We start from the raw sequence: 115,343 nt of genomic DNA on the forward strand, positions 1-115,343 counted from the left end.
AGGGGCGATCAACATCGTACCCAACAGCACCGGTGCAGCGAAGGCCATCGGTCTGGTCATCCCTGAACTTTCTGGCAAGCTGATTGGTTCAGCCCAGAGGGTTCCGGTGCCTTCAGGTTCTATCACCATTCTGGACGCCACTCTGAAGGATGATACGGAGAGCGTCAGCGTAGAAGGTCTCAATGCAGCGATGAAAGCGGCGGCGGACGAATCTTTCGGATATTCTGAGGAGGAGCTGGTGTCCAGTGACATCATCGGCATGTCCTATGGATCTCTCTTCGACGCGACACAGACCCTGGCTCAGAGATGTGGCACCAAAATCTACGAAGTCAGAGTAGTATCCTGGTACGACAATGAGATGAGTTATACCTGCCAGCTGATCAGAACACTTAAGTTTATGGCAAAACTGCAATAAACGCGCGTCCTACGCGATAAAAACCGCCTTCGGGCGGCTTTTTGTTTTTTTGCAGAGGAGCATCTTAAGAATTCTTAAGTAGTCTTTTTCTTTTACATTAGATATAATAAAGTTAGAAGAAAGAGGAGGTGACGAGATGGAAATGAAGGAATTAGAACCGAAGACAGAGCCTGAAAAAATCGCAGAAACGGAGAAGTCATCGACGGAGCCGGATAGAAGCAGTTCTCTCGGCTGGAAGGGTTTGGTCGGCATCCCTATCGCCGCCTATTTAGGATTGTCTTTTGTCATCGGTATATTGTTGGTATTTTTGATGATGGACATGAACGGCGGTCTTTCCCAAGTGATGAATGTTACACTGTGGCTCCTGAACGGCCAGACTGTGATTGTTTTCTTCTTGTGCAGATATTTGATTCGATGCAACCAAGTGATCAAGCTGAAGTGGAGGCCGGCACGGGGGACAGGTGGAAAAACCTTGATTGCGGTTCTTGTTTACAGCTTTGCCATGATTGCTTTTGAATACGGACTGTCTGAATTCGTAAGTGAATTTACGGATGCGGAAGAAGCCAATGAGATGATCAGAGAATACTTTCAATTTGGAAATATCGTCCTTGCCGTTATATTAGTAGTGATCATAACGCCTCTGGCAGAAGAAATGCTCTTTCGCGGAACCCTCTTCGGGGGACTGCGGGAACGATATGGTTTTTGGGTGGCGGCAATTATCAGTTCAGCCGTCTTTGCTGTCATGCACCTGAACCCTTGGTCCATGGTATGTACCTTTATCATCGGTATGTTCTACGCCCTTCTCTTTGAAAAGACGGGAAGCCTGGTCTATTCTATGGTCGGCCACGGCATCAATAATCTGATTGCTGTGATTTCTTTGGCTGTGCCTGAGATACCGTTTCACGCAATCCTGGGGCCGGTCATATCCGCCGCAGCCATGGCACTGATGGTGCTGACATATATCAGGGTATACAAGAGGCAGACTGGAGAGGAACTGGACATTCAGGTGTTCAAGGAAGACCTCTCTTACGTCGATGAAAAGTATCAGCGAGTAGAGCAGGGGGAAGAAAGGGAGCGGAATGGATAGTAATCAATATTGTATTGGTATTTGCGACGATGAGCTAGTGTTTAGAAAGAAAATATTGGACGAAGTGAAACACCTTTGCGCTGAACAGGGCTTTCCTGCGGAGTTTGTGCTGTTTGCGTCCGGCGAAGAAGTCATCTCTTCCGAGAAGAAACTTGACCTTCTTCTGCTGGACGAGGAGATTGCAGATGGCAGACAGAATTTGCTCAATGGAAAGGATGTAAGAAGAATCTTAGAGAACAGGTTTTCCAAGACCTACATCATCTGTGTTACGTCCTATGACAAATACATGCAGGATGCTTTTGGCCAGAATGTGATTGGCTTTGTGAACAAGAGGGAATTAGAGACAAGTAATCGCTTGGAAGATTTAATTGTGAGATGTATTGACCTGCTGCAGGGGGCCAGCAAAATCGCTTATATCGAATCAAAGCACAATGATTTAGAAGTGCATTTTTTTGATGGAAGCGTGAAAACAGTGCGCGGTGCCTTGGAAGCCATTGCAAAAGAGATGCAGCAGTATGAGATTTACGTAAAATGTCATCGATCCTACATCGTGAATTTTAACTATGTAAAAGCTGTAATTGGAACTTTTTCTGATTTTAGATTGCTGGACGACACATTGATTCCGATTTCCAGGGGGTTAAAGACAGAAGTACAGAGAAAATATGACCGGTTTATCGATCAAAGAGTCTCTCTATTACTTGGAGAATAAGCGATGGTATATATATTTAACGAGTTATTAGAAACAATGCAATTTGTCTTTCTGTTTTATGTCCTGTTTAAAGATCAGATTGCATTTCACAGGCAGCGGATATTGGCATTGACCGCCTGCTATGTTTTCGGCGTGATAGTGATGATCCTGCTGCATCAGGAAAAATATTTATTGGAAGCGGGGACCCTCCTTCAGATTGCTGCAGTCTGGCTGTTGTTGACAGAGAATGCAGGGGGAAAGCTGCTGTCTTTTCTGTTGATTTTTTCATTGCCGAGCATGTTTTCTGCTTCGTTTGAAATTATTTTTAGATTTTTTGTTCAAGAGAACGCACTGGATGGTTTCCTTGATGCTGCATATGGACTAGGAGGGAAAACCCTATGCCTGCTGGTCATATTGGGGATGTTTGCTTATAGATGGAGAAACACAGAGCGATTTTATATTTCCAATATGACCAAGTTTCTAATGTCTTTCATCATAGATTTATTTTTGATCGTGCTGGGTTGGATGACAAGAAATCACGGCCATGTGGACAGCGTGACTGCTGTTTTGATGGCGTGTTGCAGTATCGTAATCGCCATGCTCTGTATCTGGCTGATGGTTGTCGATTCCTCCAGAAAAACCAACGGCTACAGGCTGGAAGTGGCGAACCAGAGGTATGTCTATGCTAAGGAGCTTGAGCGAAACCAAAAGGAAATCCGAAAGATCCACCACGACTTGAACAAGCACATCCAGATGATCGGGCTTTATGCGGGGCAAGGCAGAGCGGACAAGATCGAGGAGTATGTGCAGGAGTTTAACGAAGACCTGATCGGTAATTATAGAGACGCAGGGTATACGGAGAATGCTTTGTTCAACGGGATTTTGGCAGATCGGATCACAAAGGCTGCAGCAAAAGATATTACGATAACGCACAAAGGTGATTTGAGGGAAAAGCTAGCCATCAGTGATTATGACTTTAGCCTGATGATCATGAATCTTTTGGACAATGCCATGGAATATGTGGAAAGGAAAAATCTGCACGAGGTCAAGGTGCAGACCTATCAGGATGAACACACTTTGGTGCTGAAGGTCATCAATTCTTTGGACATAGGGGAAGACGTAGACATTTCGAAGAGCAGCAAAGAGAATCAGGTGGTCCACGGATTTGGGCTTGCGATTGTGAGGCGGGCTGCTGAAAGAAACCACGGGAGCCTTGAAATCACTACAGCAGATAACCAGTTTACAGCAAGAGTCATCCTGCATATATAAGTTCGGATTTACAGAGCAAGAGCGTACTTGCTCTGTTTTTTTAGCGAACGGATGCATTTCGTACCATGGGAACGCCGTTGGTACCAGAAGGATTGAAAAAGTGAGAATGTTGTAATATTATGTGGATATGAAAAAGCTCGCTGTATCAACCAGATATGGAGAATGGAAAGAAAGGCGGTGATAGGAATGGGACAGGTAGACCTGTGGGATTGGATTAAGAAGTTGTTTGGGTAAAACAGAGAAAATTTTGTGAATTTCTATTACCTAATGTAATAAAAATTTGCTGAACTGAAAGGAGATAAAAGATGAAAAAAAAGTTATGGGGAGTAATGCTATGCGTTTTTGTATGTATAAGTACCGTTATCCCACAAAGTATATTTGCTGAGACACAGGAAAATGAATTTCCTCAGTTAAATGAAAATGATGTAAAAGAGATTGTTTCTAATGAAAAGGGAAGGGATGATGTTGAAGAAGTATTGCAAGTAAAAGAAATAGATGGGAAAACAATGGGAAAGCTTGACAATATAGGAGATGTTAGTGTCGAGCAAATTGATGAAGATTTTATATGTGTCAATATCGATGTTGATGAACCAACTAAAACAATCATATATGATGATGGTACAGAACTCCAAGAGCGTGAACAATTGAGTTTAATCGTGGAAAATGAATCAGATGTATCAACTGGTAAATGTGTAGCTGAAATGAAAGATGTAATACGACTAGATGCGGAAAAAAAGATTGACAGTAATCAAAACATAATTCAACCAGCTTCTTCAAGTGAACTCATTCATACACAAGATACGGTTGGTCCGGTCTGTAAAGTTAAACTTAGAAAAAGAATTAAGTATAGCCTTGTTCAAACAGGAGATAAATCACCTGGGCTAACTTGGTTTAAATTCAACAGCAGTAGTTCTTGTATAGTTTCAACTACATATAAAATTAAGTCGTTAAAATTAAGCAATCTATGTAGAGGATATGGCTGTGCAGATAGAAATCCAAAGAACATAAGTCTGAAGCCCATAACTTACTCCAATTCAGGTACAGCGGTTCAATCACCTAAGACAGGCACCTACTATAGTTTAAGTACCAATGCCACGGCATGGTTTAACGGATTTTATAACTATTATGCTAAGGCAACAACAGAGATTTCCTATATTAAAGATGGGAAAACAGTTAATACAACTTTCGCCACACACTATCCAGTATAGTCCAGCGGTGTGATGTCAAGAGAAAAATGAAATAAAAATCGTATGGATTTGGTTCATTTATGAAAAAGCGCAAAACACCCACTGAGTTGACGACAGAAAAGTTACTGTGCCTGTTCCCCTCTGGGAGCATGAAGCTGACGATATTGGTTTGCTGCTTACATCAATTCCGACGTAAAGCGGGTTCATAAGATCCCCCCTTTCGTAGTAAGATTTGCGTGTTCAACCGGCTTGGCAAAACCCATGACCATGGAGCATCGACACCCTCGCATATAAGAATCCGGCTTAAGATGGACAGATGCGGCGGCCACACTGCTGGGTGGCCGTCCATGGGCTTAAGCAAACAGCCAGCGGTTTGGAGCGAACTTCCATGTCAGGGGAACAGACTATTTATGAAGCAACCAGTACTGGTTCAACAGAGGTGAAAAGAACTATTACCTGATTGACACTAGGACAATTATATCATGGGCTGAATTAAGCCGATTGAACAATTTTTATTAAGTTATCAAGTTACAATTATGTATCAAAAAGATATTATACGAGAGGTAAAACATATGAAAAAAATAATATGTACGGTATGCATGGCTGCTGCAATATGTTTCTGTTTCGTGGCTTGTTCTTCAGAGCCAGGTGATAACAAGAGTGAAGCAGTATTGAATTCAGTTCAGGATAAGATCATTCTATCTTTGACCGGCGTTGAAGATGATTCTTCAGGAATAAAGAAAGTATTTTATAAAGCAAAAAATATGTCAGATGATTCATTTACACTAGAAGGGATATTAGTTTATGCGTGCGACAAAAATTTGAGTTACATTGAAGCAACTGATGAAAACAAGCCGGAAAAACTCGATCCTGGAAAAGAAAGCCATGAATTCGAATATGCCTATGATGAAAAAGTGGAATTTGTAAAAGTTGCAGGCTACAAGTATACCCAAAATGGGAGGACCTTCATAGATACTTTTGACAATGTGATGGTAGTTCATGAAGAGGGATCCACTTATCTGAGAAACCACAATTACACAGATCAGCAAATATTAGACAGGGTTGATGTGAAAAACAACCAGCCGACTGCATATATATCGGATGATGAAGTCAGAGGGGTCCTGATGTCTGTTGCAAATATTGCCAAGAACAAGGATACGACTATAGAGAAAGCATGCGAAGCAATCGGCATGTCTTATGATGATTATAAAGGATTGATTTTGCGGGAGTCTAACGCCAAGGTTCCGTTAGATGAAATCAGAGGCACCTTTGTAGTTGTAGAGCGACTCATGACATATGATGGTTTAACACTATCTGAAGCCTGTAAGGCTGCGGGGATCGACTTTGAAGAATATGAAAAAATAATGAAGGAGTTATAAGTGATGCCCATTACGAGAGAGAAACCATATTGCCATAATACTGTATATAGTGTTAAAAAACCGTGTAGATAGATAAGTATTTTGGTAAGCCATACGAAAAAAGGGGGGAAATAGAACGAGGGAATGTAGCAAAGCATTGGAAGATAGATATGTAAACAGATTAGATATGGTATTTGATGGAGGCACGTCGATAGAGACTTTCGTGAATGAAGTTGTTGTAGAGTTTATTAGATATAATGTGGCTTACGTATCGTGAATATCGAAGTTGGCGTAAATATGAAATTGAATGATACATATGGAGGATTAGATATCATGAAGTATAAAAATAGGGCAAAATTAAAATTCATAACAGCTGAGGTTTGTTTCCTGATCCTTATCGCAATAGTTATGTTTAAATGTTTACCTGAGACTGATTATTTCAAAAAAGTGGTCTTTGTATGCACAGGTTCTTTTGTATGCGGAACACTTTTGAATATTATTTTGTTTTTTATAGATGTGAAGATTGTACATGGACAAAAAAATAAAAGTAACTCGTCAAAAAACTCCTTGTAATTTCTTAATAATTCTTAAGTGGTTTTTTCTTGTGTATTAGGTATAATGAAGATATGACATAAACAAAAGGGGTATTTTTTATAATATGTAAGGAGCGAGTCAAATGAAGAAAAGAATTCAAATAGCGGTCAACGTCCTCTGTGTTTTGATGTCTTTGTTCATCGGCATTTCTGCTTGGGTCTATTGTCATCCGCACAAAGAGCTGAATCCTATGTTTTCTGAGGGTGTACAGCTCCCTGAAGTTGGCTTTACGCCGCGCTGTCATTGGTTCGCCGTGCCGCCGAAGCTGGCAGAGCAGAGAGATGAGTTTAATACTGGGATCAGTGTCTTCTACAATAAAAAAATAGAAAGATATCCAAAGGACTTGAAGATTTCCTATGATTTGGATCGCCAGGACGGGGGCGGTGTCATCGTGACTCTATACGGCAGCGGCACCACAAAGGACGGAAAGAAAGAAGAATTTAAAGAAAAACTGGAATTTTCAATTACCGTCAAAGATAATACGAAAGTACAATTTTGATGCACGAGAGAGGTTGTCGATTATGCAAAAATTTAGCAGGCTAAGCCGAAAACGGAAATATATGATTGGAATATTTGTGCTATCGGTGGTATGTGTCTGCCTGTATTTAGGCTTGCTCATACCACATTCTATAACGTCAGAAATGATCGTACAAGAAAATCTGAGGATTGAAGAGGTGGTAAACTATCCGTTATCTTTCAAGACGTACTTTGTTGAGTCATTAAAAATTTTGTGCATCATCAATATTCCGAATATCATCATCGTAATTAAAAAATTGAATCGAAGCGCAGTTAATTCTTTTTATGGCAGGGGTTAAAGCGGGGACAGGACATATGCGTATTTCAAAAAAAGCGAAATCGATCATTTTGAAAACCAGTATCGCTCTTTGCGTTTTCGTTGGGATACTTGCATGGATTCCGAACCTTGTCTTTGATCGAGCGGAGTTATACTGGATTGCGACCATTCCTTTGGGGATGATTGCATTCGTGTGTTCTATGTCATTGGCCGCAGATAAAAGTAGTTGATGCCTTTTAAGGCAGGGGTTGAAGTGAGGACCGGATATATGCGTATTTCAAAAAAAGCGAAATCAATCATGTTGAAAACCAGTATCGCTCTTTGCGTTTTCGTTGGGATCCTTGCGTCGATTCCGAACCTTGTCTCTGAACGAGCAGAGTTATACTGGATTGCGACCATTCCTTTGGGGATTATTGCATTTGTGTGTTCTATGTCATTGGATGCAGATAAAAAAGGTGAAAAAACAGTCTGTTTCATCTCAAGCATTGCATTGACACTCAGCTTCCCGATTTTGATGTTTATTGGATCAGCGCTGGATGCCCTCTGTGGTGGCTGAACAAGGGAATCCTTTTTCTTTATATGGGGGCATGGGATTGACTGAAATTGTTAGAAGAGCGGCGTTCCTCATCATTGAATTCTCTTTGCCGATAGATCACTTCAATCAGCCAATAAAATTATGAATATAGAGCAGCCTTTCTCCCACGGTGGGAGTGATACAGGCTGCTCTTTCGTTTCTATATCCCCAGCCTTTGGCATTTCTTGACCAGGGTGGAGTGATCCACACCCAGAGCCTTTGCTGCTTTGCGCTTTGAACCGCAACGCTCCAGAGCGCTTTCGATCATCTGCCGCTCTAGCGACTCTGTAGCGGCTTTGAGCGTGCCGTAGCGGGAATTTGTGGATTGCACCTTTGCGGCAGGAAGGCCCAATATGCGGCCGACCACATCTCCATCGATGACGCCGGTGAAATTAATCACCACCATTCGTTCGACCACATTTTTCAGTTCACGAATGTTGCCTGGCCAGGAGTATTCCAGCATCATTGCCATAGCCAGCCTGGTCAGGATGATGTTCTTGTTATAGCGGGTATTGTATTTTTTCAAAAAAGTTTCAACCAGGGGTTCGATGTCGGCCTGTCGTTCTTTGAGCGGTTTCAGGTCGATGGGTACCACGTTGAGTCTGTAATAAAGATCCTCTCGGAAAGTACCTCTCTCAATGCCGGACTTCAAATCTTTGTTGGTGGATGCGATGAGGCGGATATCCAGAGGAATCGGGTCTTTGCCGCCAACGCGGGTCACTTCGCGGCTCTGCAGCACTCGCAGCATCTTCACCTGTAAGTCCATGGGCATGTCGCCCACCTCGTCCAGCAAAACCACGCCGCCACTGGCGATTTCAAAGAGACCGGCCTTGCCTCCTTTGCGGGCACCGGTAAATGCCCCTTCCTCGTAACCGAAGAGTTCGGATTCCAGCAGATTAGCGGGAATTGCAGAGCAGTTCAGCTTGATGAAGGGTTTTCCGTTCCTGTCGCTTGCCATATAAATGGCGTCGGCGATGATTTCCTTGCCAGTGCCGCTCTCGCCAGTAATCAGGACGGTGACATCTGTCTTAGCGACAGATTTGGCGATGGCAAAGGCTTCCTGCATACAAGCGCTCTCCATGACCACGTTGATGTCGTAGATCTGCCGATCGCGAAGATAGGCTAGTTCAGCAGCGCCTTGAGAATTTTCCTTCCTCAGTTCCGCCAGATGATCTTTCAATTCCTCTAACCGGGCTACATCCTTTTCTGTAGCAACCGCATACTGAATTTTGCCATTCTCGTCAAAGATGGGAATCCCCGTGATGTGAACCTTGGTATTGGTTCTTTTCAGAGTCCCAATCCGCTCGCACCGTTTGCCACTTTTCAGTACATCAGGCAGGACGCCGCCGGTGTAAACCTGCTTGGTCTGGTCGGGGTTGAACACGTTCATATTCATGATTTCCTCTCGCCTCAGGTCACCCAGCCGCAGATAGGCATCGTTGACATAAATCGTATTCCCCTCGCCGTCTGTGACATAGATGGCGTCAATCAAATGATCACAGATCTTCTTAAAATCTATTTCTTTCATTACTACAGTCCTTTCATAAACGACATATTTTTAAACCATTTGCTTCTTTCGACCATGTTTTAACCCCTATTGGATCAAAAAAGCCCGATAGCACCTAAAAATGCAAAGGCTGCGAAGGGAGTCCTTCCTTTGCAGGAGGCTGTAACCGTTGAAACTTCGTTGCAGCTTTTGATAATCTTGGTACAAACCGCCAATAGCAACAAATTTTTTAGGCGTTTTTGGCATTATTTTGGCAAATGACGGGTAAAAACGGGGCGGACAGCATTACATAGCCGCCTTTGCCCTCCGAATTTCCATCAAAGCGGTGAAATAATTCAGCACTCTTGCTATAATGGTGCCATATTTCACCACAAAAAGCAACCGAAATTGCAAAAATCCTGACACAAAGCGCCGCCAGCCCATTTCTGAAAAACCCTTCCCCTTGCAATTCAGCCATCCTTCCACAGTTACCAGAAAGTTATCTGAAAATTTGGCACAGCCCTTGCTTTATATGGTGGCGTTGAAAGAAATGTAATTTTGATATATAGAAACAAAAATGGAGGGAAAAGAAAATGGCAAAGAAAAAGACAATTATCACTGCAGCCGTTACCGGCGCATGGCCGAAAAAGGAGAACAATCCAAACGTACCCATGACACCGGCTGAAATCGCAGATGACGTATATGCATGCTGGCAGGCAGGGGCTGCCGTTGCACATCTTCATATGAGAGATGACGAAGGCAATGGAACGATGGACCACAATAAGTTCCGCGAAACCGTTGACCTGATACATAGCAAATATCCTGACTGCGACATCATCCTGAATCTGACCACGTCAGGGGATATCCACGCGGACGACGAGAGCCGCGTACAGCACATCAAAGAACTGAAACCGGAAATGGCTTCTTTTGACTGCGGCTCTATGAACTGGATGCACAGCGGTCTGTTCCTAAACTCACCACAGTTCCTGACAGACTGCGGACTTCTGTTCCAGGAGACAGGTACAAAACCGGAAATCGAAGCTTTTGATCCCGGCATGATTGCCAATGCCGCATATTACCTGAAGAAGGGCGTTCTCAAAGCGCCGCTCCACTTCCAATTCTGCATGGGCTGTGCCAACGGAATCCCCGGCTCCACAAAGAACCTGGTATTCATGAAGGAGACGATGGAGCAGCTTTGCCCTGGTTCCACCTGGTCCTGCTTTGGCGTAGGTCACAGCGCTATGGAAATGCTTTACGCAGCAGTTGCCCTCGGTGGAAATGTACGCGTGGGCATGGAAGACAACGTCATGTATTCAAAAGGCGTGCTTGCTGAAAGCAACGCACAGTTTGTCGAAAGAGCAAAGCGAGTTATCGAAGAATACGGCAATGAGGTTGCAACGCCGGCTGAGGCACGTGAGATCCTCAATCTCAAATAAAGGAGTTAATACAAATGATTAAGAATATAGCGGTACTAGGTGCAGGCACCATGGGCCACGGCATTGCGGAGTTTTTCGCCATGAATGGATATCCGGTCAACCTGTACGAACCATATGAACCCATGCGCCTTTCCTGCATGGACACCATCAAAGGGGAGCTGGAGTTCCTAGCGGAGAATGAGCTGATCAAAGGGGAAGAAGTGCAGGAGAGTCTGGAACGCATCACGCTGTTTGCAGAACTTGCACCTGCAGTAAAAGATGCTGATTATGTCATCGAAGCAACCCGCGAAGACTTGATCCTGAAACAAGATCTCTTCGTCGATTTAGAAAAATACACCAAGCCGGAGACCATTCTGGCAAGCAACACTTCCTCTCTTGCTCTCAGCAAGATGATTGAGAAGGTCAGCGACGAAAAGAAAGGCAAATGCATGGTATGCCACTGGTATAATCCGGCACATCTGATGCCTTTGGTAGAACTGTCATTCTTCGGCAACATGGACGAAGAGACCTTTAAAGAAGTAGAAGAACTATACGATAACGCTGGTAAGCAGACATGCCGTGTACTGAAAGACGTACCTGGTCTGGTGGCAAACCGCATCCAGCAGGGTGTTGCAAGAGAGGCGTTCTCTCTGATCGAACAGGGCATCGCATCCCCTAAGGATATTGACAAGGCCCTCAAATTCGGACCGGCCTTCCGCTATGCGACCACCGGGCAGCTGGAAGTAGCCGACATGGGCGGCTTGGACATCTGGTGCACAGTAGGAGACAACCTTCTCGCCGACATGGATAACAGAAAGGAAGCCAACCCCGTTCTGAGAGCCAAGGTAGAGGAAGGTAAGCTGGGAATGAAGAATGGCGAAGGATTTTTCGAATATCCAGCTGACAAAGTGACGGAGATTAAGAATGCTTTCAACAAGAAGCTGATCATTCAGCTGAAGGCATCAAAGAACTACGTTGAATAACGAAATCAAATACCAACTTGCGGATGAAGTACCCCAGAAGGAGAATATCGTTCTTGCTTTACAGCACGTAATTTTCTTTGTAGCCTCGGCGGTGGTTATGCCTGTCGTCGTGGGCTACGCTCTCGGACTCTCTCAGATAGAGGTGGCTGATACGCTGCAGAGGACTTTTTTCCTCTGTGGAGTGGTATCCATATTGCAAGCTGCTCTGGGGCACAGATATCCTATCATAGACGGCCCTGCGGGACTTTGGTCGGGGCTTTTGATCCTGATGGCGGGCACCATGGCCTCCTTGGGAAAAAGCGCTGAAATCCTTCGGACTGACCTGGAAACAGGCATGATTGTCGGCGGCGCTGTCATCATATTGCTCGTGATACTGGGACTGATGAACAAACTGATCAAGCTGTTTACTCCTCTAATTAACGGCGTGTTGATTTTACTCATGGTACTCCAAATCAGTCCCAGTATTGTGAAAGGAATGACTGGTATTACATCAGATAATACCGTAATAGATTGGAAGAGTTGTCTGGTGTTCTTTTTCACCATGTTTCTGATTCTCTTCCTCAACATGTTTGCCGCAGGTTTCATCAAAAGTATCGCCACCTTTATCGGTGTTTTGGCAGGGTGGGTGCTTGCCTACATCATGGGCATTACCACCCAGGCCGACTTGATGGCGGACGGCGTCCTGTCACTGCCAAAAGTCTTTGCATGGGGCAGGCCAACTCTTGATATAGGCATTATCGCCACCTGCATCATCGCGGCCTTCGTACTGCTTTCCATGACCTTTGCCAGTGTCAATGGCATGTCCGAAGTCGTAGGCGATGAGGTGGACGGCAAACGGATGAACAAAACCATTGGAATTCACGGTCTGGCTACGGTGCTGTGCGGCATATTTCCCACAGTGGCGTTTATGCCTTACGTATCGTCTACGGGTATCGTAAAAATGACCAATGTCGCTGCCAGAAAGCCTTTTTATCTGGCTTCTGTCCTGATGATGGCCATGGGAATGATCGCACCCTTCGGCGCTTTCTTTTCTACCATACCGAACGCCGTAGGCTATGCAGCCCTGATTATGATTTACGCTTTGATCATGGGTCAGGGATTCAATGAATTCCGCAAAGTGAACTTTACAAATAGAGAAAATTTTATCGTAGGGATATCTATGCTGATCGGCATGGGAGTCATGTTTCTTCCATCCGAAGCATTCAGCGGATTGCCGCAGGTTGCCAGCTATATCCTGTCCAACGGACTGATTGACGGCATGGCCATCGCCTTTCTGCTGGAACACGTGATATTGAAAAAAAGAGCCCTCTAATCTGAGGACTCATGCGCTTTGATAATGTCGAGAACTTCTTTTCCGTCGAGATCGTGGTCATTGGCATATTCCATGACGTTGCAGATCTCGTCGTAGTGATCGAGGAACTTTTTGAGAGCGCCTTCGTACTTTTCCTCGGGATGTACCACAAAGGCATCGGGATCGATTTCGATGTCCAGCTCTCTCATACGGCCGATGCTCCACACGTAGATCAGATCCAGTGCAGGCATGATATTCCTGCCCGCCTCGGTCAAATGGTATTCGACGCGCAGAGGGATTTCGTTATATTGAATCCTTTCAACCAGTCCGTCGGCTACCAGCTCCTTGAGCTGCTGGCTGAGAACTTTTTCGCTGATTGGAAATGTCTTCTTCGTTTTAGAGAAACGGATAAATCCGTAATAGCTGATATGGTTCAAGATGCTCATCTTCCATTTACCTGAAATGCAGGATAGAGCATATAGATATGGATTGGTGCCCTGATTGGAATCAGTCATAGGTTTGTCTCCTTTCACATTGCTTGTATTCATTGTAACACAATTTGAGGAGATGACAAGGGAAAAGTAAGTGGCTGACCAGATGGTAACTGTCTGACAAAGCTGTTACCCCGTAACTGAAAAGTGCCTAATTGTCAGACAATTTATAATCTGTTATCATCAAAGAGTAAAGATAAAATTTTAACAAAGATTAATTAAAACGAATATATAAACAAAGAATTAGGAGGAATCCAAAATGATTAAGAGAACTGTAAGTGATTTGAAACCGTATGATGCTCCGGGCCATTACAACATGGTCGCCATGAGATATCACGGCAAAGAGGAAACCGGCGCTGAAAAGTTCTGGATTGGCAAATCCACATTCCTGCCGGGCGGCGGCGCAGAATGGGCATACGATGACAATCCGCTGGAAAAAGTTTATTTCGTACTGAAAGGCGAAATGACCGTGACCGACAAAGACGGCAAGGAATACGTGATTCACGAAAATGAATCCATCTCCTTCCCGCCTAACGAAGGAAGAGGCCTGGAGAACAGGACCAATGAGGTGGCGGAGATGTTGGTTATTATCAACTACCCGGCTTAAGGCTTGCAGATTTTCCGTACTGCTTCGCAAGTTGCTGCTCTCGTGCTCGATTACGTACTTCAAGTACGCGCTCTCGCACTCCATTGCAATGTGATGTGCATTACGAAAAATCATCAGTGCCTTATTTAGAAGATGTCAAGTAAAATGATTTTGAGAATAGAGGAGAAATACAAAATGGTAAAGGTAGAGAAAAAATTCGTAGACACAATGTTCTCAGTTGAGGGCAAGGTTGCTCTGGTAACAGGCGCAACGGGTGCTCTTGGAAGAGTTCTTGCAAAAGCTTACGGCTATGCAGGTGCAAAAGTAATTTTAACAGGCCGCAGCATGGAAAAACTAAATGCCCTTGTTGATGAATTCAAAGCGGAAGATATTGAGTGCTGTGCAGTTGCAGCAGATCCTGCCAACGAAGAAGATGTAAAGGCACTGATTGCTGAATCCGTAAAGGCTTTTGGCGAAATCAATATCCTTGCAGTTTGTCACGGGTATAATAAGCCTGCAAACATTCTTGATCAGTCTGTTGAAGATTGGCAGTACATCATGGATGCAGACTGCAAATCGGTTTATATCGTCTGCAAATATGTTTCACAGCAGATGGTTGACCAGGGCAAAGGCGGCAAGATCGTCGTCGTTACATCTCAGCGTTCAAAACGCGGTATGGCTGGATACACAGGATATTGTACATCAAAGGGTGGAGCAGACCTTATGGTTTCATCTATGGCTTGTGACCTTACAGCCAAGTATGGAATCAATGTCAACTCCATCTGCCCTACAGTGTTCCGCAGCGAATTAACGGAGTGGATGTTTGACCCAGAATCAGCTGTATATCAGAACTTCATGAAACGTGAGCCAATCGGACGCCTTGCAGAACCTGATGATTTTGTTGGATTCGCATTATTCCTTTCATCTGAAGCTTCTAGATTCATGACAGGTGGAAACTATGACTGCTCAGGCGGTTATCTGACTTGCTAATCGGCGTATTGATGAATTAGCAAGCAGGCAGAAAGTAAACGATAATACTATTAAAAGATGATGATATAAAAAAGGAGAAAATAAAATGGGAAAGAAAGTATATGTAGATTTAGCACATCCGTTCAGCGCTGAGATTCCAAGATGGCCGTATTTTGACAAACCGGCAATCGACAACGCGCACACCATGGCAAAAGGCGGCGTTCTGACATCAAAGATCACTTGCACCATGCACACAGGAACGCACTGTGACGCGCCGAGACACGTTATGGAATACGAGTTTGACGGCAGAAGAGCTCGTTACACCCACGAAATGCCAGTAGACGCTTACACTGGAGACGCAGTAGTTCTGAAACTGGACGTTGAGCCATGGACTCTGATTACCGGCGAGCATCTGGATGCTGCCTGCAAAGCCTGCGGTTTTGATCCTGCTGACTTAGAGGGAAAGGTACTCTGCCTGAATACAGGAATGCACCGTCTCTTCGACGATTCCAAGGCTTATTACCACTACTCCATCGGTACAGGTGTTGACGCTGGAAAATGGTTCGTTGACCACAAAGTGAAATGCGTTGCGATGGACAGCCAGGCTCTTGACCACCCTCTGCACACTGCTATGGGCAACAACGGTATGACCAGAATGAACCTGCTTGGAGCAACAGGAAAACCGATCACGGAAGAATATAAAGAATTATTCGGCGAAGAAGCATACGCTGAATTCGACAAAGAAGAATACATCAGAATCCACGGCCAGGCTGCTTATGACGAGAAGTTCGGCGATCTGGAAAACATCGGATGCTGGGGAACATGGGAACCTTGCCACAAAGAAATGCTCGGTCACGGCATCGTAGGCGTTGAGAACTTAGGCGGAGACCTGGACAAAATTCCTGCGGGAAAAGTATTCACTTTCTTGTGCTTCCCACTGAGATGGTACATGGGAGACGGTTCCATGGCTCGCTGTGCAGCACAGATCGACGAAGACCTGTTGTTAGACGTACCTGATCGTACATACGCTTACGGCGGAACAGGTTTCGGTGAAGCAGAAGGCAATGGAGACAGCTGTCTGGAATACATGCAGAAGCTGTTCAACAGAAACAAATAATCATCTGTCATCAAAGGCAGTATTGAACTGGAAAGCACTGATGATACAGTGAGAATACACTGTAAAAGGAGCCAGCCGGCAGGACAGCTGATTTGGTTGTCCTGCTCGCCCTGGGTCCTTTTTCTTTGTGAAATATTTATTTATTGTAAGTAGGAGAGATAGAAAGGCGGGATCGCGTATGAGTAATACAAAGGGTTCTTTAACTAATTTTGGTAAAGCAGGCTGGGGCACGATATTATATTGTTTATTTATGTTTTTCTTTTACGTCGGTATGATCAACGACGGAACCAACGTGTTAGCCCCGGCAGCAGCAGAAAATATCGGTGTGGAGTCAGGCACCATCATTCAGTGGAACGGATATGCCGGTATGATTGCTGTCATCGGTTTTATTATCGTAGGGCAGATCAACAAGAAGATCGGTGCCCGTGCAACCTCGGCAATCTTTACGATTCTGGCCGGTGTGATGTATATTGTGTGCGGTAATGCAACAAGCCTTCCGGTCTACGTCATCGCCATGGTGCTCTGTGCGACTGGCATGATGTCAGCAGGTTATATTGCAGGCGGTACATTGGTTGCAACCTGGTTCCCGAAGAGAAAGGGTATTGTCATGGGTTACACCACCATGGGTCACAATTTCGCATCAGCATTTTATGTAGCCATTCTGACGGGTCTGGTAGCAGTCTTCGGCTCCATCAAAGGCGGCAGCGTTCCCATCGGCATCGCAGCAATCATCCTGGGTATTATCGGAGCAGTCTTTGTCAGAAATACACCGCAGGAGAGAGGTCTGAATCCGGATAACGTATCTGATGAAATTTATAAAAGGGAATATTATACAGCATCTGACGATTCCAAAGAAGGGGACGGCTGGACCACAAAAAAGCTGCTGCTGACCAAAGAACTGTGGTTTGCAGCCATCGTCACAGGCATGTTTCAGATTTGTTCGGTCGGCGTCATGCAGCAGCTGGTAACGAGAAATATCAGAGACTTTGGCATGAGCCAGGCAGGCGCCTTGACCCTGATGACCATTGTGGCGCTGATCGGCGTCGTCGGCTCATGGCTGATTGGTGCTATCGATCAGAAAATCGGTACCAAGAAAACCATGCAGGGTTTTGGTATATGGTATGCGATCGCACTGGTAATCAACGTTCTTTCTGGCGGCCACGTGGGCTTTCTGTTCTACCTTTCCATCTTCATGATTGGCATGGGAATCGGTGGTTCAGCCAATTTTACGACTTCACTTCCTACGTCTATTTTCGGAAGGCAGGGATTTGACCGTGTGAATTCTGTCATCTTCCCAATTCAGGGCTTTGTCACTGCATGGTGCTTTGTCATCAACGGCATTGTAACCAACGTCATCGGCAACCTGAACTATGCGTACTTGATTTTTGCAGGGGCTGCTGTCATCGTGACGATTGCGGTTTCCTTCATCAACGAATACAAATACAACAAAGACCACCAGGCGGAAGAAGTTTATGAGACTGTTGAAGCAGACGTAGAGAACGCTTTTAAGGGAGAAAAAGAGGCGTAGAGCACATTATATAAAAAAACTGGGGCTGCGTAACAGCTCCAGTTTTTTAAATAGATTTATTTCATGAACTTTTTCAGCAGCACAGGGGTGATAATCGTGGTGACGATGACGACCAGCACTACAGGGGAGAAAAGCTGACCACTGAGCAGGCCCATATGATAGCCCTTCTGGGCGACAATCAGTGCGACTTCGCCTCTGGATATCATTCCAATCCCCACGTTGAGGGATTCTCGATTCGTATACCTGCAGAGTTTTGCCCCCAGGCCGCAGCCCAGAATCTTCGTCAGGACAGCGATGACTAGAATTAAAAACGAAAAAATCAACATGGATTTAGTCATGCCATTGAGTTCGGTTTTGATGCCGATGCTGGCGAAAAAAATCGGCGAGAAAAACAGATAGCTGGGAACTGTCATCTTGCGGGCGATGTCGGACTTGACCTCAAAGGTAGAGATGATCAATCCGAGAAGATAAGCTCCCGTGATGTCTGCTATACCAAAATATCTCTCAGATATGAATGATATGATCAGCACCAGTGCCATCACATAGATAGAAAGCCTGCGTCTATCCTGAAATTCTTCCACGGTGGGTTTTGATGCGGTGATAATCACTGCAAGGACTCCCATCAGGATGATGTAAAGGCCGATTTTAATCAAGATGGAAATAATGCTGATGGAAGGATCCTTTAGGCTGGTGACCACGGTCAGGATGATGATGCCGATGATATCGTCCAGCACCGCGGCGCCTAATATGGCGCTTCCCACCTTGCCATTGAGTTTCCCCATTTCGCGCAGTGCTTCCACCGTAATGCTGACTGACGTGGCGGTTAAGATGACCCCCATGAATACTGCTCGCAGCATTTCGTTAAAATCTGCAGGATCTACATGAAAATAGAAGTAGTAGCATGCGCCGCCGCCAATCAGAGGGAGAATTACACCCATGGAGGCGATCACAACCAGAGAAACACTGTTTTTCTTGATCTCATTGATATCGGTGTCCAGTCCTGCGATAAACATCAGGAGAATGACACCGATTTCTGCGGTCTTAGCGAGAAAATCCGTTTCTTCTACCCAGCCTAATACGGATGGGCCGAGGATGACGCCCGCGATGAGAGCGCCTACAACCTGTGGCATATTGACCTTCTCGGACAGGCCGCCCAGGAGCCTTGTTGATAAAATGATGACAGCAATCATTAGTAGATAGTAGTAACTAGTCATTTTAAAATACCTCAAACTTTAAATAAAAAATCACAGAATATTTATAATTCTCTACAATGAAGTATTCTACCACTAATGAAATGATTTGTACATCTCATAAGTCACAAAAAAACATGGAAATATTTAAGAAAATCCCAATATATTTCTGAAAATTCTTTGACAATGGAATAATTATGTAGTAGAATATAAATGAAAATAATCTGAGAATCTCGGAGATTAGTTTCTAAGATTATAGTTAATACTATGCGCCAGAAATATAAGCAAAGAAAAAACACATTGGGTATTGCCCAATGTGTTTTTTGTACAAGAGAAATATTGATCAGGAGAAATAGAATGAAAAAGTCAGTTTTGATTACAGGCGGTTCCAGAGGAATCGGTGCCGCCACGGTTAGTAAGTTTACCAATGAGGGTTATGACGCAGCTTTCTTCTATCGTGAGAACCACCAGGCCGCTAAAGCTTTGCAGGAGGAGACGGGTGCTGTTGGGATTCGGTGTGACGTAGGTGACAAGCAGCAGGTGAAAGACGGAGTCAAGGCCGCCAGAACTTGTCTGGGAATTGCTGCTTTTGATACCTTGGTATGCAACGCAGGGCTCAGTGTATCGGGGCTGTTCACTGATTTAAACGAGGAGGATTGGAACCATCTGCTGAATGTCAACCTAAACGGTGTAATTTATGTGATAAAAGAAGTCCTGCCGGCAATGATCAGCGAAAAGAAGGGGCAGATTGTTTTGGTGTCCTCTATATGGGGACAGGCTGGCGCATCCTATGAAGCCGGTTATTCCGCTACAAAAGCAGCTGTTATCGGACTGGGCAAGAGTCTCGCCAAAGAGGCTGGACCATCTGGCATCAGGGTCAACGCGGTAGCACCGGGAGTCATCGACACCGATATGAACGACTGTTACAGCGCCGAAACGATGGAGCAATTAGCAGAAGAAATCCCATTGGGAAGAATCGGCAGGGCAGAGGAAGCCGCCAAAGCGATCTATTTCCTAGCATCAGAAGAAGCCTCTTATATTACGGGACAGGTGCTGGCAGTGAATGGAGGCTTTTATATCTAAAAAAACTGTGGTATACTAGCAGAATAGAGATAATAAGGGAGGGATTATGGATAAAGTATTAAATATTTTACAAGGTATCCTGGAGGCAATCGGAGATTTTTTCAAAGGCCTGCTGGGTGGTATTACGGACATCTTCAGCGCCACTGACAGCACGGAACTGATTTATACAGCCATCGCCAGATGGGTGTTTATCTTCCTTGCCGTTTTTGTGCTGCTCAAATCGATTTTGTCCTTACTGCGTTCGAAAAATCCTTCGGAGGTATGGGCTTATCTTCATTTGAGTACAGGGGAGAACCTGCCAATCACTCATTGGGAAAATGTAATCGGCAGATCAAAAAGTTGTGACATTAACATCGATGACCCGAGGGTATCAAGGAATCACGGCACATTGTCCAGAGATAACAAAGGGGTCTGGACTTATCGTGATCTGGGTTCCACTAACGGGGCATATATCAACGGTGAAAAAGTAGTGCCTGATGAACCGGTGGAGATTGAGCCAGGTGACAATATAGACATCGGCGTGACTGGATGCACACTGTTTCCAATCAGTCTGGAGGAACGCAGAAATAACATCGAGATGCGAAAGATGGATACGATTCTGCTTTCGCCGTGGCTTTCCCTGATTGCACTGACCATCTTTCAATTTATGACATGGCTGCAGCTGAAGGTTGCTCTGGGGAAAGATTTTGTGCCGTCTATAACAGTGGCGTTCATCGGTGTCAGCGCTTTGATGTGGGGTTACGTGATTTTGCTGCGCTCTATGAGACGCAAGGGTTTTGAGATGGAGACCATCGCATTCTTCTTGTCGACCCTCAGTCTGGCAGTGACGGCAAGTAAGTATCCTGGAGCAGTATTCAAGCAGTTTATCGCCATCGCTGTCGGGGTCGTTTTGTTTTTCTTCATGTGTGCATATCTGAGGAATTTGAACAGGGCAAAGGCGATACAGAAGCTGATGTATATTGCGGCTGCTGTTCTGCTCTTATTCAACTTGATTTTTGCCACATCAAAATTCGGTGCAAATAATTGGGTTGAATTTGGCGGCATCTCATTTCAACCGTCTGAGATTGTAAAGCTGGCATATATCTGGGTCGGTGCGGCGACTTTGGATCAACTCTTTGAAAAGAAAAATTCTTTGATATTTATGATATTTTCTGGCTTCTGTTTCTGCTGTCTGGCTTTAATGGGAGACTTTGGAACGGCGCTGATTTTCTTTGTTACCTTCCTGGTCATCTCCTTTCTGAGAAGTGGAGACTTTACGAAACTGATTTTGATTGTTGGAGTTGCCTTTGTCGGCGGCCTCATGGTACTTAAGTTTAAGTCCTACATTGCGGAGCGCTTTGCTTCCTGGGGTCATGCTTGGGATTATGCTGATGTTGGCAGTGGATTTCAGCAGACGAGGACCATGTCAGCGGCGGCTAGCGGCGGTATGGTTGGCGTCGGTGCAGGTAAGGGTTGGCTTTCCGATCCTAGCATTCCTGCATCTGATACCGATTTGGTGTTTGGAATGCTGACAGAGGAATGGGGACTGATTATTGCAATATTAGCGGTATTGTCCATCATCACTCTGTCCATCTTTGCGGTCAGATCTATCTGGGCTGGCAGATCCACATTTTACACGATTGCTGCCTGTTCAGCCATGTCGATGCTGTTATTTCAGACAATATTAAATGTTTTTGGAGCTGTAGATCTTCTTCCATTGACTGGTGTGACCTTTCCATTCGTCTCGAATGGAGGAACCAGTATGATGGCATCTTGGGGACTATTGGCCTTTTTAAAAGCGGCGGATACGAGGCAGAACGCCAGCATTGCCATCAGTCTGTCGGAGAAAGGCCTCGCGGTGGAAGGAGATGACGATATATGAAGAAGTTAGAGAAGAGAGCCATTATCTGTTTAGCCTTGGCTGCATTTTTGTTCCTGGGCATCGGAGTTTTCACTTACCGATTTGTAGTTCACGGTGCGGACTGGGCCACTTTCTATGCTAACCAGCATATTTACACTGAAGGGCAGCTGTCTGTGGGCAGCATTTACGATATCAACGGCAAGTTGCTGACTGAAAACAAAAACGGCAAGATTAAATATAACGACGACGAATTAATCCGCAGAGCCACTGTCCACGCTGTCGGCGACATGGATGGGAACATCGCAACGGCAGCGAGAAGTGCATTTAAGAGCCGTATCGTAGGCTATAATCTGTTGACGGGAACCTACAGTGTGACGGGAAATGGCAATGACCTGACCCTGTCTATCGATGCGGATGTCTGCAAGGCAGCTTACCAGGCCTTGAACGGGCGTAACGGCACCGTTGGCGTTTATAACTACGAAACTGGCGAGATTATCTGTATGGTCAGCTCGCCTGGCCTGGATCCGGTCAATCCGCCGCAGGAGGCAGAATCAGGTACGTATCTGAACAAATTTCTCTCTTCCAAGTTGATTCCGGGTTCGATTTTCAAGCTGGTCACATCTGCAGCGGCTATTGAAAATCTCGATAATCTGGATTCCTGGAGTTACTACTGCACGGGGGTCAGCTATATCAATGGAGAGAAGATTACCTGCACGGCAGCCCACGGAACTGTAGATTTTGAAAGTGCTTTGGCGCAGTCCTGCAACTGCGGCTTTGGAGAGCTGACCAGGAAGGTGGGAGCCACTTTGATGGGCGAGTATGTGAACAAGCTGGGGCTGAGAACCTCTTATGACATCGACGGTGTGGGAAATGCGAAAGGTTCTTTTACCTTCCCGACGGATGCGCCGCTGAATCTGGCCTGGGCTGGTATCGGCCAGTATGACGATGAATTGAATCCGTGTTCCATGATGGTATATATGGGTGCCATTGCAAATGGCGGTAAGTCGGTAGTGCCAAAGATGATTCACTCAGCGCTTTCCAGTGCGGATGAGACAGATCGGATGATTGAGGAATCCACTGCGGAAAAGCTGACCTCGATGATGAAAAACAACGTGGTATCCAACTATGGTGAATCCAATTTCCCTGGTCTGGACATTTACGCGAAATCAGGTACTGCTGAAGTTTACGGCAAAGAACCTAACGCCTGGTTTACCGGCTTTATCAAAAACGAAGACGCACCTTACGCGTTCATCGTCTGTATTGAAAACGGCGGCTATGGAAGTTCCGTAGCTGGACCAGTGGCTAATAGCGTGCTGCAGGCAATTGTAAATAAATAGTGAAGAGAATCCCGGTCAGCTTTAGGCGGCCGGGATTTTTGATTGAGGACAATTCTTAATAATTCTTAATTTGGTATCTGATGCATTGATTTAACGTCAAGATAAGATTATTATAGGGGTAAAGAAGGAGCAGGAGGATGCCCATGGAAGAACGCAAAGGAAAACGTACCGTTATCATATTGGTCGCTGTAGTTGCTGCAGCAGTGATTGTCTCTGCCTTTGTTCATGCAGGGGAGGATGACTTCCTGACCGATCCTGCTAGAATTGCCTCTGAGTGGGAAGTGGTGGAAATCTGGCAGGACGAGAAACTGATCAGTGATAATCAAATAGTGATTTTGATCGACATCGACAAAAATGGCGGTTTTCGTCTTTGGAACGATGATCCCAGGGATGAACAGAGGGGGATGCTTGTGAAGGCGGACGGACAGCTTCGCTTTGACGGCGATAATGGCTGGGTCTATGAAATCCACGGCAGGCAGAGGCAGCTGATCGTGACTGCCCGGAAAGAGGAAAAAGAGGAAACTTGGATCTGCAAGAGATCTGGCTATTGCCGTGATGCACTTCGGACAGAAGAAGAGAAACTAGATGCTTATTTTGCAATACAGAAAAAAGCCATGGCAATTGAGGATGGAATCCAGAGAAATCTGTATGTCGCAGCGATGATTATGATGGACGGTGGATGTCCCAAAGGAAAAGCGATTACGAAAGCCAAAGCATACTGTGTCAGAGGCAGAGCCTTTGTCTGGTATGCAGGGGCACACGATATCGTTGTTACGGATAAAGAAATGGAAGAATATCTGAGCGAATATGTCAAACTTATGAAGGAACATCCTGAGGTTTTAGAGGGTTATGATGCTGCCCTTAAAAAGGTGGGAATGACCTATGAGGATTATGTATGGGTGAATGCTGAAGCACATCGATGGGATAAGTACGAGACTGCTGTTTATCAGGGCAGTCTGGCGGGGATGGATACCGTTGAGGATGATGTGGTTAACCGGTTCCATCATACCAAGGAATATAGGGAGTTGAAAGTGGAAATGGATGATGCGATAGAGAAAATGGAGCTGTGATCGGGATGACAGATAGAAAGAAAAAAGGATTGATGCTATTGGCGGCTGTAGTCGCTGTACAGGTGATTGTCTCTTCCTTTGTTCATGCAGGGGAGGATGACTTCCTGACCGATCCAGCTAGAATTGCCTCTGAGTGGGAAGTGGTGGAAATCTGGCAGGACGAGAAGCTGATCAGTGATAATCAAATAGTGATTTTGATCGACATCGACAAAAATGGCGGTTTTCGTCTTTGGAACGATGATCCCGGGGATGAACAGAGGGGGATGCTTGTGAAGGCGAACGGACAGCTTCGCTTTGACGGCGATAATGGCTGGGTCTATGAAATCCACGGCAGGCAGAGACAGCTGATCGTGACTGCCCGGAAAGGGGAAAAAGAGGAAACATGGATCTGCAAGAGATCTGGCTATTGCCGTGATGCACTTCGGACAGAAGAAGAGCAGCAGGAAACCTTCTTTCAAATCGGCAAAAGAGCTTTGGACATCGAGGATGATACTGAGAGAAACCTCTATTTTATAATCAAGCTTATTATGGATCGCGGATGTCCTGAAGGAAAAGCAATCACTGCCGCTAGAGAATTTTGTATCAGAGGCAGGGCTTTTGTCTGGTATGCAGAGGATCACGGCATCATTGTTACGGATGAAGAAGTGGAAGAATATCTGAGTGAATTTGCCAAAATCATGAAGGAAACTCCGAGCGCTTTTGAAGGCTACGATGCTGCTTTGAAAAAAGCGGGGATGACCTATGAAGATTATGCACAGGTAGAGGCGGCAGCCCATCGCTGGGAGGTATATGAGAGCGCTGTCTATCGCAAATATCCAGAGGAACAGGAAAACCTTGGGGAAGATATAGTCAGAAGGTTTCACCATACCAAGGCATATCAGGAATGGAAGGTGGAGCTGGACGATGCAGTGAAGAAGATAAAAGAAGAGTTATAGGAGCAGGAGGGGATGGTATTTCATCAAATAGGGAAAAGCGATTGCAGTGATCGTGATGGTCATGATTGCAATGGCAGTAGTGACTATATTGGTTTATCTAAATTCATACCAGCAAACTTGTGTCCCAACCGAGATGAAAGGGCTTTGGATTACGAAAGATAAGGAGACTACCATGACACCCATATGAGCGGCCAGGAGTTTGCAGAAAAGATAAAAAAGAAATTCATAAGTAAATCCAAATCAAAATCCCCTGGCTCAGAATTTGAGTCAGGGATTTTTTTCGTGTCGAATATTGCTGACAAACCACAGCAGCGTCCGGTTTAAGTCGAGAAACCCCGGCTCATGAAGATTGTATTGACAAAAATCCATGGGGGGGGGTATCATCTTTATAAGAATGTGATGACAGTGTATTGTTTTACAACGGAAAGGAGAAAGAAAATTATGAAGAGTAGAAAACGAACCACAGCTATTATAATGGCTATGGCTTTATGTGTAAGTACCATCGTGAACCCTGTTGCTACTTATGCAACGGAAGGTGCTACACAGATCGATGAAACGAATTTTCCGGATGCTACTTTTAGAAAGTATATAACTGATAGCTTTGATATAAATAAAGATGGCGAGTTATCGGAAAGTGAAATTGAGAAGGTCAGCATTATTAGCGTTTCTAACAATCCGGCTATAGAAAATCTCAAAGGTATTGAGTTTTTCTCAGAATTAACGAGACTTTATTGTGGCGGTACCAAGATTAGCGAGCTTGATATCAGCAAGAACAAGAAGTTGGAGATTCTGTTTTGTTCTTCAATAGTGGAACTGAAAGCTCTTGATATCAGCCAAAATGCTGCTTTAAAAACCTTAGATTGCAGCGGAGCTAATATTGAAACTCTGACAATTGGTCAAAGTATATCCCTGGAGATATTAAACTGCCAAAAAACACAGATAGATTCTCTGGATATAAGTGGGTGTCCGAATCTAAAGGTCTTGAGTTGTTCTAATACAAAGATTAAAGTGCTAAATGTTAAGGAGAATAAAAATCTGACAACTTTAAGTTGCGGAAGTACAGATCTTACTAATTTAGACGTTAGTGAGAATACTGCTCTGACATCTCTGGATTGTTATGACACAGGAATCACCAGCTTAAACCTTAGCAACAATCGTACTCTGACATCTTTGAATTGTAACAACACTAAAATCGATAGCTTAGATGTCAGCAGCAACACTGCTCTTACAGGCCTGTATTGCAGCAACACAAAGATTAAAGGTTTGCATATCGGCAATCTATTAGAATTGACGCGTCTGGATTGTTCCAACACTGATATTGTGGACTTGGATGTCAGCAACAATCCTAAATTAACGAATTTAGAGTGTTATAGGACAAAAATAAGCAGCTTGGATGTAAGTCACAATACTGAATTACTAGCGCTGAATTGTTCCAACACACCGATTAAGGAACTGGATATCACAAAGCTGGCTAAGCTTCAGCAATTATGGACATGGAAAACAGAAATTCAATACTTGAATGCCAGTAAGAATCCTGCGCTTATATTCCTGGATACTCCACAGACAAAGTTGGCATATCTTGACTGGGGAACGGCCGATTTAGAGACGCTGTATATGGACTTGTCATCTGAGGTTTATTTAACTGTCGATGGACAAAGCTTTGATATTACTAAAATATTCAAAGGCATAGATGTCAAAAAAATAAAGAATCTGAGCAATGGTTCAATTGATAAGGATGGCATTGTCAGTGGGTATAATTTAGGGGCGCCGATAACCTATACCTATGACTGTGGAACACTGAACAGCCAGGCTGTAACCTTGAGCGTGACCTTGCGCCTCCCTAAAACGGAAAGCCCGTCAGACCCCCTGGCTTACACTCGTTATCAGGCGGTGCATGAGCTGGAAGGGTACCTGAACCCGCAGGACTACGATGCAGACGGGCAGAGGCAGATTGAAGAGATCATCAGTGAGGCAAAAAAGTCCATCTACAGCGCCTCCAACAAGGGGGCCATCGATGAGGCGGTAACGGAGGCTAAGGGGAAGCTGGACCAAATTGAGACCGTCAGTGAGAAAGAAGAGACGGCGCGGATGGAACGCATCCGGAAGGGAGTCCAGGCCACGACCATCAAAGTCTCCTCCAAAGCGGGGAAAGGCTATATTCGCCTGCAGTGGAAAAAGAGCTACGGTTTCAAAGTGGACCACTACCTGGTGTTCCGCTCGAAAAGGAAGAACAGTGGCTATGGCAGCAAGGCGTTCTACACGACAAAGAGTGGAACACAGATGACTTACAAAAACAATAAACAAGTGAAGAAAGGCACCAGGTATTACTATAAGCTGATAGGTGTCAGAACTATCGAAGGAGAGCAATACTATACCAAGTGGTCCAACAAGGCCATTCGAACGGCAAAATAAAGACAAATCGTACCCCGGCATCTATAAAATGTCCGGGGTATTTTTCTGCAAATTTCTTAATAATTCTTAATTCTCTGATCAATATATTGACTTTTACATAGTATAGAGCGTAAGATATTAAGTAGAAAAGGTAAGAGGGTGATGAAAATGGCAGAAAAGAAAAAACAAGGATTGATTCTATTAGCTGTGCTCATCGCAGCAGTCGTAATCGTCTCTGCATTTATCCATTCAGGCGAGGACGATCAGATCGCCGATCCAGGCCGTCTTGCAGGGATGTGGCAGCCGAAGGAAATCTGGCAGGAGGGTAAGCTGATCAGTGAGGAAGGAAACGCCGCCGCACTGGCAATTGATAAAGATGGTGGCTATCGTTTTTGGGACGGCTACGGACAGGACCAGACGGGAGAATTGCAGAAAAAGGATGGCGCGTTGTGTTTTGAGGGAAAAGATGGCAGACGTTATGTTTTTCATGGCAAGGACAAGCAGCTGATGATAACCGCTAAAGAGGGTAACAGTGAAGAAACCTGGGTTTGTGAGTGGACAGGTTATTTCGGCGATACAAAGCTCACGGATGAAGAGCGGCTTACAGCCCTTTATACGATTCAGAAAAAAGGCATGGATATGAAGGATCGGGCGAGTGGCTGGTTTTATACCGCTATCGCGGGCAAATTGTTCACAGCAATGCCAGAGGGAGAGGCTGTTTCGCAGGCAAAAGACGAATTTATCGAGGATGCTGCTTTCACTTGGTACGCAGACGAACACGACCTTGTCGTTACAGCCAAAGAGTTAGACAAGTATATGGATGATCTTATTTCCGAAGCAGAAGAAGCGGAAAACTTTGAAGTGTATGAGAAAGCGCTTCAAAAGTCAGGGATGACTTATGAGGAATCTGTCAAAGAAAATGCCGAGGTCTATCGTGTACGTTATATTGTGAACAAATTCTATGAGGAACACTTTAATGATTGGGATGCCTTCACAAAGGATGTGGTCAATCGGTTTAAACATACGAAAGAGTATAGGAGCCTGAAAGCCGATATGAACGATGCAGTGGAAAAGGCGAAAGAAGAGATTCAAAAATAAGCAGACATTGTTTTGACTGATTAGGACCCTGGATTGACGGGGTTCTTTTTTGATTCACAGGAAATTGCGCTTTTTGATTTCCAGTTTCAACGTCACACTTATATTTATGATACAAAAGGGATAATAAGGTTTGCCAGTGGAACGAGATGCATCCTGTTCCATTTTTTTCTTGCATTTGAAAGCATCTGCAACTTGTGTTAAAATTTATTAAGAATTTCGTAAGAAATACCATTACCGCTTTGTAATATTTAAGGATTAATATAAACTTGTAAACGAAAGGAGAAAGGTTTTATGAACATATTGGTTTGCGATGACGATAAAGAAATTGCCGGCGCCATAGAGATTTATCTGAGGAATGAGGGATATACGGTGTTTAAAGCTTTTGATGGGGTAGAAGCATTAAACATTGCCAGGAGCCAGCAGGTGCATTTGATCATCATGGACGTCATGATGCCGAAGATGGATGGCGTGCAGGCGACCATGAAAATCAGAGAAGAGAAAAACATACCAATTATCATGCTTTCAGCAAAGTCGGAGGACTACGACAAGATCACAGGTCTCAACGTAGGTGCCGATGACTATATCACAAAACCTTTCAATCCATTGGAGCTGATTGCCAGAGTCAAATCCCAATTGCGGAGGTACGTAGACCTGGGCAGCATGGAGAAAAAAAGTGGGGTTTACAAAACAGGGGGACTTGTGATCGATGATGGGGAAAAAACTGTGACGATAGATGGGGAATATGTCACAGTGACACCGACCGAGTTCGGTATCCTAAAGCTTCTGACGGAGAATGCAGGAAAAGTTTTCTCCATGGAACAGATTTACGAAAATGTGTGGAATGAACCGGCGTACAATCCGGAGAATACCGTAGCTGTCCACATCAGAAGAATCAGAGAAAAAATTGAAATTAATCCTAAAAATCCAAAATATTTGAAGGTGGTGTGGGGAATTGGATACAAAATTGAAAAACTATAAAGGCACAATCTGCTTTGTCAGCAGTGTCATATGCGTAGCCGCTGTTACTGCGGCTGTCATCGTCGGCTGTATGCTGGCGCTGGCGTACAATTTGAACTATGCCTGGGAGAATGAAATCCCGGAGATCAGCGATCAAATATCGCTTTTATGGATGGTGGAAGTGACAGCAGTGCTTGCGGCCATCGTCACGCTGGTTCTGGCAATGTGGAAAACAGGTGCCAGAGACGAGGATGGGAAGATCAGCCTCAATTGGTTTGACCGGCTATTCACGGATCTGCAGATTGTCGGCGGCGGCTTTGCCGTATTTTTTACAGGAATGCTCTGTATGCTGCACATAGATGTCATCTCTAGAAGCGGCTGGTATGAGGGGCTGTTAGAATATCTGTCAAAGGATCAGCTGAAGGCATACAACGACTGGTATAAAGTCTACGATTCAGGATTTGAACCGATGTGGCTGGAAGTCTTCTTCGCTGTCCTTGCTACCCTTGTCTTGGTATCTCTGACTTTGATCGTCCTTCTCTCATTAGTGAAAAAAATAAAGGCAGGTGCTTTTTGGAGGCATACTATTATCGGCAAGGTCTGCTGTTACATTTATGACGCGGCGAAAGAGAGTGAAGGCATCTTTTGGAAAGCTATGGTGGTTCTCCTCGGAGGCTGTCTCTTGTCTGCCACCTGGTTCGGCATCATCCCGGTGCTGATTTTGATCTTCATTTTCGTACCGAAGTATGTGCACAAATACCAGGCAATCAAAAAGGGTGTTGATGAGGTGAAAAGAGGGAACTTGGATTATAAGATTCCAGTGGACGATAACGGCGAACTGGATCGCCTGGCCATGAGCATCAACGAAATTTCTGAAGCGACCAGTATTGCGGTGCAGAACGAACTGAAGAACCAGAGGATGAAGACGGATCTGATCTCTAACGTATCTCACGACTTGAAAACACCTCTGACTTCCATGGTGTCCTATGTGGATCTCCTCAAAACAGAGGGACTTGACAGCGAGAATGCACCAGAGTACCTGGACATCATCGAGGAGAAGACCAAACGGCTGCAGAAGCTGACAGAGGATCTCTTCGAAGCGGCAAAGGCTTCCAGCGGGGCAATTCCGGTAGATATCGGCAGGATTGAAATGACCTCCATCGTCAACCAGGCTTTGGGAGAATTGGAAGAGCGGCTGTCGGCAAATAATTTAGACGTCATCTTCACCAACAAAGCTGACACGGTCTTTGTGATGGCGGATGGTCAGCTTCTATGGAGAGTCATCGAGAACCTCCTGGTCAATGTCAGCAAATACGCACTTCCGGGCAGCAGAGTCTACATGGACATCGTAGAAAAAGCTGGCATGATTGTTTTGGAAGTCAAGAATATGTCCAAGGAGCAGTTAAACATCAGTGCAGATGAGCTGATGGAGCGGTTTAAACGAGGCGACGAATCGAGAAACACCGAAGGCAGCGGCCTGGGGCTGTCCATCGCTAAGGATTTGACGAAACTGATGGGCGGATGGTTTGAAATCACCATCGACGGCGACCTGTTCAAGGCCAGCGTAGCCCTGAATAAAGCGCAGAGGCCAGAGACATCTGATTTTGATATGGAACTATAAATTGAATCCTTCGGGGGCATGAGAAATCGTGCCCCCTCTTTTACATATGGGGAAATATCTTCACAATTAATTACTATACTAATTGGCAGATTTGTATTATAATGTCTACTAGTACAGTGATTTTTTTGATTACATTTATGGAGAATATAGAATGAAACAATATTACGCAGCAGATTTGAGAAATCAGACAGAAGTTACGGATTTTTTTATGGTGAAAAGCGCCGGCATCAAGGTGGGCGCCAACAAGAAACAGTATTTCGACGTGCTCCTGGGAGATAAGACTGGGGAAGTCAACTCCAAGAAATGGGACATCGCCGAAAGTGAGATAGAAATGCTTACCCAGATTAAGGAAGGCGATATCATCAAAGTCAGAGCGCAAGTCACAGATTGGCAGGGACAGACGCAGCTTCGGATTGGCAGAATCCGCCTGTGCAATGCAGAAGATCAGCTTGAAATAGCAGATTATATCAAGGCAGCTCCGGAAAAGTCTGAGGATATGTATGACTTCATCTATAAGGTCGCAGACGAAATGGAGGACCAGGATCTGCGCAAGCTCTGTACCAAGGTTTTAACCGATAATAAGACCAAGCTGATGTATTATCCGGCAGCTTCCAAGAACCACCATGCAGAGTATGGCGGGCTGCTTTACCATGTGAAGAGAATGCTGATGACAGGCCTTGCGGTGTGTCAGATTTATACTTACCTGAATCAGGATATGGTCGCTGCGGGAGTGATCCTCCACGATATCGAAAAACTCAACGAGATTGAGTCCAACGAATACGGTATTTCCCCAGGATATTCCTTCGAGGGACAGTTGCTGGGACACATCGTGCAGGGTATCAAATTCTTAGACAAGGTCACAGAAGAACTTGGTTTTCCGAGAGAAAAGGCTTTGATGCTGGAACATATGATTCTTTCACACCATTACGAACCGGAGTTTGGCAGCCCTAAGAAGCCGTTGTTTCCGGAAGCGGAGGTATTGCACTATTTAGATATTTTAGATGCCAGGATGTTCGATATGGAAAATGCTCTCGATGGCATTGCCCCGGGTGAGTTTTCGGACCGAGTGTGGACCCTGGACAATAGAAGATTATACAAACCGATGGACGAAAGAAAACGGAGGATGCAGAAGTGATTAAATTTGACAAAGATGTGCTTTCAACCCTGAAGACCTTGGAAAAGGAAGGCTTTGAGACCTATGCGGTAGGTGATTGCGTCAGAGATTTGATACGCGGCGTACCGGCCTACGACTGGGATCTGGTAACGAAGGCTTCCATGGATGATTTGCAGAGATTCTTCCCAAAGGGAAATATCATAAGCGGAGAATCGCCAGTGATGCGTATCGACTTTACATATGAAGTGAAAGGAAAAGACGAGGACGAGCCTTCCCATCTGGAAGGATCCGTATTAGACATTCATCATATGGAAGGCACCATTGAAGATGAGATGGGAAGGAGTGGCTTCACCGTTGATGCCATGGCTGACAATCCAGATCGGACTTTTGTGGATCCATACGGCGGCAGAGAAGATATTAAGAAAAAGCTGGTGAGAGCTATTTCTGATCCAGATCGGCTGTTCAAAGAAGAACCGATCAAAATGATGGAGGCAGTCAGATTGGCTGCAGAGATGGGGTTCGACCTTCAGAAAGAAGTCTACGATGCAATTGTGGCAAACTGGCGGCTTTTGCTGGACTACGATGTCAACGCCATCAGAGTGCAGCTGGAGCGGATTTTGGTTTCTGATAATGCGGGCAAAGGGCTGAATATGATGGGGGGAACTGGTCTGATGGCAGCCGTTTTGAGCGAAGAAGTATCGAATAAGCTGTCCAAATCAGATATGCGTTCTTTCCATACGGTCTGCAAGAACATCGACAAGACGAGACCGGTGCGCACCCGCCGTCTGGGACTGCTGTATACGGCATTTTCGAAGAAAAGAAGCATTGCGGCCATCGAATATCTCAACTTTGACGAAAAGACAAAAAAGAAACTGATAACGGCATTGAACGAGATGATCGACATCAACTTCCTCGTGGACGAATTGACCTTCAAACGCTACCTGCATAAACACGGTTCGGAAATTTATAACTATCTGCACAATCTGTCAAAGGCGCAGCGCATCGTCTATGATCAGCCAGCAAACAAGATTGAAGCTCGAAATTACTATATGCAGGTCATCAAGAGCAGCCATGCCCCTGTCTTTGCGGAGGATTTGGTCATCGACGCCAACGATATCATGGAGGCAGGCATTACCGATTCTCCAGAAAAAGCGCAGGAGCTGTTGGAACTGGTGGTCTCAGTGGTCCACAAGGATGCCAAGGACAACAAGAGAGAGATCTTGCTGAAAGCGGCCAAGAAGTTTTCCAAAAACAAGTTTGCAGCAAAGACGAGATACGTTAAATGGATAAAGTAAATGGAAGAAAAACAGGGTATTATTACAGAAATCATTTTTCATAACGAAGAAAATGGCTATACCATTGCAGTGATGGAGACAGAGGACGAGTATTTTACTGTGGTCGGCTGTCTTCCGTCCTGCGTAAAAGGAAGCGGCTACAAGCTGCGCGGAACCTTCAAGATCCATCCTACCTATGGGGAGCAGTTCGCTTTCAGCGAATTCGAAGAAATGCTGCCGACAGGAAAGGCGGGAATTGAAGGTTTTTTGGCGTCGGGTGTCATCAAGGGAATTGGTCCCAAAATGGCTGCTGCCATTGTCAATCAGTTCGGTGAGGAGACTCTGGAAATCATGGAGCATGAGCCGGAAAGGCTGTCTCTTGTCAGCGGCATCGGCCCGAAGAAGGCGGAATCCATTGCGGAGTCTTTTGCCGCTCACAGAGAGTTTGCAAACGTGTCTATGTTCTTTCAGGAATACGGCGTTTCGGCGGATTATGCCCTGAAGCTATATAAGATTTACGGCGCTGCTGCCACAGAATTGATCAAAGAGAATCCTTACCGCCTGGTGGAAGAAGTCTACGGCATCGGTTTTCGCAAGGCGGATACCATCGCAGAGAAGATGGGCATCGAGAAAGAGAGTACCTTCCGAATACACAGCGGCATCAAATACGGCCTCAGTTATTATGTGGGAGAGGGCAACACCTACATGCCTCAGCAGGAACTCTGTGAAAAAGTGGCAGACCTATTGGATCTTTCTACGGAACTGATATACGAAAACATGGTTGCAATGGCTTTTGAAGGCGATATTCAGATTGATAATCTGGGCGGACAGACGGTAGTCTATCTCTATCTCTACTATCTGGCGGAACAAAAGGTCTGCAAGAATATTGCGGCCATTGCAAATGCCAACCTCAAGTCTCTGTCAGTGGACATCGACAGCATGATTAAGATGACGGAAGGGGAAACGGGCATCGTTCTCTCGGAGCAGCAGATTGCTGCTGTCAAAAGTTCTCTGACCAGTGGCATTTCTGTCATCACTGGCGGACCGGGTACAGGTAAGACGACGATTATCAATACGATTATCAACATCTTTGAGCACAGTGAATTCAAGGTTGCCATCGCAGCGCCGACGGGCAGGGCGGCAAAGCGGATTACCGAGACCAGCGGACATTACGCTTCTACCATACACCGGCTCCTGGAATACTACTATTGCGAGGGCGAAGACGTGATGAAGTTTGGAAAGACAAGCGAAGACCCTCTTAAATATGACGTGGTCATCGTAGACGAGGCTTCCATGATCGACTTGATGCTGATGCAGGGATTGACCGATGCGATTAAACCGGGCACCCGCCTGATCATGGTAGGCGACTACGATCAGCTGCCATCTGTCGGCGCCGGAAATGTGCTGCGCGATATCATCGAGAGTGAATACGTCCACACGGTAATCTTAAAAGAGATTTTCCGGCAGGCAGAAGAGAGCATGATCGTCGTCAATGCGCACAGAATTAACAAAGGAGAATACCCTTTTGTCAACGGGAAGGACAAGGATTTTTTCCTCATGGAGCGGTCTTCGGAGAAAGCAATCCTGGATCTGATTCTGGAGTTGGTCACCAAACGGCTGGCTGCTTATTACGAAGGAATCATCCCAGTCAGAGATATTCAAGTTTTGACGCCAGTGCGCAAAGGGTCTTTGGGCAGTATCTCTCTCAACAAGGAACTGCAGCAGGCTTTGAATCCGCCGCGGGAGGATTTGATGGAGCGAAAGTTCGGTGAGAAACTGTTCCGCGAAAACGACAAAGTGATGCAGATAAAAAACAACTATCAGATGGGCTGGAAGAAACGCCGGGACTTCTCCGAAGGACAGGGGATTTTTAATGGAGACGTGGGTTTCATCGAGAAGATAGACAAAGAATTTAACCAGATGACTGTCATTTTTGACGAGGATAAATACGTAACCTACGACTTTTCTCAGCTGGATGAATTAGAATTGGCTTATGCGGTGACGGTGCATAAAAGCCAGGGCAGCGAGTTCCCCATTGTCGTAATGCCCATATCCTGGTTTCCGCCGGTGCTGGCTACGCGGAACCTGCTCTACACCGCTGTTACTCGCGGCAAGCAGATCGTCGTTCTCGTCGGCTCGGAAGGCCGCATGAACGCGATGATTGACAACAACCGAATCAAGATGAGATATTCCGGTTTGCGATACAGGCTGGAGAGCCTGCTAGAGGTGGGACAATGAACGTAAGGAGTATTGGCAATGCAGCGCTGGAACTGCTTTATCCGCCGTCGCTCTATTGCAGCTGCTGCGGCAATGTCATTGACGAGAGCAGAACGTACAATCTGTGCGACCACTGCATTTCCCACATCAGGTGGGATGCTTCCCCGATCAAAGATATCGGCGGCCTCAAAGTCCTCCGCTGTACAGAATACGGATTATACGAGAGAACCTTGATCTTTGCCCTCAAATATAACGGCAAAACGTATATTGCCAGAGATATTGCGCAGATCATGGCAGATCGGTTATCTTTGACGGAACTCTCTTATGATGCAATCGTGCCGGTGCCCATGTTTGCAGCAAAGGAGCGGGAACGAGGCTTCAACCACGCCGCGCTGATCGGCAAATATCTGGGACGCCTGGTATCGAGACCCCATGTTGCCCATGGCCTTCTGCGCACGGGGAATACCCTGCCCATGAGGGGCTTGAACCCGACAGAACGCAGGCAAAATGTTAAAGGGAAGTTTGCAGTAAACGAAAAGTATGTTAAAATGCTAGAGGGAAAGTCGATTCTGCTGATTGACGATTTCTATACCACCGGCAGCACGGCATTGGAATGCTATGACGCTCTGCGAAGGGCCGGTGCTGCAGACGTGTATTTGCTTGCCTTTGCGGCCAGGTAAGCAGCGGGCTTGCAGGCAAGGGTCGGCTTAGAAGCAGCCGAAAAAGTTTAACTTTTTAAGCGGTTTTTTTGATTTTGAGTATAAAAATTGGAAATTACTTACATGTATTTTGGCGAAAACAGCCCTTTTTAACATGTTATAGACAATACATTGCATAAAAGATGGCAATAATGGAAGCGTTAACCATGATGACGGGCGAGAATTTATACTCAAATTTTCAAAAAGTGGCTATATAGCAAAAAATGAATAAGACGGCATTGCAGTTGTCTGGGTCTGTGGTTGAAAATCCATGCCAGTTACGGGCAAAGGGATCCACGTAAGCTGATCCGCTAGAGCGGCAGTGATCATGGCGTAGCTTAGATGTAAGTCCTCGGGAAAATCCCGGTAAAGGCGAGTGTGGGGGCAAAGACCAGGTCAGCCAGACAACTGCAATGCCGTTTTTCTATGAGGCAGCGAGAGTTGCCGTTTTTGCGTTTTGAAAATTTCTGTATGATTTTTCAGAAAACTATGGTATACTATTACCAACAAAATAACTTATGGCCGGAAGGCCCTGAGGCAACTAAGGAGGTCATCAAATGAAGGTAATCATCACAGGTAAGAATTTTAACACTTACAAACATTTACAGGACACAATGGAAAAGAAATTTGATAAATTAGGAAAGTATTTCTCAGACGACATTACTGTAAATGTAGTATTATCTCAGGAGAGAGGCAGGGACAAAATCGAAGCGACGATTAATGCCAAGGGAGCTGTATTCAGAGCAGAAGAAGTCGTTCCAGACATCTACGAAGGAATCGACAAGGTAGTCGATAAGCTATCGAGCCAGATGTCAAGATTTAAGGGTAAACTTCAGAGAAGATACAATGACAACAAGTCAGTGAGATTTGAGACGCTTCCAGAAATGGAAGAAGAAGTTGAAGAGGTTAAGGTAGTGAGAACCAAGAAATTCGAACTTGCGCCGATGACTATTGACGAAGCGATCCTTGAAATGGAGATGCTTCAGCACGATTTCTTCGTTTTCCTGGATATGGAAACTGACAGTGTCAATGTTGTATATAGCAGAAAGGATGGAAACTACGGGGTTTTAGAAACAACATACTAATTATTACGAGCTGCCGCAAGGCGGCTCTTTTTTGTGTCCTCCCCCTTGAATTTTTGAGCCTTTTACTGTAAAATTAGTGTAATACGTATAAGGGGATAGATATATGAAGGATTTTTTTGACAACATCATTGCAAGTATTGGAATCAACGACGTTTTGGATATTTTAATTGTATCCTTTATCGTGTATAAGATACTTGGATTTATCAGGGAGACGAGAGCCCAGCAGCTTGTAAAAGGTCTGCTGGTATTAGTTGTGGCTTTTTTCCTGTCGGACATTCTGAACCTGTATGCACTGAACTGGATATTGAGGGGAACTATGACACTGGGCGTGATCGCACTGGTCGTAGTATTTCAGCCAGAGCTGCGCAGGGGACTGGAGTACGTAGGACGAAGCAAGATTGTAAAGGCGCCGTTCGGGCAACTGGACAAAGAAAAAGCGAAGACGGTTACTGATGAGTTCGTCAAAGCTGTAGACTCTTTTTCGAGCACTAAGACAGGCGCTTTAATCATTCTGGAACGGGAAACAGCACTTTCTGATATTGCAGAGACGGGAACGGAAGTCAATGCTGATATTACATCACAGCTTTTAGGCAATATCTTTTATGAAGGCGCGCCCCTTCACGACGGCGCTGTCATCATCAGGGGAGATAAGATTTTTGCTGCAGGCTGCGTGCTGCCGCTTACCGGAAATAAGAACTTGAACAAGAGTCTGGGTACGAGACATCGGGCGGGCATCGGGATCACGGAGAACTCCGACGCAATCGCCATCATCGTCAGTGAAGAGACAGGGATTATCTCTATGGCCATTGACGGTAAATTGACTAGGTTTTTAGATACAAAAACTGTAGAAAAGACATTGCTGAATCTGTATCTTTCAGGCAATGACGACGACTCCTTCAAGTTCAGCAAAATATTTGACAAGATAGGGAGGAAGAAAGATGCTAAATAACAAAAAGTTTAATATCATTCTCTCCCTTATCATAGCAATTGGATTATGGGCATATGTTATCGGTGAGACAAATCCTACCGATACGAAGACTTTTAGGGACATTCCCATTACATTCATCAACGGCGAAGTTCTGACAGACAGCAATTTGGCAGTTTTAGAAACCAGCGCTGATACGATGAGTGTCACTTTGAGTGGAACTAGAAGCAATATCAACAAGATCAGCGAAAAAGATATCACTGCAGTTGTCGATCTTGCTGACGCCGCAAAAGGAAAGAATGAACTGAAGATCAATGTGAGAGTGCCGGACAACGTGGAAATAGAAGACAAGAGCATCAACAAAGTCACCGTTGTGGTGGAGAATAATAAGTCCAAAGAAGTCGATATTGACGTTGATTACCAAGGTCATTTTGACAGCGAAGAAGAACCGATTACAGTAGAGATGAGCCGCGAATCGGTGATTGTCAGCGGACCGTCTTCACTGGTCAATAAGGTGACCAGCGTCAAGGCTGTCGTTGCCGAGGGGAAGGTTACAGATAAGCTGAAGACAATCAAGACCGAATTGACGCCTGTGGACAAAGAAGGCAACGAAGTGGAGAAGGTCGACCTTTCAGCAAAGTCTGTCTCTGTCACTGCAGAACTGGCAAAGACGAAGACGGTGCCTTTGGTCGTACCGATTAACGATGATGCTGGAGATACCCTGGAGAAAAGCACCACGGTACCGAAGACGATTACAATCAAGGGAAAGAGCAGTGATCTCGCAGACATCGATTCCATTAAGACACAAGAAGTAGATATTACCGATATCACTGAAGATACGTCCATCGACCTGGTTCCGATTTTACCAGATAAGATACAGATTTCAGACCAATCGAGTTCCTTGATTCTCATAGTCAAAATCCAGGCCCTTTCTAGTAAGACCTTTACTTTTGACGAGGGCGATGTGGATTTGACAGGTCTGAGTGATGATCTGAAAGGACAGGTCAAGGCTGGAAAAATTGAAATTGTGATAAAAGGAACAGAGGACGCGATTGCAGCGATTAAGAAGAGTGATCTGCGCCTTTCTGCTGATTTGGGTGACCTGGAAGAAGGAAACCATCAGGTGGATTTGATCGTCACTTGTGAGAAGACATATTCATCTATGGAAATCAGTCCGGAAAAAATTAGAGTAACGATAGAATAGAGGTAGACATGGGTAGATTATTTGGTACAGACGGCGTGAGAGGAGTCGCCAATTCGGAATTAACTCCAGAACTCGCTTTCAATTTGGGAAAAGCAGGTGCGCACGTCCTGAGAAAAGAGAATAAAAGACCGGTTATCGTCATCGGAAAAGATACCAGAGTGTCGGGAGATATGCTGGAAAATGCTCTGACAGCTGGAATTCTGGCTGTGGGGGGCAATGTGATCAAAGTTGGAGTGATTCCAACGCCGGCAGTCGCCTACCTGGTAAAGTATTACCAGGCGGATGCAGGTATTGTCATTTCAGCTTCTCACAATCCTTTCGAATATAACGGCATTAAATTTTTCAACAGTGAAGGATTTAAATTGGACGATGCCATTGAGGAAAAAATCGAAGATATCATCATTCGGGACATCGATCCGAACAGTCATATGTCAGGAGAGGAACTGGGCAGATGCCTGGAAGCGGAAGAAAATGCCACCGAGCTTTACTGCAAGTTCTTATTGGAAACCATCGACGTGAGATTAGACGGCATGAAAATCGTTTTAGACTGTGCCAATGGTGCTGCATATAAAACTGCTCCGGCCGTTTACGAAGCTTTGGGAGCGGAGGTAATAACCATCGGATGTGCTCCCAATGGAATCAACATCAACGATGCTGTCGGCTCTACTCATCCGGAGAAGTTGCAGCAAAAAGTCGTGGAAGAAAAGGCTGATATCGGTCTGGCCTTTGATGGAGACGCGGACAGATTGATTGTCGTCGACGAGAAGGGACTCGTGATCGACGGGGATAAGACGATCTGCATCTGTGCGAAGATGCTGAAGGATGCCGGTCAACTGGCGGCCAACAAAGTGACGGCAACGGTGATGAGCAATATCGGGTTTCATCAGTACATCATCGGCAAAGTCGGCGCAGAGGTTGATGTAACGGCAGTCGGCGACAGATACGTTTTGGAATCCATGCTGAAGACCGGCTGTGTTTTGGGCGGAGAACAGTCTGGGCACATCATTTTCTTAAACTATACGACGACGGGAGACGGCACTCTGTCTTCCCTGCAGTTCATGAAGGCTGTGAAGGCATCTTCAAAAAAACCATCTGAGCTTTCAGCGGAGATTGAAATTTTCCCTCAGGTATTAGTCAATGCGGATGTGACAAATGAAAATAAGAAGAGATATATGGAAGACCAGGAGGTGCAGTCTGCCATTGAAGCGATTGAAACCGAGATGGAGGGCAGCGGCAGAGTCTTGATCAGACCGTCAGGTACGGAACCTCTGGTTCGGGTTATGATAGAAGGAGAGGATATTGAGCAGATTCATCTGATGGCTCAGGAATTGGCTGATTTGATCAGCAGGAAATTCAGTTAAAACAGAAAGGTTAGATTATGTGTGGAATCGTAGGATACGTCGGTCATGATAATTGCCGAGACATTATCATCGACGGACTGAAAAAATTAGAATACAGAGGATATGACTCAGCAGGAATTGCCCTTATTGATAAGGGCAGCATTGCTGTTCGGAAACAAAAAGGAAAGATAGAGAACCTGGAAAGGGCCATAGCAGGAGAAAAACTGTACGGCACCACAGGTATTGGACATACAAGATGGGCTACTCATGGAGTTCCCTCTGATGAAAATGCTCATCCTCATATCAATCAAGATGAAAGCATTGCCATCGTGCACAATGGCATCGTAGAAAACTATGTAGAACTGAAAGAGTGGCTCGTGGCTGAACACGGTATCCGCTTCAAGACGGAGACGGATTCAGAAGTCATCGCCCAGCTGATCGGGGTACTGAACAAAGGCTGTCTGGAAGATGCGGTTCTCGCTGCTGTAGAAAAAATGAAAGGCGCTTATGCCTTTGCGGCCATATCAAAGGATGAACCAGGAAAAATCGTGGCCTTCCGGAAGGATGCACCGCTGATTGCAGGTCTGGGAAAAGGCTGTAATTTCATCGCTTCAGATATTCCGGCCCTGCTGAAATATCTGGACAAAATTTACTTGATTGAAAACGGGGAGATGGTCATCTGCACGCCGGAGAAAATTCAAATTCTCGATCAGAATAAAAATCCGATTAAGCGGGATGTGCTGCAGGTTACTTGGAGCTTAGAAGATGCCGAAAAAGAAGGTTATGAACACTTTATGCTGAAGGAGATTCACGAACAGCCAAAGGCCATTCGTGAGACTTTGATGAGAAGGCTGGACGACAACGATCAGATCAAGTTGGACGGGATTTCTCTAACTTTGGAGGATTTAGAGAATTTTAACAAGATCTATATTGTGGCGTGCGGGACGGCTTACCACGCAGGATTGGTTGGAAAATATGCAATTGAAAAGATGGCAAGAGTGCCGGTAGAAGTGGACGTGGCGTCTGAATTCAGGTACCGGGATCCTTTTGTCGATGACAAAACCTTGTTTATCGCTATCAGCCAGTCGGGTGAAACCTTGGACACATTGGCAGCTCTGCGGGAAGCCAAACGTAAAGGGGCCAGAGTGCTGTCCATCGTCAATGTGGTGGGGAGTTCTGTAGCAAGAGAGTCTGACGACGTGTTCTATACTTGGGCAGGACCGGAAATCGCAGTCGCTTCAACCAAAGCCTACACGACCCAGCTGGTATGTATGTATTTGATTGCCCTCTATATGGGGAACTTGAAAGGAACGATCAGCAGAGAATATTATACAGAGATGATTGCAGAACTGAAGGCGATTCCAGAGAAAGTGGAGAAGGTCATTGACAGGGCTGGCGAGGTGGAAGAACTGGCCAAGTTCCTTTATAACAGAGACCAGGTCTTCTTTATCGGACGGGGCATTGATTCAGCAGTAGCCTACGAAGGCTCTCTGAAACTGAAAGAGGTGTCTTACATTAACTCTTTTGCGATTGCGGCAGGAGAATTGAAACACGGTACCATCGCATTGATGGAACCGGAGACTATCGTCATCGCTTTAGCTACACAGGATAGATTGTTCGACAAGATGTACTCCAATATCGTCGAGGTAAAAGCGAGATTGGCTCACGTGGTCTCTGTTGCAAAAGAAGGGAACACGAAAATTGAGCAGGAAAGCACGGAGGTCATCTACATTCCAAACTGCGCCGATGAGGTGACGCCGCTGCTGACCGTAATTCCACTGCAGTTATTTGCATATTATGTCGCCAGAGAGAGGGACGAAGACATCGACAAACCGAGGAACCTGGCTAAGAGCGTTACCGTCGAATAGGAGCAGTTTATGAAACATGGTTTTTTAAAAGTAATCATCATGCTCATCGTCATTTCCCTTTTTATGGCTCTGACGGGATGCGGCAGCAGGCAGAGAGTCGTTTTGACTGTAGTCAATCCTCAGTTTCTTCTCAAGGGAAAAGCAGATCAAATTTTGCTCACTGTGGATTCCGAAGTCAAGGGATCTGGCAGAGCGGAGCTTTATCTGAATACGCTGAATGCTTTACAGGAGAGCAAGCTCAAGGGCCAGGATGGCATTGCCACCGCATTTAGAGATGATTATACTATCATCAATGTAAATGAGGAAAATGGGGATGTCATTGTAGATTTTTCCAGCAGGAATCTGACCGGAAGCGCTGTAGAAGAGCAGCTTTTGGTTTCTCAGATTGTGAGCACTTTGATGCAGTCTTATGACGAAGTAAAATCTGTTTCCTTTACTATCGACGGTGAAGAAGCAGAAACCCTCATGGGTCACGTTGATATTACAGAGCGCTTTACAGCACCTCTGGAGATAGAAAAATAACAGAAGAAAAGGAAGTTACTATGAGAGAATATGATATCAGAGATATCTCGCTGGCGCCTTCGGGACATCAGAAGATTGAATGGGTGAAAAATAACATGCCGCTGCTTCGCGGTTTGGAAGAAGAGTTTATCAGGACGAAGCCTTTTGAGGGAATTAAGATTTCCCTTTCTGTCCACTTAGAGGCGAAAACTGCATACCTGTGCTTGGTATTGGCGGCAGGCGGCGCACAGATGTCGGTGACAGGAAGCAATGTCCTCTCCACACAGGACGATGTGGCGGCGGCTCTTGCGGACAGCGGATTGGCAGTCTTTGCTTATCACGGTGCCACCGCTGAAGAATATGACAGACATATTGAGATGTGCCTGGAGCAGAAGCCGAATATTATTATCGACGATGGGGGCGATCTGGTGGGGCTGATTCACACGAAACGTCCGGATTTGGCGGAAGAAGTCTGGGGCGGCTGTGAAGAAACGACAACTGGCGTTATCAGATTGAAAGCCATGGAGAAGGAAGGCATCCTCAAATTCCCCATGGTGGCGGTCAACGACGCAGACTGCAAGCACCTCTTTGACAACCGTTATGGTACTGGTCAATCAGTTTGGGACAGTATCATGAGAAACACCAATCTTATCGTGGCATCAAAAACAGTGGTCGTAGTGGGTTATGGCTGGTGCAGCCGTGGTATCGCCATGAGAGCGTCGGCGTTAGGTGCTAAGGTCATTGTCACGGAGATCAATCCTGTCAAGGCAATCGAAGCGAAAATGGACGGTTATGATGTAATGACCATGGCAGAAGCCGCAGCTCTGGGAGATATTTTTGTCTCAGCTACAGGCTGCTGCAAGACGATAACTGTGGATCACATGCTGAAGATGAAGGATCGAGCGATTTTAACCAATGCCGGACATTTTGATTGCGAGGTGGATATGGCGGGGCTAGAAGCGGCCGCTGTAGAAAAAAAGGAAACCCGGAAAAATATCATGGGTTATCGCCTTTCAAACGGCAAATGGGTCAACGTAATCGGTGAGGGCAGGCTGGTCAACATTGCTGCGGCAGATGGGCATCCGGCCGAAATCATGGATATGAGTTTCGCCGTACAGGCGCTGTCGGCCATGTACATCAAAGACCATCACCAAGAACTGGACAATGTGGTCATCGATGTCAGCGGCGAGATTGATGATTTGGTTGCCAGGAGAAAGCTGGCTGCCTGGGGTATCGAAATCGATCAGCTGACAGAAGAGCAGGATGCCTATCTGAACAGTTGGAATGTATAAACTAAGAAGGTGATTAGCAATGACTTATGAAGAAATCAGAGAGCAGGCAGCACATGCTGTGACAGAGCTGCTTGCAGTAGCAAAACTGAACAAAGGTGACATCTTTGTCATCGGCTGCTCGTCCAGTGAGATCAAAGGGGCGCATATCGGCAAGGGTTCTGACATCGATGCGGCGAAGGCAGTCTATGAAGGCGTGATGCCAGTTCTAAGGGAGAAAGGTATCTTTTTGGCAGCACAGTGCTGTGAGCATCTCAACCGCGCTGTTATCGTCGAAAAAGCTGCTTTGCTGCCAGGAACGGAGATTGTAAACGTGGTACCAAAGCTCCACGCCGGCGGATCTTTCGCTATGACCGTCTATCAAAACGCGGAGCATCCTGTGGCCGTTGAGGAAATCAAAGCTGATGCAGGCATGGATATCGGCGATACGCTGATCGGCATGCAGCTGAAACGGGTCGCTGTCCCTGTGCGCATTTCTGTGAAGAAAATTGGAGAAGCCAACGTGGTTTGTGCGAGAACCAGACCGAAGTTCATCGGTGGCAGCCGCGCAGTCTACGACGATGTGCTGTCTGGCGGAGATATCAAACGCTAGAAGAGGATCGCTGCGTTGGCATAACAATAGTCACGTTGTATTTAAAAATAACCATCGAATTCTGTAACAATTTTGCCGTTTTACTCATATTGTATATTAAAAAATATGAAAGAAGCAGGTGAATTACATGTCAAATAATTGTGGTTTATTTAATGGTGAAGGCGGCGGTATTGATACCAGCCTATTATTCTTCTTCTTACTGTTAGTTATCATTTTCTGTAACTGCTATAACTAGAGAGAATCACCAATATAAAAAGGACTCCTTTCGGAGTCCTTTTTAACGTGGCATTATAGCCACTTGATATTATAGTAACCGCTACCACCGTTAGATTTCTGAACCTTGATGTAGTAAGTACCTGGATACAAATACCCAGTATTGTTAGTATTCAGTGAAATTAAACTTTCGGTCTTGTTGTAATACAATGTTTGAGTTACTGAACCAACTGTATATTTTCCGCCTGTGATGGTGAACTTAATGCCGCCGTAACTAGCACCCTCACCAGGTAAAGCGTAAAGTTTGATTCTTACTTTCTGTTTTTTCTTAACAGTGATTTTGTACCAGTCTCCTGAAGTACTGCTCTGCGACGCAGTGATGATGCCCTTCTTCGTCTTGCCTTTGTACAGGGCTTTTGCCTTGCTCTTAGTGCTGCCACTGCTTTCAGATACTTTTGTGAACTTGACATTTAGACCGTAAAATGGGTCGGTTGTCTTTACTGCAATATAGTATGTTCCTTTTGCCACGCCAACACGTGTTTTATAGTTTTTTGAAGAGGAAATATATTCGTACCCATTTCCACCTTTAAATAGGTTCGTCTTTTTTGAGTTCGCTAATTTAATATTGAAAGTTGGATAGGTTGTCGCAGCACTTTTAAATTCTACTGTAAAATACCCGGTGCTAGGAGCTGTTACCTTATAATACTTTGTCGTATTATTAGGACTTGAACCATAATAAGTCTTTCCTTTGGTCAATGTTCCGCCTGAAGTAGTTGCATAAGTCGCAAAAAGTACAGCTTCCCCATCTCCATATCCTGTTTTTAACTGTAAAGTGTAAGTTCCAGCGGCTTTAACTGGGAAGTATACATAACGATAATCCTCAATGTCTTGCGAAGCACTGATATAAACGGAGGATGAATAAGACGTACTAGTTGTTCCATTTATAACTTTTCCGTTTTCATCTGTCAGGGTTGCATAACTGCTATTTGTTAGCACCATAGGAATTGCCAGCATGGATGCTTTGCTAACCTTGATTTTTACTGTGGCTGGTGATGAACCATTAAATTGTAAATAAGCATTATCAATGTTCTCACTAGCAGGGAGGTTGTTTTGATTTACTGCATTAATCGTACCTCCATTTTCAACCTGGGCCTTTGCCTTTAGAGATTTTGTTGACATTGTTGTATCCGCAAAAACCCCCTCAGTTCCTGCAAATACTGTGGTTAGAACAAGTGCCAGTGTCAATGCGACACTAATGATTCTTGACTTTTTCATAATATTTGTCCTTTCTTAACCTTAACTATTTTCCTGTTAAAATTATTATACGAAGATATCTAAAAAAGCACAATAGATATTTGAAATATTAACTAAAAATTAACTGATTTCACTATTTTTACTATATTATTGTAATTTCTAAAATGAGTGGTAAAATAGTAATTAAGAATAAGAAGTACTATGCAATATTTTATATTAATTAAAGGAGAAAAAAGTGAAAAAGAAAAGCAGAATTGCCATTATTTTGGCTATGTCATTCATTATTTCCATACTGCCTGTAAATGTGATTTCCGCCTTTGGTGCTACAGGTGAAGCACCGAGTAATTTACAGGTTGATGAAGGGTGGAATGGGATCTATCTCTTTTGGGATAATATAGATAGGGGTAATAATAAAGGCTTAAATTATTATGAACTCTATGTTAAAGCACCTGAAGAAAGTGATTACGAATTGCTGTCAAAAGTCAGTGACAGTGATAAAGATCAAAAGGATTTCTGGCAGTCACTGGACCCTAATAAAACACAGTTTCGATATATTCACAGGCCGACAGTGCCCGGCACATATTATTACAAATTAAGGGCGGTCTACGTAGATGACATATTCAGCGAATGGATTTATGGTGATATAGATTATGCCGCCTTAGAAAATCCAAAGATGAAGGCATCTGCTTTGAATGGTTCATCGATAAAGGTATCATGGAATAAAATTAAAAATGCCGATGGATATTATATTTATAAAACCGTTAAAAGTACTCGACGTCCGTTTCCTAAGGTGACAATCGCATCGGGGAATACTACTAGTTGGATAGATAAGGATATTAAAAAAGGTGTAAAATATGAATATCAAGTAATTCCGTATATTTATGTAGATGGAAAGGCTATTTCTAACATGGGGTCAGACTATGTAACTGGCGCTGCAGGGGTTGCAAAGGCAAAGATTACGTCTTTGACTACATCTGCCGGCAGTGCCACAATCAAATGGTCAATGCTTTCAAACGCTAACGGCTATGAAGTTTTTAGAGCAGAAAGTGCCTCGGGAACATACAAAAAAATTAAAACAGCAACAGGCTATGCAGCTACCACCTTCACAGATCAGAAGAAAACATATGGGAAGACATATTACTATAAGGTCAGAGCCTATACTAAGGTTAATGGAACAAAATATTATGGTGATTTCAGCAGTAATAAAAGTATTAAGATATCGAGCAAGACTTTGACGCAGCGACAGGCAAGAAAAGCTTACCTTGCATTGAAAAATCAAAGCTTGTATTTTCCAAGCACATTGATAGTCAATAAAATTTACTCTGGCAAAATTAATGGTCAAAAGGTAATCATGATTGATTACAGTGCAGAAAATGCGTATGGCATTAGGACAAGAGATTATTTTACATACTGGCCGTCAAACGGATATTGGAATCACGACTATTCACTATTAGCGTTAAAGAACAAAGTTACCCTCAACAAGAGCAAAATCATTCATTGGAACTAAGAAAAGCACGCTCGGCAATGCCGAGCGTGCTTTTTGATGTAGAAGTTATCTGGTGGCGTTGGTAGGCAGGGTAGGCTGTGAATAATAGATATATACGTATTTGATGTTGTAGAAGTCCACCGCCATGATGTTCTGTGTATTGATTTCCTGCAGCAAGATGTAATTGAGGCCGACACCGACTAAGTAACCATAACGATCTTCGATGACCGTAGAACCGACGATCTGCTCAACACGGATGTATTTACCAATCTGTGTTCTGAGAAAACCGTTCATGTACTGCAGGTTTTCATAGTTGATCACTTCCTGATAACCCGGTGGAAGAAGGGGATTGTTTGGAACTTGAAATTCTGGTGCGTTTGGCAGGACCCCTTCTGGCTGTACTGAACTGCCGCCTGTGGAAGGTCTTAAATTATTAGTGCCGCCGGGCATAGCAGGATTATCGAGATCGAGGCCCTGTGCAGCTGCAACGCCGGAGGCCGTAGGGATATTTGACGTACCAGGTACAGGGGCAACGCTTGCTGTAGCAGAGGATGAAGGCATGAATCCTGTCATCTGCTCATAGGAAATTCCGTCAATCGGTCTGTAAGCCAAGTCGTCGAGTTGGTTGCTGCGGACGGAAACCGTTCCGCATCCATTTGCACTGTTGCATGGCATAATCATAAAAAATTACCTCATTTCTATATTTTTTCTCTTTATTGATTTATCATCATGTATCTGCATAGTATGAAGTCGGAAGGTAGAAGCAGTGGTCGCCTATCCGGTTATGGATAACGCCTACGTTGGTTGGAAAGTATGTTGGACATTTGGTACTATAGGGATTGTGAAAGAAGAGTGATTCATCAACACCCATCAATCGACCCCCTCCCATTGCCCAGTCTACAATATCAAAATGCTCCTGTGTAGGATTCATATTATAAACATTCTGCGGGTTATAAACACCACCGACGCTTTCTCTCATACAGACGAACTGTCCTGGCTGTGTGATGATATTTCTCACGTCTCCGCCTCTGCTGACACGGGCAAACTCACCATAACTGATGGTAGCCCGGTTCATAATGACAGTTGCAACTGCTCTCATTCCATCTTCACCTTCTCCTCCTGCCTCGCACTGTATCAGGCGGGCAAAGAGTTCTCTGGTGTCATAAGCCATGATTTTCACCTCAAGGTTAAAAGATTTCACTAACATAATATGCAGATTCGACAAAATGTGGTATACTTTTATTTGTATAGACATAAAAAGAAGAAGGGAGACTGAGATTATGTTATTTGGAGCTTTTGCTATTTTGATGATTATTCCGGTGATTTTGATCTTTACGATTGGAATCCCTATCGTCATAGCAGTATGCGTTTATAAAGATGCAGATAAAAGAGTAGACTGCAGTCCGTGGCTGTGGGCTTTGGTAGCGGCTTTAGTGCCGAGTTACCTGGGATTGGTAGTGTATCTTGTCATCAGACGGGACTATCCATTGAAGAACCCGGCAGCGCAGAATTATCACAGAAATCCGCCAGAAGATGGTACATATTATCAGGAAAATTATGATCAGCAGGTGCCGCCGCAGAAGACTGGTCTGCCTACATGGGCAAAGGCCTTGATTATCATCGGCGCTGTCATTATAGGAATCTGTATTATTTCTTTAATCGGTTCTGTATTGTATTCTGTCTTTGGCTATGATCAGGGAATTTCGTATTATCATAACTTTTAACTATAGAGGATTCGTCGCACTTAAAAAACAGGTAATCCGGTTTGTATCCGGTACACCTGTTTTTTTACATTAAATATCTAAGAAACGCTTTAATTCAGTAAGCACCTGTGTAACTTCTTTTTTCTTTATTCTATATAAAATATTGTTCTTTCTTCGTATGGAACAGAGCATATCTGCTTCTTTCAATATTCTCAAATGCTGCGAAATGGATGCAGGCGTAATATTCAGAAGGGAGGCTAATGCTTTGTTGGTCAATTCCCTGTCTAAAAGGAGTTTTACAATAGAGAGCCGGGTAGGGTCGCTAAATACACGGATGGATTTTGCCATGTTGTCAAAAGTGGTGGACATGTTTGGCATCAGCATATTTCGATAGATGCTGATACGATTGTCATAGATGTTGATCATCAAGTGCGGATAAGTAAAGGCGGACAGAATAATCTTTATTTCTTTGATTTCTTCAGACTGCACTTTGAAGTCAATTTGCTTCTTCATGATAAGGGTATCAGACTCGTAAATTAAATCATCGTGGAGAGAAGCGATAAAATTGATCGGGTCTGCAGCAGCAAACTGAGCCTTTTCTTTGATTGCGGCACCGCGATAAAAGGCACAGGTTTTTTGCCAGTGGCTTTGAAAATAGACGTTGTAATAAAGGGTGATGATATCGATCATTTCTTTTCTAACTTCGTCTACGTTCCGGATGAAGTATTCTGCGTTATCACGACTGACATATTGATATAAGTCACATAAGTCGTATTGATCCAAGTGTTCAGGATGCTGCAGCAGATCATAAATGTTATCGTCACTGCCTAATAGGGTTTCACCGAGAAAGATGTAGGCGAACTGTTCCCGCGGCAGATTGTCCAGCCTTTCTATGACAGAGAAGAAATCATCAAAATAACCTGTCCGTTCTGTGCAAGGCTTTGTAAAGTTATCAATTAAGTCCATAACTAGATCCCAGTTTGCATAGCGATTACCGAAATCGACAATTTGTTTGATTAACTTTTTCTCCACATGGCTGATGACGTGATCATACCAGTCGATACAATTGACGTGATGGCTGGGGTCTGTAATCACGTGGAGACTGCAGACTAACTCCATGGCGCAGCCATACTGAAATGAAACTTTGACCTTTCCAGGCAGGCTCTTTTTTATCACTGGCATGATACCTCCTCCTTTTCCTCTATTATCATCTATTCTTGTACAAAAAACAATACAGATGCGGCTAATTAAGTGATTAACTAATCCTTTCAATACTATTGCAATAGACAGACAATTCTGATTTAATGAAGGCGAATTCATTAACCGGTTAATAGAAAATGGAGGATGAATAGGATATGTTAGTAAATAAACAGAATATTGCAGGTGGTTATTTTGCGTATCTGTCACAAGAACAGATACATCTCATTCACATGGCATCGTTAGAAATTTTAGAGCGCACGGGCGTTGTAGTCTTGGATGATGAGGCTCTTGCACTCCTTGCGGAAGCAGGCGCTCACATAGAGGGAAATCGAGTGAGAATCCCTTCAAGGCTGGTTGAAGCTGCCATTAAAAGTGCGCCGTCAAAGATTACCCTTTGCAATGTGGACGGAGAGAGAAAACTGCACCTTTACAGAAATAACGTCTATTACGGACTGGGAACAGATCTGCCTAAGTTTATCGACCCTTATACGGGAGAAATCAGAGATACTGTACTGAAAGACGTAGAGGATGTAGCCAAGGCTGCCCAATATGCAGACAACATCGACTTTGTTGCGAATTTAGGTTTGGCAAGCGATGTCAGCCAGGATGTTGTGGACCTGTATCACTTCAAAGCGATGAGAAGTTACTGTGACAAGCCCAACTGGATTACGGCTACCGATTATGGAAATATGAAAGCGCTGATTGATATGGCAGCAATCAATGCAGGCGGTTACGATCAATTAAAACGCAATCCCACCATTGGCTTATATGGCGAACCGATTTCACCGCTGACTAACAGCAAAGAGGCGACGCAGAAACTGCTGCTCTGTGCTGAATATGGCATTCCTGTAACTTGGGCTTCAGGGATTATCGCAGGCGGAACAGGACCGGCGACTTTAGCGGGAACCATTGCCTTAGGCAATGCGGAAGGGCTCAGCGGGCTTGTCATTCACCAGCTTAAGAACCCTGGCGCACCATTCATCTTTGGCCTTGTGGGGTCCACTATGGATATGAAGGCGTCCATCAGCTGCTACGGTGGAGCGGAATTGCCGATCATTCATGCCGTTGTAGGACAACTGGCTAAGTTTTATAATTTGCCGTGTTACGGTACAGGCGGATGCTCTGATTCCAATGCTGTTGACGTACAGGCAGGAGTAGAAGCCACCTTTTCCAACATGTTGGCAGCTCTCAGCGGAACAAATCTGGTTCATGATAACGCTTATTTAGGTGCTGGTTTGATCGGCAGCCTGGAAATGATTCTGATGAACAGTGATATCGTCGGCTATATCAAACGAATGGAAAAAGGTATAGAAGTCAATGAAGAAACCTTATGTCTGGATCTGATTGATCAAGTGGGCCCAGGCGGACAGTATATGACTCAGACGCATACCTTCCAGCATTTTAGAGAAGAGACTTATTACCCGGAATTTATGAATCGAAAGCAGTATCAGGCTTGGCAGATCGCTGGCAGCGAGGATATCCGCGCGGTTTTAAATAAAAAAGTGCGGGAAATCATCGAAACAGAGACAGAGCTTTTAATTGATGAAGCAGTTATCAGAGAATACGATCAGATCATCAGGCGCAGAGAGACTGAAATTGCTGAAGGCAAACACCACAGAGAAGATTTTTAAGGAGATGAGAACATGTTATTTAAAATCGCAGATGCAGTCAAAAACTATGAAATTGATGCTATAGAGACTTATGTCAGTGCGGCTCTAGCTTCCGGCGTCAGCGCCAAAGAAATCCTCGATGAAGGGCTTGTGAAGGGCATGGACGATATTGGCAGGAGATTTTCCTCTGGGGAGGTCTTCGTGCCAGAGGTTTTGATGGCGGCAAATACTATGCAAACTGGAATGGACCTCATAAGAGAGGAGTTGGTATCTTCTGGTGATGACCAGTCAAAAGGCCGTGTAATTATCGGAACGGTGAAAGGCGATCTTCACGATATCGGCAAGAAATTGGTCGGTATGATGTTCGAAGGGGCAGGCTATGAGGTCATAGACTTGGGAGTGGACATTCCGGCGGAGACCTTTGTGGAAAAGGCAAAATCCCTGGACGTCGATTTTGTTGGCATGTCGGCGATGCTGACTACAACTATGACGGAGATGAAACAGGTGGTAGATATGTTGAAAGCACAAAATATCAGGGCAGTTCCGCTGGTTGGCGGTGCTCCTTTGACTGCTGAATTTGCGGCATCCATCGGCGCTAACTACTCTCATGATGCCGCCAGTGCAGTTGATCTAATCAAGAGTTTATAGAGAACTGAGACAGGTTTGCAATGGAAAGCAAACCTGTCGGCGCAAGAGAAAGGAGTGAAAAGAAATGCTTACATTGGTGGACAATATCATCGTCGTAGCAGCGGTAATCGGTATTCTGTTTGTAGCGGCATATTTTTCCAAGACAGTGCAGGACATGGAAAGCTACTTCGTCTGCAACAAGTCTCTGCCTTGGTCTCTGACAGTAGGGACTTTGGTATCCACCTGGTACGGAGGCGTAGGCACTTTGGGTTCAGTAGAATGGTTTGCAATTTATGGACTTTCCATGTTTCTGATGTGGTGCTTTACCGCCCATGCGGCCAGGATTCCTCTAGCCTTGTGGATAGGGCCGAAGATGCAGATCAGAACGGACATGACCGTGCCAGATGTACTGAAACGTTCCTACGGTAAATCAGTGGCCATCATCGGTGCAGTTCTGATGCTGATTTATACTTGCCAATTCGGCAATGTGACCTCTAGCGGATTTGTCGGCAAAGTGGCATGGGATGCCCCGTTTCTCGTAACAGGGGGTATCGTCATGATTTTGGTGGTTCTCATCGCGGTGGCAGCAGGATTGATGGGAGTAGCAGTGACAGATATGATCATGTTTTTCTTTCTGGGCGTGGCTGTAGCCATTACGGTTCCCATTCAATGGGGCGCTATGGGCGGCTGGGATGCGGTCACTGCAGCTATGGCGGACAAGCCGGGCATCCTCGATCCTGTAGGAGGATTGACGGTGACCAAAGCACTGTTCTTTATGATCATCGCTTTGACCGTTTATGCTGATCCGGCCTTTTATCAGAGATTTTCTGCATCGGATTCACCAAAAGCGGGGAGACGTGCTATGCTGACCTGCCTTCTGATCTGGGTGGTTATGGATGCAGTGTTGTGTGCAACCGGCATGATGGTCAATGTGGTTCACCCAGAGATGGACCCAGGGCAAGGGTATGTGGCCCTGGTGCTGGAGACCCTTCCTGTAGGCCTGCGCGCTTTGTTCGTCGTCGCTTTGATCGGTTCGGCCATCTCTGCACTGGATAGCTACCTATTATGTGGTGGTACACTTTTTGCTTACGATATATATGGAAAGCTGAGGAAGAACCCGACTCAAAGAGAACTGTTATTGCTGACAAGGGTTTCCATTGTTGTTCTCGGCATCATCGGCCTGGTCGTTGCATCAAAGTTTACAGTAGCCATGGATCTGTTCGGTTATGTATCAGCGATCTGGGCAGCTGGCGGCGTAATTCCTGTGGCCGGTGCGTTGATCTACAAAGGACAGAAAACGCCGGCCGGCGGACTGCTGAGCATGCTTGGCGGCAGTCTGGCCTACATTTATACCCTGATTTGGCCGCTGACTTTTGTAGACGACCCGCTGCCGCTCTGTTTCCTCGTGTCTCTGATTCTTTATATCGTCGGCAACCGCATTGGCAAGCCCGTTGAGGCGGCAGAAATCCAGGCGGCCTGAAAGGAGTTTCATCATGGATAATAAGAAAAAAGATAAGATAGAATGGCTGGGAATGGATGGTCTGTTGGTCTTCGGCTACTTTCTGCTAGTCGTTATCATCTTCTGTTCCTTTAAGTTTAGAATCGACTTTCTGACGGCATGGGTTTTCCCTCTGGTGCTCCTGGCCATCGTCTTGACGGTGACCATCAATTACGCCAAGACCTTGGGCAGTTTCATCAAAATGCAGAATCAGAAGATAAAGGAGCGTAAGCAAAAATGAGCAGAATTATAACCTCGCTGAGGCAGAAAATGCAGAAAGCGGAAGCCATGCAAATCGCTGAGAAAAAAGGCGACTGGCTTTGGAATATTGTATTCCATAAAAGTCCGCTCAGCGAACTTCGGCTCATGTATATTGAGTACGTACTTTTAGAAATTGAGACGGTGTCTTCTCCTACCTTGATGAACAAAATGCGAAAAAAGGCTTCGCAGCCTGTCAGGAAAAAGCTGAAAGTATTGGTCAACGGCAGTACTGGCGGTGTATCTTTAGTAACAGATCAAAACTTACAGATTGAGGAGATAGAATTAAATGATGAGGCGGAGATTCAAAACAAGGCTTTTGACGATGAAGAAGCGGAGAAGCGGGCAAAGGTGCTGGCCCACAAGATCACCCATCGATCAATGGGCGGCATGCATGAAGCAGAAATCGTTGGCCGTTTGTCAATCTACCGCCCCTTCTGGGTGGCTTTTTACGGCGATATGAAACAAGGGAATCGAGTGCGGTATATCACCATTGCTGCCGATGGAGGTCAGCATCAGAGAGCGCGATAAATTAACTATTTAAAGATAAAGTAAATAATACTTCTTTTTATGACGTATAGCATACATAATTAAAGTATGATATAATATGTTAAGTTTGCACTGCCGAAAGAGTCTGTTTTTCTGCTGGCGAACAGACGATTGCCAATTGCTTTTTTACGGTGAAGAGCCGAAGCTTTGGGCGAGTGCTTCTACTTGATTGACATCGTTTCTTTTAAGAAAGTAAATGGAACATACACCTTAATCTTGGGGCAGGAAAATGAGAGTGTAAAGCAGGCGGTCTTTACTTCTGAAAATTTGACTAAAGGTTGGAAGTTTTCAGAGATTGGTGAAGGAAAGATCCATACAGCAGGATAAGAACCAAGAGTTTCCATGTAAAAGGACTAAATCAGTCTGAATTTGTGGAAATTCTTGTTTTTTTGAACCTTTTAACGCGGCAGAGCGTATGTATTAAGGAAAGGGGGACAGGCCGATGGACAATTATATAGAAGTTTACGGACGACGGCTCTACGGCCTGTGCATGAATCTGTGCCGTGAACGAAATGAGGCGGATGATCTCTATCAGGAAACCTGGTTGAAAGCTTTGCAGCATTTTGACCAGTATGATCAGAGCCTGGACTTTGAGCCTTGGATAACGAGGATCTGCATTAATACCTACAAAGATGTCTGCCGAAGGAAAAAACGAAGTCCTTTTTTCGATTTCTTTCAATCCAGTGAAGAGAAAGATGCCATCATGGAGAGGACTCCTGGCCGGGAACGAAATTACGTCGAATTGAAGGATGCGGTGGACAGACTGGACGAGAAATTGCGTATGACTGTCATTCTGTTCTACTTCAACGGATTGGATCAGAAGCAGACGGCAGAGACATTGAACGTACCACTGGGCACGGTGAAATCCAGGCTGAGTACGGCACGAAAACTGTTAAAGGAGATGATGATGGATGCGGAAAAGTTTTGAGTTTGAAAAATGGCAGCCGCCTGCTTTGACAGAAGCGTCGCTGCGTAAAGAATGTAAAAAACGGCAGAAACGACGAGTGCTGTTGGCTTTGCTTGCAGTCTCTGTGCTGAATACAGTGCTTTTAGCCGTGCTGTTTGCCATGGCATGCCGTTATTCGATAGCCGCCGCGTTGGGTTTATTGATACTGCTTTGCTTCTCGATGATCTGTATGGGGGTAACTACTGTGATTCTGGTCACAAAAAGGGGGGATTTGATTTATGAGTTATATTAACACTTCATGGATTTTTATATTGTTTGCTGCGATAGCCGCCATTGTTCTAATTGTCGGATTGTATGTGTACAGAGATGCCAAAGCCAGGGGGATGAAGGCGGGAATTTGGACGATGATTGCTGTTCTGATGCCGTGTTTTATCGGACTGATCATGTACGTATTGATGCGGGATGATGAAAAAAATCTACGCTGCATCTCCTGTGGTTATCCCGTAAAGCCTGACTGGAAGGTGTGCCCGGTTTGTGAAACTCCTTTGCCCAAGAGCACACCGATGACTTCCGCCACCCTCGAGAAAGACAAGGGCATTTGGAAAGTCACAACTGCTGCAATCGTGATTCCCATATGTATTTGTGTTCTCATGGGTGCTGTCATGATGCCGCGGATTAATAATCATTATTTAGGAGGGATGACCAGCTATAATATGACCATAGATGATGTAAAGAACGAGGATTTGCAGCAGTGGTTCCGGGAATGCGATGCCAAGAACGACGATACTAGGTGCTATGTATTGTCGAGAAGCCGAGCCGGCGGAGAAGACAGTGATGAAAAAGAAAGCCATTATGTCATTTATATCAAAGGGAAGGACCGCCTGAAGTTTGTGGATGCTCAAACAAGCTTTGATCAATATACTTTGATGTTGGAAACAAAAGAAGGACAGAATGAGAACGGATATGTCATCATGGGAACGGCACATTACATCGGGACATTGAAGCTGCTCATTTCTATAGACGGCGCCACACTTGAGCCTGCCTATGGAGAGGCAGATTTTGATTTGCAGAGCGTCATCGATGATACTCTGGACGCTTGATTCCTATTTTTCTTTCTGTATCTTTTGATACAGATAAAAACGGCCTCTTGGACAGACGAATCTGTTGAAGAGGTCGTTTTATAAATAATTTCGTAGGTTATCTTTTCTTTGTTGCTCCCAGGTTTTCTTTGATGGCGCACAGTGTTCCATATCGTTTTGAAAAATCTACGCCCAGACTATCACCGACAAATTCCAGAACATCATCATAATACGTCGTGACGTAATAATTATCTTCAATATGTACGCAGCTGCACTTCTTCAGACTTCGAATCACCTGCTGCAGAGGATACTTTCTCTGCGTTTTTAATTCCAGAAGGCGAGTCAGAGTGAGAGCCACGAAGCAAGTGGAAAAGTGGGTATACATATGATCCGCTCTCGATACGAAATCAGGTCTGGCATGGAAGGTACTGTTGATTAATCTAAAAGAATTTTCTATTTCCCAAAGCCCAGTATAGACATCGACGATTTCTTCCTCGCTCATATCCAGCTCACTGGTAAGCAGCATATAATAGCCGTCGTACTTCTCTTCTTCCCGGAGACTTTTCTCGTCCAAATACAGCCCCTGCCTGTCCTGAATAATGGCTCCCGTTTTTTTATCATATTCGAGATTCTTGACGTAGGTTGCCGCGCCATAGGTGGTGGCTTTGTTGTATTTTTCGGGAGAGGCGATGATGTCTTTTGATTTCAGCAATACGTCTTCACGTTCCGCGATTGCCCATCTTGCATGGATGTCGTTGTAGAAGACAATTTGTTTTTCTTTTAACAAGACGGTTTTCTTTTTGCCATCAGGAGTCGTAATGCGAACCTCTCTGTTACAAATTCGTGATTTGATTCGGCAGTCTTTACCCAGAGGCCTGTATCCATCTTGATTGAGGACATATTTTTTGGTTTCTGTCTTTGCGTTTCGAATTGTTTGGGCTATGATGTAACCGTTGCCGCCGGAAAGCACGCTGTTGTAGAGAATGTCGGCGTTGTTGGATCTGTTGTCATCCACGATGATGACCTTGTCCACGCCGAAGTTATGGCGGGCTTTTTTGAGTGCCGGCTTCAATAGAGGCACATCATCCCTGATTCTAGGGAAAAGTTCATAGGACACAGGCAGCCTGTTTGTATCTACGAATAGACCCATCTGCACGATTGGATCCTCACGATACTCTTTGGATACACCTTTTTTCTGTAACAGGTCCTGTTCGCTGACCTCGAAGTAGTGGTTGGTCACATAATAATACATTTGACTTGTATCTTTGCCATAATTTTCACAAATACGGTCGTGAATCCAAGATTGCAATGGAAGTTTGTATTGATGAAAATAAGGAAAAGAGTGATATAAGTCGTCCAAGGAAAAATCCATTTTGTCAAAAAAACGATCTTTTTTTCCATAAATCTGTTTTTCTGATCCTGGATAAAGTATACGCCCATATACGAGAAGTTTCATAATGCTGTTGAGGCTGAAGTCGATATCTAAAGTCCTCTGACGCCCTCTAAAGAAGACATCCAGCTTCAATTCGTGGTAAAGTGCAGACAAAGCAGCATAACCATAATTCTTGATAAGGTCGACACCTTGATCTAATGATTTAGCAGGATTGATAGTGAGGTAAGTCGGCTTTGTTTTGGTACTGTATTCTTCGGTCATCTTTTTTGCTACTTCTTGAAAATGAGCAATTGGATCGTCATATTGCTTTTGCAGATCCTCCAAGTAGCCGACGTTCATAATTCTCTTTGTCTTAGATACCTTTGTAATGGGATCTCTATAGGACTGTACGATACAAAGATTGGTACCGTTCTTTCTCTTTTCTTTGATTAAAAACACGAGCTCCTCCTTTCCTGGACAAATTTGTCAATATCATTATATTATAAAAAACTGCAAAATGCCACAGAAATATTCATAAAAAAAATAGAAATATTACAAATGAATCCCTTGAATTTCAATGTATTCAGCGTTTGCTCAAAAAAACGAAGACAGAAAAATCTGTGAAAATGGTTTGTCTCACAATAAGAATAATGCTATCATGTGAATTGTAAAGAGGAGCTACATAAGAGTATTGGAAAAGAATATAATCATACATCCAATATGTAGTTATCAGTCATTATCGTTTTATAAATGAAAGGAGCATATTATTATGGATTTTAAACTAAGCAAGGAGCATCGCGCATTACAGGTTAAGGCAAAGGAATTTACAGAACAGGTACTTTTCCCTTACGAAATGGAATGTGAAGAAAACAACGGTATCACTCCAGAGACTCATAAATACATAACTCAGCAGGTTATGGACTGGGGATTCAACGCAACAAACCACTCCAAAGAGCACGGCGGACAGGGAATGACTTTATTTGAACAGGCACTGTGCAGTGAACAGTTCGGTATGTCAACAGGCGCTATCTGGGACGCTATTCCACAACCATCATTCCCAATGAAATTCGGTACGCAGGAACAGATCGAAGAATATCTGATTCCTTCCAACCAGTGCAAGCGTAGAGACGCATATGCAATCACAGAAGCTGATGCTGGTTCCGACCCAACACAGTGCCAGACTACTGCTGTTAAATGCGACGGCGGATACAAGATCAACGGAGAAAAATGGTACGTAACAGTTGGTAACGTTGCTGACTTCCTTCTTGTTCATGCACATATCGATGGGGATCCAGATAAGGCTACAGTATTCTTCGTAGAAAAGGATGCTCCTGGCGTAAGCGTAAAGAGAACACCAGAATTTACTCACCACTTCGCATTCAAACATCCTGAATTCACATTCACAGATGTAATCGTTGATGAATCAAAGATCCTGAAGGGAATCGGAGAAGGCTTCAACATGACAAAAGACTGGTTCGTAGAAGCTAGACTTGGAATCGCTGCTCGTTGCGTAGGCGGAGCTGAAAGAGTTCTGAACGTAGCAAACGATTGGGCTGCAGAGCGTGTAATGGGCGGAAGACCAATCAGAGAATATCAGGTAATCGAGCACATGATCGCAGACATGACTATGGAAATCATGGCAGCTAAGAGCTTACTGTACAGAGTTTGCTGGGAAATCTCAGACCCTGACATGGATCGTAAGCTGAAGCATGCAAGAGCATCCGCAATCAAACTGTGGTGTTCAGAAATGGTTAACCACGTAACTGACAAGGGCGTTCAGATCCTGGGCGGACGTGGATACATGAGAGAGAACCCAGTTGAAAGACTGTGGAGAGACCAGAGAGTTGACAGAATTTGGGAAGGAACTTCCGAAATTCAGAGAAACGTCATCGGCGGACAGATCAAAAAACGTGGCGTAGAACTTTACACTGGATGGGATTACGAAAAATAAATAACGAGTGCACGACGGAGCGAAAGCTCAGACGTAAACGCCAACCAGCGAAAGCTTGGGCGTTCTGGCATGAGACCTGCATCAGCGCTGGCTTCACAATCGCTGTGCCAGGGTTTCATATGCACTGATGTCGTCCACAAGGGACGACGCTTCGTAAGGTACGTTCTTTGAAACACACGGAAATACGTCCTATAGACGATATTTCCGTGTGTTATAAAAACTGTATCGCAATCGTGAGGTTCGAGTTCTCACAGTAAAAGGAGGTTTACATGTTACCTTTAGAAGGAATAAGAATTCTTGATTTAACAACACTTTCCGGCTACTGCGGGATGGAATTGGCTGATTATGGAGCAGAGGTTATTAAAGTAGAAACACCAAGTGGAGGGGATCCTCTTCGTGAGTTGGCACCATTAAAAAATGGCGCTAGTCCCCACCATGTTTTTCGCGATCGCGGCAAAAAAAGTGTGACTCTCAATCTAATGCATCCGGAAGGAAAAGAACTCTTTAAGAAATTAGTAGCGACAGCCGATGCTGTTCTGGAAAACTTTACCCCAGGCACTATGGAAAAACTTGGCTTGGGTTATGAGGACTTATCAGCAATCAAACCATCCCTCGTTTATGGACGCGTTTCAGCATATGGTTCTACGGGACCTGAAACGGATATTCCGCAGTCTGACTTAATTGCGCAGGCAAAGAGTGGTGTTATGCATTTTACCGGGTTCCCGGAAAACCCGCCGACTAGAATCGGATTTTCAATCTCAGAACACTACGCTGCCAGCTTCCTTGCGTCTGCTGTATGCGTAGCTATTTATTATGCAAGAAGTACAGGAGAAGGACAGATGGTGGAAACTTCTCTCTGCGGCTCCGCAATTGCTGTATCTGAAGATAAAGTAATTACATGGGGTGCAGATGGTGAAGACCCTATGCGTACAGGAAATGCACACCCTCTGATTAATCCATACGACATTTTGAAATGTAAGAACGGATATGTTGCGATGGGTATTTCGTCCGATGCACAGTGGACGAAATTCTGCAAAGCATTCAATACTCCAGAGTGGGACGAAGATGAAAAGTACTGCTCTAACTTAGTAAGAGGATACCATTATTTCGGAGATCTGAGAAACAAGATCGAAGATTTGTTTTCTAATTATACAATGCAGGAAATTGCAGCAATCTGCGATGAAAACCTGATTCCAGGCACGATGTGCAGTACGACAAGAGAAGCATTGGAAGAACCGCAACTGCAGGTTAGGAATATGATCGTTTCACTGGAAGATGAAAAGATCGGTAAGCTGGAGATGCCTGGCAAACCAGTCAAGTTTGTCGGCGAAGAGGAAGAACCTCTGCAAGCAGCACCAGGCCTTGGAGAACATAATGCTGAAATTTATGGTGCCTTAGCGATTGATTCTGTAGAACTCACGCACCTGCAACAAGAAGGTGTCATCTAGGAAGGAGTATAAGGCATGAAAAAAAGACCTCTCGAAGGAATTAAAATTCTTGATTTTTCTCAAGTTTTGTCTGCACCGTTCTGTGGCATGTTGCTTGCGGATATGGGTGCAGAAATTATAAAAGTAGAACGACCAGGGAATGGTGATATTTCCCGCGAATACGGACCATACAAAAACGATATCAGCCTGTATTTTTGCCAGTATAACAGGGGCAAAAAGGGCGTGGCTGTCGACATGCGTTCAGAAGAAGGCAAAGGCGTAGTGATGGATCTGGTATCAAAAGTGGATATCGTCATTGAAAACTTTAAGTCCGGGACATTGGAAAAACTCGGGATAGGCTATGAGGAGATGCTCAAGGTTAATCCTGGATTGATATATGGATCCATTGCCGGCTTTGGTACCTATGGTCCTTTATCTCATCTGCCGTGTATGGATATCATTGCAGCTGCACGAAGTGGTCTTGTGAGCACCACAGGACAGGGAGCAGATGCACCAATTAAACCAGGTTTTTCATTATGTGATACATGGGCTGGATTGCAGTTGTTCCGCGGCTTGACCATGGCACTGCTTCACAAACAGAAGACAGGCAAAGGCCTGCGTGTAGATATCGCAATGTTAGACTGCGCATTCTATATGTGTGAAGCACCGGTATTGGAACATTCTCTGACAGGAGAATTTACGCCGAGGACAGGCAATCATCATCCGTGGTATGCTCCATGTGGAGAGTTTGCTACGAAAGATGGCAATGCAGTCATCGCCGTGACTTGCGAGGAAGAGTGGACGCAGCTTTGCGAAACGTTAGGTCTGTCCGCTTTAGCGCAGGATCCACGGTTTAACAATAACGAATCCCGTGTCCAGAACAGAGAGGCACTGATAGCCGAATTGGAAAAGGTGACCTTGACACTGGGACGGTACGAACTTGAAAAGAACTTGTGTGGAGTTGGCGTTCCAGCTTCTGCAGTTCAAACACTAGCTGAGTTTGCAGGTAATCCGCAGACGAAGGAGTTAAAAGTTATCACCGAAATCAATCAGCCGGGAGTAGGCGATTATACCGTCGTCAACACACCGATCCGCTTCAGCAAAACACCAGTAGATCCTAATGGTGTAGCAGCAAGCTTCCCTGGCGCAAATAGTAAGGATATCCTCAGTGAATTGGGATATAGCCAGGAAAAGATCGACCAATTGATTGATAGCGGCGCAATTTATCAATCTGTTTAATGCTTAAAATAGTGGCGAAATATATATAATCTGCCTGATGTTTGAAAATTTCACTGATGCAGTGAGATTTCAAACATTAGACGGATTCATAAGAAGACCTAATCTTAGAAAGGACTTAACCCGTGAAACTAATTTCTGCAGATACAACGAAATGCGTGAAATGCCACGCATGTACAGAGGTATGCCCTATGAAAGTAATAGGAATATCCGCCAGCGGATTTCCGGAGCCTGAAAGTTTTGCATACCGTCTTTGTATCAACTGCGGCTACTGTGTAGACATCTGCGTTTTTGACGCTTTACATCATAGGGTCAGAAAACAGCGTTCTTCAGATTCCAGAGCAGCAATCAGAAGATACGAAGAAATGAAGAAAAAAAGAAAAAAAGAGCAAAAGAATCAATAGCCATTCTTTGTATCATTGGTAATTAGATTTCTCTACTCGCCCCATCTTAGAAATGCGAAGTGCTGGATGGACTGCACCAGGCAGCTCTGGCACAGATATTAGTTATGACTCTTTTGTGAAATACAAGGAGGTAATATGGAAAATTTAAACAAGAAAGACCGCGGCAATATAGAAATCGGACTTATCGTTGTCAGCGTAGCAGTACTCGCTGTATTTATCATTTTTATGGTCTTAAACCCAGAGACGACAATCAGTGGAATCGGCGGATTCTTTAACAAGATGATTTCCGGATTGGGACCTGTCTTTGAAGTCGTTGCCTTTGTAACATTTTTAATCGGACTTTATCTCGGTCTTGGAAAATATGGAAAGATCAGACTGGGCGATTGCAAACCGGAGTATTCCACATTCAGTTACTTAGCAATGATGCTGTTGGCATCCCTTGCATCAGCAGCGCTGTACTGGTCCTTTACCGAATGGGCGTTCTACTATGAGGCGCCGGGACTAGGCATGGAACCTCACAGCACAGAGGCTCTTGAATCATCACTTGGCTATCAGTTCTTCCACTGGGGAATGGTAAACCAGGCTATGTACACCGTCATGGGTGTAGCTATCGCATACGGCGTATATGTTAGAAAAATAAAATCATTCCAGACCAGTGCAATCTGCTGTTCTATGCTGGGAGAAAAGGTCAAAGGAAAATCAGTAATCGGCAAAGTCATCGACTTCCTGGTAATCTTCGGCGTTTTAGGTGCACTGAGTTCATCTCTGGGGCTGGCAGTTCCTCTGGCAGCTGGCGGACTGAAGACGTTATTCGGAATTGAAGCGACTCCGGTAGTGCAGATCGGCATCATCGTAGTCATTGCCCTGGTATATACCTTTACTTCCTATCTTGGAACTGAAAAAGGTATGAAGGTCATCAGTAATGCTGCTGCTGGACTGTGTATTATATTCTTACTATATGTTCTGTGCGCAGGACCGACGACTTTCATTTTGAGAAATATCGTAAACTCTTTAGGACATATGATTTCCAAGCTGCCAAGAATGAGCTTGTTCACAGATCCTATTGAAAATACAGGCTTTGCAGAGAGTTGGACCATTTACTTCAATGCGTTCTACCTCAACTATGTAGCGATGATGGGTATCTTTATCGCTAAAGTATCCAAGGGCAGAACCATTAGAGAAGTTGCTGTAGCAACGATTTTCGGTATGACAGCCGGCGGCTGGTTCATCTTTGGAATTAACGGAAGCTTCTCCATCAAGACATTCTTGGATGGAAGCGCTGATGTAGTCGGCCTGGTTAACAGCGGCGTAGGCGATGCTGCAATCTACAAAATCTTAGAAGTCCTGCCGGGCGGAGCGAGCTTACTGCCGTTCCTGATCCTGTTGCTGATCGTAGGATTCGTGGCACCATCCATGGACTCTGCATCTCTGGCATTGGCAGAAACTGTTACAAAGCGTGGAACGCCGAAGATGGCTCTCCGAATCTTCTTCTGCGTACTGCTTGCCATCATTCCAATGGCCATTATCTTATCTGGCGCTGGATTTGACCCGATCAAACAGGTGGCAATCATCATATCAGCACCGTTTATGGTCATTCTGGTCGGTGTAGAGATCGGGCTGTTCAAGTGGCTCAAACACGACAGCCGTTCAGGATTGCATGCACAGAATATCGCGCTGCAGGAAAAAGAAGACCATGAAGCATTTTTGAAAGAAGAAGCTGAATTACAAGGTGAAGAGGAAGAAACTTCCGAACCCGCTTAATTGATTTTAAATATGACACTCCATAGTGCCGGAAAGGGGATCGAAAGCAAGTGGTTTCTCTGTCCGGCACTTTGTGACGCATCGGGGCAGCCTTCTCGATGTTATATATTATAAAAAGGAAGGTAAGTGAAATGAGAAGTGATTGTATTTTCTTTTGCCCTATCCGCGTCCGCTATAATGAAGTGGATCAACAGGGCATCGTATATAATGGACATTATGTGATTTATACCGATGTTGCATTTGAAGAGTATTTCCGTTCAAAGGGGTATCCGTATAAAACACTTGTCGAGGAACACGATTCTGAGGTTTGTCATAAAAAATCCACCTATGAATTTTATTCCAGTGCCTATGAGGGCGATTTGCTGGAGGTGGGCATGCGTGTCTTGAAAATAGGAAATAAGAGCATGACGATTGGTTTTGAAATATATCGCGAAGGTGAAGATGAACTGATCATCACCTGTGAAACCGTATATGTTGGATACGATATGAAAAACAGAGCCAGCAAACCGATTTCAGATTTGATGCGTCAGCTCTTAGGCGCATAAAAAGAAAAAATTACATAAGCATTACCCATAAAATAGACCGTGCACTGACGATCGTTAACGACGTTGGTGTACGGTCCTTTCCTTATGATCACTTATTTAGAAGTTCGGAACAGCAGCTTTTTCAAGGCATCCCATTTGAATGGAATGAGAGGATACAGATAGGAATGCCCGCTGACGGTCTTTGTTGCGGCGATGATGATAAAGCCGATGAGCAGGCCGCCGCCTAGTCCCCAGAAGCCGAAGAGCATGCTGCCCACCAACATGATGACTCTGACGAACTTGATGCCGTAAGAGAGTTCAATGCTCGGCTGCGTGAAGGAAGCGAGAGCGACTACTGCCATGACCAGTATGGTCTGGGGAATAAACCAACCGGAATCTATGGAAAATTGGCCCAGAATCAAAGCGCCTATGACGGACAGCGAGGTTCCCAAGGATTCCGGCGTGTTGAGAGATGCCAGTTTCAGGCCGTCGATAGCGAATTCCAGCAAAATGAACTGCCAGAAGATGGGCAGGGCATAAGGATCTTCTGGGATGATGAAATCCATATCCAGCGGTGCATCGATGTGGCCTTCTACGACCAAAAGATAAATCGGTGAAATGAAGAGAATGACCAGCATGTTGATGATACGGATCAAACGCAGATAATTTCCCGTGATGAGAGGAAAATAGTAGTCATCCACATCTTGGGTGAAGTCGAAAATTCCCACTGGCAATAATACTACAGTCGGCGAATTGTCGATGACAATCGCGATTTTTCCCTCTGTCAGATGGGCGCCGATAATATCGGGCCTCTGGGTGTATCGAACTTTTGGGAAAGGATTGAACTTGCTCTTCCGCTTTCCGCCCTCTAACTCTTTCATCAGATTTTCCACCAGAGTCTGGTCACCGACGGAAACGCTGTCCAACTTGATTTTTGATAGAGCGGTATCTACCTTGGAGACAAGATCTGCATCGGCAACGCCTTTCATATAGCAGAGCGCTACATCAGTCTTGGACTTTTCGCCGATGTTGAAGCTTTTGAAGATCAGCCGGTTATCACGGATTCGTCTGCGAATCAGGCCCAGGTTCTCCATAAAGCTTTCTGTGAAGCCATCTTTTGCGCCGCGCAGCGTCTTTTCTTTCTCCGGTTCCTGCACGCTGCGGCTGGGATAGTTTCTCGTATCCGCGACGATGAGCTTGTCAAAGCCGTCCATCATGATGACGGAAAGACCTGCGTAGAGCTGCTTTACGACGTTTGCGATATCAGTCTCCGCCGTACTTGCGAGAAATGGAAAGACCTTTTCGAGGAAATCATCACTGGTCTTCACGTCCTGCATGTCTGAAGTGGTTACACCCATGAGGAAATTGAGGAGAAGCTGACACTTCTGTCCATCGGTCAACCCGTCCACAAAGTACATCCTGCCTGGATTTCCAGCGATTTTGATGTGTCTTTCCACTAGGTCAAAACTTTCGCCTACAGGCAGCTGGCCTGTAAAATGTTCCAAATAATATTCATATCTATTTAAACTCATAAAAACCTCCTTTACACTTATGATATATTTTGTCAAAAACCTTGAAATTCATACCGTCCAAAGTATATAATGTAAGAACTCAGCGAATTACCAAAATGGAGGTTTTAATAAATGGATTATAACAAATTAGCAGAATTACTTTTCCCGCAGATTGAGAAAGTGCCGGAAGATTACGAGGCAATGTATCCTATGCGCGATCTTCCAGAAGGTGCCAAAGTAACCAGACTTGGTCCCAGCCCGACGGGGTTCATTCATCTGGGGAATCTGTACGGCGCTTTTGTCGACGAAAGACTGGCGCACCAGAGCGATGGTATTTTTTATCTCCGAATTGAAGACACCGACGATAAGCGATATGTAGATGGTGCCGTAGAGATTATCATCAATTCTTTACGATTTTTTGGCATCAATTTTGACGAGGGCGCAGGCCTGGAAGGCGATGTGGGTTCTTACGGCGACTATACCCAGAGCAAAAGAGGTGAAATCTATCAGTGCTTTGCGAAAAAGCTGGTAGCGGAGGGCAAAGCCTATCCTTGTTTTCTGACAGAAGAAGAGATTGCAGAAATCAGGGCAGGACAGGAAGCGGCGAAAGTCAATCCGGGCATTTACGGAGACTATGCAAAAAGCAGGGATTTATCCTACGAAGAAATAGAAGAAAACCTGAAAGCAGGCAAAGCTTATGTCCTGAGACTGAGATCGGATGGAAATCCTGATCAGAGTGAGGAAACTGTAAGAAGAATCAAGGTAGAGGATGCCATCAGAGGCATTTTGGACATGCCGGAGAATTTCCAGGATGTAGTCATTCTCAAGGCGACTGGCATTCCGACCTATCACTTCGCCCATGTAGTTGACGATCACCTGATGAGGACAACCCATGTGATCAGAGGGGCAGAGTGGCTGCCGTCTCTGCCGATCCATGTGGAACTGTTCGAGAAATTAGGCTGGCAGCCGCCAATCTACTGTCATACAGCGCAGCTGATGAAGCTGGACGAAGAAGGCAATAAGAGAAAGCTATCCAAGCGGAAAGACCCTGAACTTTCACTGGATTACTATAGGAATCAGGGTTATCATCCTGCTGCTGTGAGAGAATATCTGCTGACCATTCTCAATTCTAACTTTGAAGAGTGGAGAATGGAAAATCCAGACGCACCGATCGACGACTTTGCATTTACCACGGAGAAGATGAGCAATTCCGGTGCGCTGTTCGATCTCAACAAACTCAACGATATCAGTAAAGACGTACTGCTGCGCATTCCGGCAGCAGAGTTGTATGAGTTTTTGAAAACTTGGGCTGAAGAATTCAAGCCTGAGATCATGCACATTTTTGACGATCGAGCCTATTTAGAAAAAATCCTCGACCTGGGAAGAAACGACAAGAAACCGAGAAAAGATTTCATTTATGCCCAGCAGATCATCGAATTCATCAGCTACTTCTTTGACGATTTGTTCAAGGTGGAGGATGAGATGCCTGCAGAGGTTTCAGATGAGGATGTGTCTGCAATTTTGAATGCCTATTTAGCAGGTTATGACCACAGCGACGACCAGAGCCAATGGTTTGATAAGATTCGGGCAATCGCCACAGAATTGGGCTATGCTGCAAAACCGAAGGACTTCAAAAAGCATCCGGAGGAGTACAAAGGCCACGTGGGTCATGTCAGCACCGTGATCAGAATTGCCTTGATGGGACGTGCACAGTCCCCCGATGTCTGGGAAATCCAGCAGATTCTCGGCGAAGAGAAAACGAGGGCTAGAATTGCAAGCTATCAATAGTCGGCAGCCTGTGAAAGAAGTATATTTCAAAGTGCGAACTTTGCAAAGCGTCGCCCCCCTTGCGGGCGGCAGGAGTGCATAACGGCGCGATGCGCCGTCATGCACTCCTTTTTTGACGACAGACTTGCTCCGCGACATTAGAACGAAAAGTTTCTAAAATTCTGACAAAAATAGTTACATTTCGATGACAGTATTATATAATGTTCGTATAAATATTCAAAGTTATGAAGAAATCGAGAGAACATATATGAAAAAAGTTATATTGCGCATTATTGCGCTGGTCATTTTGATGATTGCGCTGGCAATTGGCATTTTGCTCAGTCAGGGGTACGCACTGCCAGGGCAGTCAGAGCAGCTACACTACGAAAAAGACTGGTATCTGCAGATTGACGAGGGGCAGAAGGAGAAAGTCACCCTCCCTTTTAGTTACACCTATGGCGGAGAGGTGTATCGCCTATCGACGAGACTTTCCTATTCCCCAGATTCCACTGCGGCTCCCTATGCATTCATTGACAATCATCACGCCTATTTCAAGGTTTACGTGGATGGCAGAGAAATCTACCATTATACTGCAGAAGACACGCCGTCAGTATCTAAATCTCCTGGCAACGCATACTCCATGATTCCGCTGCCGAGAGATTGCAGTGGCAAAGAACTTGTCGTAGAGTTTTATCCAACCCTGAAAGTCAATGTGGAGTATTGGATGGAGGACATCATTTTCGCAGACTATGCCAGCTTCATGCGTTTGCAGTTCTTCGACTGGCTTCCGCAGAATATCATCATGATTCTGTACTTTTTTATCGGCGCTTTGATGATTACGTCCAGCTTAGCCATTATAAAGGACAAAGAAAGCCGCAGACTCTGGTACATCGGTCTCTTTGCGATTCTCTTTGGCATTTACAGCGCTTCAGAGAACCGGTTTAACCTGTACATGATAGCGAACCCTTATCTGATGTATCTTGCCAACTTCATTGTATTCGCAGCATTTCCTTTGCCGCTGCTGATGTTCTTCCGAGAATCCGTGAGCAAAACGTATAAGAAGTTTTACAGCGTGATTGTGGGAGCCGGTGTACTTAATCTCGTCATACAGATGATTCTTCATTTCGGCGGAATTCTCGACCTCCGCGAGATGCTGCCTGCCACCCATATCTGCGACTTAGGGGGCATTATAGTCATATTCTACACGTTTATGAAAACCCCTGAAGACACGGCAAAGCGAAAGAGGCGCACGCTGCTCAGTATCGTCCCTATTGCAGCAGGCATGGGAATGGATCTGGTAACCCATTATACTCATGTGATTGAGGCTGCCAGCAATACCTTATATACACAGGTGGGAATTTTGCTTTTCCTGGCGATGGGTGCGGGCTCCATGATTAAAACGGTTCTAAACAGTTATAAAGAGAATCTGAAAAATCGTTATTATAAGACCATGGCATATCAGGACGGTCTGACGGGATTATATAACCGGGCTGCTTTTCAGGAAGAACAGATGAGAATCGATGGCTGCAGAGAAAAGTATCCAAATGTGATCTGCGTCTGCGTGGATATCAACAATCTGAAGCAGATCAACGATGACAACGGTCATCTGATTGGTGATCAGGTGATTTGCAGGGTTTCTACATATCTCAGCGATACTTTCAGCACCCATGGGAAAGTATTTCGCATCGGCGGCGATGAGTTTGTCGTTTTCGTATATGATCTGGATATTCCAAAGCTAGTGCAACTGCTTCATGCCATGGGGGAACGGGTCAAAACCGACAATCAAACGAAAACACCTCCTGCCATCTTTGCCGTTGGCTATGATCGCCTGCGTCCAGACGAAAAAATGGAAGTCTGTGTAAAACGAGCCGATGATAGAATGTATGAACTGAAGAAGAAACAAAAAAACAAATCTCGATAAAAATGCTGCAGATGATTCTGCAGCATTTTTGCATTATATTAGCGAATGTAGATTTTTTCCATCATATTTTTTATGTAAGTTTTGTGAAGAATCAAATTTTCTATTGACTTTTTCTGGCGGGACTGATAAGATACTTAAAGTTTTTTAATTAAAAATTTTTAAATAAATTATTTTAATTAAAAATTTAAAACTAAAATTTGAATGTATTGAAGGAGAAATAGAAAATGAATTTTGAAAAAGTAAAAGAAACAATGGTTAACACTTTGGGATGTGATGAAGAGAAGATCACTATGGAGGCAAACATCGCTGACGATCTCGGAATTGACTCCCTGGATGCAGTGGAATTGGTTATGGCATTGGAAGAAGAATTTGAAATCAAAATTCCTGATGAAGAGCTTGGCAAGATGAAGACTGTCAGTGACATCGTAGGCTGCATCGAGAAGTATCAGGCATAACCTATGGAACAGAAGGAAATATACGATCTGATCGACAGGTTTGAAGGTTCCTCCCTGACCGTCATGGAAATTGAACATAGAGATTTTAAACTCCACTTGGAGAAAGGCGGCGGAGAGACGCCGCCGGCAGTCCTGCCGATGATGCAGACGCAGCCGTCTGTTCATCAGGCAGCTCCAGTAGAAGAGAACTCTTATGAAAAAGTCAAGGCGCCTCTGGTGGGTGTCTATTACGGTGCTGGTGCGCCGGATGAGCCGCCTTACGTCAGCTTGGGAGACCGGGTTTCAAAGGGTCAGGTTCTTTGCCTAGTCGAAGCCATGAAAATGATGAACGAACTGAAGTCTCCGGTGGACGGAATTGTTCGCACTATCAACGGTGTTAACGGTCAGCTGGTAGAATACGATCAAATCTTATTTGAGGTTGAACCATGTTAAGAAAAGTACTTATCGCAAACAGAGGAGAAATCGCAGTCAGAATCATCAGAGAATGTCTGGACTCTTCCATCGAAGCAGTTTCCGTCTATTCCACGGCTGATCGCCAGGCGCTGCATACCATCATCGCCACCAAAGCAATCTGCATCGGAGGGCCAAGAGCCAGCGAGAGCTATCTGAACATCAGCAACATCGTAGAAGCGGCAAAAGCCTGCGGCTGCGATGCGGTTCACCCAGGTTTCGGTTTTCTCTCTGAAAACAGCGATTTTGCCAGGGCTTGTGAAGAGGCGGGGATTAAATTTATCGGACCCGCATCTTGGACCATCGACAAGATGGGCAACAAAGCGGCAGCCCGTAAACTGATGGTGGAGGCAGGTGTACCAGTGGTTCCCGGATCAGAAGGTTCTGTGAAAGATGCAGACGAAGCGGTGAAAATTGCAGAAGAAATCGGCTATCCCGTTTTGATGAAAGCATCGGCAGGCGGCGGCGGCAGAGGCATGCGAAAAGCATATAATCCGGAAGAAGTGCGAGAGGGTTTTGCTGCAGCCTCGGCAGAAGCCGAAAGCTGCTTTGGAAACGGCGAAATGTATGTGGAGAAACTCATTGAAAATCCGAGACACATCGAATTTCAGATTCTGGCAGACGGATTTGGAAACGTAGTTCACCTGGGAGAGCGGGACTGTTCCATACAGAGAAGAAATCAAAAACTGGTGGAAGAAGCGCCGGCCTGGGGACTCTCCAGCGACCTCAGAGAGAAAATGGGCCAGGCGGCTGTCAAGGCGGCAAAGGCTGCTGACTACGAAAACGCCGGAACCATCGAGTTTGTCGTAGATAAGGATGAAAATTTTTATTTTATCGAGATGAACACCAGAATCCAGGTGGAACATCCGGTGACAGAGATGGTCACAGGCATCAACATCGTCAAGGAACAGCTTCGCATCGCTTCGGGTATTCCCCTTGGATTCAGCCAGGAAGAGATACAGTTTTCTGGCCACGCCATCGAATGCCGCATTACGGCAGAGAGGGTCTTTGACAATTTTGCTCCGTGTCCCGGACAGGTGGAATTCATACATTTTCCAGCCGGAGCAGGGATCAGAGTGGACAGCGCCCTCTATAACGGGTGTGAAATCAGCCCCTTTTACGATTCCATGGTGGCCAAGGTCATCGCGAAAGGAAATACCAGACTGGAAGCAGTCAGACGGATGCGAAGAGCCTTGGAGGAAACCGTCATCACCGGTGTCGAGACGACTTTGCCAGTGCAGCACCTTTTGATGTTCAATCAGGAGTTTCTCAGAGGCGGATATGACACTGGTTTTATTGAAAACCATCTGAAAGATATCTTAGACATCTACGAGGCAGCAGGAGGAAAGCATGAATCCGTTTAAACAAAAGAGAGAATTTCTCTCTGCACTAAAAGAACTGAATACGACAGAACAGCTTATCATCTGTCCGGAGTGCGGTCAAAAGCTCACCAAGGATCAACTTTCAAAGAATCTGTATGTATGCACCTGCGGCCATCACTACAACGTATCAGCAAAATATAGATTGAAGACTGTGCTGGACCCCAAATCTTTCAGAGAAATCTGCGGCGGCCTCAAGGGAGATAACCCTCTGGGTTTCCCAGAATATGAAGAAAAGCTGACACAGCAGAGAAAAAAGACGGGTCTGAAAGAGGCAGTCATCACAGGGACGGGAAAGATCGAAGGGATGAAAACGGTAATCTGTGTCATGGACAACAGATTTATGATGGGCAGCATGGGAATGGCCGTAGGGGAAAAGATTACCAGAGCCTGCGAGTACGCCACGAAAAATAAACTTCCGCTGATTATCTTCTGTGCTTCTGGGGGAGCCAGAATGCAGGAGGGAATCCTCTCCCTCTTCCAGATGGCTAAAACTTCAGCAGCTGTAGCAAGACACGGAGAGGAAGGGCTCCTGTACATATCCGTACTGACCCATCCCACCACAGGCGGTGTGACGGCCAGCTTCGCCAGCCTGGGAGACATCATTCTGGCAGAACCAAAAGCTTTGATCGGCTTTGCAGGTCCTCGGGTTATCGAGCAGACTATCGGCCAGTCCCTTCCGGAAGGATTTCAGCGCTCTGAATATCTGATGGATCACGGTTTTGTCGATGCAATCGTTCCTCGGTCTGCGATGCGTGAGAAATTGGGATTACTACTAAAGCTACACGACAGGAGGGGCAGAAAATGAAAATCAGCCAAAAGACGGCAGCAGAACGAGTCGCTTTAGCCAGGCACCCGCAGCGTCCTACAACCAGAGATTATATAGACGCAATTTTTGATGATTTTTTTCCTCTGGCTGGAGACAGAAAAAACGGTGAGGATGCCAGCATTCTCGGCGGCATTGGCTTTTTTCACGGCCATCCCGTTACGATTATAGGCCATCAAAAGGGCAGAGACTTAGACGAAAATTTGAAGTACCGGTTTGGCATGCCCAATCCGGAAGGATATAGAAAAGCAGAGAGACTGATGCTGCAGGCAGAGAAATTTCATCGGCCGGTAATCACTTTCGTGGATACGCCAGGGGCCTATCCAGGCCTGGAAGCAGAAGCAGGCGGCCAGGGTGAGGCCATTGCAAAATCCATTGCAGTCATGGCACGGCTGAAAGTCCCGACGATTTCTGTGTTCATCGGCGAAGGCGGCAGTGGCGGCGCTCTGGCGATCGGGGTCAGCGACAAGACCATCATGCTGGAAAACAGTATCTTTTCCATCCTCTCACCAGAAGGTTTCGCCACGATTCTCTGGAAGGACTCTTCCAGATGGGAGGAAGCCTGTGATGTCATGAAATTGACGGCGGAAGATTTAGCAGAACTGGGAATCTGCGATGTCATCATCCCAGAGACGGAAGAAGGCGCCCACAGAGCCAAAGCATATGTCTTTGAAGCTGTGGAGCGGGAGATTTACGCAGGGCTGACACAGTTCCACCGAATCGGCGGGACGGCTCTGGCAAAGGACAGATACAAAAAACTTAGAAATACAGGAAACTTTAAGAGAAAGGCGGAGAAAGCGGAGCATGGCAGGAATTAAGATAATCGGTCTTGGCAGGGCTGAAGGCGACAGAGTTGTGACAAACGACGACCTGGCACAGATTGTGGACACCAGCGACCAATGGGTCAGAGCGAAGACAGGCATCAGGTCCCGCTTCTTTGCGGAAAACAAGACTAACGAGGATATGGCTTTTGAAGCGGCTGCCCAGGCCTTAAAACAGGCGGGGGTAGCGAAAGAAGAGATCGCCATGTGTATCGTATGCACGTTTACGCCGGACGACTATACGCCGGCAGTGGCGTGTAACGTGGCGGGAAGACTGGGTCTAGACGAGCAGATTATGGCCCTGGACATCAACGGTGCCTGCTCTGGGTTTATTTACGGATGCAATATCGCAAACGGTCTTTTAGCCAGCGGCAGCGGCAAATATGCCCTGGTCATCGGAAGTGAGAAGATTTCCCCTCTGATGGATATGAGCGACAGAGGGACCTGCGTTCTCTTTGGAGACGGTGCAGGGGCTGCGGTTCTCGAATACGATGAAGCCGCTCAATTCGTGTTCTACGGAGGGTGTGCGGCAAACAAAGAGATTCTCTACTGTTCACGTCAGGATACAGCCATCAAAATGGCTGGCCAGGAAGTCTATCGTTTTGCGGTCAGCAAGGTGCCTGCCTGCATCAAAGAAGTGCTGGCAAAGGCGGGGTGCACGGATGCGGATATCGACTATTTTGTCTGCCATCAAGCCAATGAGCGAATCATAGATAATGCGGCCAGAAGAATCTCCAAGGACAAAGAAAAATTTTTTAAGAACTTATACAGTTATGGCAATACATCGGCAGCCAGCATTCCTATCGCACTGTGCGAAATGGAAGAGCAGGGTCTTTTATCACCGGACTCAAAGATGGTATGCACCGGATTTGGAGCAGGACTGACCTATGGGTCCATGCTGATTACATTCTGCCCCGTGAATGAAATGAACGGCTAGGCAACGTACAACTGCGTTGTACTCCTACGCATGTTGCACATGCTTCGCTGTCCGTTTCGCCTAGCCAAGCGAAGCTTGGGGCGAAACGGCAGAATTGATGCTTAATGGTGCTTGCCCCAATTCACGAAGTGAATTGCTGGGAAGACCTTATGCAACAATTGCCCGGCTTCAGCCGGCTGCAATTGACTGTTGGAACTCCCCGCGACGAGGGAGCGGCTAGGAGTTCGTCGTATTACATTTAATAAAGGAAAATACAAGTATGAAAATTAATGAGCTTTTAAATATAGAATTTCCGATTTTCCAGGGTGGCATGGCAAACATCGCAACAGGTGAGTTTGCCGCAGCGGTGTCAAACGCCGGCGCTCTCGGGACTATCGGAGCCGGCGGCATGGATGCCGAAACACTGAGGCAGCACATCAAAGTGTGCAAATCTCTGACCGACAAACCTTTCAGCGTGAATATCATGCTGATGAACCCGGACGCCGACAAGATGGCGGAAATCGTGGTAGAAGAAAAGGTTGCGGCAGTTACCACGGGCGCTGGAAATCCGGGAAAATACATGGAAAGCTGGAAGGCTGCAGGCATCAAAGTGTTCCCGGTGGTTTCCTCTGTGGCCCTGGCAAAGAGATTATCCGGGCTGGGCGCTGACGGCATCGTGGCGGAAGGCTGCGAAAGCGGCGGCCACATCGGTGAATTGACGACCATGGCCCTGGTTCCCCAGGTTTGCGATGCAGTGGATGTACCAGTCATTGCAGCGGGCGGCATTGCCAGCGGCAGACAGATGGCGGCTGCCTTTGTTTTGGGCGCAAGCGGCGTCCAGATTGGAACCTGTCTTCTGGCCAGCGACGAATGCCCGATTCATCAAAATTATAAAGAAGCCGTGGTGAAAGCCAGGGACAACGATACCATTGTGACAGGCAGAATCGGCGGCGCGCCGGTGAGAATCCTGAAAAACCCTATGGCTCGCGAATACGTGAAACAGGAGAAGGCAGGCGCCAGCTTGATGGATCTGGAGAAGTACACCCTTGGCTCTCTTCGCAAAGCCGTCGTTGACGGTGACGTGAAGAATGGCTCTCTGATGGCGGGTCAGGTCAGTGGCATGGTAAAAGAAATTTTACCGGTGAGAACAATACTGGAAAACATGGTAAGAGAATATGAAAACATTAGATAAATTAACAGTGCCGGTCATTCAAGGCGGCATGGGCGTTGGAATTTCCTTGGGAGGACTGGCTGGCGCTGTAGCCAGAGAAGGCGGTATGGGGGTCATCTCCACAGCAAATATTGGGTTCAGAGAGCCTGACTTCTGGCAAAACGCGGAGGAAGCAGGCCGCAGAGCCTTGCGCAAAGAGATAGAGAAAGCGCGCGAGATCGCTGGCGGAAACGGACTCATCGCCATCAACGCCATGGTAGCGACCACCAACTTTGCAGATATGGTCAAATTAGCCTGCCAATGCGGCATCGATGCGATCATCTCAGGTGCGGGACTGCCTTTGGAGCTGCCTGAATTGACAGCTGGTTCAGATGTGCTGATTGCGCCGATCGTCTCCAGCGGCAGAGCGGCAAAGACTTTAAAAAGAATGTGGGGAAAACGCCACGACCACGAGCCTGATTTCTTCGTAGTAGAAGGAAGCCAGGCGGGAGGTCACCTGGGCTTTGCCCAAGAGGAAGTTGAAAATGGCAGCGCACTGCCTTTGATGGATATCGTGGCAGATGTGGTGCGGGAGGCTGACAAAATACCAGTCTTTGCGGCGGGCAGCATCTTTGACGGCGCAGATATACGCAAAGCCTTAGCAGCAGGGGCCAAGGGAGTGCAGATTGCTACTCGTTTCATCGCCTGCGAAGAGTGCGATGCGAGCCAGGGTTTCAAGGATGTGATTCTTGGCGCCTCAGATGAGGATGTGATGATACTCAAAAGTCCAGTAGGCATGCCGGGAAGAGGACTGCGAACACCTTTGATGGAGAAGGTGGCAGCAGGACAGCGGTTTGCACCGGAGACCTGTATCGGATGCATTCATACCTGTAATCCGGCAGAAACACCTTACTGTATCAACAGAGCTTTGATTGAAGGATATAATGGAAACTATGAAGAAGGACTTTTCTTCTGCGGCAGCAACGTGGGACGCATCAACAAAATGACCACGGTAAAGGCCCTGATGGAAGAACTTTCTTCAGAATGGAGTAAATAGATGAAACTTGGAATTTTATTTGCCGGCCAGGGAAGCCAGGCCGTGGGAATGGGAAAAGATTTGTATGAGAACTGTGAAGCATTCAGAGAAGTCTTTGACCTGCTGCCACAGGAGCAGCGTCAGATCGCTTTTGACGGACCGATGGAGAAGCTTTCAGATACGAGAAATACCCAGCCGATCATGGTCGCTTTTGCTGCCGGCATCATGGCAGAGCTGCAGCAGGCGGGCGTGCAGCCGGAAATGGCGGCTGGCCTCAGTCTGGGTGAATATTCGGCCCTTCATGCCAGCGGCGTCTTTGATGCAAAAATGGCCATTCAATTGGTAACCCGCCGTGCCCAGGAAATGCATCAGGCAGCCGCAGGAGTTGACTGTAAGATGAGCGCCATCATGGGTTTTGATCGAGAAGCGCTGGCAGAATGTTGTAATGCCGCATCTGATGTGGGCGTGGTGCAGATTGCCAACTATAACTGCCCTGGTCAGATCGTCATTGCAGGAGAAGCGGCGGCTGTAGAAAAGTGCACAGCCCTGGCTAAGGAGAGAGGCGCTCGCAGGTGTGTGCCACTTCCTGTCAGCGGACCTTTTCATACAGTGTTTATGGAACCCGCAGGAAAAGCCTTAGAATCGGTATTTAACGATACAGTCTTCGGTGAGATGAAATTTCCTGTCATCTTCAATGCTGTAGGGCGCGAAAAGACAGACGAGGAAACGGTAGCTGAACTATTGGTGCGCCAGGTTTCACACAGTGTCTACTTTGAAGATACCATCAAGACGATGGCGGCTGCCGGAATCGATACGGTCATTGAAGTTGGACCAGGCAAGGCGCTGTCAGGCTTTGTACGCAAGACATGTAAGGACATCAAATGCCTGAATATAGAAAATTTTGAGGGTCTGCAGACCGTAGTGGAAACGCTGAAAGGAGACATGTAAGCCATGAAAGGAAAGACAGCAATCGTTACAGGTGCCAGCCGCGGTATCGGCAGAGCAGTCGCTCTCGCACTAGCGGAAGAAGGCGCTAACGTAGTTATCAATTATGCCGGAAATGAAGGAGCAGCATCTGAAACCGCTGCACTCTGTCAAGAACACGGGGTGCAGACCCTGGTTGTTCGCGGCGATGTAGCCTCATCTGAGGACTGTACTCGCTTGGTTGAAGAGGCAGTAAAGACTTTCGGGACTGTGGATATTCTAGTCAACAATGCGGGCATCACCCGCGATAATGTCCTGATGAGAATGTCTGACGAGGAGTTTGATCAAGTGATCGCTACCAACCTTCGCGGTACTTATTTAATGATGAAAGCGGTGAGCCGCACCATGATGAAGAAACGCTATGGCCGTATTGTCAACATGGCCAGCGTAGTGGGACTCATGGGAAATGCAGGCCAGGTCAATTACGCGGCCAGCAAAGCGGGCGTCATCGGTATGACAAAATCCTTTGCTCGTGAAATCGCGGCTCGCGGAATCACGGTCAATGCAGTGGCACCAGGCTTTATCGCTACGGATATGACGGCAAATCTGCCAGAAGCGGCGGCTTCTGCCATCAGTGCATCTATTCCAAAAGGTACACTTGGAAGTCCTGAGGACGTAGCCAATGCGGTGAAGTTCTTAGCTTCAGATCAGTCGGGCTACATTACAGGTCAGGTCATCTGCGTAGATGGCGGCATGTGCATGATGTAAGCAGGGAAGATGACGGGGCTGATAACCTCGTCTTGCTGCAATTTCAATGCTCGCTCTCGTGATTTGGAGGAGCTGCCAAAACGGTGTCAGCTCCTCAGCCAAATCACAGACTCGCTTGCAGCATGAAATTGCAACGCGCGACGCGAAGTATCAGCCCCGTCACTTCCTGCTTACTGTGAGAAAGCTGACTGGATTTTGGTTCAGTCTTGCTGGAGATTTCAGCAGCTCATGCACGTTTTTTGGAGATATCGCTGAAACTACAGCGATATCTTTGCCGAAAAACCTGCGCATTTCGCTGCGAAATCTCACGGCGCATCAGAAAAGCTGGCAGAAAAACAGCTCTGCTTACTGCGGGGAAAGTTGACTGGGTTTTATAGGTCCGGTCAGCTTCAGTAGACTGAATTTTGCTAAAAAATCGTTTTTTTGGATTTTTAGAAAAATTGCTGTACGCAAGTGTTTTCAATAGATTTAGGGTTTAGAGGAGCAATCGGGATTGCTATAAGCGTTGAGATTTCAACAGCTTTGCGACTTTTTCCAAATCAGCGAAAAACAACGATTTTGGCAAAAAATCGACGAGCATTGAGACGAACCAGGCTCTGCGCAGAGCCATTTTAATGAGAATAAATAAGAAAAGGTAGATATTATGAAGAGAAGAGTTGTAATCACAGGGATGGGAGGACTTTCTCCTATCGGAAACACAGTTGCCGAGATGTGGGAAAATGCCAAAAATGGAGTCTGCGGCATCGACACGATCAAAAGTTTTGATACTGAAAACCACAAGGTGAAAGTTGCCGGAGAACTGAAGAACTACAATCCGGAAGACTATATGGATAAGATGGCAGCCAGAAGGACAGCCCGGTTTACCCAATTCGCTTTGGTTGCAGCAAGAGAAGCAATGAAACAAGGCGGTCTCGATATGGAGAAAGAAAATGCGGCAAGATGCGGTGTCAACATCTCCAGTGGGATTGGCGGACTTCCTACCATCGAAGAAGAACATTACAAAGGAATTAAGAGAGGCTTCGACAGGGTTTCACCACTCTTTGTGCCTATGGCCATTACCAATATGGCGGCAGGTATGGTCGCAATTGAGAGCGGCTTTAAAGGAAGCTGCACCTGCATTGTTACAGCCTGTGCTTCTGGCACCAATGCAATCGGAGAAGCTTTCAGACAGATCAGAGACGGTTATGCGGATATCTTTTTGACAGGTGGAGCAGAAAGCTGCATCAGTGAGCTGGGCATCGGCGGATTCACTTCTATGAAAGCCCTGTCGGAAGAACCAGACCCGAAGAGGGCATCCATTCCTTTCGACAAGGAACGAGGCGGCTTTGTTATGGGAGAAGGTGCGGGTGTACTTTTGCTTGAAGAATATGAACACGCTGCGGCAAGAGGTGCTGAAATCCTCGGCGAAGTAGTGGGATATGGTGTCAGTTGTGATGCAAACCACATGACAGCGCCATTGGAGGACGGCAGCGGTGCGGCGGCATGCATGGTTCAGGCTATGGAAGACGCCGGAGTAACTGCAGAACAAATCGGTTATGTCAACGCTCACGGCACTGCAACGCCGATGAACGACAGGTGCGAGACTCTGGCTGTAAAATCGGCCTTTGGCGATGCAGCATCAAAGCTGTTGATGTCATCTACGAAGTCCATGACTGGACACCTTTTGGGCGCATCTGGAGCGGTGGAAGCACTGTTCACTGTATCAGCCCTTGCAGATCAGTTTGCACCGCCGACAGTAGGCTACAAAGTAGCCGACGAAGCGTGCGATCTCAACGTAGTGCCTAATCAGGGCAAGCAGATGGAAACAGAATATGCCATGTCTAATTCACTTGGATTTGGCGGTCACAACGCATCAATTATCTTCAGGAGGGTATAATAATGGAACTAAATTCTAATCAGATTCAGGAGATTATTCCCCATAGATATCCTTTTTTGCTGGTAGATAAAATCATCGACATGGAAGAGGGCAAATGGGCGAAAGGCATCAAATGTGTCACCGCCAATGAGATGCAGTTTCTGGGGCATTTTCCCGAGAAACACATCATGCCGGGGGTTTTGATCATGGAGGCGCTGGCGCAGACTGGGGCTGTTGCCATCCTCTCACAGCCGGAGAACAAAGGCAAAATCGCCGTCTTCGGCGGCATCAAAAACTGCCGATTTAAGCAGCAGGTGGTTCCTGGCGACGTTCTGGATCTTTACTGTGAGATGACAGAAATCCGTGGGCCAGTAGGCTTTGGTAAGGCAATTGCTAAGGTTGGCGATAAAGTTGCCGCCCAGGGCGAGATATCATTTGTGATCACAGGAGAATAAGGCAATTGCAAATTTTCTAAAATTTTGATAGAATAGGTTAAGAAATAAAGCGCAAGAAATGGAGAGAGATATGCTGGAAAAGAATTTTTCTGATATTTACACGAAATTCAAATTGAGTTTGTACTCCAAAGTGTTCAATCAGGATATTGAAGTGGAGGATGCGCTCTCGTCCATGGAGGTACTTTGTGTCGAGACCATTTATTCTCTGGGGAGGCCGACTATCAACGAGTTCGCCTCTTTTGCGAAGATTTCACCTCCCAACGCTGCGTACAAGATCAACAGCCTGGTCAAGAAGGGCTATGTCCGCAAAGTGCAGAGCCAGGAGGACAAGCGAGAGTATTATCTTGAAATTACGGATAAGTACCGCAAGACTTACGGTGTCACCTACGATTATATCGGTACTGTGATGCAGAGAATCCGGCAGAGGTTTTCACCTGAAGAGGTGAAGGAATTGGAAGAGATTCTCGGTGTCATCGACGATGAGTTGATGCCAGAGGTCAAGCTGGAAGAAGAATAATAATCATGATTATGTAAGGAACAGTTTCAGACGACTGTTCCTTTTTTTATTATGTAGGAAATATCAAAGAACGTACCTTGCGAAGAGTCGCCCCTTGTGGACGACATTTGAAAATAGGAATCTTTGATTCCGTCATTACGGTCAGAACGCTCGCCACTCCTGCCTTCAGACGTTTTGCAATCGCTGGACACCCCCGCCCCGGTGTGATTCACTTTTTTCATATATCATAATTTAGAGAATGTTTTGCTAATACAACTTGCAAAAATCTACCGGGGGGGGGTATAATCATATTGGATAGATTGTCCCCTCGGTGCCTGCCGGAAGTTATGCGAAATGGCATACCGGATGGCAGGTCACCTTTCTTAAGCAGAGCAGGGGATGATTGGCATATCATGCAGATAAATAAGACGATGTGGGTAAACCTGCCGAAAGGCCGGGGCACAAAACTATAGGGCCTGTTCTGAGAGGATGGCAGCCAGTTGCGGACAAAGAAGTGACGAGCAGACCCGTATGTCTGTTTTTTTATTATGTAGGAAATATCGATGAAGTCGATATTGACGGAATATCAAAGAACGTACCTTGCGAAGAGTCGCCCCCTGCGGGCGACATATAGAAATAGGAATCTTTGATTCCGTCATTTCCACGTTTTTTATTGCTGTCATATAGTCAGATGCAGCATATAAACAAATTGGAAAGGGTGATTGGAAGAGAATGGCGTTACTTTGGGTACAGTCACATATTTTATTAGTCTGTTTAACACTGGGAAGCATTGGTGGATGCGTTTGGCTTTCGATTTTTCGAGAAAGACTGAAACTTCATGGTGTGATGATTCCCGTTATGTCAGTTCTGCATTCAATGGCTGGAATGATCTGCGTCAGGCTGTTCGCCAGTATCGAATCCTGGGGAACGCCTTTGTCCAGCGGGCAGAGTTTATTTGGCAGTATATTTTTATTGCCGTTGTTTTACTTAGCAGGGGCAAAGATCTTTCGACGCAGGATTTCTGACGTATTTGATGTATTTACCATGTGTACCGTTACAACTTTGTTGTTTGCACGGATTGCATGTATCTTTTCAGGCTGTTGTTACGGCATGCTTTTTCCGGGAAGTGAATCTATCCGCTGGCCGACGAGGGAGATTGAACTGATTTTCTACATCATTTTGCTGATCGTTTTGTATCGCAAAAATCGCAGTGTTTCACATCAAGGAGAAATATGGCCGATTTATATGATTTCTTATGGCCTATTCCGATTTGTGGTGGAATGGATGCGGGAAGAAAAGGCTATCTTGGGATTCTTCCATTATGGGCATATATGGGCAGTATTAAGTATCGTGATAGGATTTTCCGTGTATTTTGAAGTAAAAAAAAAGAAGAAATAGTAATAGATAGAATATTAAAAGGAGAAAGAACATGATAGGTGGAATTTTGAAACGTATGCTGGCGCAGATGTTGGCACTGCTGCTGATATTCAGCCTGATGCCAGTGATTGGCCCGTCAGACGTGTTTGCGGCTGAACAAATCGAAGGCGCTGGCCTGACTGATACAGGAATTGGACTTTCTGTAGATGGTGGGACATGGTTTGCTGAGGGCACGGATATTGAAGGGTATGTAACAGGTAGTAAGAATGCGCTGGGTTGTGATAGTGAGGGAAAAACAACCCTTACGATTACTAACAATAAAGCAAATAAAGCGACTTTGGCATTCTCCTATACCATTGTGAATAAAGGAACCATCGTGATAGATGGAGAAACTGTTACTCAGACAGGAAACTTTCAAAAAGAACTGGATTCTAATGTGTCAATTACCATAGTGCTGACGACCCCAGAGAACTACGTGACTTCTATTTCTATACAGAACATGGAACTTTTGCAAGAAGTTTCTCCTTCTACAACTTTCGTAACGTCTGAAAATGGTACCTATACTGTAGACGGAACTGAGTTGAGTGAGGAAATAGAATATAACAGACATGCATCTGTGGGGTATGTGTTGGAAGCAACTCCCGATGTAGGATATAAATTTGCGGGCTGGTATCAGAATGGAAGTTTTCTTTCAGAAAAACAAGCGTATACATTGAAGACGGATACTGATGCGAGGATCAGTGCTAAATTCGTTGCTGATACAGCACCGACACTAAAGGTGGGCAAAGATAAGTATTATGATTGGCAGCAAGCCTTCAATGCAGCGTATTTGTCGGCTACCGATAAAATTGTTACAGTATTGCAAGACAGTGTAATGGAGGGGAACTATACCATTCCTGATGGGGTTACTTTGCTGGTGCCTTTTAATGCTGCAGGAGACTGCTATACGGAAATTCCCAAAAGCGTATATAATTATGGGTATGGGACGAGAAGCGAATATTGCAGACTGACGGTGAACGGTACACTGACTGTTAGTACAGGTGGTGCAGTCAGTGTCAGTGCCATGCATTGTTCGATGCAAAATTATACTGGAACCACGGGCGGAGCATACGGTCACCTGGTTCTCGGTAAGAATGGAGAAATAGATGTTCAAGAGGGGGCGTCTCTGTATGCCTATGGCTATATTACCGGCGACGGAATCATCGAGGCAAGATTAGGTGCGAATATTTATGAGTACTTTCAGATTATGGACTGGAGAGGCGGTTCTGCAGCTTCTAACATGCTGAAAGATAACAATAAGGTACACAGAACATTCGTATTTTCACAGTACTATGTGCAGAACATTGAGGCAAAGTTGCAGCTCTATAGTGGCGCAGTAGAAAATATCGTGACGTCGGTTACCGCTTCGAAAGTCACTGAGACTGTAACAGTACCGTTTTTAGGCACTGATGGGCTCTTTGAGCTGATGGGGGAAGGATACATCGAAAAATGGTATGACGGGACAACAGACCGCCTCCACATAGATTTTTATGGAGATGCAGCTTTGAATTCAATTTCTATGAGTGTTGGTGTAAGCGTATCTTCAAAAGATTTCGTGCTGCCAATTACAAACAATTTGTCAATTGGGGTGAATCAGGGGACCTTCGTTCTTAATGAAGAAGTTGAACTACTCCCTGGCGTAGAAGTAGCGGTTGCTGAAAATGCGACCTTAGAAGTCGCTGAGGGTAAATCCCTGTTTGTATATGACAGAGATAATTGGATCAATAAAAAATACGTCTTTAACAATACTGATTTCAGAGCTGTCGGCTTTACTCCTTCCACGATATATAAGCGCACTCAATCAGATTTGAAAGACGCTATACTGGACATTAATGGAAACCTCATTGCTAAGGGCGGATTCTATACTACGAAAGCTGATATTGAAGAAACAGCAGATGGACCGAACATCATCAGCAGCAAGGGAACGGGCAAGATTCAAATTGTGACACCGTCAGATCCAGAGCGTAAGTTATATGAGGCTACGCAGGCAAACACAACGATAACTTACGAGGATGTTCCTATCTGTCCGGCTAGATTGAGAAACGCAGATGGAAGCTTTATGGAAACGGAAACTACGCAATCTGGTTTAAGCCTCTTTTACGCAGAGGGAGCATGGAAGCAGGAAGAAGTAAAAACCCCTAGTCCTAATGTCGATGGTGGAACTTATCAGACGAGTCAGAAGATAACACTGCAGACTGAAACAGAAGGGGCAGAGATTTACTACACCACAGACGGTTCGGAGCCGACTGTAGAGAGCAGTCTGTATACAGAACCTATTCAGGTCGCTGGCGAAGAAGGCAAGTCTGTTAAAACTGTGATTAAGGCTATAGCAACAAAGTCAGGCGCTATTGACAGCCCAGTAGCTGTATTTGAATATATCATTGAGATTCCGCACAAACATCAATGGGCAGAAGAATGGCAGTCTGATGACATTGCCCACTGGCATGAATGTACAGGATTGAACTGTCCGTTTACACAAAATAGTGAAAAAGAGGGATATGCGGCACACATAGAAGTCATCGACGAGGGAAAGGCACCGACCTGCACAGAAACAGGATTGACAGAAGGGAAGCATTGCAGTGTCTGTGGCAAGGTTTTGATTGAACAAGATATCATCGAAGCAACAGGACATACAGAAGTCATTGACAAAGGAAAAGCGCCGACTTGTACAGAAACAGGATTGACAGAAGGAAAGCATTGCAGTGTCTGTGGTGATGTGCTAGTTGCACAGGAAACGATTACAGCTCTCGGTCATGATTACGTAAATGGAGTCTGTAAAAACTGCGGAGAAAAGGAACCTGTCATCCCGACGCCTGGAGGCGGAGGTGGAGGCATCGCACCGCTGCCAGATACTGAAAGCACTGTGACTAATACAGAAAACAATGGAGAAAAGATAACCAACGTAGATATCGGAGCAGAAGTAAAAGAAAGTTCTGACGGTATTATGACCGCAGTTACAGAAATTACGCAGTCGATTGCTAAAGAAGTCATCGAAAAAGCTGCAGCACATAATTCTGCGCAAATCACCATCGATGCAACCACATCTGCAGGCAAGACAGATGCAGCAGAAGTAAAACTGCCAGTTGACGCACTGTCTCAATTAGCAGAAAAGGTCGATGCAGACATTATCATCAAGACAGATGCAGCAGAAGTAAAGTTAGATCAAAAAGCAGCTGAAGCAGTGACAAAGTCAGCACCGGCAGGTTCAAGCATAACGATTATAGTTGAAAAGGTTAAGGAAAATGCAGACAGGCTAGAGTTTGAGCTGAAGATTGTGACCGAAAGTGGAAACGTTACAGACTTCAAAGGCGGTAATGCAACCATTACCATCAAGCTGCCTGAGGGCATGAAGGACAAAAATGCCGTATGCGTGTACATCGATGATGACGGTATATACCACAAGTTGGAAGGCAAGAAGAATTATGACGGAACCTACACCTTTACAACAGGGCACTTCTCCACCTACGCTGTTATGATGGCGGAAGAGGTTGACAAGGTCATCGCAGAACAGGAGAAGGTAAAGAACGACAGGCTCAAGGCTGGTGTGAAGGCGACTACCATCAAAGCATCCTCATCTGTTAAGAAGGGATCCATCACCGTCAAATGGAAGAAGAGCTACGGATACAAAGTAGATTATTTCCAGGTATTCCGATCCACGAAGAAAAATAGTGGATACGGAACCAAGGCCTTCTACACCACAAAGAAGGGAACTCAGAAGAGTTACAAGAACACCAAGAACCTGAAAAAAGGAACAAGATATTACTACAAGGTGAGGGGCGTTAGAACCATCGACGGCGTAAAAGTTTACACCAAGTGGTCCAACAAGGCAATCAGAATCGCGAAATAAAAGTGGCTAATGGCAAATTGCTTTAGCATATATCAATTATTACATTTAAGAAAGAGAGGAAAGAGAGATGAAGAAAATTTTGTCGCTATTTCTGGCAGTTGCGATGACCGTCTGCATGATGCCAGCCATGGCGTTTGCAACAGACGATTCATTCATGGCAGAAGGCGAAAAAGTGAAGCTGGAATTGAAATCCGGCGAGACTACCGCCACTGTGACTGCAAAGGATGACTATTCTGTCGTTGCAGAAGTAAACGGGACAACGGTCTATAAGTCAGGAGTTACAGTGAAACTGGGCATGCAGAATGTCAGAGGCCTCGGGATCACGGACATGAAAACGCACAAATTGGAATTTAGCACGGGACTAGAACAAGGCAGCGGGACAGACTTGAATACTTGGCTTCCGAATGTATTGGCGTTTAGCGGATGCACTATCAGTGGAAAAGTGAATGACAAAGCATTTACCTATACTGTTGAAAAAGATACCACCAATACCAATACAGCTAAATGGACAGCAACTCCAAATACTGTAGATGCCGTAAGAGCCGCATGGCAGACATTGACTGGTACGGATTTGCTCACTGCAAAAACCAATGAAGCAGTCGACAACAGCAAGATCGTAATCAAACACGGTGCATATCTGCAGATTGGCAGCGAAAAGCTGATCTTTGATGAGAAAGAGGGGGACTGCACCATCGACAACATCTCCACATCAGATGGTTTGCTTGCTGCAGTAAACACGATTAAAGGTCATGCACGGCTAGATACCAATGCGGCACCTGCAGGGAAAAATATAGAAATCTATCTGCCAAAGGGAAGCGTATTACAGGTCAGCAGCTCCAGTGTAACACTGAATAGAGACATCTATATCAGAAGCGATGTGAATGTGGCAACAGCAGATAATCAGACACCGCTGGCTGCTTTGAGAACAGCTGTCAATGGAAATAATAATGCAATGGCAGGAGCAATAATTAAATTAGTAGAGATGTTCAACGATGCAGTTGGGAATGTAAAAGAAAGTCTTGCCGTGGAAATCCTCGGCGGATATACTGTTACATATAGCGGAAATTCAGTGACTGTTCCATACGGAACGACTGTAAGCACAGCCATAGAAAAACTGAACCTGACAGGAACACAGTTTAATGAGAGCGGCGATGTAACGGCAGATATGACGTTAACGGAGAAAAACGTCACTCCTCCAAGTGGCGGTGGCGGCGGTGCAGTTCCACCGACTGACAACGTAACGAACAACCCTGGAGACAAGACCACGACTGCTGACGTTGAAACTTCAACAGGTGCAGACGGCAAGGCCACTACAACTGTTGACAAGACCACTGCTGACAAGATTGTCGACAAGGCAGTAGAGAACAATTCAGAGGAAGTCATCATCGATGCAACGACAAAGGGAGATACTAAGATTGCAGAGGTCAGCCTTCCGGCAGAGACCGTCAGGGCTCTGGTAGAAAAGACCGATGCAGACGTAGTCGTAAAAACTGACGCGGCAGAAGTCGTTCTCGATCAGAAAGCAGCAGAGGCTGTAGCTGACCAGGCAAAGACGGGCAACATAACGATTGTCGTTGACAAGGTTAAGGAAGACGACAGCCAGGTTCATTTCGAACTGAAAATCGTTACAGACAACGGCAACGTCACCGACTTCAAGGGTGGAAACGTAAAGGTAACAGTGGCACTTCCTACAGCCTTAAAGGACAAGGAAGTCGTATGCGTTTACATCGACGATAAAGGCAACTATACCAAGGTAGCTGGAACTAAGAATGCTGACGGCACTTATACTTTTAACACAGGACACTTCTCCGCCTATGCCATCATGACTGCTGAAGAAGCAGACGAGGCCATCAAAGCACAGGAAAAGGCAAAGAACGATAAACTGAAGGCAGGCGTGAAGGCCACGACACTCAAGGCGTCTTCATCCGCAAAGAAGAAATCCATTACAATCAAGTGGAAGAAGAGCTATGGATACAAGGTGGACTACTTCCAGGTATTCCGTTCTACAAAGAAGAACAGCGGATATGGAACAAAGGCTTTCTACACCACTAAGACAGGAACGCAGAAGAGCTACAAGAACACAAAAGCTCTGAAAAAGGGAACCAGATACTACTACAAGGTGAGAGGCGTCAGAAAGATCGACGGCGTAAAAGTTTACACCAAGTGGTCCAACAAGGCAATCAGAACTGCCAAATAATTAAAAACAAACGCTACTATCAAAACCCGCAGACTTGGTTCTGCGGGTTTTTTGACAGAAATTGGACGTAACTCTCGCAGTTTTGGCTCCGAAAGTGAGAGGACAGTGTTAAGGATATCCCTTATAATGGAGAAAACCAGCGAGGAGGAGCATACATGAAGTTACCATTTAGGATTGAAAAGCGAGACAGTTTTCGCGTCGTCGGTTATTGCATACAGACAACGAACAAAGGCAAAGAGGGGACGAAGGCGGTTCCCGCCCAGTGGAAGGATTTTCAGGAGAAAGGGCAGCAGGCGGCTTTGATGCCTTTGATGAATCAGGAACCTTACGGTTTGTTCGGAATCAGTGTCTATAATACAGATCCGGTCGATTCGAGAAAGTTCAATCATTACATCGCTGTAGCCAGTGACCAAGAAGTAGAAGGGCTGGATGCATATACGGTGCCGGCTGCAACTTGGGCTGTCTTTCCGTGTACAGTGGAAACTATCGGAAAGACCGAGGCAATGGCCATCACAAAGTGGCTGCCGAAGTCCGGTTACAAGGCTCTCAATGCAGGTTACCTCACAGGTCGGATGAAGTCGGGAGCACCGGACATCGAGTATTACGGAGAAGGGGATTCAGTGGAGGTCTGGGTCGCAGTGAGAGAGAAATAGTACGACAAAAGAGGAGCAGTCAGAAATTTGACCGCTCCTCTTTGTTAGTTCTTAACCTTCACCCATATTTCCATCTGGGTGGTATCGGGACTGTGACTCTGATAACGTTCGGCGGAAAAAGGCTCTGTAGTAATGCCGTGGCGTGGAAGCCAGGTGCTGAAGAGATACTGATGGGCTTTGTAGAGCACATCCATGGCCAGATGCTCAAAGTTTTCCGCTTCAAAGGTGCAGACAATGTACTCTCCCGGTGTCAGCTGCCAGCTTTGAAAGCCCTGCGCCGTTGTGTCTGCCTCCGCCTGTCCGCCGGCAAAATAGTTGAAGAAACCATCGTCATCACTGGCATAAGTAATTCCTATTTCATCGCCGTATTTGATCAAAGCAGGAATTGAATTTTTTTGATCGTGAAATGCACGCCAAAGTGTATCCAGGGGATCGACGCCCGACGCTGTACCGAGGTCATTGATAAACTGAAGGGGCGCTTTCGCTGTCAGGCCTATGAAAGATTCTGTTGAATAGAGCTGCCTTCTGTTGATTTCCAGAACGATACCGTCGCTGATTAAAGGTACATTTTCGTCTATCAGTGTGTAATGCAGCAGGAGCTGCGGTTTGGTCATTCGATTGAAGGTTGTGGGGTTTTTCCGATACTCTTCCGGCGTGATGCCAAAGGTCTTTTTAAATACCCTGGTGAAATGTTCGTGTGTAGAAAATCCTAAATCCAGAGCCACATCCAGAATCCGCTTGTCCTTTTCCAGCAGTTCCTCTGTCGCAATGGCCATGCGGCGCAGCTTGATATATTCACCTGGCGGTTTTTTCACCAGCCTGCGAAAGAGTCTTTGATAATAAAATGGTGATAAAGCGGCCATGTTAGCTAACTTTTCAATATCGAAAGGCTCTGCGATATGATCTTCTATATAGTCTACGGTTACTTGTATTTGTTCCCATGCGTGCATGTTCAGCACCTCCTTTTCCTCTATAGAATAACATAGAAACAGAAAAATATGCTTGTCTGGCAATGCTCTTTTAAAAAACGCTTGTTCTCATCTCTATTACATTGTAAAATGAAAACAATCAGTAAAAAGAAAGGGGATTATTATGAACCATAGGATTGAAGCAAACTGCCAATTATTTATAGAGAACAGGGATCGCATCAAAGGGGAATTCGCATGGGAGAACGCCTATATGTACCCTCTCTGCGCGGCATTATATACTGCCAAGGGCCGCAGAGTGAATGAAGAAAAACTTCGAGACGCGATGGATCTGCTCAAAGAGCGGGCAGGTCTGTTTTCCAATTTTCGCAGCACGGTGAAGCTGGCAATCGCCTCTATGCTGGATCTCAGCGGAAACCCTGAAAAGACCCTGAACGAAGGACTCAAGGTCTACGATATGCTAAAGGAGTCTTTCTTTTCATCGGCTTTTCTGCCGATTGCAGCGATGATCATCGCTCAGATGGCGGAACCTTTTCGATATGAAGAAATCGCCCAGAGAACCAGGAGAATCTACGATCGGATGAAATCCAATCACTTTTTCCTCACTTCCAGTGAGGACAGCGGTTTTGCTGCCATGCTGGCGTTGTCTGAGAAGGGTGACGATGTGTTGATTGAGGATATGGAGGCGTGCTATGATATCCTGAGCAGTATGTCCATGTCCAGCAATGCAGTGCAGTCACTGAGCCATGTTTTGTCCATCAGCGAAGCGACGGCAGAGAGCAAATGCAGGCGCACTGTCGAGCTTTACGATGCGCTGAAGGAGGCTGGATGCAGATATGGCAAAGGGTATGAGCTGCCGACCCTGGGAGTTTTGGCCTTATCCGAAGGCGATATTTCCTCTATCACAGAAACCATGGTAGAAATTGACGATTTTTTATCAGCGCAGAAAGGCTTTGGTGTCTTTGGCATCGGTGCCAAACAGAGACTGATGTACGCAGGAATACTGGCACAGAGCGAATATCTGGATAAAGACGTCATGAGTGCGGCAACGGTGAGCAGCACCGTATCGATCATAGTAGCACAACAGGCAGCCATGTGCGCTGCAGTAGCAGCATCGGCGGCTGCGGCATCAGCGTCAGCTTCGAGTTAAATATTGGGAAAGGGGAATGGAAGATGATAATCATGACATGCCTGGATGACAACGGAGCCATGATGTTTAATAAGAGACGGCAGAGCCAGGACCGTATTCTGCGTCAGCAGATTTTAACACAAACCGCTGGAAGCAAGCTGTGGATGAACAGCTACTCGGCAAAACAGTTTGAAGGAGAAATCGCAGAGAACATCGTCATAGATGAGGATTTTATGGACAAAGCCCAGCCGGGAGACTTTTGTTTCATAGAGAATAGCAGTCCGGCAGCCTATGAGGAGAAGATTGAACAAATCATAGTATATAAATGGAACAGAAAATATCCAGGAGATTTTTATTTTGATGTATCCCTGGAGGAACACGGCTGGAAATGCAAGGAAACGGAGGAGTTCGCCGGTCACTCCCACGAGAAAATCACAAAGGAGGTATATGAGAAATGAAAAAGATCAGCAAGATTTTGCTGCCTCTGATTTTGATTCTCGCACTGAGTGTGACAGGCTGCACCTCGGATGAATCGAATTCTACAGGCACCATGAGTGCATCATCACAAGGGGCGGTAGTAAGTTTAGACGAGATACCAGAATATGGGGGAAAACCTTATGTGGTGGTAGATGATAACGAGCCGTCTTTCAGCGAGAGCGACTTTACCACAGAGTCTTTTGAGGAATACAGTGATCTGGACAATCTGGGGCGGTGTGGAACTGCCTTTGCCAACATCGGCAAGGATCTGATGCCCACACAGAAGAGGGGCAGCATTGGATCGGTCAAACCCAGCGGCTGGAGGACCGTCAAGTACGACAATGTGGACGGCAAGTATCTCTACAATCGCTGTCATTTGATCGGATACCAGTTGACGGCAGAAAATGCCAATGAAAAAAATTTGATTACTGGAACCAGGTATATGAATGTGGACGGCATGCTGCCTTTTGAAAATATGGTAGCGGACTACATCAAAGAAACGGGTAACCACGTGCTTTATCGTGTAACGCCGATTTATGACGGAAAGAATCTGGTAGCCAGCGGGGTGCAGATGGAAGCAGAGTCTGTAGAAGATGAAGGTGAAGGCATTACATTCAATGTCTACGTTTACAACAATCAGCCGGGGATCGTCATCGATTATGCCACCGGTGAAAGCCGCCGCAGCAGTGATGCGAAGAAGAAATCTGATACAGAGGAACAGAACTTTGTAGTGAACACCAATACGCATAAGTTTCACAATCCGTCCTGCAGCAGTGTTAAGGATACCAAGGAGTCAAACAAGAAGACTTTGAAGTGTCCGCGTCAGGAGTTGATCGACCAGGGTTATGAGCCGTGTCAAAGGTGTAATCCCTAACTGATGTCGCAGGAGTCTGTACTGCAAATACGAAAAAACAAGAAGGTGGATTAAAAAATGAATCTGTATAAGAAAGTTGAAGAAACACTCGCATCTCTTGGAATCTCCTTTGAACTCGTCGAACACGAACCCGCCCTGACGACAGAACAGGCGGACCGCTTTATTGAAGGTATTGAGGGCGTGCGCACGAAAACGATGTTTCTGACCAACAAGAAAAAGACTGCCTATTATCTCTTAATCATGGATGACCATAAGAGACTGGATATGGAGGCCTTTGGTGAAATCGTGGGCAGCAAAAGAATCAAAATGGCATCATCAGACAGCCTTTATGAAAAAATGATGCTTCCGCCAGGTGTAGTCTCCCCATTCGGTCTGCTGTACAATGACGATAGAGATATTTCTGTTTTCATTGACAAAGAGATCATCGATGAGGATAGAATGAGCTTTCATCCGAACACCAATGAAAAGACGATCTTCATAAAGACCACGGACTTATTAAAGTTTATTGAGGCTATCGGCTATGAGGCAAAGGTGATCGAATTCTAAACAGGATACCCCCACAGGTGTCCTGTTTTTTGATTTATGCTGGGGTTCTCCTTTCTGGGCAAATTTCTGGGTATATCTTCCAATGAATGATCGACTCCCATTGTAGTAGGTATTGAGAAATGTTATAATGAATTGAAAGAAATAAATGATTTAAATGGACGAGCCTGAACCTAAGTAACAACTGCAAGGCATCAAGGAGAGCAATAATATGAAAAAGATCATAACAAAATTGGGGGGAATTTTTGTTCCGGTTATCTTATGTGTAGCCCTGATTTTCACAGCATTTATGTCACTGAATCTAATAGATGATTTACAGGGGAACGCCAGAGTCATAAACTATATCGGCATCGTTCGCGGCGCAACGCAGAGATTGATAAAAAAAGAATTAAACCATGTGCCAGACGATGAGTTGATTCAACGGCTGGATCATATTTTATCAGGACTGTCAAATGGAAGCGATGATCTGAATTTAAGAAAACTTGAAAGTGAGGAATTCCAGACCTCGTTAATCGAGATGAAAAAAGACTGGGCAGAGATTAAAAGGCAGATTTACGATTATCGAGATGGCGCTTCTGACCAGAGGTTATATGACTTAAGTGAAGACTATTTTAAACTAGCAGATGATACCGTCCTTACAGCTGAGGAGTATACGGAACAGGTAGTACAGAGCGCAAGAAAAATATTGATGATCATGAATTCTATATTTATAGTCATGGCTCTCGGATCTTCAATTTTTACCTTCTATCAAGAAAGACGACAGCGAAAATTGATCGAAGCCGAAAAGGAGAATATCAAGAAGAGTGAACAGCTATCAAAACGAGCGCAGGAGCTGCAAGCGCCGATGAATGAAATATCAGAATTGATGTATGTTTCCGATGTGGATACTTACGACCTGCTGTTTGTCAACGAGGCAGGAAAAAGAACCTTCCATATTGATGACAGCCAATCCGGTCTAAAATGCTACAAAGTTTTACAGGGCTTTGATGAACCATGTCCATTTTGTACAAATAAATTTATAAAAATGAATGAGACCTATTCTTGGGAGTATACAAATCCGATCGTAAACAAGCATTTTCTATTGAAAGACCGTTTGATAGAATGGGATGGCCATATTGCGAGAATGGAAATCGCTTTTGATATCACAGAAGTCAATGATGAAAAAACGGAATTGAAAAGAAGATTGGAAAGAGATGATATCCGCCTTGCCTGCGTAAGTGAGCTCTATAATAATCGCGATATTGATCTTGCCATCACCAGAGTTCTGGAATATATCGGAACCCTCTTCTCGGCAGAACGCGCCTATGTCTTCTCATTTCACGGCGATTACTATTCGAATATTGCAGAATGGTGCAAAGAAGGGATTTCTCCTGAGATTGACAATCTACAAAATATTCCAATAGGGGATTATCAAGTATGGCTGGACGAGCTGGAGAAAAATAAAAAGGTTGTGATCAATGACGTTGAAGAGATGAAGGATACCTTTCCCACCGGTTATGAACTGCTTTCCCAACAGGGTATTCGGAATATCATCTGGGTTCCTTTGATAAAAGATGGCAAAATAAGCGGAACCATCGGATTGGATAATCAGGACTTGGAAATGGCTGAAACAGCAGCCCCATTCATGCAGACAATCCAATATTTTCTTTCCCTCGCCATGCAGAGAAATGAAAATGAAAAGATGCTCTTTGAATTAAGTCAAATAGACAAATTAACATCTTTTTATAATCGAAATCGTTTTATTGAGGATGTTTCTGAATTTAAGATGCATCAGGATTCTGTCGGAGTGGTCTATTTAGATATCAATGGGTTGAAAGAAATCAACGACACGTTTGGTCATGATGCAGGTGATGATCTGATCAAGGAATGTGCCAGCATTATGAAAAGCAGAGGCTCTTCCAATCATCTGTACCGTATCGGCGGCGATGAGTTTGTAATCATATATTTGGATATAGCAAAAGAACGTTTTTATGACAGTGTCCAGCTCTTGAAAAACGATTTTCAGGATAGCAAGTGTCAAATTGCGATTGGATGTAAGTGGAACAAAAATTGCTCCGACATGGATGACATTATCAAAGAAGCCGACGAAATGATGTATGCCGATAAGAAGAAATTTTATCAAGGCCATCACGCTACCAGCCGTTATAGACATAATCATGATATATTGGAATTTTTGACGGAACCGAATGTATTGATAGAAAATATAAAGAATCATCGTTTCATCGTGTATCTGCAGCCCAAAATTGATGTAGAAGACTGCAAGATGGTCGGAGCAGAAGCACTCATCCGCTACCAGGATGAAAACGGATTGATCATCACACCAGATAAATTTATTCCAGTATTAGAAGATACATACTTTATCAGTAAGATTGACTATTACGTTTTTGAACAGGTGTGCAAAAACTTAAGCGCCTGGGCAGATCAAGACGAGCCTCTATTTACAATATCGAGCAATTTTTCAAGAATTACGTTCATGGATGAGGGTTTCGTAAAAAGCATCGAGGCGATCAGTGATAAATATCAGGTTCAGAGAGAATTCCTCGAAATAGAAATTACCGAGGGAGCGAACTGTACGGATTTGAATACATTGGTAACCAGAATAAATCAGATAAGGAACGCAGGATTCAAAGTGGCTATGGATGATTTCGGCGTAGAAAGTTCGAACTTAGCGCTGCTGTCACAAGTAAAATTCGATGTATTGAAAATAGATAAGGGATTTGTAAAAGACATCATTTCAAATAAAAGAGCGCAGATCATCATTGGGACGATGGCAAAAATGTGCGATGAGATGGGCATTCAATTGATTGCTGAAGGAATAGAGGATAGAAAGCAGCTAGACCTTTTAAAAGAATATGGCGTCAGAACAGTGCAAGGTTTTCTATTTAGCAAACCGATATCACTTTCAGAGTATGAAGAAAAATACTTGAACTGACATGCAGAAGCAACACAGATAAAGAATCGAAACAGATATAGCAGCAGTTTTTTATTTTAGAAGGACACCGTAAAGGTGTCCTCCTTATTTTTATTATGTAGGAAATATCGATGAAGACGATATTGACGGAATATCAAAGAACGTACCTTGCGAAGAGCCGCCCCCCCAGCGGGCGACATGTGGAAATAGGAATCTTGAAGCCCTAGCCCGATTTACTTTAAGTAAATCGTTGGCAGGTCTCATGCGAAAAGTCCCCAAATCTCGATTTGACGGACTTGACTGCTTGATTCCGTCATTTCCACGTTTTTTATCTAAATCACCTGAAAAGCATGTAACATTTTTCTGCCACCATTGTTATATATACAGAAGAACGCAAAAGAAATCCACTTCGAAACGGAGGTGAGGGGATTGGATCACCATCCGCTGGAGCAGCTGTATGATGCCTACTATCACGAACTCTATATCTATGTCTATTCTCTGTGTAAAAGCCATTCTGCCGCAGAGGATATTCTGCAGGAAACTTTTTTAAAGGCAATCCTGTCTCTGCCAGAGACCCATGGCAATATGAGAGCATGGCTCTACCGGGTTGCCAGGAACTTGACCTTTAATCTGATGAAGAGGGACAAGCACAGGGCGGAAAGCAAGCTGGAGCCGCTTATAACACAAGAGGACGAACCGTTAGAAAAACTGCTTAGGAACGAAACGTATCAGGTTCTCTATGAGGGAATCACGAATCTGTCCAAAGTGAAAAAGGAGGTTTTGGTGATGCAATATTTCAGCCAGCTCAGTTTGAAAGAAATCGCTGTAATCATGCACATCAGCCCAGAGAATGTGAGAGTGATTGCAAGCAGGGCACGTAAAGAACTGAGAACTTATATGGAGGGAAAAGAAGATGACTTATCGTGAATTATTAGAACTGTATAAAAACGGCCGCCTGGACAAAGAAAGGAAAGAAACGGTCGAAGCGGATATTGAAAAACATGAAGCGATCAGCGATTACTTGTGTGATGAAATGGAGCTTCCAGATCTGGTATTAGAAGAAACCTCTTCTGAGGGATCAGCCCAGGACTTCGCCAAGGTGGTGAAGCGTTCAATCAGAAGAGCCTTTTTGAAACTGGGCATTACGGTCTTTATCGTTACCCTGATTGCCGTGCTCTTTATTCAGTTTGGCCTGCCTAAAATCGTGGAACAGAGGTACTACAATCCGGCAGAACCTATCGGCGACCTAGTGTACGGCGAAGAGACTAAGATGAGCCGAGATCTCGCAGTTTATTCAGAACTAATGGCGCCGGGCTACTATAGGCAGGATGTAGATGTGAACAACAGGGGCTATGGCAATTATGACATCTATATCAGACAGACCTCTGGCTGGGACGACAGACAGTTTCTTAATGTAGCAGGCAAGATTGAAAAAGGCAAACTGACTTACTTTGGCATAGAAATCTTCGATCAAACATTATGGGACGGTATTGAGTGGTACAACGTTTCTTCTATGAAAGAAAAGAAGATAAATAAACAGACTTTGCTCAGCAGCATCAAAGGAAAAAAACAGACTGCGGAGGACCAGACAAGGGCAAAGCAAAGACTGAACGAACTTTTCAGCGGGCAGATGTATCTGTGTTATGTGACCTTGAATCAGCAATCCGATTATGAAAAGCTCCATCAATTCATTTTTGACCGCGGATATGGGAGTGAGTTCTGGTGTGCAGTGAGAACAGAAGAAGATACCTGTGCCAACCTGTGGATGATGGGAGATGCTTCCCTATCGACCTCTATGGAATGGGACAAAGAAAAATACCCATACCTGCTGACTTGGCAAGAGCCGTCGGGAGAAAAGGGAGATACTCTGGATAAACAGTATGCGAATATCAATACGAATGAGAATATGAAAACGCACTTTCTGAGTATGACTTCCTATCTTCAAGATCAGGATAAATTTTGTAAGATGATGGGTTTATCAGAAGAAAGCCTTTCACAGGCAGAGAACTACGTTGCAAAGAATAATCTTGCAATCACCGGATTTGCGGCGGTTATGGATAAAGAAACCGCACTGGATTTTCTGAATCAGACGGAGGTTTATACTGTCAAAGCAGTGCCTTTGAACTAAAACCTATGTAATATCAGGGAAACTTCCCTGATATTTTTTTGCTTAGATTATCAGCACCAGCAGCAGCCAGGCGCATAGTAGAGTTTGATCAATCGCTGTCCTTCACACAGGTTGATGTGATAGGGTTTTGCGCAGACAAAGCGCCAGCCGGGAATACGGATGATATTGTGGGCGGCTGAAACGCAGCTGCAGGCGCCTACGTTGTCTACGACCTTATCCGGTCGCAGCCGCTTTCCTGTGCAGCAGTTGAGATACTGCACCGTAAAGGATGCCGCACCGTCGATGACTGTGACTGCCGCATTGTCGTAGATATAGCCTCCATCAGTTACCAGTATGGCAAAGTCTGTTATGGTTTGGTCACCGCAATCTGTCTTGTCATCAAAGGTGAATTCAGCAGTGGACTTAGCTGGAACTGTAAAGTTTTCGCCGAGGATTCGCCGAGTTCCGCTGTGCAAAGCCTCTTCCACTGTTTCTACGCCTTGGATATCGTAGAGGAGAGGAAAAGTGAGAGGTGTATCTGCATAGTTTGTCACCTCGATGCGATAGTAGATTTTTTCACAGGCAGAGACAGAGACTTCCTTATAAAAAACTTGATCTTGCGTTCTGCCGACAAACTTCTTCACCGTTAATTCCGCATTGCAGGCGACTGTAGGCGTCTGAAAGTACAGGATGCGGGCGGGATTGTCGTAGACCAAATCCGAGGAAGCTGCCACTAAGTGGTCTGGTTCGAGAAAAGTGACAAAGGTCTCCTCATCGTTGTTGGTGTGAAGATGATTTCCGTGGGCGGAACCTTTGCTAGTGACCTCATAGGTGAGTCTGACCTGTGTTTTGCTGTCAGGAGAAGCCAGTGGAAATGGCACCTTTCCCAGATCCACCGTAATGACCCCGTTGGATACGTTGGCATCGCTGACATCTGGCAGCAGAGCCGGCTTTGTATAAACTGTATAATCTGGGTCTGTCGGATCAGTGATGTCAGCAGCGCTGATGGATTTCAGCTGTATGCCGTCCTGCCAGCCTGTCATTTTGATAGAACCAGCAACATAAGAAAAGAGGGCTGTATTGATGGTATCGGTGATGATAAGCTGCATGCTGCCTGTGAGCACGAAGAGGTCGCGGACCAACCGCTCCAGTTCTTCGATAATGGGATTCTCGGAGCCGTTCTCTGTGGCTTCTCGCAAATAAGAACCAGAAGAGGCGATGGTTCTCATGATGTTCAGCACATCTTCTCTGGTATATGGCCCCGGGGTCTGGGCATCAATCTCGATGCCGAGTACGAAGAGTGAGGCGTTGCCGCCGACGGGGGATTTAATCCTTACAGCCGTCTCGTAAGCCCGCTGCAGAGCCAGGACCAGTTCCTGAGAAGTTGCGGAACGATTGGCGATTTCGGCTATGAGGGTTGGCAGCGTCTGCTGCAGATAGAGATAATACTTCCAAGGGGCCCCGGGCATATCGGGCAGGAAATCGTCGTTGACACTGTCTGGCTTTGCATAGACGTCTGCATCAGCAGCATTGATCGAACGATTGGCCTGGCCGTCGGTAATCAGTATGACTGCCCGGCGCAGAATATCTTCAGACTGGGCGAATCCGGGAGTCCGCAGTAAGGTGTAGGCTTCCTCCAGACCGGCCTCTGTGTTGGTGTCTTCTCCGTAAGGAATAGCCCAGATCATGTTATCTAAAATGGTATTGTTCTCATACCCGCTGTCGTTCATGCTATAGGGCAGTTGCGCGGCGGTGAGAGGGGTTCCTGCTGCTACAGCAGTGATGAAGTTCCCCGTATATGCGGCGGGTTCTGCAGCGTATATGCTGGCAAGGTAGTTTTGCAGCACAGTGTCTGCCTTTGCCGATCCGTCGTCGTTGTAGATGTCGGAATACTGGATTTTGTAGTATCTGTAGTAATTATACAGGCTTCGTTCAGTGCTGGCGGCGATGGGTGCCGACTGGGTCATATAGACTTGCATATCCGTGGACGAGATATAAGAGCCGTTGCGGTAACCGAGAATCTGACCAATCAAGTTACCGCTGGTAGTGGAACGCCGCCAGGTGAACAGAGTACCGAGGTAATCATAGGAGAATCCCCGGTCTGTATTAGGCACATAGGCGTCTCTGGCAAAGGGAACAATGGTGACCTTGGTATCCCTGTTTTGCTGCCACATCAGGTTGATGGTCTGGATCAATGCTCTTTTTGCCAGCGCCATTTTTCTGCTGCCTCCCGACATCATACTGGCTGTCACATCTAAGACGAAGATGACGTCTAAGGAATGGGGCGGGTAGTAAGAATAGACCAAAGGGTTCGCCTCCAAATCAAGATTTACAGCAGCCGTGCAGCCGCCTTCTGCACCTTTGGAGATTCGCAGACGGTCATAGAATTTTAAATCACTGCCGGTTCCATTGTTGGCTCCGGCATCGTAAACTGTTGTTTCACCCGAAGTAATCCAGTAGTCAGGATTTGCGGGGTCGTCTGTCGGTCGGATGATGTCATATCCGCCTATGGTTTCTGGATTTTCTTTTCCAGGCCCCTGATAGGGGCAGAGTGTTTTTATGATTGTCATAGTAATACCTCCATACCTTATCAGTATATTAAAAGACGAGATCTGATGTGTTTCATCCAGACCTCGTCTTTTAGAGGATTATTCAAATTTGCTCGCTCGATAGGAATAAATCACATCCGCAATGAGCAGGACAGAGCAGATAACAAATCCCCACAGTGTACATTTGATCCCCCTCAAAAACACGGTACCGGCAATCATTAATACACCCGCTGTTATAAAGGAAATCCCTCCGAATTGCTGAGATTTTTTCCATGACGTTTCATTTTTCATACTCCATTTTGTCCGCAATCCGAAGAAGGAATTCCGCTGGATCTTTGGCATGATAATGCCCATGACGATGAAGAGGGCGCCGAAGAGAGCGAAAATCGCACTGGGGAAGTCGAAGGCTGTCTCCGAAAGATTTTGCACCTGCGCAAATGAAGTGTACAAAAAATAGAGATTCATGATATTGAAGACGATGAGGGCGGCGATGTTACTGAGCAAACAATATTTCTCGTTATCACGTCCCTTTCTTTCCCATTCCGGTGTCTTGCGATCCATCTTGGCAGAGATTCTTGCCATCAAAAGCATAAAAACTCCGAAGACGATGACCATAGCAGGCAGAAGGAAAGTTTCATATCTGCTGCCCCAGCGATCGACTTGGCCGTTGAACCCATAATGTGCAGGAATCCGCTCAGGCAAATAGAAAAAGGTGACGATATTTATAATCGTCGGAAGAAATATTAAAATATAATTGACTATTCTCAGTGCTCGCTTATTCATTTTTACCGCCTCCTATAAGAGCCGATCCCTGCTCTGTACTGCTATTTTTTTCAATTATAGCCCTGCCTACTGTTGAAGTCAAGGAAGATGACTACATCACACGGGGCATAGGAATTAAAAATGCCCCTTAAAAGGGGCACAATAGAATCTATATCAGTGGCAGGACCATCTGCACGAAATTGACGAACAATTTGATTCCGTAGAAGATGATGACCAGGCCGCAGACGATATTGATGATACGCAGCACCTTATCAGTGAATTTTGCGCTGAACAGGGACAAGATCGTAGAAATGCCCAGAAACCAGCAGCAGGATGCACAGGCCACACCGATAATGAATTCCGCACCTTGATCTGCGGGCAGGGTAGCACGAAAGGCGCCGAGCATCATAGAGCCGTCGATGAGGGCCTGGGGGTTGAACCAAGTCACTACACAGGCTGTGGAGATCACTTTGAGGATGGGTACGTCTACCTTGGTCGAGGTATCCATCTTATCGTGCGCGCGCAGCAGACCGATTCCAATCCAAACGACAATCAGGCTGCCAACCAAGAGGATGATCATCTGCAGCCACTTGGAACTTTGCATGATGGCGCCAATGCCGAAGAAACAGGCTAGTGCCAGGGTTACATCAAAGAAGATGACAATCAGTGCGGTGGTGTAGATTCTGCTCCTCTTCTGCGTCAGTGCTGTATTGATGACGAATAGATTCTGCAGGCCGATGGGAGCCACATAAGCCAGCCCCATGGTCAGGCCTTGAATGAAATATACCATATTGTTCCTCCGTAATCTTGAATATCTGGTAATTATCATAACACAGCTGGCGGGGAATGTAACCTACCAATGAGGAGAAAATGAAACCAACCAAATATATCTTTTTGCATCCTGGATGAAACCCTATGTTTTACTGGTGGTCGTTTTATGATACAATAAAAGATAATCAATTTGAGGTATGAATAATGAATAGAGAATGGTCTGAACTCAATAAAACGATGCAGATGCAAATTAAAAAAGAATCCACTTTTCAAGAAGGCATTGTAACACTTTTGACCTTACGCCAGAAGTTGACTGACGAAATATTCCTCCTAAAAAGAGAGCTGGACACAGATGATTTTAGCGCGAGACCTTTTGCCAGCGCTGACGGTTACCACAGTAAAACCATCGCCTATTCACTCTGGCACGTTTTCCGCATTGAAGACATAGTCGCCCATACCCTTATCAGAGGCGATGAGCAGATTTTCTTCCTCGGAAATTATCAAAAGCGCATTGGTTCGCCTATTATTACGACGGGAAATGAACTTGTGAAAGAACAGATTTCTGACTTTTCGAAGCAATTAAATCTGGATGCGCTATATCAATATATGGCCGCTGTCAACGACAGTACCAATGGCATTCTGAGAAATTTATCATTCACAGATTTAAAAAGAAAGATTAAAAAGGAAGAGAAAGAATATTTGAGGTCACTGGCAGTAGTAAGCGACGACGAAAATGCCCATTGGCTCATCGATTACTGGTGCGGAAAGGATTTTCGAGGACTGATTCAAATGCCTTTTTCTCGTCATTGGATTATGCACATTGAAGCATGCTTGCGCATAAAAAAGAAATTATTGTAAAGTGATCTCTGCTTCTGAGAAGGGGGAAGTACAATGATAGAATTCGAGTGGAAGCCTGATAAGACGGACAAGACGCCGATCTACAGGCAGATTGTAAAATACATCAGCGATAAGATTGCCGCGGGAGACTGGGTGATTGGCAGCCGCCTGCCTTCGCAGAGAGCTATGGCAGAGGCTTTCGGCGTCAATCGAAGCACCATTGTTACAGCCATGGAAGAATTGATCTCCTATGGCATCCTGGAAAGCGATTTCGGCGGAGGAACCAGGGTGAAGAGCAATACCTGGTCCCTTTTGATGAGCCAGCCGCCGGACTGGAACAAATACATTCAGAGCGGACCTTTTCATGCCAATATCCCAACCATACAGGCCATCAACAAGCTGGAATTTGAACCGGGTTATATCAGAATCGGCACGGGAGAACTGGCACCAGAGCTGTATCCGAATAAATTGGTCGCGAAGATCTTTCGCAGAATGCCGGAAATCGTGCCCCACCTGGGTTATCTGGGACCTCTTGGCCTTCCTGAATTGGGGCGCGCCCTATCTGAGAGACTGCGGCTGGAGCAGGGTATCGAGGCAGACCCTGCCAATATTTTGATTGCCAGTGGTTCTCTGCAGGGTTTGCAGCTGATCAGTGTCTGCATGCTCAAACGAGGCAGCCAGGTTTATACAGAGGCGCCTACGTACTTGAAATCCCTGCAGATTTTTCAGTCAGCGGGTATGAATTTACATGGTATACCGATGGACGATGAGGGTATAAAATACTGGGAGATGAAAGATGCTTCCATCGACTCCTTGTTATACACCATTCCAACCCATCACAATCCGACCGGAATGGTCATGAGTGAGAAACGGAGACGAGAGCTTTTGAACTTCTGCCAGAACAAGCGCATGCCGATGCTGGAAGATGACGCTTACGGTCAGCTGTGGTTTGAGGAGAAGCCTCCTAGGGCAATCAAAGCCAGCGACAAGACCGGATCCGTCATTTACATGGGCACTGTATCAAAGACCATGGCACCGGGTCTTCGCATCGGCTGGGTCGTCGGACCGGAGGCAGTAGTGCAGCGGCTGGGCGATGTCAAAATGCAGACCGATTACGGCGCAAGCTCCGTATCCCAGTGGATGATGACGGAGCTTTTGACAAGCGGAGACTATGACGTCTATCTTGCAGGGCTGCGCAGAGAACTGAAGGACAGGAGAGATCACGCGTTAGATGCTGTCAGGCGGAATTTCAGCGATATGGCTACGTGGAGCAAACCCACAGGAGGCTTCTATATCTGGCTTCGCTTCAACAAAAAAGTACCGATTGACAAGGTCTTTCGCGAGGCACTGCAGCGGGGAGTTTTGCTGAATCCCGGAAACGTTTACGACTATATTGAAAATCACGCCATAAGGATTTCTTACGCCTATGCAGATCCTTGCGATATGACAAAAGCGCTGGAAATCCTGGCATCCATTGTAGAAAAATATTATTAGAGGTAGTTACATGGCATTTACACATTTACATGTTCATACAGAATACAGTTTATTGGACGGTGCTGCCCGCATTACTGATGTGGTGGCCAGAGCAAAGGAACTGGGCATGGACTCCCTGGCCATTACAGACCATGGCGTCATGTTCGGCGTTATCGACTTTTACAAAGAGTGCAAGAAACAGGGAATCAAACCAGTCATCGGCTGCGAGGTCTATACAGCGGCTAGAACCATGCTGGACAAAGATGCCGATAAGGACAAGTATCAGGGCCATCTCGTTCTGCTGGCGAAAGATAACGAAGGATACAGAAATCTGATTAAAATCGTATCAAAGGGTTTTATTGAAGGATACTACTATAAACCCCGCATAGACAAGGATGTTCTGCGGGAACATAACGAGGGGATTATCGCGCTCTCTGCCTGTCTGGCTGGCAAAGTGCAGAACTGCCTGCTCAATCGGGACTACGACGGCGCCAGGACAGAGGCGCAGGCCTTAGATGAGATCTTCGGTCACGGCAATTTTTACTTGGAATTGCAAGATCAAGGTCTGGAAGAAGAGGCGATGATCAATCCAAGCCTGGTGAAATTATCAAAAGAACTGGATATTCCTCTGGTAGCCACCAACGACGTTCATTACGTCAGACAGGAGGATGCCGAGGCTCACGATGTGCTCCTGGCGATTCAGACGGCCACCACCATCGACGACGAGAAGAGAATGCGCTTTCCAAACGATCAGTTTTATCTGAAGAGCGAGGACGAGATGAAGAAAATCTTCGCTTATGCACCGGAGGCCATTGAAAATACACATAAAATCGCAGAGCAGTGTAACGTGGAGTTCACCTTTGGTGAATATCATCTGCCGGAGTTCATACCGCCTGCGGGCAAAACCAACCAGCAATACCTCAGAGAGCTTTGCCAAAGCGGTCTGAGGGACAGATACGATGAAGTGACGAAGGAGCTGCAGGACCGATTGGAATACGAACTTTCGGTCATTGAATCCATGGGTTATGTGGAATACTTCCTGATCGTATGGGACTTCATCAACTTTGCCAAGGTCAACAACATCATGGTAGGGCCGGGTCGAGGTTCCGCCGCGGGCAGTCTGGTGGCTTATAGCCTGAAAATCACCGACATCGATCCAATCCGATATAACTTGATTTTTGAGCGATTCTTAAACCCTGAGCGAGTCAGCATGCCCGATGTGGATATCGACTTCTGCATCGAACGCAGAGGTGAGGTCATTGACTATGTCATCAAAAAGTACGGCAAGGAAAATGTGTCGCAGATTATCACTTTCGGAACTATGAAGGCCAAAGCGGCCGTGCGAGACGTGGGACGTGCACTGAATCTCAGCTATGCCGAGGCTGACAAGGTCGCCAAGGCGATTCCTTTTGATTTGAAAATGACCATCGACAAGGCACTGGAGATGAATCCGGAACTGAGAGGGATGTACGAGGAAGATGATCGCATCGCCAAGGTCATTGACATGTCCAGGGCCATCGAAGGCATGCCCCGCCACGCATCTACCCATGCGGCAGGTGTGGTAATATCAAAACTGCCTCTGGACGAGTATGTTCCGTTATATATGTCCGACAAAGGGGTGGCCACCCAGTTCAATATGACAACCATTGAAGAGTTGGGCCTGCTGAAGATGGACTTCCTGGGGCTGCGGAATCTGACGGTGATCAGAGACGCGCTGGAACTGATTGAGAAAAATTACGGCGTGACCATCGACTTTGCCAGAATGGGTTATGACGATGCATCTGTTTACGAGATGATTGCCAGCGGAAATACCGACGGCGTGTTCCAGCTTGAAAGCGGCGGTATGACCCAGTTCATGAAAAACCTGAAGCCTACCTGCTTTGAAGACGTCGTAGCGGGTATTTCCCTGTACAGACCAGGTCCGATGGATTCCATTCCGAAGTACATTGAGTATAAGAAAAATCCCCAGAAAATCAAATATGTGACACCGGAATTGGCACCGATTTTGGATGTTACTTACGGCTGTCTGGTCTATCAGGAACAGGTTATGCAGATTGTGCGAGATCTGGCCGGTTACAGCTTTGGCCGATCAGACATCGTGCGCCGCGCCATGAGTAAAAAGAAAAAAGACGTCATGCTGCAGGAGAAGGAATACTTTATCAACGGGAAAACCGATGAAGAGGGTAATATTGAGATCATGGGCTGCGTGCGCAATGGCATCTCGGCAGAAGCGGCAGAGGCAATCTTTGCCGATATGGAAACTTTTGCCCAGTATGCCTTTAACAAATCCCATGCTGCGGCTTATGCGGTAGTAGCTTATGAGACCGGTTATCTGAAGAAGTTTTATCCGGTAGAATTCATGGCTGCGCTGATGACCAGTGTCATGGGCGACGCCAAATATATATCCAGATATATCAGAAACTGCCAAGATATGGGGATTGAAGTGCTTCCTCCGTGTATCAATGAAAGCGGTAAAAAGTTCACTGTGGCTGACGGCAAAATCAGATTCGGCTTGCTCGGCGTAAAGAATGTAGGGGAAGGCGCCATCGACGCCATCATCAAAGCGAGAGAAGAAAAAGGAAGACCGCGGGACATCTTCCAGTTTATCAACAACGTGGAAATCAGCGAGGTTAACAAGAAGGCGGTGGAAAGCCTGATCAAAGCCGGCGCCTTGGACTGCCTCAATACTAACAGAGCCGCCCACTTAGCCATCTACGAAGGATTGGTGGAATCTGCGCAGAACAATGCCAAGAAAAATATCGCTGGCCAGATGTCTCTCTTTCAGATCAGCAGTGAGGAAATGAGCAGTGGCGATACGTCGGGAACGCTGCCGAAGGTCAACAACTTCAGCAAGGACGTGCTGCTGGCCATGGAGAAAGAGATGGTAGGTGTGTACATCACCGACCATCCTCTCAACGAGTATACTGACCGCATCAAAAAGCTGGTGACAACCACAAGTGAAGAGCTGGCCAGTGTGGTTGAATCGGAAACGCCGGATACCCGCATCAAAGACGGCATGACCGTGACCATGGCCGGTATGATCGCCGGCAAAAAGAACCTGGTCACTAAAAATAACAAGATGATGGCCTTCGTAGATTTGGAGGATTTATACGGCGAAGTGGAAGTCGTGGTCTTTCCTAACGTCTACGAACGCTGCAGAGAGGCCATTGAAGAGGACAACGTCGTGGTGGTAAAAGGAAAGCTCAACTTCAAAGAAGAGGAAATGCCGAAGCTGCTTGCCGATTCCGTGGTGGATATCAACGACGTAGAGCAGAAGCTATCTCAGTCGTCTGAACGACCATCAAGAAAGCAGGCAGATTCAGGACTTGATCCGGTCAAAGTGAGAATTCCAGCAGAGGCGGATGAAGAAGAAATGCTGGCTTCTTTAAGAGAGATTTTCGGACGCTATCGAGGAAACTCGCCAGTGCTGATTTATCTGCAGAATGGAAAAATATTAAAAACAGGTCAAGGTGGAGGTGTCTATCCGACCATAGATTTTTTTGATACTGTGGCAGAAATCGTGGGGCGGCCCAATATCAAAGGGCGGCCGGTGTTTTAAATTGATAGGACTAGCGCCAGCCGCGGCTGCCTGCTTGCGGAGCGCTAAACCATTAGGAGGAGATTATGAAGCGAATAGGAGTATTAACCAGCGGAGGCGACTCTCCGGGTATGAATGCGGCAATCCGATCAGTAGTGAGATGCGGCATTGACGAAGGTCTGGAGGTATACGGTATTTACCGAGGGTTCGAGGGCCTCATGGACGGCGAGATAGAGGCGCTTACCCGAAATTCTGTAGGAGACATCCTTCAGCGGGGTGGTACGATTTTAAAGACCGCCAGAAGTGAGAAGTTCAGGACAGAGGAAGGGCAGGCTCACGCGGCGGCTATGCTGGATACCTTCGGAATAGAGGGGCTTGTCATCATCGGCGGTGACGGATCTCTGCGCGGCGGAGCAGATCTGGCCAGACGTGGAATCAAAGTCATGGGTCTGCCGGGAACCATCGACAACGATCTGGGTTATACGGATTACACCATCGGTTTTGACACGGCAGTCAATACTGTATTAGAAGCCATCACCAAAATCCGGGACACTTCATCCTCTCATGAGAGGACGACGGTCATCGAAGTCATGGGCAGGCACTGCGGGGATATCGCCCTCTTTGCCGGACTGGCCGGCGGTGCCGAAGGCGTTTTGATTCCGGAGATCGAAAACGACGTCAGTGAACTCTGCAAGAAAATCGTCATGGGAGCGAACCGCGGTAAACAACACAGCATCATCATCAACGCGGAAGGCTCCGGCGTCTCTTCTCAGGAACTGGTAGAAGCCATCCAGTACAGGACAGGCAAAGACACCAGATTGGTAGTGTTATCTTATCTGCAGCGAGGCGGCAGCCCAACACTGCGCGACCGCATGCTGGCCACTTTGACAGGGGCAAAAGCGGTGGAGCTGCTGCGGGATGACTCTGAAAGCAAAGCCATCGGTACCGTAGACGGTGAAATTGCAGCTTATGATTTAATCGAAGCGCTTGAGCAGAAACGAGAAATTGATCGGGAAATGTACGATTTGATCGGTGTTCTGAGCAAATAGAGAGGTTGAGGAATGAAAATCGCAGTAATATATACCAGCAAATACGGAACGACAGAGCAGTACGCAAAGTGGATTGCCCGCGATACAGGTGCAGATCTTTTGCGGCAAGATGACTGCAAGGTGAAGGATCTGGAACAGTACGACTGCCTGGTCTTTGGCGGTCCTATTCACGCTGGCGGAATTTTGGGCATCAGGTTTTTACAAAAGAATTACAAGAAATTGTCTGACAAAAAAATCTTTGTCTTTGCTGTAGGCCTCAATATCGAAGACCCGGCAGTTCAGCAGGAATGCAGAGAAATCAACTTTGTCAAAGCAATCAAGGATCTGCCTTGCTATTTTCTGCGGGGCGGATACGACCCTGCTAAGGTGAGCGGTATGGACAAGCGTCTGATGGGTGTGGTCAAGAAGATGATCGCTGGCAAAAATCCTTCAGAGATGACCGAGTCTGAGAAGGAATTGATTGAAGCCATTGAGCAGGGCGCTGATTATACCAGCTACAGCGCCACTTATGATTTGGTGTATGCAATTCAAACGTTACATTTAGAAACGAAAAGTTGGTAGATGAATGTCGCTGGGCTCGGTTATAATTGGGTCATCAGGAGGTGACATATGAAAATAGGTAAGAAAATCGCAGAGGCAAGAAAGAACAAGAATTTGACACAGGAACAGCTGGCGGAGTCCAAGCTAGTCCCGGTTTCAGCAATCACCTCTTTGAAGTTTGAGAAGGAGGGAAAGTAAATGGAGCTAATGGGAACAATCTTTGTCCTCCTTGGTATTGTAGCCTTTGTCATGTATTACGATTTAGCAAAAAAGGTGAAGAAGCTGGAACGGATGATAAAAGATTCTGGCATTGTGGATATTGATGAGGAGTGGCTGCTGATTAGATCGGTCAAAAAGGAACAGGAAGGTCTGGTTAGAGTAGATTTCGTAAAAGGCGTGCAATTTGTTTAAGGGTATAGAAAAACCGTGGCCTGATAAATGAGGTCCACGGTTTTTATTATTCTTTGTGTTCTGCTAAGTATCCAAGAATGGCCTCTTTGAAGAATTCGATAAAGATATCGATAACCTTATCTTCTTTGGCGGGATACACGCCCAGAGACCGCTGGATGGCCATGCCGTCCAGTGCAGCCACGAAAAAAGAAGCCATCAGATATTTGTACTTATCGTTCTCAATACCTGAGGCGGGACCAAATAAATCACCCGTATTTTTGATTGTCGTCTTATAGTTTTTCGCGACGCGTTCTTTGTTCTGGTCGTTTTTGCTGATCAGATCCCCCAGGAGAGCGATATGAAGTTTCTGCTCATCTTCTTTCTGAAGACGACGCCTTACATTGTCGGCAATCTCATTAAAAATCTCCTGCTGCGTTTTTTCTCCGCTGCCTGCAGCGATAATGACTTTTTGAGAGAAGTGAATGGATTCGTTGATAATATCTTGAAACAGCTCTTCTTTGTTTTTGTAATAGTGGTAGACTGCCCCGGTGGTTACGCCTGCTTGAGAGGCAATCTCCCTGACCGTGGTTTTTTCTATGCCCTGAGTACGGATTACGCGCATGGCTGCTTCTAGGATTTGCTGCTTTTTCTCTGAATTTTTCATCTCTGTCTCCTTGCTTTTTCTTAAATAGCTGAATGCTATAGATCAATACCTAAATCGTTGTCAATAACTTGTCCAAAGGTAATGGAACTGTCGCCGAACTTTTTTCGAATATCGTCCATGGTCCGTTCAATGGATTCACGCTTTTCTCGTCCGCCGTCGGCGGCGCTGTCAAAGAGGGAAAGCTGTTCGTCGGCGGTTTCATCTGTCAAATTGATTGCTGTAATGGTCAGCAGCCTGATGGGGTCTGTCAAATTCCAGGAGGTTTTCATGATTTCCAGACTGGCAGTTCTGATTTCGGAAGCCAGGTTTGTCGGCAGATGCAGTTGTTTCTGTCTGGAAATCGTTTTGAAATAGGGGTCTTTGATGTCCACTTTGACTCCGTAAGCTTTCATCTGGTACTTACGTAGACGGCTTGCTACAGTATCCGCCAGGCTGGTTACTGCTGTGAGAATATCGTCCATTCCTTTGAGGTTGCGCTTAAATGTAATGCCGTTGCCTACTGACTTGATTTTTTCTCGCTGGTCATAAAGGGCAACCGGGCTGTTGTCAAGACCGTTGGCATAGCTGTATAGAATGGACCCCTGTTTGCCAAGTAAAGCTTCTAAAGCAATCGGATCGCCGTGAGCGAGATCACCGATGGTATGAATGCCTAGCTTTTCTAGTTTTTCGGCGGTAGCCCAGCCGACAAAGAACAACTCTCTTACTGGCTGGGGCCAGAGTAAATCCCGATAGTTGTCTCTCGTGATTTCGGTGGTCGCGTCGGGTTTCTTGTATTCGCTCCCCATTTTGGCGAAAATTTTGTTGTAGGATACGCCTACAGATAAAGTCAAACCGAGTTCTGATTTGATGCGGGCGCGGATCATATCGCCAATCTGCTTGCCAGAGCCGAAAAGTCTCTGGCTTGCGGTAACGTCCAGCCAGGATTCGTCAATGCTGAAGGGCTCTACCATATCCGTATATTCCAGATAAATCTGATTAATTTTTTCACTGAATTCCTTGTATTTGTCGTGGTGGGGTTTGACTAGCTGCAGATGAGGACACTTTTTTTTCGCCTGCCAGATGGTTTCTGCCGTGACGACGCCGTATTTCTTGGCTATCTCGTTTTTTGCCAATATAATACCGTGGCGGCTTTCCGGATCGCCGCAGACGGCCGTTGGATAATCCTTGAGATCCGGGCGGGAGAGGAGTTCCACCGATGCATAAAAACTATTCATGTCACAATGTAGTATTACTCTATCCATACAGTTATTTTACCACAAGAAGTGAATTAAGCAAATAAAAAACGGCTGCATGAAGGGGTGCATGATGGAATCAACGGCTCCTGTGCACTTTGGTCGTGCGGGACGACGTATTGTAGTTCGCCAAAGTGCTATGAGATGTTCCAAGAGACCGGACTGCCAGAGCAAGAAAGACGGGCTTTACAGTCCGCAGCCGAGCGCGCCAGAAAAAAAGTGCGGGATATTTCTCGGACTTCCCGCCCATTGTGGACTGTTAGAGGGGCAAAACCGGGCTTTACAGTCCGCAACCGAGCGCGCTAGAAAAAAAGTACGGGACATTTCTCGGACTCCTCGCCAATTGCGGACCGCCAGAGCAACAAAGACGGACTTTATAGTCCGCAATCAAGCGCGCTAGAAAAAAAGTGCGGAACATTTCTTGGACTTTCCGCCAATTGCGGACTGTTAGAGGGGCAAAACCGGGCTTTACAGTCCGCAACCGAGCGCGCTAGAAAAAAAGTGCGGAACATTTCTTGGACTCTCCGCCAATTGCGGACTGTTAGAGGGGCAAAACTGGGCTTTACAGTCCACAAATGGGATGGCGCTCAAAAATGTAGTAGACATTTTTTCTGATGAGCAAAATTGCGGACTGTTAGAGTAAGAAAAATGGACTTTACAGTCCGCAAATGAGCGCGCTAGAAAAAAAGTGCGGAACATTTCTTGGACTTTCCGCCAATTGCGGACCGCCAGAGCAACAAAGACGGACTTTACAGTCCGCAATCGCGCGCGCTAGAAAAAAAGTGCGGAACATTTCTTAGACTTTCCGCCCATTGCGGACTGCCAGAGCAACAAAGACGGACTTTACAGTCCGCAATCGCGCGCCAGAAAAAAAGTACAGGACATTTCTCGGACTCCTCGCCAATTGCGGACTGCCAGAGAGTCAAAACCGGGCTTTACAGTTTCGTCCAATCTCAGAAAAAATTTTTTGCCACGAGAAGAAAAGATATCAAATAACATTCACAATTTGAGAATAGATCTATGTTATAATACTTTAAGTATTGGTTCAGTTTAGCAATAAGAAAGGGAACATTGCGACATAACCCACCAATATCTCTTTGAGACGAAGGTTGTGTTATAATGATTCCACGATCACACGGCGTTGCCGCAAGGCAGGCATCATTGAAACATGACTTGAGATTCTATTTACAGAGGAGTCGTCATGTTATA

Annotated in this window: 102 protein-coding genes and 1 riboswitch (1 of these 103 only partly in view); of the genes, 86 read left to right on the plus strand and 16 right to left on the minus strand. The window is 45.6% G+C overall.

The genetic code is table 11. The features are described 5' to 3' along the window. The 9 genes from gap to ACMQ5W_RS01140 form a co-directional block, all read left to right on the plus strand. Positions 1-415, plus strand: the end of a protein-coding gene (gene gap / locus ACMQ5W_RS01100; RefSeq protein ID WP_148493390.1) for a type I glyceraldehyde-3-phosphate dehydrogenase. 605 nt of this gene lie to the left of the window's left edge; only the last 415 of its 1,020 coding nucleotides appear in the window; the start codon falls outside the window, past its left edge; the stop codon is at positions 413-415. A 136-nt stretch (positions 416-551) separates the two neighbouring features. Beyond that, positions 552-1,502, plus strand: a complete 951-nt coding sequence (locus tag ACMQ5W_RS01105) for a lysostaphin resistance A-like protein (RefSeq protein WP_419022695.1) — start codon at positions 552-554, stop codon at positions 1,500-1,502. Next, positions 1,495-2,211, plus strand: coding sequence for a LytR/AlgR family response regulator transcription factor (locus ACMQ5W_RS01110; RefSeq protein WP_419022697.1), 717 nt, complete (start codon positions 1,495-1,497; stop codon positions 2,209-2,211). The genes ACMQ5W_RS01105 and ACMQ5W_RS01110 overlap by 8 nt, the downstream gene beginning before the upstream one ends. Before the next feature lie 3 nt (positions 2,212-2,214). Continuing rightward, entirely contained in the window at positions 2,215-3,459 is a 1,245-nt protein-coding gene (locus ACMQ5W_RS01115; protein ID WP_419022699.1) for a sensor histidine kinase, read from the plus strand. Between the two features lie 305 nt (positions 3,460-3,764). Next, positions 3,765-4,667, plus strand: coding sequence for a hypothetical protein (locus tag ACMQ5W_RS01120; protein ID WP_419022701.1), 903 nt, complete (start codon positions 3,765-3,767; stop codon positions 4,665-4,667). 551 nt (positions 4,668-5,218) lie between these two features. Beyond that, complete coding sequence (locus ACMQ5W_RS01125; protein WP_148493383.1) at positions 5,219-6,025, plus strand: hypothetical protein; 807 nt, start codon at positions 5,219-5,221, stop codon at positions 6,023-6,025. A gap of 252 nt (positions 6,026-6,277) precedes the next feature. Next, on the plus strand, positions 6,278-6,577 hold the full coding sequence (locus ACMQ5W_RS01130) for a hypothetical protein (protein ID WP_419022703.1): 300 nt from the start codon (positions 6,278-6,280) through the stop codon (positions 6,575-6,577). A gap of 103 nt (positions 6,578-6,680) precedes the next feature. Further along, entirely contained in the window at positions 6,681-7,097 is a 417-nt protein-coding gene (locus ACMQ5W_RS01135) for a hypothetical protein (RefSeq protein WP_419022705.1), read from the plus strand. 562 nt (positions 7,098-7,659) lie between these two features. Beyond that, a complete protein-coding gene (locus ACMQ5W_RS01140; protein ID WP_419022707.1) occupies positions 7,660-7,947 on the plus strand; it encodes a hypothetical protein in 288 nt (95 codons plus the stop codon). 178 nt (positions 7,948-8,125) lie between these two features. On the opposite strand, the gene ACMQ5W_RS01145 is transcribed toward ACMQ5W_RS01140, so the two are convergent. Further along, positions 8,126-9,493 (minus strand): sigma-54 interaction domain-containing protein, encoded by a 1,368-nt coding sequence (locus tag ACMQ5W_RS01145; RefSeq protein WP_419022709.1) that lies wholly within the window; start codon positions 9,491-9,493, stop codon positions 8,126-8,128. Between the two features lie 208 nt (positions 9,494-9,701). Continuing rightward, a complete protein-coding gene (locus ACMQ5W_RS01150; RefSeq protein WP_419022711.1) occupies positions 9,702-9,929 on the minus strand; it encodes a hypothetical protein in 228 nt (75 codons plus the stop codon). Between the two features lie 115 nt (positions 9,930-10,044). Here ACMQ5W_RS01150 and ACMQ5W_RS01155 point away from each other — a divergent pair, with 115 nt between their 5' ends. The 3 genes from ACMQ5W_RS01155 to ACMQ5W_RS01165 are packed head-to-tail and all read left to right on the plus strand — an operon-like array spanning position 10,045 to position 13,161. Continuing rightward, the gene (locus ACMQ5W_RS01155; RefSeq protein WP_419022712.1) at positions 10,045-10,887 is read left to right on the plus strand and encodes a 3-keto-5-aminohexanoate cleavage protein; all 843 of its coding nucleotides are present in this window, start codon (positions 10,045-10,047) and stop codon (positions 10,885-10,887) included. 14 nt (positions 10,888-10,901) lie between these two features. Further along, positions 10,902-11,849 carry a 3-hydroxyacyl-CoA dehydrogenase family protein gene (locus tag ACMQ5W_RS01160; RefSeq protein WP_148493376.1) on the plus strand — a complete coding sequence of 316 codons (948 nt, stop codon included), beginning with the start codon at positions 10,902-10,904 and terminating at the stop codon, positions 11,847-11,849. Continuing rightward, on the plus strand, positions 11,842-13,161 hold the full coding sequence (locus tag ACMQ5W_RS01165) for a uracil-xanthine permease family protein (RefSeq protein ID WP_419022714.1): 1,320 nt from the start codon (positions 11,842-11,844) through the stop codon (positions 13,159-13,161). The genes ACMQ5W_RS01160 and ACMQ5W_RS01165 overlap by 8 nt, the downstream gene beginning before the upstream one ends. Here ACMQ5W_RS01165 and ACMQ5W_RS01170 read toward each other — a convergent pair. Beyond that, entirely contained in the window at positions 13,158-13,655 is a 498-nt protein-coding gene (locus ACMQ5W_RS01170; protein ID WP_148493374.1) for a winged helix-turn-helix transcriptional regulator, read from the minus strand. The genes ACMQ5W_RS01165 and ACMQ5W_RS01170 overlap by 4 nt on opposite strands. 235 nt (positions 13,656-13,890) lie before the next feature. On the opposite strand from ACMQ5W_RS01170, the gene ACMQ5W_RS01175 reads away from it, so the two are divergent. The 4 genes from ACMQ5W_RS01175 to ACMQ5W_RS01190 all read left to right on the plus strand — a co-directional run bounded on the left by ACMQ5W_RS01175 (position 13,891) and on the right by ACMQ5W_RS01190 (position 17,831). Continuing rightward, positions 13,891-14,238, plus strand: coding sequence for a cupin domain-containing protein (locus tag ACMQ5W_RS01175; RefSeq protein WP_067536346.1), 348 nt, complete (start codon positions 13,891-13,893; stop codon positions 14,236-14,238). A 174-nt stretch (positions 14,239-14,412) separates the two neighbouring features. After that, on the plus strand, positions 14,413-15,207 hold the full coding sequence (locus ACMQ5W_RS01180) for an SDR family NAD(P)-dependent oxidoreductase (protein WP_148493373.1): 795 nt from the start codon (positions 14,413-14,415) through the stop codon (positions 15,205-15,207). Positions 15,208-15,292: 85 nt separating this feature from the next. Then, a complete protein-coding gene (locus ACMQ5W_RS01185) occupies positions 15,293-16,303 on the plus strand; it encodes a cyclase family protein (protein WP_067536353.1) in 1,011 nt (336 codons plus the stop codon). 178 nt (positions 16,304-16,481) lie between these two features. Next, entirely contained in the window at positions 16,482-17,831 is a 1,350-nt protein-coding gene (locus ACMQ5W_RS01190) for an MFS transporter (RefSeq protein ID WP_419022717.1), read from the plus strand. 56 nt (positions 17,832-17,887) lie between these two features. Here the strand turns inward: ACMQ5W_RS01190 and ACMQ5W_RS01195 are convergent, their stop codons facing one another. Continuing rightward, complete coding sequence (locus ACMQ5W_RS01195; RefSeq protein WP_419022719.1) at positions 17,888-19,045, minus strand: cation:proton antiporter; 1,158 nt, start codon at positions 19,043-19,045, stop codon at positions 17,888-17,890. A gap of 333 nt (positions 19,046-19,378) precedes the next feature. Between ACMQ5W_RS01195 and ymfI the strand changes: the two genes are divergently transcribed. The 21 genes from ymfI (at position 19,379) to ACMQ5W_RS01300 (ending at position 45,460) form a co-directional block, all read left to right on the plus strand. Next, on the plus strand, positions 19,379-20,104 hold the full coding sequence (gene ymfI / locus ACMQ5W_RS01200; protein WP_419022721.1) for an elongation factor P 5-aminopentanone reductase: 726 nt from the start codon (positions 19,379-19,381) through the stop codon (positions 20,102-20,104). 46 nt (positions 20,105-20,150) lie between these two features. After that, the gene (locus ACMQ5W_RS01205; RefSeq protein ID WP_419022723.1) at positions 20,151-21,965 is read left to right on the plus strand and encodes an FtsW/RodA/SpoVE family cell cycle protein; all 1,815 of its coding nucleotides are present in this window, start codon (positions 20,151-20,153) and stop codon (positions 21,963-21,965) included. Next, positions 21,962-23,281, plus strand: coding sequence for a penicillin-binding transpeptidase domain-containing protein (locus ACMQ5W_RS01210; RefSeq protein WP_419022725.1), 1,320 nt, complete (start codon positions 21,962-21,964; stop codon positions 23,279-23,281). The genes ACMQ5W_RS01205 and ACMQ5W_RS01210 overlap by 4 nt, the downstream gene beginning before the upstream one ends. 143 nt (positions 23,282-23,424) lie before the next feature. Further along, complete coding sequence (locus tag ACMQ5W_RS01215; RefSeq protein WP_419022726.1) at positions 23,425-24,351, plus strand: hypothetical protein; 927 nt, start codon at positions 23,425-23,427, stop codon at positions 24,349-24,351. Positions 24,352-24,356: 5 nt separating this feature from the next. Next, positions 24,357-25,286, plus strand: coding sequence for a hypothetical protein (locus tag ACMQ5W_RS01220; protein WP_419022727.1), 930 nt, complete (start codon positions 24,357-24,359; stop codon positions 25,284-25,286). A 441-nt stretch (positions 25,287-25,727) separates the two neighbouring features. Continuing rightward, positions 25,728-27,698, plus strand: a complete 1,971-nt coding sequence (locus tag ACMQ5W_RS01225) for a hypothetical protein (protein ID WP_419022728.1) — start codon at positions 25,728-25,730, stop codon at positions 27,696-27,698. Between the two features lie 147 nt (positions 27,699-27,845). Beyond that, a complete protein-coding gene (locus ACMQ5W_RS01230) occupies positions 27,846-28,775 on the plus strand; it encodes a hypothetical protein (protein WP_419022729.1) in 930 nt (309 codons plus the stop codon). A 291-nt stretch (positions 28,776-29,066) separates the two neighbouring features. After that, positions 29,067-29,753, plus strand: coding sequence for a response regulator transcription factor (locus ACMQ5W_RS01235; protein ID WP_148493364.1), 687 nt, complete (start codon positions 29,067-29,069; stop codon positions 29,751-29,753). Further along, the gene (locus ACMQ5W_RS01240) at positions 29,728-31,353 is read left to right on the plus strand and encodes a HAMP domain-containing sensor histidine kinase (RefSeq protein WP_419022730.1); all 1,626 of its coding nucleotides are present in this window, start codon (positions 29,728-29,730) and stop codon (positions 31,351-31,353) included. Before ACMQ5W_RS01235 ends, ACMQ5W_RS01240 begins: the two co-directional genes overlap by 26 nt. Positions 31,354-31,504: 151 nt before the next feature. Further along, on the plus strand, positions 31,505-32,488 hold the full coding sequence (locus ACMQ5W_RS01245; RefSeq protein WP_419022731.1) for a 3'-5' exoribonuclease YhaM family protein: 984 nt from the start codon (positions 31,505-31,507) through the stop codon (positions 32,486-32,488). After that, positions 32,485-33,762, plus strand: a complete 1,278-nt coding sequence (locus ACMQ5W_RS01250) for a hypothetical protein (protein ID WP_419022732.1) — start codon at positions 32,485-32,487, stop codon at positions 33,760-33,762. Before ACMQ5W_RS01245 ends, ACMQ5W_RS01250 begins: the two co-directional genes overlap by 4 nt. Continuing rightward, positions 33,763-35,979, plus strand: coding sequence for an ATP-dependent RecD-like DNA helicase (locus ACMQ5W_RS01255; RefSeq protein ID WP_419022733.1), 2,217 nt, complete (start codon positions 33,763-33,765; stop codon positions 35,977-35,979). Next, a complete protein-coding gene (locus ACMQ5W_RS01260; RefSeq protein ID WP_419022734.1) occupies positions 35,976-36,638 on the plus strand; it encodes a ComF family protein in 663 nt (220 codons plus the stop codon). The genes ACMQ5W_RS01255 and ACMQ5W_RS01260 overlap by 4 nt, the downstream gene beginning before the upstream one ends. A gap of 575 nt (positions 36,639-37,213) precedes the next feature. Continuing rightward, positions 37,214-37,741: a ribosome hibernation-promoting factor, HPF/YfiA family gene (gene hpf / locus ACMQ5W_RS01265; RefSeq protein ID WP_148493358.1), complete on the plus strand. Its 528-nt coding sequence runs from the start codon at positions 37,214-37,216 to the stop codon at positions 37,739-37,741. A gap of 103 nt (positions 37,742-37,844) precedes the next feature. After that, entirely contained in the window at positions 37,845-38,690 is an 846-nt protein-coding gene (gene cdaA, locus ACMQ5W_RS01270; RefSeq protein WP_148493357.1) for a diadenylate cyclase CdaA, read from the plus strand. Continuing rightward, positions 38,680-39,870, plus strand: coding sequence for a YbbR-like domain-containing protein (locus ACMQ5W_RS01275; protein WP_419022736.1), 1,191 nt, complete (start codon positions 38,680-38,682; stop codon positions 39,868-39,870). The genes cdaA and ACMQ5W_RS01275 overlap by 11 nt, the downstream gene beginning before the upstream one ends. 8 nt (positions 39,871-39,878) lie before the next feature. Further along, the gene (gene glmM / locus ACMQ5W_RS01280; RefSeq protein ID WP_419022738.1) at positions 39,879-41,231 is read left to right on the plus strand and encodes a phosphoglucosamine mutase; all 1,353 of its coding nucleotides are present in this window, start codon (positions 39,879-39,881) and stop codon (positions 41,229-41,231) included. Positions 41,232-41,248: 17 nt separating this feature from the next. After that, positions 41,249-43,078 carry a glutamine--fructose-6-phosphate transaminase (isomerizing) gene (glmS, locus tag ACMQ5W_RS01285; protein WP_419022740.1) on the plus strand — a complete coding sequence of 610 codons (1,830 nt, stop codon included), beginning with the start codon at positions 41,249-41,251 and terminating at the stop codon, positions 43,076-43,078. 9 nt (positions 43,079-43,087) lie between these two features. Continuing rightward, positions 43,088-43,600, plus strand: coding sequence for a GerMN domain-containing protein (locus ACMQ5W_RS01290; protein WP_148493353.1), 513 nt, complete (start codon positions 43,088-43,090; stop codon positions 43,598-43,600). Positions 43,601-43,620: 20 nt separating this feature from the next. After that, positions 43,621-44,871: an adenosylhomocysteinase gene (locus ACMQ5W_RS01295; protein WP_419022742.1), complete on the plus strand. Its 1,251-nt coding sequence runs from the start codon at positions 43,621-43,623 to the stop codon at positions 44,869-44,871. A 19-nt stretch (positions 44,872-44,890) separates the two neighbouring features. Continuing rightward, positions 44,891-45,460 carry a TIGR01440 family protein gene (locus tag ACMQ5W_RS01300; protein WP_148493351.1) on the plus strand — a complete coding sequence of 190 codons (570 nt, stop codon included), beginning with the start codon at positions 44,891-44,893 and terminating at the stop codon, positions 45,458-45,460. A gap of 288 nt (positions 45,461-45,748) precedes the next feature. On the opposite strand, the gene ACMQ5W_RS01305 is transcribed toward ACMQ5W_RS01300, so the two are convergent. After that, positions 45,749-46,948: a hypothetical protein gene (locus ACMQ5W_RS01305; RefSeq protein WP_419022744.1), complete on the minus strand. Its 1,200-nt coding sequence runs from the start codon at positions 46,946-46,948 to the stop codon at positions 45,749-45,751. A gap of 214 nt (positions 46,949-47,162) precedes the next feature. Between ACMQ5W_RS01305 and ACMQ5W_RS01310 the strand changes: the two genes are divergently transcribed. Next, entirely contained in the window at positions 47,163-48,434 is a 1,272-nt protein-coding gene (locus tag ACMQ5W_RS01310; protein WP_419022746.1) for a hypothetical protein, read from the plus strand. A 45-nt stretch (positions 48,435-48,479) separates the two neighbouring features. Here the strand turns inward: ACMQ5W_RS01310 and ACMQ5W_RS01315 are convergent, their stop codons facing one another. After that, positions 48,480-49,094 (minus strand): hypothetical protein, encoded by a 615-nt coding sequence (locus ACMQ5W_RS01315; RefSeq protein ID WP_148493346.1) that lies wholly within the window; start codon positions 49,092-49,094, stop codon positions 48,480-48,482. A gap of 46 nt (positions 49,095-49,140) precedes the next feature. Then, positions 49,141-49,584: a cell wall hydrolase gene (locus tag ACMQ5W_RS01320; RefSeq protein ID WP_148493345.1), complete on the minus strand. Its 444-nt coding sequence runs from the start codon at positions 49,582-49,584 to the stop codon at positions 49,141-49,143. 109 nt (positions 49,585-49,693) lie between these two features. Between ACMQ5W_RS01320 and ACMQ5W_RS01325 the strand changes: the two genes are divergently transcribed. After that, entirely contained in the window at positions 49,694-50,137 is a 444-nt protein-coding gene (locus ACMQ5W_RS01325) for a hypothetical protein (protein WP_419022748.1), read from the plus strand. Positions 50,138-50,206: 69 nt separating this feature from the next. Here ACMQ5W_RS01325 and ACMQ5W_RS01330 read toward each other — a convergent pair whose 3' ends face one another. Next, positions 50,207-51,298, minus strand: a complete 1,092-nt coding sequence (locus ACMQ5W_RS01330) for an ArsR/SmtB family transcription factor (RefSeq protein ID WP_419022750.1) — start codon at positions 51,296-51,298, stop codon at positions 50,207-50,209. A gap of 173 nt (positions 51,299-51,471) precedes the next feature. On the opposite strand from ACMQ5W_RS01330, the gene ACMQ5W_RS01335 reads away from it, so the two are divergent. The 8 genes from ACMQ5W_RS01335 (at position 51,472) to ACMQ5W_RS01370 (ending at position 57,865) form a co-directional block, all read left to right on the plus strand. Continuing rightward, positions 51,472-52,947 (plus strand): trimethylamine methyltransferase family protein, encoded by a 1,476-nt coding sequence (locus ACMQ5W_RS01335; RefSeq protein ID WP_419022752.1) that lies wholly within the window; start codon positions 51,472-51,474, stop codon positions 52,945-52,947. A 12-nt stretch (positions 52,948-52,959) separates the two neighbouring features. Continuing rightward, positions 52,960-53,574 carry a corrinoid protein gene (locus ACMQ5W_RS01340; protein WP_419022754.1) on the plus strand — a complete coding sequence of 205 codons (615 nt, stop codon included), beginning with the start codon at positions 52,960-52,962 and terminating at the stop codon, positions 53,572-53,574. Between the two features lie 64 nt (positions 53,575-53,638). Then, positions 53,639-55,033 (plus strand): sodium:solute symporter family protein, encoded by a 1,395-nt coding sequence (locus ACMQ5W_RS01345; RefSeq protein ID WP_419022756.1) that lies wholly within the window; start codon positions 53,639-53,641, stop codon positions 55,031-55,033. A gap of 13 nt (positions 55,034-55,046) precedes the next feature. Further along, positions 55,047-55,292: a hypothetical protein gene (locus ACMQ5W_RS01350; RefSeq protein WP_419022758.1), complete on the plus strand. Its 246-nt coding sequence runs from the start codon at positions 55,047-55,049 to the stop codon at positions 55,290-55,292. Next, the gene (locus ACMQ5W_RS01355) at positions 55,289-55,840 is read left to right on the plus strand and encodes a hypothetical protein (protein WP_419022759.1); all 552 of its coding nucleotides are present in this window, start codon (positions 55,289-55,291) and stop codon (positions 55,838-55,840) included. Before ACMQ5W_RS01350 ends, ACMQ5W_RS01355 begins: the two co-directional genes overlap by 4 nt. A 460-nt stretch (positions 55,841-56,300) precedes the next feature. After that, positions 56,301-56,786, plus strand: a complete 486-nt coding sequence (locus tag ACMQ5W_RS01360; protein WP_148493343.1) for an RNA polymerase sigma factor — start codon at positions 56,301-56,303, stop codon at positions 56,784-56,786. Then, complete coding sequence (locus ACMQ5W_RS01365) at positions 56,770-57,057, plus strand: hypothetical protein (RefSeq protein ID WP_419022761.1); 288 nt, start codon at positions 56,770-56,772, stop codon at positions 57,055-57,057. The genes ACMQ5W_RS01360 and ACMQ5W_RS01365 overlap by 17 nt, the downstream gene beginning before the upstream one ends. After that, positions 57,044-57,865: a hypothetical protein gene (locus ACMQ5W_RS01370; protein ID WP_419022763.1), complete on the plus strand. Its 822-nt coding sequence runs from the start codon at positions 57,044-57,046 to the stop codon at positions 57,863-57,865. The genes ACMQ5W_RS01365 and ACMQ5W_RS01370 overlap by 14 nt, the downstream gene beginning before the upstream one ends. Before the next feature lie 97 nt (positions 57,866-57,962). On the opposite strand, the gene ACMQ5W_RS01375 is transcribed toward ACMQ5W_RS01370, so the two are convergent. Then, the gene (locus ACMQ5W_RS01375) at positions 57,963-59,675 is read right to left on the minus strand and encodes an IS1634 family transposase (RefSeq protein WP_419022765.1); all 1,713 of its coding nucleotides are present in this window, start codon (positions 59,673-59,675) and stop codon (positions 57,963-57,965) included. Positions 59,676-59,985: 310 nt separating this feature from the next. On the opposite strand from ACMQ5W_RS01375, the gene ACMQ5W_RS01380 reads away from it, so the two are divergent. The 6 genes from ACMQ5W_RS01380 to ACMQ5W_RS01405 all read left to right on the plus strand — a co-directional run bounded on the left by ACMQ5W_RS01380 (position 59,986) and on the right by ACMQ5W_RS01405 (position 66,540). Then, positions 59,986-61,167, plus strand: a complete 1,182-nt coding sequence (locus ACMQ5W_RS01380) for an acyl-CoA dehydrogenase family protein (RefSeq protein WP_148493339.1) — start codon at positions 59,986-59,988, stop codon at positions 61,165-61,167. A gap of 269 nt (positions 61,168-61,436) precedes the next feature. Next, on the plus strand, positions 61,437-62,615 hold the full coding sequence (locus ACMQ5W_RS01385; protein ID WP_419022767.1) for a CaiB/BaiF CoA transferase family protein: 1,179 nt from the start codon (positions 61,437-61,439) through the stop codon (positions 62,613-62,615). A 15-nt stretch (positions 62,616-62,630) separates the two neighbouring features. Further along, entirely contained in the window at positions 62,631-63,833 is a 1,203-nt protein-coding gene (locus ACMQ5W_RS01390) for a CaiB/BaiF CoA transferase family protein (RefSeq protein ID WP_419022769.1), read from the plus strand. Positions 63,834-63,955: 122 nt separating this feature from the next. Next, positions 63,956-64,234 (plus strand): 4Fe-4S dicluster domain-containing protein, encoded by a 279-nt coding sequence (locus ACMQ5W_RS01395; RefSeq protein WP_148493336.1) that lies wholly within the window; start codon positions 63,956-63,958, stop codon positions 64,232-64,234. 135 nt (positions 64,235-64,369) lie between these two features. Beyond that, the gene (locus tag ACMQ5W_RS01400; protein WP_148493335.1) at positions 64,370-65,995 is read left to right on the plus strand and encodes a BCCT family transporter; all 1,626 of its coding nucleotides are present in this window, start codon (positions 64,370-64,372) and stop codon (positions 65,993-65,995) included. 131 nt (positions 65,996-66,126) lie between these two features. After that, positions 66,127-66,540: an acyl-CoA thioesterase gene (locus ACMQ5W_RS01405; protein ID WP_419022771.1), complete on the plus strand. Its 414-nt coding sequence runs from the start codon at positions 66,127-66,129 to the stop codon at positions 66,538-66,540. A 92-nt stretch (positions 66,541-66,632) separates the two neighbouring features. Here the strand turns inward: ACMQ5W_RS01405 and ACMQ5W_RS01410 are convergent, their stop codons facing one another. Next, positions 66,633-68,051, minus strand: coding sequence for a spore germination protein (locus ACMQ5W_RS01410; protein ID WP_419022773.1), 1,419 nt, complete (start codon positions 68,049-68,051; stop codon positions 66,633-66,635). 111 nt (positions 68,052-68,162) lie between these two features. Here ACMQ5W_RS01410 and ACMQ5W_RS01415 point away from each other — a divergent pair, with 111 nt between their 5' ends. From ACMQ5W_RS01415 to ACMQ5W_RS01505, 19 genes are all read left to right on the plus strand, one after another. Next, complete coding sequence (locus ACMQ5W_RS01415; RefSeq protein WP_419022775.1) at positions 68,163-69,818, plus strand: glutamate--tRNA ligase; 1,656 nt, start codon at positions 68,163-68,165, stop codon at positions 69,816-69,818. A 247-nt stretch (positions 69,819-70,065) separates the two neighbouring features. Continuing rightward, a complete protein-coding gene (locus tag ACMQ5W_RS01420; protein ID WP_419022777.1) occupies positions 70,066-71,718 on the plus strand; it encodes a diguanylate cyclase in 1,653 nt (550 codons plus the stop codon). Positions 71,719-71,942: 224 nt separating this feature from the next. Beyond that, positions 71,943-72,173: an acyl carrier protein gene (gene acpP, locus ACMQ5W_RS01425; protein ID WP_148493330.1), complete on the plus strand. Its 231-nt coding sequence runs from the start codon at positions 71,943-71,945 to the stop codon at positions 72,171-72,173. A 3-nt stretch (positions 72,174-72,176) separates the two neighbouring features. Beyond that, positions 72,177-72,605: an acetyl-CoA carboxylase biotin carboxyl carrier protein gene (locus ACMQ5W_RS01430; protein ID WP_419022779.1), complete on the plus strand. Its 429-nt coding sequence runs from the start codon at positions 72,177-72,179 to the stop codon at positions 72,603-72,605. Then, on the plus strand, positions 72,599-73,987 hold the full coding sequence (gene accC / locus ACMQ5W_RS01435; protein WP_419022781.1) for an acetyl-CoA carboxylase biotin carboxylase subunit: 1,389 nt from the start codon (positions 72,599-72,601) through the stop codon (positions 73,985-73,987). The genes ACMQ5W_RS01430 and accC overlap by 7 nt, the downstream gene beginning before the upstream one ends. Next, complete coding sequence (gene accD, locus ACMQ5W_RS01440) at positions 73,974-74,810, plus strand: acetyl-CoA carboxylase, carboxyltransferase subunit beta (protein ID WP_419022782.1); 837 nt, start codon at positions 73,974-73,976, stop codon at positions 74,808-74,810. Before accC ends, accD begins: the two co-directional genes overlap by 14 nt. Beyond that, entirely contained in the window at positions 74,807-75,646 is an 840-nt protein-coding gene (locus ACMQ5W_RS01445) for an acetyl-CoA carboxylase carboxyltransferase subunit alpha (RefSeq protein WP_148493326.1), read from the plus strand. The genes accD and ACMQ5W_RS01445 overlap by 4 nt, the downstream gene beginning before the upstream one ends. After that, a complete protein-coding gene (locus tag ACMQ5W_RS01450; protein ID WP_419022784.1) occupies positions 75,633-76,586 on the plus strand; it encodes a beta-ketoacyl-ACP synthase III in 954 nt (317 codons plus the stop codon). Before ACMQ5W_RS01445 ends, ACMQ5W_RS01450 begins: the two co-directional genes overlap by 14 nt. A gap of 259 nt (positions 76,587-76,845) precedes the next feature. Further along, positions 76,846-77,757 (plus strand): DUF561 domain-containing protein, encoded by a 912-nt coding sequence (locus ACMQ5W_RS01455; protein WP_148493324.1) that lies wholly within the window; start codon positions 76,846-76,848, stop codon positions 77,755-77,757. Continuing rightward, on the plus strand, positions 77,741-78,772 hold the full coding sequence (locus ACMQ5W_RS01460) for an NAD(P)H-dependent flavin oxidoreductase (RefSeq protein WP_419022785.1): 1,032 nt from the start codon (positions 77,741-77,743) through the stop codon (positions 78,770-78,772). Before ACMQ5W_RS01455 ends, ACMQ5W_RS01460 begins: the two co-directional genes overlap by 17 nt. Further along, positions 78,773-79,699 carry an ACP S-malonyltransferase gene (fabD, locus tag ACMQ5W_RS01465; protein WP_419022787.1) on the plus strand — a complete coding sequence of 309 codons (927 nt, stop codon included), beginning with the start codon at positions 78,773-78,775 and terminating at the stop codon, positions 79,697-79,699. Between the two features lie 3 nt (positions 79,700-79,702). Then, on the plus strand, positions 79,703-80,443 hold the full coding sequence (fabG, locus tag ACMQ5W_RS01470) for a 3-oxoacyl-[acyl-carrier-protein] reductase (protein ID WP_148493321.1): 741 nt from the start codon (positions 79,703-79,705) through the stop codon (positions 80,441-80,443). Between the two features lie 643 nt (positions 80,444-81,086). After that, positions 81,087-82,319, plus strand: a complete 1,233-nt coding sequence (gene fabF, locus ACMQ5W_RS01475) for a beta-ketoacyl-ACP synthase II (RefSeq protein WP_419022789.1) — start codon at positions 81,087-81,089, stop codon at positions 82,317-82,319. A gap of 2 nt (positions 82,320-82,321) precedes the next feature. Beyond that, positions 82,322-82,753 (plus strand): 3-hydroxyacyl-ACP dehydratase FabZ, encoded by a 432-nt coding sequence (gene fabZ, locus ACMQ5W_RS01480; protein WP_419022790.1) that lies wholly within the window; start codon positions 82,322-82,324, stop codon positions 82,751-82,753. Between the two features lie 70 nt (positions 82,754-82,823). Further along, positions 82,824-83,270, plus strand: a complete 447-nt coding sequence (locus tag ACMQ5W_RS01485; protein ID WP_148493318.1) for a MarR family transcriptional regulator — start codon at positions 82,824-82,826, stop codon at positions 83,268-83,270. 405 nt (positions 83,271-83,675) lie between these two features. After that, a riboswitch (cyclic di-GMP riboswitch) is annotated at positions 83,676-83,757 on the plus strand. Between the two features lie 350 nt (positions 83,758-84,107). After that, entirely contained in the window at positions 84,108-84,647 is a 540-nt protein-coding gene (locus tag ACMQ5W_RS01490; RefSeq protein ID WP_419022792.1) for a prolipoprotein diacylglyceryl transferase family protein, read from the plus strand. A 31-nt stretch (positions 84,648-84,678) separates the two neighbouring features. Then, positions 84,679-88,512 carry a chitobiase/beta-hexosaminidase C-terminal domain-containing protein gene (locus ACMQ5W_RS01495; protein WP_419022794.1) on the plus strand — a complete coding sequence of 1,278 codons (3,834 nt, stop codon included), beginning with the start codon at positions 84,679-84,681 and terminating at the stop codon, positions 88,510-88,512. 67 nt (positions 88,513-88,579) lie between these two features. Beyond that, positions 88,580-90,709 carry a hypothetical protein gene (locus tag ACMQ5W_RS01500; protein WP_419022796.1) on the plus strand — a complete coding sequence of 710 codons (2,130 nt, stop codon included), beginning with the start codon at positions 88,580-88,582 and terminating at the stop codon, positions 90,707-90,709. Positions 90,710-90,864: 155 nt separating this feature from the next. Next, a complete protein-coding gene (locus tag ACMQ5W_RS01505) occupies positions 90,865-91,362 on the plus strand; it encodes a GyrI-like domain-containing protein (protein WP_148493314.1) in 498 nt (165 codons plus the stop codon). Between the two features lie 44 nt (positions 91,363-91,406). Here the strand turns inward: ACMQ5W_RS01505 and ACMQ5W_RS01510 are convergent, their stop codons facing one another. Continuing rightward, entirely contained in the window at positions 91,407-92,312 is a 906-nt protein-coding gene (locus ACMQ5W_RS01510) for an AraC family transcriptional regulator (protein ID WP_419022798.1), read from the minus strand. 142 nt (positions 92,313-92,454) lie between these two features. Between ACMQ5W_RS01510 and ACMQ5W_RS01515 the strand changes: the two genes are divergently transcribed. The 7 genes from ACMQ5W_RS01515 (at position 92,455) to ACMQ5W_RS01545 (ending at position 100,350) form a co-directional block, all read left to right on the plus strand. Beyond that, complete coding sequence (locus ACMQ5W_RS01515; RefSeq protein WP_419022800.1) at positions 92,455-93,438, plus strand: DUF4003 family protein; 984 nt, start codon at positions 92,455-92,457, stop codon at positions 93,436-93,438. 23 nt (positions 93,439-93,461) lie between these two features. Continuing rightward, on the plus strand, positions 93,462-93,875 hold the full coding sequence (locus ACMQ5W_RS01520) for a hypothetical protein (protein WP_419022802.1): 414 nt from the start codon (positions 93,462-93,464) through the stop codon (positions 93,873-93,875). Further along, positions 93,872-94,768, plus strand: coding sequence for a DNA/RNA non-specific endonuclease (locus tag ACMQ5W_RS01525; RefSeq protein ID WP_419022804.1), 897 nt, complete (start codon positions 93,872-93,874; stop codon positions 94,766-94,768). The genes ACMQ5W_RS01520 and ACMQ5W_RS01525 overlap by 4 nt, the downstream gene beginning before the upstream one ends. A 57-nt stretch (positions 94,769-94,825) precedes the next feature. Beyond that, complete coding sequence (locus ACMQ5W_RS01530; RefSeq protein WP_419022806.1) at positions 94,826-95,314, plus strand: prolyl-tRNA synthetase associated domain-containing protein; 489 nt, start codon at positions 94,826-94,828, stop codon at positions 95,312-95,314. Between the two features lie 208 nt (positions 95,315-95,522). After that, positions 95,523-98,243 carry an EAL domain-containing protein gene (locus tag ACMQ5W_RS01535; protein ID WP_419022808.1) on the plus strand — a complete coding sequence of 907 codons (2,721 nt, stop codon included), beginning with the start codon at positions 95,523-95,525 and terminating at the stop codon, positions 98,241-98,243. Positions 98,244-98,651: 408 nt separating this feature from the next. After that, positions 98,652-99,149, plus strand: coding sequence for an RNA polymerase sigma factor (locus ACMQ5W_RS01540; protein ID WP_419022810.1), 498 nt, complete (start codon positions 98,652-98,654; stop codon positions 99,147-99,149). After that, a complete protein-coding gene (locus ACMQ5W_RS01545) occupies positions 99,136-100,350 on the plus strand; it encodes an anti sigma factor C-terminal domain-containing protein (RefSeq protein WP_419022811.1) in 1,215 nt (404 codons plus the stop codon). Before ACMQ5W_RS01540 ends, ACMQ5W_RS01545 begins: the two co-directional genes overlap by 14 nt. A gap of 50 nt (positions 100,351-100,400) precedes the next feature. Here the strand turns inward: ACMQ5W_RS01545 and ACMQ5W_RS01550 are convergent, their stop codons facing one another. From ACMQ5W_RS01550 to ACMQ5W_RS01560, 3 genes are all read right to left on the minus strand, one after another. Next, the gene (locus ACMQ5W_RS01550) at positions 100,401-102,899 is read right to left on the minus strand and encodes a hypothetical protein (RefSeq protein ID WP_419022813.1); all 2,499 of its coding nucleotides are present in this window, start codon (positions 102,897-102,899) and stop codon (positions 100,401-100,403) included. A gap of 78 nt (positions 102,900-102,977) precedes the next feature. Beyond that, a complete protein-coding gene (locus ACMQ5W_RS01555; protein WP_419022814.1) occupies positions 102,978-103,661 on the minus strand; it encodes an SdpI family protein in 684 nt (227 codons plus the stop codon). A 148-nt stretch (positions 103,662-103,809) separates the two neighbouring features. After that, positions 103,810-104,430 (minus strand): LysE/ArgO family amino acid transporter, encoded by a 621-nt coding sequence (locus ACMQ5W_RS01560; protein ID WP_148493304.1) that lies wholly within the window; start codon positions 104,428-104,430, stop codon positions 103,810-103,812. Between the two features lie 185 nt (positions 104,431-104,615). Between ACMQ5W_RS01560 and ACMQ5W_RS01565 the strand changes: the two genes are divergently transcribed. From ACMQ5W_RS01565 to ACMQ5W_RS01595, 7 genes are all read left to right on the plus strand, one after another. Then, positions 104,616-105,269, plus strand: a complete 654-nt coding sequence (locus tag ACMQ5W_RS01565; RefSeq protein WP_419022816.1) for a phage head-tail adapter protein — start codon at positions 104,616-104,618, stop codon at positions 105,267-105,269. Between the two features lie 33 nt (positions 105,270-105,302). Beyond that, positions 105,303-106,742 carry a PLP-dependent aminotransferase family protein gene (locus ACMQ5W_RS01570; protein WP_148493302.1) on the plus strand — a complete coding sequence of 480 codons (1,440 nt, stop codon included), beginning with the start codon at positions 105,303-105,305 and terminating at the stop codon, positions 106,740-106,742. Positions 106,743-106,752: 10 nt separating this feature from the next. Next, entirely contained in the window at positions 106,753-110,280 is a 3,528-nt protein-coding gene (locus ACMQ5W_RS01575) for a DNA polymerase III subunit alpha (protein WP_419022817.1), read from the plus strand. Between the two features lie 65 nt (positions 110,281-110,345). Beyond that, complete coding sequence (gene pfkA / locus ACMQ5W_RS01580) at positions 110,346-111,308, plus strand: 6-phosphofructokinase (RefSeq protein WP_148493300.1); 963 nt, start codon at positions 110,346-110,348, stop codon at positions 111,306-111,308. Positions 111,309-111,320: 12 nt separating this feature from the next. Continuing rightward, positions 111,321-111,869, plus strand: coding sequence for a flavodoxin domain-containing protein (locus ACMQ5W_RS01585; RefSeq protein WP_419022819.1), 549 nt, complete (start codon positions 111,321-111,323; stop codon positions 111,867-111,869). 48 nt (positions 111,870-111,917) lie between these two features. Beyond that, complete coding sequence (locus ACMQ5W_RS01590) at positions 111,918-112,046, plus strand: hypothetical protein (protein WP_419022821.1); 129 nt, start codon at positions 111,918-111,920, stop codon at positions 112,044-112,046. Further along, positions 112,047-112,259, plus strand: a complete 213-nt coding sequence (locus tag ACMQ5W_RS01595; RefSeq protein WP_419022822.1) for a hypothetical protein — start codon at positions 112,047-112,049, stop codon at positions 112,257-112,259. Between the two features lie 46 nt (positions 112,260-112,305). Here ACMQ5W_RS01595 and ACMQ5W_RS01600 read toward each other — a convergent pair whose 3' ends face one another. After that, positions 112,306-112,902 (minus strand): TetR/AcrR family transcriptional regulator, encoded by a 597-nt coding sequence (locus tag ACMQ5W_RS01600; protein WP_148493288.1) that lies wholly within the window; start codon positions 112,900-112,902, stop codon positions 112,306-112,308. Between the two features lie 35 nt (positions 112,903-112,937). Beyond that, complete coding sequence (gene dinB, locus ACMQ5W_RS01605; protein WP_419022824.1) at positions 112,938-114,143, minus strand: DNA polymerase IV; 1,206 nt, start codon at positions 114,141-114,143, stop codon at positions 112,938-112,940. Positions 114,144-115,343: the final 1,200 nt, after the last annotated feature.

The sequence above is a fragment of the Emergencia sp. genome (genome assembly GCF_048465375.1).
In the GTDB taxonomy this organism is placed as follows: Bacteria; Bacillota; Clostridia; order Peptostreptococcales; family Anaerovoracaceae; genus Senimuribacter.

Excerpts from the sequence above, each read along its gene's own strand:
- fabZ (WP_419022790.1), top strand. The coding sequence starts at position 82,322 with ATGGAACTAAATTCTAATCAGATTCAGGAGATTATTCCCCATAGATAT.
- ACMQ5W_RS01560 (WP_148493304.1), bottom strand. The coding sequence starts at position 104,430 with ATGGTATATTTCATTCAAGGCCTGACCATGGGGCTGGCTTATGTGGCT.
- ACMQ5W_RS01555 (WP_419022814.1), bottom strand. The coding sequence starts at position 103,661 with ATGAATAAGCGAGCACTGAGAATAGTCAATTATATTTTAATATTTCTT.
- fabD (WP_419022787.1), top strand. The coding sequence starts at position 78,773 with ATGAAACTTGGAATTTTATTTGCCGGCCAGGGAAGCCAGGCCGTGGGA.
- ACMQ5W_RS01255 (WP_419022733.1), top strand. The coding sequence starts at position 33,763 with ATGGAAGAAAAACAGGGTATTATTACAGAAATCATTTTTCATAACGAA.
- ACMQ5W_RS01335 (WP_419022752.1), top strand. The coding sequence starts at position 51,472 with ATGTTAGTAAATAAACAGAATATTGCAGGTGGTTATTTTGCGTATCTG.
- ACMQ5W_RS01405 (WP_419022771.1), top strand. The coding sequence starts at position 66,127 with ATGAGAAGTGATTGTATTTTCTTTTGCCCTATCCGCGTCCGCTATAAT.
- ACMQ5W_RS01490 (WP_419022792.1), top strand. The coding sequence starts at position 84,108 with ATGTCAGTTCTGCATTCAATGGCTGGAATGATCTGCGTCAGGCTGTTC.
- ACMQ5W_RS01400 (WP_148493335.1), top strand. The coding sequence starts at position 64,370 with ATGGAAAATTTAAACAAGAAAGACCGCGGCAATATAGAAATCGGACTT.
- ACMQ5W_RS01245 (WP_419022731.1), top strand. The coding sequence starts at position 31,505 with ATGAAACAATATTACGCAGCAGATTTGAGAAATCAGACAGAAGTTACG.
- ACMQ5W_RS01315 (WP_148493346.1), bottom strand. The coding sequence starts at position 49,094 with ATGATTATGCCATGCAACAGTGCAAATGGATGCGGAACGGTTTCCGTC.
- ACMQ5W_RS01210 (WP_419022725.1), top strand. The coding sequence starts at position 21,962 with ATGAAGAAGTTAGAGAAGAGAGCCATTATCTGTTTAGCCTTGGCTGCA.
- ACMQ5W_RS01300 (WP_148493351.1), top strand. The coding sequence starts at position 44,891 with ATGACTTATGAAGAAATCAGAGAGCAGGCAGCACATGCTGTGACAGAG.
- ACMQ5W_RS01520 (WP_419022802.1), top strand. The coding sequence starts at position 93,462 with ATGATAATCATGACATGCCTGGATGACAACGGAGCCATGATGTTTAAT.
- ACMQ5W_RS01305 (WP_419022744.1), bottom strand. The coding sequence starts at position 46,948 with ATGAAAAAGTCAAGAATCATTAGTGTCGCATTGACACTGGCACTTGTT.
- ACMQ5W_RS01590 (WP_419022821.1), top strand. The coding sequence starts at position 111,918 with ATGAAAATAGGTAAGAAAATCGCAGAGGCAAGAAAGAACAAGAATTTG.
- ACMQ5W_RS01385 (WP_419022767.1), top strand. The coding sequence starts at position 61,437 with ATGTTACCTTTAGAAGGAATAAGAATTCTTGATTTAACAACACTTTCC.
- ACMQ5W_RS01595 (WP_419022822.1), top strand. The coding sequence starts at position 112,047 with ATGGAGCTAATGGGAACAATCTTTGTCCTCCTTGGTATTGTAGCCTTT.
- ACMQ5W_RS01350 (WP_419022758.1), top strand. The coding sequence starts at position 55,047 with ATGGATAATAAGAAAAAAGATAAGATAGAATGGCTGGGAATGGATGGT.
- ACMQ5W_RS01105 (WP_419022695.1), top strand. The coding sequence starts at position 552 with ATGGAAATGAAGGAATTAGAACCGAAGACAGAGCCTGAAAAAATCGCA.
- cdaA (WP_148493357.1), top strand. The coding sequence starts at position 37,845 with ATGAAGGATTTTTTTGACAACATCATTGCAAGTATTGGAATCAACGAC.
- fabF (WP_419022789.1), top strand. The coding sequence starts at position 81,087 with ATGAAGAGAAGAGTTGTAATCACAGGGATGGGAGGACTTTCTCCTATC.
- ACMQ5W_RS01325 (WP_419022748.1), top strand. The coding sequence starts at position 49,694 with ATGTTATTTGGAGCTTTTGCTATTTTGATGATTATTCCGGTGATTTTG.
- ACMQ5W_RS01485 (WP_148493318.1), top strand. The coding sequence starts at position 82,824 with ATGCTGGAAAAGAATTTTTCTGATATTTACACGAAATTCAAATTGAGT.
- ACMQ5W_RS01600 (WP_148493288.1), bottom strand. The coding sequence starts at position 112,902 with ATGAAAAATTCAGAGAAAAAGCAGCAAATCCTAGAAGCAGCCATGCGC.
- ACMQ5W_RS01380 (WP_148493339.1), top strand. The coding sequence starts at position 59,986 with ATGGATTTTAAACTAAGCAAGGAGCATCGCGCATTACAGGTTAAGGCA.
- ACMQ5W_RS01340 (WP_419022754.1), top strand. The coding sequence starts at position 52,960 with ATGTTATTTAAAATCGCAGATGCAGTCAAAAACTATGAAATTGATGCT.
- ACMQ5W_RS01565 (WP_419022816.1), top strand. The coding sequence starts at position 104,616 with ATGAATAGAGAATGGTCTGAACTCAATAAAACGATGCAGATGCAAATT.
- ACMQ5W_RS01415 (WP_419022775.1), top strand. The coding sequence starts at position 68,163 with ATGGATTATAACAAATTAGCAGAATTACTTTTCCCGCAGATTGAGAAA.
- ACMQ5W_RS01430 (WP_419022779.1), top strand. The coding sequence starts at position 72,177 with ATGGAACAGAAGGAAATATACGATCTGATCGACAGGTTTGAAGGTTCC.
- ACMQ5W_RS01575 (WP_419022817.1), top strand. The coding sequence starts at position 106,753 with ATGGCATTTACACATTTACATGTTCATACAGAATACAGTTTATTGGAC.
- acpP (WP_148493330.1), top strand. The coding sequence starts at position 71,943 with ATGAATTTTGAAAAAGTAAAAGAAACAATGGTTAACACTTTGGGATGT.
- ACMQ5W_RS01370 (WP_419022763.1), top strand. The coding sequence starts at position 57,044 with ATGAGTTATATTAACACTTCATGGATTTTTATATTGTTTGCTGCGATA.
- ACMQ5W_RS01180 (WP_148493373.1), top strand. The coding sequence starts at position 14,413 with ATGGTAAAGGTAGAGAAAAAATTCGTAGACACAATGTTCTCAGTTGAG.
- ACMQ5W_RS01110 (WP_419022697.1), top strand. The coding sequence starts at position 1,495 with ATGGATAGTAATCAATATTGTATTGGTATTTGCGACGATGAGCTAGTG.
- glmM (WP_419022738.1), top strand. The coding sequence starts at position 39,879 with ATGGGTAGATTATTTGGTACAGACGGCGTGAGAGGAGTCGCCAATTCG.
- ACMQ5W_RS01205 (WP_419022723.1), top strand. The coding sequence starts at position 20,151 with ATGGATAAAGTATTAAATATTTTACAAGGTATCCTGGAGGCAATCGGA.
- ACMQ5W_RS01505 (WP_148493314.1), top strand. The coding sequence starts at position 90,865 with ATGAAGTTACCATTTAGGATTGAAAAGCGAGACAGTTTTCGCGTCGTC.
- ACMQ5W_RS01140 (WP_419022707.1), top strand. The coding sequence starts at position 7,660 with ATGCGTATTTCAAAAAAAGCGAAATCAATCATGTTGAAAACCAGTATC.
- ACMQ5W_RS01525 (WP_419022804.1), top strand. The coding sequence starts at position 93,872 with ATGAAAAAGATCAGCAAGATTTTGCTGCCTCTGATTTTGATTCTCGCA.
- ACMQ5W_RS01260 (WP_419022734.1), top strand. The coding sequence starts at position 35,976 with ATGAACGTAAGGAGTATTGGCAATGCAGCGCTGGAACTGCTTTATCCG.
- glmS (WP_419022740.1), top strand. The coding sequence starts at position 41,249 with ATGTGTGGAATCGTAGGATACGTCGGTCATGATAATTGCCGAGACATT.
- ACMQ5W_RS01135 (WP_419022705.1), top strand. The coding sequence starts at position 6,681 with ATGAAGAAAAGAATTCAAATAGCGGTCAACGTCCTCTGTGTTTTGATG.
- ACMQ5W_RS01160 (WP_148493376.1), top strand. The coding sequence starts at position 10,902 with ATGATTAAGAATATAGCGGTACTAGGTGCAGGCACCATGGGCCACGGC.
- ymfI (WP_419022721.1), top strand. The coding sequence starts at position 19,379 with ATGAAAAAGTCAGTTTTGATTACAGGCGGTTCCAGAGGAATCGGTGCC.
- ACMQ5W_RS01195 (WP_419022719.1), bottom strand. The coding sequence starts at position 19,045 with ATGACTAGTTACTACTATCTACTAATGATTGCTGTCATCATTTTATCA.
- ACMQ5W_RS01515 (WP_419022800.1), top strand. The coding sequence starts at position 92,455 with ATGAACCATAGGATTGAAGCAAACTGCCAATTATTTATAGAGAACAGG.
- ACMQ5W_RS01510 (WP_419022798.1), bottom strand. The coding sequence starts at position 92,312 with ATGCACGCATGGGAACAAATACAAGTAACCGTAGACTATATAGAAGAT.
- ACMQ5W_RS01570 (WP_148493302.1), top strand. The coding sequence starts at position 105,303 with ATGATAGAATTCGAGTGGAAGCCTGATAAGACGGACAAGACGCCGATC.
- ACMQ5W_RS01360 (WP_148493343.1), top strand. The coding sequence starts at position 56,301 with ATGGACAATTATATAGAAGTTTACGGACGACGGCTCTACGGCCTGTGC.
- hpf (WP_148493358.1), top strand. The coding sequence starts at position 37,214 with ATGAAGGTAATCATCACAGGTAAGAATTTTAACACTTACAAACATTTA.
- pfkA (WP_148493300.1), top strand. The coding sequence starts at position 110,346 with ATGAAGCGAATAGGAGTATTAACCAGCGGAGGCGACTCTCCGGGTATG.
- ACMQ5W_RS01230 (WP_419022729.1), top strand. The coding sequence starts at position 27,846 with ATGGCAGAAAAGAAAAAACAAGGATTGATTCTATTAGCTGTGCTCATC.
- ACMQ5W_RS01320 (WP_148493345.1), bottom strand. The coding sequence starts at position 49,584 with ATGGCTTATGACACCAGAGAACTCTTTGCCCGCCTGATACAGTGCGAG.
- ACMQ5W_RS01345 (WP_419022756.1), top strand. The coding sequence starts at position 53,639 with ATGCTTACATTGGTGGACAATATCATCGTCGTAGCAGCGGTAATCGGT.
- ACMQ5W_RS01220 (WP_419022727.1), top strand. The coding sequence starts at position 24,357 with ATGACAGATAGAAAGAAAAAAGGATTGATGCTATTGGCGGCTGTAGTC.
- ACMQ5W_RS01170 (WP_148493374.1), bottom strand. The coding sequence starts at position 13,655 with ATGACTGATTCCAATCAGGGCACCAATCCATATCTATATGCTCTATCC.
- ACMQ5W_RS01410 (WP_419022773.1), bottom strand. The coding sequence starts at position 68,051 with ATGAGTTTAAATAGATATGAATATTATTTGGAACATTTTACAGGCCAG.
- ACMQ5W_RS01530 (WP_419022806.1), top strand. The coding sequence starts at position 94,826 with ATGAATCTGTATAAGAAAGTTGAAGAAACACTCGCATCTCTTGGAATC.
- accC (WP_419022781.1), top strand. The coding sequence starts at position 72,599 with ATGTTAAGAAAAGTACTTATCGCAAACAGAGGAGAAATCGCAGTCAGA.
- ACMQ5W_RS01420 (WP_419022777.1), top strand. The coding sequence starts at position 70,066 with ATGAAAAAAGTTATATTGCGCATTATTGCGCTGGTCATTTTGATGATT.
- ACMQ5W_RS01445 (WP_148493326.1), top strand. The coding sequence starts at position 74,807 with ATGAAAATCAGCCAAAAGACGGCAGCAGAACGAGTCGCTTTAGCCAGG.
- ACMQ5W_RS01115 (WP_419022699.1), top strand. The coding sequence starts at position 2,215 with ATGGTATATATATTTAACGAGTTATTAGAAACAATGCAATTTGTCTTT.
- ACMQ5W_RS01355 (WP_419022759.1), top strand. The coding sequence starts at position 55,289 with ATGAGCAGAATTATAACCTCGCTGAGGCAGAAAATGCAGAAAGCGGAA.
- ACMQ5W_RS01450 (WP_419022784.1), top strand. The coding sequence starts at position 75,633 with ATGGCAGGAATTAAGATAATCGGTCTTGGCAGGGCTGAAGGCGACAGA.
- ACMQ5W_RS01390 (WP_419022769.1), top strand. The coding sequence starts at position 62,631 with ATGAAAAAAAGACCTCTCGAAGGAATTAAAATTCTTGATTTTTCTCAA.
- ACMQ5W_RS01185 (WP_067536353.1), top strand. The coding sequence starts at position 15,293 with ATGGGAAAGAAAGTATATGTAGATTTAGCACATCCGTTCAGCGCTGAG.
- ACMQ5W_RS01295 (WP_419022742.1), top strand. The coding sequence starts at position 43,621 with ATGAGAGAATATGATATCAGAGATATCTCGCTGGCGCCTTCGGGACAT.
- ACMQ5W_RS01455 (WP_148493324.1), top strand. The coding sequence starts at position 76,846 with ATGAAAATTAATGAGCTTTTAAATATAGAATTTCCGATTTTCCAGGGT.
- accD (WP_419022782.1), top strand. The coding sequence starts at position 73,974 with ATGAATCCGTTTAAACAAAAGAGAGAATTTCTCTCTGCACTAAAAGAA.
- ACMQ5W_RS01145 (WP_419022709.1), bottom strand. The coding sequence starts at position 9,493 with ATGAAAGAAATAGATTTTAAGAAGATCTGTGATCATTTGATTGACGCC.
- ACMQ5W_RS01225 (WP_419022728.1), top strand. The coding sequence starts at position 25,728 with ATGAAGAGTAGAAAACGAACCACAGCTATTATAATGGCTATGGCTTTA.
- fabG (WP_148493321.1), top strand. The coding sequence starts at position 79,703 with ATGAAAGGAAAGACAGCAATCGTTACAGGTGCCAGCCGCGGTATCGGC.
- ACMQ5W_RS01175 (WP_067536346.1), top strand. The coding sequence starts at position 13,891 with ATGATTAAGAGAACTGTAAGTGATTTGAAACCGTATGATGCTCCGGGC.
- ACMQ5W_RS01155 (WP_419022712.1), top strand. The coding sequence starts at position 10,045 with ATGGCAAAGAAAAAGACAATTATCACTGCAGCCGTTACCGGCGCATGG.
- ACMQ5W_RS01365 (WP_419022761.1), top strand. The coding sequence starts at position 56,770 with ATGCGGAAAAGTTTTGAGTTTGAAAAATGGCAGCCGCCTGCTTTGACA.
- ACMQ5W_RS01290 (WP_148493353.1), top strand. The coding sequence starts at position 43,088 with ATGAAACATGGTTTTTTAAAAGTAATCATCATGCTCATCGTCATTTCC.
- ACMQ5W_RS01215 (WP_419022726.1), top strand. The coding sequence starts at position 23,425 with ATGGAAGAACGCAAAGGAAAACGTACCGTTATCATATTGGTCGCTGTA.
- ACMQ5W_RS01495 (WP_419022794.1), top strand. The coding sequence starts at position 84,679 with ATGATAGGTGGAATTTTGAAACGTATGCTGGCGCAGATGTTGGCACTG.
- ACMQ5W_RS01235 (WP_148493364.1), top strand. The coding sequence starts at position 29,067 with ATGAACATATTGGTTTGCGATGACGATAAAGAAATTGCCGGCGCCATA.
- ACMQ5W_RS01150 (WP_419022711.1), bottom strand. The coding sequence starts at position 9,929 with ATGGCTGAATTGCAAGGGGAAGGGTTTTTCAGAAATGGGCTGGCGGCG.
- ACMQ5W_RS01535 (WP_419022808.1), top strand. The coding sequence starts at position 95,523 with ATGAAAAAGATCATAACAAAATTGGGGGGAATTTTTGTTCCGGTTATC.
- ACMQ5W_RS01545 (WP_419022811.1), top strand. The coding sequence starts at position 99,136 with ATGACTTATCGTGAATTATTAGAACTGTATAAAAACGGCCGCCTGGAC.
- ACMQ5W_RS01550 (WP_419022813.1), bottom strand. The coding sequence starts at position 102,899 with ATGACAATCATAAAAACACTCTGCCCCTATCAGGGGCCTGGAAAAGAA.
- ACMQ5W_RS01190 (WP_419022717.1), top strand. The coding sequence starts at position 16,482 with ATGAGTAATACAAAGGGTTCTTTAACTAATTTTGGTAAAGCAGGCTGG.
- ACMQ5W_RS01500 (WP_419022796.1), top strand. The coding sequence starts at position 88,580 with ATGAAGAAAATTTTGTCGCTATTTCTGGCAGTTGCGATGACCGTCTGC.
- ACMQ5W_RS01460 (WP_419022785.1), top strand. The coding sequence starts at position 77,741 with ATGAAAACATTAGATAAATTAACAGTGCCGGTCATTCAAGGCGGCATG.
- ACMQ5W_RS01275 (WP_419022736.1), top strand. The coding sequence starts at position 38,680 with ATGCTAAATAACAAAAAGTTTAATATCATTCTCTCCCTTATCATAGCA.
- ACMQ5W_RS01585 (WP_419022819.1), top strand. The coding sequence starts at position 111,321 with ATGAAAATCGCAGTAATATATACCAGCAAATACGGAACGACAGAGCAG.
- dinB (WP_419022824.1), bottom strand. The coding sequence starts at position 114,143 with ATGGATAGAGTAATACTACATTGTGACATGAATAGTTTTTATGCATCG.
- ACMQ5W_RS01120 (WP_419022701.1), top strand. The coding sequence starts at position 3,765 with ATGAAAAAAAAGTTATGGGGAGTAATGCTATGCGTTTTTGTATGTATA.
- ACMQ5W_RS01330 (WP_419022750.1), bottom strand. The coding sequence starts at position 51,298 with ATGCCAGTGATAAAAAAGAGCCTGCCTGGAAAGGTCAAAGTTTCATTT.
- ACMQ5W_RS01125 (WP_148493383.1), top strand. The coding sequence starts at position 5,219 with ATGAAAAAAATAATATGTACGGTATGCATGGCTGCTGCAATATGTTTC.